85 protein-coding genes, 1 tRNA gene and 1 pseudogene (1 of these 87 cut by a window edge) are annotated in these 115,343 nt (G+C 74.5%); 80 read left to right on the top strand and 7 right to left on the bottom strand.

The window, feature by feature from the left end; genetic code table 11:
- From thrS to ACYQ02_RS03205, 10 genes are all read left to right on the top strand, one after another.
- Positions 1 to 53: the final stretch of a threonine--tRNA ligase gene (gene thrS / locus ACYQ02_RS03250; RefSeq protein WP_460038997.1), read on the top strand. 1,879 nt of this gene lie to the left of the window's left edge; 53 of the gene's 1,932 nt are visible here — the last part of the coding sequence; its start codon lies beyond the left edge, outside the window; the stop codon is at positions 51 to 53.
- Positions 54 to 237: 184 nt separating this feature from the next.
- Positions 238 to 1,896, top strand: a complete 1,659-nt coding sequence (locus tag ACYQ02_RS03245) for an ABC transporter substrate-binding protein (RefSeq protein ID WP_460038996.1) — start codon at positions 238 to 240, stop codon at positions 1,894 to 1,896.
- Positions 1,897 to 2,173: 277 nt separating this feature from the next.
- On the top strand, positions 2,174 to 3,184 hold the full coding sequence (locus ACYQ02_RS03240; protein ID WP_460038995.1) for an ABC transporter permease: 1,011 nt from the start codon (positions 2,174 to 2,176) through the stop codon (positions 3,182 to 3,184).
- Positions 3,185 to 3,224: 40 nt separating this feature from the next.
- On the top strand, positions 3,225 to 4,127 hold the full coding sequence (nikC, locus tag ACYQ02_RS03235) for a nickel transporter permease (protein WP_460038994.1): 903 nt from the start codon (positions 3,225 to 3,227) through the stop codon (positions 4,125 to 4,127).
- A gap of 461 nt (positions 4,128 to 4,588) precedes the next feature.
- Complete coding sequence (gene infC, locus ACYQ02_RS03230) at positions 4,589 to 5,170, top strand: translation initiation factor IF-3 (protein ID WP_460038993.1); 582 nt, start codon at positions 4,589 to 4,591, stop codon at positions 5,168 to 5,170.
- Positions 5,171 to 5,293: 123 nt separating this feature from the next.
- Positions 5,294 to 5,491, top strand: coding sequence for a 50S ribosomal protein L35 (gene rpmI / locus ACYQ02_RS03225; RefSeq protein WP_460038992.1), 198 nt, complete (start codon positions 5,294 to 5,296; stop codon positions 5,489 to 5,491).
- A 60-nt stretch (positions 5,492 to 5,551) separates the two neighbouring features.
- Entirely contained in the window at positions 5,552 to 5,911 is a 360-nt protein-coding gene (rplT, locus tag ACYQ02_RS03220) for a 50S ribosomal protein L20 (protein ID WP_460038991.1), read from the top strand.
- A 124-nt stretch (positions 5,912 to 6,035) separates the two neighbouring features.
- The gene (locus tag ACYQ02_RS03215) at positions 6,036 to 7,505 is read left to right on the top strand and encodes a TrkH family potassium uptake protein (RefSeq protein ID WP_460038990.1); all 1,470 of its coding nucleotides are present in this window, start codon (positions 6,036 to 6,038) and stop codon (positions 7,503 to 7,505) included.
- 27 nt (positions 7,506 to 7,532) lie between these two features.
- A complete protein-coding gene (locus tag ACYQ02_RS03210) occupies positions 7,533 to 8,192 on the top strand; it encodes a potassium channel family protein (protein ID WP_460038989.1) in 660 nt (219 codons plus the stop codon).
- Positions 8,193 to 8,282: 90 nt separating this feature from the next.
- Complete coding sequence (locus tag ACYQ02_RS03205) at positions 8,283 to 9,185, top strand: TrmH family RNA methyltransferase (protein WP_460038988.1); 903 nt, start codon at positions 8,283 to 8,285, stop codon at positions 9,183 to 9,185.
- 179 nt (positions 9,186 to 9,364) lie between these two features.
- Here the strand turns inward: ACYQ02_RS03205 and ACYQ02_RS03200 are convergent, their stop codons facing one another.
- Positions 9,365 to 9,649, bottom strand: coding sequence for a TFIIB-type zinc ribbon-containing protein (locus ACYQ02_RS03200; protein WP_460038987.1), 285 nt, complete (start codon positions 9,647 to 9,649; stop codon positions 9,365 to 9,367).
- Between the two features lie 1,371 nt (positions 9,650 to 11,020).
- On the opposite strand from ACYQ02_RS03200, the gene pheS reads away from it, so the two are divergent.
- The 5 genes from pheS to ACYQ02_RS03175 all read left to right on the top strand — a co-directional run bounded on the left by pheS (position 11,021) and on the right by ACYQ02_RS03175 (position 20,696).
- Complete coding sequence (gene pheS, locus ACYQ02_RS03195; RefSeq protein ID WP_460038986.1) at positions 11,021 to 12,085, top strand: phenylalanine--tRNA ligase subunit alpha; 1,065 nt, start codon at positions 11,021 to 11,023, stop codon at positions 12,083 to 12,085.
- Between the two features lie 158 nt (positions 12,086 to 12,243).
- Positions 12,244 to 14,853 (top strand): phenylalanine--tRNA ligase subunit beta, encoded by a 2,610-nt coding sequence (gene pheT / locus ACYQ02_RS03190; RefSeq protein ID WP_460038985.1) that lies wholly within the window; start codon positions 12,244 to 12,246, stop codon positions 14,851 to 14,853.
- A gap of 106 nt (positions 14,854 to 14,959) precedes the next feature.
- A complete protein-coding gene (locus ACYQ02_RS03185) occupies positions 14,960 to 15,676 on the top strand; it encodes a cell division protein ZapA (RefSeq protein ID WP_460038984.1) in 717 nt (238 codons plus the stop codon).
- 131 nt (positions 15,677 to 15,807) lie between these two features.
- Positions 15,808 to 17,616: a DNA polymerase/3'-5' exonuclease PolX gene (gene polX, locus ACYQ02_RS03180; protein ID WP_460038983.1), complete on the top strand. Its 1,809-nt coding sequence runs from the start codon at positions 15,808 to 15,810 to the stop codon at positions 17,614 to 17,616.
- Positions 17,617 to 18,020: 404 nt separating this feature from the next.
- A complete protein-coding gene (locus ACYQ02_RS03175; RefSeq protein WP_460038982.1) occupies positions 18,021 to 20,696 on the top strand; it encodes an endonuclease MutS2 in 2,676 nt (891 codons plus the stop codon).
- 99 nt (positions 20,697 to 20,795) lie between these two features.
- Here the strand turns inward: ACYQ02_RS03175 and ACYQ02_RS03170 are convergent, their stop codons facing one another.
- Positions 20,796 to 24,062 carry a transglycosylase domain-containing protein gene (locus tag ACYQ02_RS03170; protein ID WP_460038981.1) on the bottom strand — a complete coding sequence of 1,089 codons (3,267 nt, stop codon included), beginning with the start codon at positions 24,060 to 24,062 and terminating at the stop codon, positions 20,796 to 20,798.
- Positions 24,063 to 24,444: 382 nt separating this feature from the next.
- On the opposite strand from ACYQ02_RS03170, the gene tyrS reads away from it, so the two are divergent.
- The 53 genes and pseudogenes from tyrS (at position 24,445) to pyrR (ending at position 83,453) form a co-directional block, all read left to right on the top strand.
- Positions 24,445 to 25,689: a tyrosine--tRNA ligase gene (gene tyrS, locus ACYQ02_RS03165; protein ID WP_460038980.1), complete on the top strand. Its 1,245-nt coding sequence runs from the start codon at positions 24,445 to 24,447 to the stop codon at positions 25,687 to 25,689.
- Positions 25,690 to 25,891: 202 nt separating this feature from the next.
- Positions 25,892 to 26,596: a sporulation protein YunB gene (gene yunB, locus ACYQ02_RS03160; protein ID WP_460038979.1), complete on the top strand. Its 705-nt coding sequence runs from the start codon at positions 25,892 to 25,894 to the stop codon at positions 26,594 to 26,596.
- Between the two features lie 146 nt (positions 26,597 to 26,742).
- Positions 26,743 to 27,708 carry a cysteine synthase A gene (gene cysK / locus ACYQ02_RS03155; protein WP_460038978.1) on the top strand — a complete coding sequence of 322 codons (966 nt, stop codon included), beginning with the start codon at positions 26,743 to 26,745 and terminating at the stop codon, positions 27,706 to 27,708.
- Between the two features lie 248 nt (positions 27,709 to 27,956).
- Positions 27,957 to 28,703, top strand: a complete 747-nt coding sequence (locus ACYQ02_RS03150; RefSeq protein WP_460038977.1) for a YebC/PmpR family DNA-binding transcriptional regulator — start codon at positions 27,957 to 27,959, stop codon at positions 28,701 to 28,703.
- 277 nt (positions 28,704 to 28,980) lie between these two features.
- Complete coding sequence (locus ACYQ02_RS03145) at positions 28,981 to 29,568, top strand: hypothetical protein (RefSeq protein ID WP_460038976.1); 588 nt, start codon at positions 28,981 to 28,983, stop codon at positions 29,566 to 29,568.
- A gap of 200 nt (positions 29,569 to 29,768) precedes the next feature.
- Positions 29,769 to 30,230: pseudogene (gene ruvC, locus ACYQ02_RS03140) on the top strand (crossover junction endodeoxyribonuclease RuvC); the annotation flags it as partial.
- Positions 30,231 to 30,406: 176 nt separating this feature from the next.
- On the top strand, positions 30,407 to 31,081 hold the full coding sequence (gene ruvA / locus ACYQ02_RS03135; RefSeq protein WP_460038975.1) for a Holliday junction branch migration protein RuvA: 675 nt from the start codon (positions 30,407 to 30,409) through the stop codon (positions 31,079 to 31,081).
- Positions 31,078 to 32,142 (top strand): Holliday junction branch migration DNA helicase RuvB, encoded by a 1,065-nt coding sequence (gene ruvB, locus ACYQ02_RS03130; protein ID WP_460038974.1) that lies wholly within the window; start codon positions 31,078 to 31,080, stop codon positions 32,140 to 32,142. Before ruvA ends, ruvB begins: the two co-directional genes overlap by 4 nt.
- 101 nt (positions 32,143 to 32,243) lie before the next feature.
- The gene (locus tag ACYQ02_RS03125) at positions 32,244 to 32,474 is read left to right on the top strand and encodes a DUF2905 domain-containing protein (RefSeq protein ID WP_460038973.1); all 231 of its coding nucleotides are present in this window, start codon (positions 32,244 to 32,246) and stop codon (positions 32,472 to 32,474) included.
- Between the two features lie 90 nt (positions 32,475 to 32,564).
- On the top strand, positions 32,565 to 33,287 hold the full coding sequence (sigI, locus tag ACYQ02_RS03120; protein WP_460038972.1) for an RNA polymerase sigma factor SigI: 723 nt from the start codon (positions 32,565 to 32,567) through the stop codon (positions 33,285 to 33,287).
- Positions 33,288 to 33,596: 309 nt separating this feature from the next.
- Entirely contained in the window at positions 33,597 to 35,321 is a 1,725-nt protein-coding gene (locus tag ACYQ02_RS03115; RefSeq protein WP_460038971.1) for an anti-sigma factor domain-containing protein, read from the top strand.
- A 691-nt stretch (positions 35,322 to 36,012) separates the two neighbouring features.
- Positions 36,013 to 37,122: a tRNA preQ1(34) S-adenosylmethionine ribosyltransferase-isomerase QueA gene (gene queA / locus ACYQ02_RS03110; protein ID WP_460038970.1), complete on the top strand. Its 1,110-nt coding sequence runs from the start codon at positions 36,013 to 36,015 to the stop codon at positions 37,120 to 37,122.
- 17 nt (positions 37,123 to 37,139) lie between these two features.
- The gene (gene tgt / locus ACYQ02_RS03105; RefSeq protein ID WP_460038969.1) at positions 37,140 to 38,315 is read left to right on the top strand and encodes a tRNA guanosine(34) transglycosylase Tgt; all 1,176 of its coding nucleotides are present in this window, start codon (positions 37,140 to 37,142) and stop codon (positions 38,313 to 38,315) included.
- Positions 38,316 to 38,555: 240 nt separating this feature from the next.
- Positions 38,556 to 38,837 (top strand): preprotein translocase subunit YajC, encoded by a 282-nt coding sequence (yajC, locus tag ACYQ02_RS03100; RefSeq protein ID WP_460038968.1) that lies wholly within the window; start codon positions 38,556 to 38,558, stop codon positions 38,835 to 38,837.
- A 290-nt stretch (positions 38,838 to 39,127) separates the two neighbouring features.
- Positions 39,128 to 40,531 carry a Glu/Leu/Phe/Val family dehydrogenase gene (locus ACYQ02_RS03095; protein ID WP_460038967.1) on the top strand — a complete coding sequence of 468 codons (1,404 nt, stop codon included), beginning with the start codon at positions 39,128 to 39,130 and terminating at the stop codon, positions 40,529 to 40,531.
- A gap of 324 nt (positions 40,532 to 40,855) precedes the next feature.
- A complete protein-coding gene (locus ACYQ02_RS03090) occupies positions 40,856 to 42,400 on the top strand; it encodes an acyl-CoA carboxylase subunit beta (protein WP_460039039.1) in 1,545 nt (514 codons plus the stop codon).
- Between the two features lie 258 nt (positions 42,401 to 42,658).
- Positions 42,659 to 43,147, top strand: a complete 489-nt coding sequence (locus tag ACYQ02_RS03085) for a hypothetical protein (protein ID WP_460038966.1) — start codon at positions 42,659 to 42,661, stop codon at positions 43,145 to 43,147.
- Positions 43,144 to 44,016: an acyl-CoA carboxylase biotin carboxyl carrier protein subunit gene (locus tag ACYQ02_RS03080; RefSeq protein ID WP_460038965.1), complete on the top strand. Its 873-nt coding sequence runs from the start codon at positions 43,144 to 43,146 to the stop codon at positions 44,014 to 44,016. Before ACYQ02_RS03085 ends, ACYQ02_RS03080 begins: the two co-directional genes overlap by 4 nt.
- Positions 44,017 to 44,026: 10 nt before the next feature.
- Positions 44,027 to 44,674 carry a 5-formyltetrahydrofolate cyclo-ligase gene (locus ACYQ02_RS03075; protein WP_460038964.1) on the top strand — a complete coding sequence of 216 codons (648 nt, stop codon included), beginning with the start codon at positions 44,027 to 44,029 and terminating at the stop codon, positions 44,672 to 44,674.
- Positions 44,675 to 45,132: 458 nt separating this feature from the next.
- A tRNA-Ala gene (locus ACYQ02_RS03070) sits at positions 45,133 to 45,208 on the top strand.
- Between the two features lie 351 nt (positions 45,209 to 45,559).
- On the top strand, positions 45,560 to 45,991 hold the full coding sequence (gene mraZ, locus ACYQ02_RS03065; RefSeq protein ID WP_460038963.1) for a division/cell wall cluster transcriptional repressor MraZ: 432 nt from the start codon (positions 45,560 to 45,562) through the stop codon (positions 45,989 to 45,991).
- A 105-nt stretch (positions 45,992 to 46,096) separates the two neighbouring features.
- A complete protein-coding gene (rsmH, locus tag ACYQ02_RS03060; RefSeq protein WP_460038962.1) occupies positions 46,097 to 47,359 on the top strand; it encodes a 16S rRNA (cytosine(1402)-N(4))-methyltransferase RsmH in 1,263 nt (420 codons plus the stop codon).
- Positions 47,360 to 47,519: 160 nt separating this feature from the next.
- Entirely contained in the window at positions 47,520 to 48,032 is a 513-nt protein-coding gene (locus ACYQ02_RS03055; RefSeq protein WP_460038961.1) for a septum formation initiator, read from the top strand.
- 252 nt (positions 48,033 to 48,284) lie between these two features.
- Positions 48,285 to 50,441: a penicillin-binding transpeptidase domain-containing protein gene (locus tag ACYQ02_RS03050; RefSeq protein ID WP_460038960.1), complete on the top strand. Its 2,157-nt coding sequence runs from the start codon at positions 48,285 to 48,287 to the stop codon at positions 50,439 to 50,441.
- 322 nt (positions 50,442 to 50,763) lie between these two features.
- On the top strand, positions 50,764 to 52,287 hold the full coding sequence (locus tag ACYQ02_RS03045) for a UDP-N-acetylmuramoyl-L-alanyl-D-glutamate--2,6-diaminopimelate ligase (protein WP_460038959.1): 1,524 nt from the start codon (positions 50,764 to 50,766) through the stop codon (positions 52,285 to 52,287).
- A 4-nt stretch (positions 52,288 to 52,291) separates the two neighbouring features.
- Positions 52,292 to 53,707, top strand: a complete 1,416-nt coding sequence (locus ACYQ02_RS03040; protein ID WP_460038958.1) for a UDP-N-acetylmuramoyl-tripeptide--D-alanyl-D-alanine ligase — start codon at positions 52,292 to 52,294, stop codon at positions 53,705 to 53,707.
- 45 nt (positions 53,708 to 53,752) lie between these two features.
- Positions 53,753 to 54,748, top strand: a complete 996-nt coding sequence (gene mraY / locus ACYQ02_RS03035; RefSeq protein WP_460038957.1) for a phospho-N-acetylmuramoyl-pentapeptide-transferase — start codon at positions 53,753 to 53,755, stop codon at positions 54,746 to 54,748.
- The gene (ftsW, locus tag ACYQ02_RS03030; RefSeq protein ID WP_460038956.1) at positions 54,745 to 55,902 is read left to right on the top strand and encodes a putative lipid II flippase FtsW; all 1,158 of its coding nucleotides are present in this window, start codon (positions 54,745 to 54,747) and stop codon (positions 55,900 to 55,902) included. Before mraY ends, ftsW begins: the two co-directional genes overlap by 4 nt.
- Before the next feature lie 44 nt (positions 55,903 to 55,946).
- Positions 55,947 to 57,086 carry an undecaprenyldiphospho-muramoylpentapeptide beta-N-acetylglucosaminyltransferase gene (murG, locus tag ACYQ02_RS03025; protein ID WP_460038955.1) on the top strand — a complete coding sequence of 380 codons (1,140 nt, stop codon included), beginning with the start codon at positions 55,947 to 55,949 and terminating at the stop codon, positions 57,084 to 57,086.
- A gap of 386 nt (positions 57,087 to 57,472) precedes the next feature.
- Entirely contained in the window at positions 57,473 to 58,573 is a 1,101-nt protein-coding gene (gene murB, locus ACYQ02_RS03020) for a UDP-N-acetylmuramate dehydrogenase (protein WP_460038954.1), read from the top strand.
- Between the two features lie 138 nt (positions 58,574 to 58,711).
- On the top strand, positions 58,712 to 59,755 hold the full coding sequence (locus tag ACYQ02_RS03015) for a cell division protein FtsQ/DivIB (protein ID WP_460038953.1): 1,044 nt from the start codon (positions 58,712 to 58,714) through the stop codon (positions 59,753 to 59,755).
- A gap of 313 nt (positions 59,756 to 60,068) precedes the next feature.
- Entirely contained in the window at positions 60,069 to 61,130 is a 1,062-nt protein-coding gene (gene ftsZ, locus ACYQ02_RS03010) for a cell division protein FtsZ (protein WP_460038952.1), read from the top strand.
- Between the two features lie 464 nt (positions 61,131 to 61,594).
- Positions 61,595 to 62,947 (top strand): sigma-E processing peptidase SpoIIGA, encoded by a 1,353-nt coding sequence (locus ACYQ02_RS03005; protein WP_460038951.1) that lies wholly within the window; start codon positions 61,595 to 61,597, stop codon positions 62,945 to 62,947.
- Between the two features lie 28 nt (positions 62,948 to 62,975).
- On the top strand, positions 62,976 to 63,710 hold the full coding sequence (gene sigE, locus ACYQ02_RS03000; protein ID WP_460039038.1) for an RNA polymerase sporulation sigma factor SigE: 735 nt from the start codon (positions 62,976 to 62,978) through the stop codon (positions 63,708 to 63,710).
- Positions 63,711 to 63,806: 96 nt separating this feature from the next.
- The gene (locus tag ACYQ02_RS02995) at positions 63,807 to 64,145 is read left to right on the top strand and encodes a hypothetical protein (RefSeq protein WP_460038950.1); all 339 of its coding nucleotides are present in this window, start codon (positions 63,807 to 63,809) and stop codon (positions 64,143 to 64,145) included.
- Positions 64,146 to 64,532: 387 nt separating this feature from the next.
- Positions 64,533 to 65,312, top strand: a complete 780-nt coding sequence (gene sigG / locus ACYQ02_RS02990) for an RNA polymerase sporulation sigma factor SigG (protein ID WP_460039037.1) — start codon at positions 64,533 to 64,535, stop codon at positions 65,310 to 65,312.
- Positions 65,313 to 65,340: 28 nt separating this feature from the next.
- The gene (locus ACYQ02_RS02985; RefSeq protein ID WP_460038949.1) at positions 65,341 to 66,318 is read left to right on the top strand and encodes a stage II sporulation protein R; all 978 of its coding nucleotides are present in this window, start codon (positions 65,341 to 65,343) and stop codon (positions 66,316 to 66,318) included.
- A 250-nt stretch (positions 66,319 to 66,568) separates the two neighbouring features.
- Positions 66,569 to 66,865: a YlmC/YmxH family sporulation protein gene (locus ACYQ02_RS02980; RefSeq protein WP_460038948.1), complete on the top strand. Its 297-nt coding sequence runs from the start codon at positions 66,569 to 66,571 to the stop codon at positions 66,863 to 66,865.
- Between the two features lie 38 nt (positions 66,866 to 66,903).
- Positions 66,904 to 67,755: a peptidoglycan editing factor PgeF gene (gene pgeF, locus ACYQ02_RS02975; protein ID WP_460038947.1), complete on the top strand. Its 852-nt coding sequence runs from the start codon at positions 66,904 to 66,906 to the stop codon at positions 67,753 to 67,755.
- A gap of 172 nt (positions 67,756 to 67,927) precedes the next feature.
- Positions 67,928 to 68,620: a YggS family pyridoxal phosphate-dependent enzyme gene (locus ACYQ02_RS02970; RefSeq protein WP_460038946.1), complete on the top strand. Its 693-nt coding sequence runs from the start codon at positions 67,928 to 67,930 to the stop codon at positions 68,618 to 68,620.
- A gap of 12 nt (positions 68,621 to 68,632) precedes the next feature.
- Complete coding sequence (locus ACYQ02_RS02965) at positions 68,633 to 69,091, top strand: cell division protein SepF (protein WP_460038945.1); 459 nt, start codon at positions 68,633 to 68,635, stop codon at positions 69,089 to 69,091.
- Between the two features lie 56 nt (positions 69,092 to 69,147).
- A complete protein-coding gene (locus ACYQ02_RS02960; protein ID WP_460038944.1) occupies positions 69,148 to 69,438 on the top strand; it encodes a YggT family protein in 291 nt (96 codons plus the stop codon).
- 136 nt (positions 69,439 to 69,574) lie between these two features.
- The gene (locus ACYQ02_RS02955) at positions 69,575 to 70,258 is read left to right on the top strand and encodes a DivIVA domain-containing protein (RefSeq protein ID WP_460038943.1); all 684 of its coding nucleotides are present in this window, start codon (positions 69,575 to 69,577) and stop codon (positions 70,256 to 70,258) included.
- 465 nt (positions 70,259 to 70,723) lie between these two features.
- Positions 70,724 to 73,492, top strand: coding sequence for an isoleucine--tRNA ligase (gene ileS / locus ACYQ02_RS02950; RefSeq protein ID WP_460038942.1), 2,769 nt, complete (start codon positions 70,724 to 70,726; stop codon positions 73,490 to 73,492).
- A gap of 409 nt (positions 73,493 to 73,901) precedes the next feature.
- Positions 73,902 to 74,999 carry an aspartate/glutamate racemase family protein gene (locus tag ACYQ02_RS02945; RefSeq protein ID WP_460038941.1) on the top strand — a complete coding sequence of 366 codons (1,098 nt, stop codon included), beginning with the start codon at positions 73,902 to 73,904 and terminating at the stop codon, positions 74,997 to 74,999.
- Between the two features lie 224 nt (positions 75,000 to 75,223).
- The gene (locus tag ACYQ02_RS02940) at positions 75,224 to 76,888 is read left to right on the top strand and encodes an amidohydrolase (protein ID WP_460038940.1); all 1,665 of its coding nucleotides are present in this window, start codon (positions 75,224 to 75,226) and stop codon (positions 76,886 to 76,888) included.
- A 16-nt stretch (positions 76,889 to 76,904) separates the two neighbouring features.
- Positions 76,905 to 78,011: a hypothetical protein gene (locus ACYQ02_RS02935; protein ID WP_460038939.1), complete on the top strand. Its 1,107-nt coding sequence runs from the start codon at positions 76,905 to 76,907 to the stop codon at positions 78,009 to 78,011.
- A gap of 223 nt (positions 78,012 to 78,234) precedes the next feature.
- Positions 78,235 to 79,347 carry a fructose-1,6-bisphosphate aldolase/phosphatase gene (gene fbp / locus ACYQ02_RS02930; protein ID WP_460038938.1) on the top strand — a complete coding sequence of 371 codons (1,113 nt, stop codon included), beginning with the start codon at positions 78,235 to 78,237 and terminating at the stop codon, positions 79,345 to 79,347.
- Positions 79,348 to 79,682: 335 nt separating this feature from the next.
- Positions 79,683 to 80,465 carry a DUF5665 domain-containing protein gene (locus ACYQ02_RS02925; protein WP_460038937.1) on the top strand — a complete coding sequence of 261 codons (783 nt, stop codon included), beginning with the start codon at positions 79,683 to 79,685 and terminating at the stop codon, positions 80,463 to 80,465.
- A 29-nt stretch (positions 80,466 to 80,494) separates the two neighbouring features.
- The gene (locus tag ACYQ02_RS02920) at positions 80,495 to 81,244 is read left to right on the top strand and encodes a TraR/DksA C4-type zinc finger protein (protein ID WP_460038936.1); all 750 of its coding nucleotides are present in this window, start codon (positions 80,495 to 80,497) and stop codon (positions 81,242 to 81,244) included.
- Between the two features lie 54 nt (positions 81,245 to 81,298).
- On the top strand, positions 81,299 to 81,790 hold the full coding sequence (gene lspA, locus ACYQ02_RS02915; protein ID WP_460038935.1) for a signal peptidase II: 492 nt from the start codon (positions 81,299 to 81,301) through the stop codon (positions 81,788 to 81,790).
- A 6-nt stretch (positions 81,791 to 81,796) separates the two neighbouring features.
- A complete protein-coding gene (locus ACYQ02_RS02910; protein ID WP_460038934.1) occupies positions 81,797 to 82,762 on the top strand; it encodes an RluA family pseudouridine synthase in 966 nt (321 codons plus the stop codon).
- 139 nt (positions 82,763 to 82,901) lie between these two features.
- Complete coding sequence (gene pyrR / locus ACYQ02_RS02905; RefSeq protein ID WP_460038933.1) at positions 82,902 to 83,453, top strand: bifunctional pyr operon transcriptional regulator/uracil phosphoribosyltransferase PyrR; 552 nt, start codon at positions 82,902 to 82,904, stop codon at positions 83,451 to 83,453.
- Positions 83,454 to 83,568: 115 nt separating this feature from the next.
- Here pyrR and ACYQ02_RS02900 read toward each other — a convergent pair whose 3' ends face one another.
- Together ACYQ02_RS02900 and ACYQ02_RS02895 are read right to left on the bottom strand one after the other, a co-directional pair.
- Entirely contained in the window at positions 83,569 to 84,972 is a 1,404-nt protein-coding gene (locus ACYQ02_RS02900) for a glycerate kinase (RefSeq protein ID WP_460038932.1), read from the bottom strand.
- A 41-nt stretch (positions 84,973 to 85,013) separates the two neighbouring features.
- Complete coding sequence (locus tag ACYQ02_RS02895; protein WP_460038931.1) at positions 85,014 to 87,095, bottom strand: Rqc2 family fibronectin-binding protein; 2,082 nt, start codon at positions 87,093 to 87,095, stop codon at positions 85,014 to 85,016.
- Positions 87,096 to 87,448: 353 nt separating this feature from the next.
- On the opposite strand from ACYQ02_RS02895, the gene ACYQ02_RS02890 reads away from it, so the two are divergent.
- From ACYQ02_RS02890 to ACYQ02_RS02875, 4 genes are all read left to right on the top strand, one after another.
- Entirely contained in the window at positions 87,449 to 89,851 is a 2,403-nt protein-coding gene (locus ACYQ02_RS02890) for a 3-hydroxyacyl-CoA dehydrogenase/enoyl-CoA hydratase family protein (RefSeq protein ID WP_460038930.1), read from the top strand.
- 28 nt (positions 89,852 to 89,879) lie between these two features.
- Positions 89,880 to 91,058 carry a thiolase family protein gene (locus tag ACYQ02_RS02885; RefSeq protein WP_460038929.1) on the top strand — a complete coding sequence of 393 codons (1,179 nt, stop codon included), beginning with the start codon at positions 89,880 to 89,882 and terminating at the stop codon, positions 91,056 to 91,058.
- A gap of 55 nt (positions 91,059 to 91,113) precedes the next feature.
- Complete coding sequence (locus ACYQ02_RS02880) at positions 91,114 to 92,928, top strand: acyl-CoA dehydrogenase family protein (protein ID WP_460038928.1); 1,815 nt, start codon at positions 91,114 to 91,116, stop codon at positions 92,926 to 92,928.
- A gap of 167 nt (positions 92,929 to 93,095) precedes the next feature.
- Positions 93,096 to 94,151 (top strand): MBL fold metallo-hydrolase, encoded by a 1,056-nt coding sequence (locus tag ACYQ02_RS02875; RefSeq protein ID WP_460038927.1) that lies wholly within the window; start codon positions 93,096 to 93,098, stop codon positions 94,149 to 94,151.
- A gap of 187 nt (positions 94,152 to 94,338) precedes the next feature.
- Here the strand turns inward: ACYQ02_RS02875 and ACYQ02_RS02870 are convergent, their stop codons facing one another.
- Both ACYQ02_RS02870 and ACYQ02_RS02865 read right to left on the bottom strand, forming a co-directional pair.
- Positions 94,339 to 97,284: a bifunctional acetate--CoA ligase family protein/GNAT family N-acetyltransferase gene (locus ACYQ02_RS02870; protein WP_460038926.1), complete on the bottom strand. Its 2,946-nt coding sequence runs from the start codon at positions 97,282 to 97,284 to the stop codon at positions 94,339 to 94,341.
- Positions 97,285 to 97,609: 325 nt separating this feature from the next.
- Positions 97,610 to 99,196 carry a hypothetical protein gene (locus tag ACYQ02_RS02865; protein WP_460038925.1) on the bottom strand — a complete coding sequence of 529 codons (1,587 nt, stop codon included), beginning with the start codon at positions 99,194 to 99,196 and terminating at the stop codon, positions 97,610 to 97,612.
- A gap of 411 nt (positions 99,197 to 99,607) precedes the next feature.
- Between ACYQ02_RS02865 and ACYQ02_RS02860 the strand changes: the two genes are divergently transcribed.
- The 3 genes from ACYQ02_RS02860 (at position 99,608) to ACYQ02_RS02850 (ending at position 106,096) form a co-directional block, all read left to right on the top strand.
- Positions 99,608 to 102,283, top strand: a complete 2,676-nt coding sequence (locus ACYQ02_RS02860) for a hypothetical protein (RefSeq protein WP_460038924.1) — start codon at positions 99,608 to 99,610, stop codon at positions 102,281 to 102,283.
- Between the two features lie 844 nt (positions 102,284 to 103,127).
- Positions 103,128 to 104,234: an NAD/NADP octopine/nopaline dehydrogenase family protein gene (locus ACYQ02_RS02855; RefSeq protein WP_460038923.1), complete on the top strand. Its 1,107-nt coding sequence runs from the start codon at positions 103,128 to 103,130 to the stop codon at positions 104,232 to 104,234.
- Between the two features lie 179 nt (positions 104,235 to 104,413).
- Positions 104,414 to 106,096, top strand: a complete 1,683-nt coding sequence (locus tag ACYQ02_RS02850; RefSeq protein ID WP_460038922.1) for a cobalamin B12-binding domain-containing protein — start codon at positions 104,414 to 104,416, stop codon at positions 106,094 to 106,096.
- A gap of 724 nt (positions 106,097 to 106,820) precedes the next feature.
- Here ACYQ02_RS02850 and ACYQ02_RS02845 read toward each other — a convergent pair.
- The gene (locus ACYQ02_RS02845; RefSeq protein ID WP_460038921.1) at positions 106,821 to 107,375 is read right to left on the bottom strand and encodes a hypothetical protein; all 555 of its coding nucleotides are present in this window, start codon (positions 107,373 to 107,375) and stop codon (positions 106,821 to 106,823) included.
- Positions 107,376 to 108,121: 746 nt separating this feature from the next.
- Between ACYQ02_RS02845 and ACYQ02_RS02840 the strand changes: the two genes are divergently transcribed.
- The 5 genes from ACYQ02_RS02840 (at position 108,122) to ACYQ02_RS02820 (ending at position 115,264) form a co-directional block, all read left to right on the top strand.
- Positions 108,122 to 110,938 (top strand): cation-translocating P-type ATPase, encoded by a 2,817-nt coding sequence (locus ACYQ02_RS02840; RefSeq protein WP_460039036.1) that lies wholly within the window; start codon positions 108,122 to 108,124, stop codon positions 110,936 to 110,938.
- A 306-nt stretch (positions 110,939 to 111,244) separates the two neighbouring features.
- Positions 111,245 to 112,093 (top strand): diaminopimelate epimerase, encoded by an 849-nt coding sequence (gene dapF / locus ACYQ02_RS02835; RefSeq protein ID WP_460039035.1) that lies wholly within the window; start codon positions 111,245 to 111,247, stop codon positions 112,091 to 112,093.
- Between the two features lie 28 nt (positions 112,094 to 112,121).
- Complete coding sequence (locus ACYQ02_RS02830) at positions 112,122 to 113,291, top strand: LL-diaminopimelate aminotransferase (protein WP_460038920.1); 1,170 nt, start codon at positions 112,122 to 112,124, stop codon at positions 113,289 to 113,291.
- 63 nt (positions 113,292 to 113,354) lie between these two features.
- Complete coding sequence (locus ACYQ02_RS02825; protein WP_460038919.1) at positions 113,355 to 114,374, top strand: ribonuclease FAU-1 family protein; 1,020 nt, start codon at positions 113,355 to 113,357, stop codon at positions 114,372 to 114,374.
- A gap of 14 nt (positions 114,375 to 114,388) precedes the next feature.
- Positions 114,389 to 115,264: a YicC/YloC family endoribonuclease gene (locus tag ACYQ02_RS02820; protein WP_460038918.1), complete on the top strand. Its 876-nt coding sequence runs from the start codon at positions 114,389 to 114,391 to the stop codon at positions 115,262 to 115,264.
- Positions 115,265 to 115,343: the final 79 nt, after the last annotated feature.

Genomic DNA, 115,343 nt, shown 5'->3' with positions numbered 1-115,343 from the left:
TCGCCCGCCAGGTGGAAGAGGCCATCGCCCAGCGCAAGGGCAACCCGGCTTGAGAAGGCTGGGGGACGGTCCGATGGCTGGTGCGGCCACCAGCAAACGGTGGCCGCACCGCTTCTCGGAAGGAACCTTGTCCGGGGCGGCGAATTCCAGTCCATCACGGACCCGGTGCCGGGCCGGCGGCAGAGGCCGCGGCCCGGCAACCTCTGATTCCCCGGGCCGATGGTGAGGGGGGCTGTGATGGTGAGGATGTGGCGGCGGCGCCTATCGGTGCTGGCGCTGGTGGCCGTCCTGGCGATCCTGGCCACGGCGTGCGGTGCGCCGGCCCAGCCCTCAGGCGAGGGCGGCGGCGGAAGCGGTGGAGGGGGCGGCGATCAGGGCGGCCTGCCGGCCGACACCCTGGTGTGGGGGCGCGGCGGCGACTCCGTGTCCCTGGACCCGGCCAACGTGACCGACGGTGAGTCGTTGAAGGTCACCCACCAGATCTATGACACCCTGGTGGAGTTCAAGGAGGGCGGCACCGAGGTCGAGCCCTGGCTGGCCACCGACTGGGAGGTCAGCGACGACGGCAAGGTCTGGACTTTCCACCTGCGCCAGGGCGTCACCTTCCACGACGGCACGCCCTTCAACGCCGAGGCCGTGGTCTTCAACTTCGAGCGGTGGATGAAGTCGGACAACCCCTACCGGCATGAGGGCGAGAACTTCGAGTACTACGCCTACATGTTCGGCGGCTTCGACGAGGACTCGATCATCGAGAAGGTCGAGGCGGTGGACGAGTACACCGTCCGCTTCACCCTGCGGGAGCCGCTGGCGCCCTTCCTGCAGAACCTGGCAATGCCCTGCTTCGCCATTGCCAGCCCCGAGGCCATCAAGAAGTACGGCGCGGACTTCGGCCGTCACCCGGTGGGCACGGGTCCCTACAAGTTCGTCGAGTGGATCCCGGACCAGCAGATCACCCTGGAGGCCTACGACCAGTGGTGGGGCGAGCCGAAGCCCAAGATGAAGCGGATCGTCTACAAGTCGATCAAGGATAACGCCGCGCGGCTGGCCGAGCTCATGGCCGGGACCATCGACGTGATGGAGGACCCCAACCCGGCGGACCTGCCCACCGTCGACACCAGCCAGTTCGAGATCCTCTACCGGGACGCCAACAACGTGGGCTACCTGGCGCTGAACAACGACAAGGAGCCCTTCAACGACGTCCGGGTGCGCCAGGCCATCGCCCACGCCATCAACAAGGAGGAGCTGGTGCAGGCGTTCTGGGGCGAGCTGGGCCAGGTGGCCAAGAACCCGATGCCGCCGGCCATGTGGGGCTACAACGACTCGATCCAGGATTACGAGTACAACCCGGAGAAGGCGAAGCAGCTGCTGGCCGAGGCCGGCTACCCCGACGGCTTTGAGACCGAGCTCTGGGCGATGCCCGTGCCGCGGCCCTACATGCCCCAGCCGGAGCAGATCGCCGAGGCGATCCAGCAGCAGCTGGCGGCGGTGGGCATCAAGGCGGAGATCGTCCGGCACGAGTGGGACGTCTACCTGGAGAAGACGGGCAACGGCGAGCATCCCATGGCGCTGCTGGGCTGGATCGGCGACAACGGCGACCCGGACAACTTCCTGTACGTGCTGCTCGACAAGGACAACGCGCGCACACCGGGCGCCGGCAACATCTCCTTCTACCGGAGCGACGAGGTCCACCAGCTCTTGCTGCGGGCCCAGCGCACGCCGAACCAGGAGGAGCGGGTCCAGCTCTACATGCAGGCCCAGGAGATCATCCACCGCGACGTGCCGATGATCCCGCTGGCCCACGCCCGCTCGCCCATCATCGTGCGCAAGGGTGTCGAAGGCCTGGTCCCGAGCCCGCTGGGCAGCGAGAAGTTGCACAAGGTGTCGGTCACCCGCTGACCCTCTAGCGGGCGGGCGGTGGGCGCTCGGAGCCGGCCCGGCCCCGCGGCCACCAGGGGGCAGCGATCGAATGGGCGACGACCCGGGATACGGCGGCAGGCCGGGGTGGGGACCCCGCCCCGGCCTGCGCCTTGCCCGGGGCCGGCGGGCCGGCGAGAAGGGTGGGGCGAAGGGTGGCGCGGCCCCTCCGGCCATCTGCCACCTTCGGTGCCCCCGCCGGGGACCGGTGGGGTGACCCTCCGCCCGGCGCCGCCGGCGGGAAGAGCGAGGCGAGAGCGTGCTGCGATACGTGATCAAGCGAGTTCTGCTGCTGATCCCCACGCTGTTTGGCATCTCCGTCGCGGTCTTCGGATTCCTCTACCTGATCCCCGGGGATCCGGCCCAGGCGATCCTGGGGGAACGGGCGACGCCGGAGATGCTCGCCCGGCTCCGGGAACAGATGGGGCTCAACGATCCCTTCTGGGTCCAGTACATGCGGTTTGCCGGCCAGCTCCTCCACGGAGAGCTGGGCCGGTCCCTGCGCAGCGGCCTGCCCGTCAGCCGGGACATCGCCGTGCGGTTGCCGGCGACCATCGAGCTGACCTTCGCGGCCATGCTGGTGGCCATACCCCTCGGGGTGCTGGCCGGCGTGATCGCTGCGGTGCGGCGGCGTACGGTCCTCGACTACGGCGTGATGGCCGGCTCGATGGTCGGCGTGTCGATGCCCATCTTCTGGCTGGGGCTCGTGATGATGTACTACCTGGCCGTCGACCTCAAGTGGCTGCCGCCGTCGGGCCGGCTGTCCGTCGAGTTCGAGGCCCAGGTGCCCTTCATCACCGGGATGTACCTGGTGGACACCCTCCTGGTGGGCAACGTCCCGGCCTTCGTCGACGCGGTGCGGCACCTGGTGATGCCCGCCCTGGCCCTGGCCACGATTCCGGCGGCCTTCATCGCCCGCATGACCCGTTCCAGCTTGCTGGAGGTCCTGCGGCAGGACTACGTGCGCACGGCACGGGCCAAGGGGCTGATCGAGCGGATCGTCACCCTGCGCCACGCCCTGCCCAACGCCATGCTGCCGGTGTTGACGGTCACGGGCCTGCAGGTCGGCAGCCTGCTGGGCGGGGCGGTGCTGACCGAGACGATCTTCTCCATCAACGGCGTGGGCCGGTACATCGTCGACTCCATCAGCTACCGGGACTACCCGGCCGTCCAGGGAGCGGTCTTCTTCGTGGCGACCCTGTTCGTGCTGACGAACCTGGTGGTCGATCTGCTCTACGCCCTGGTCGACCCGCGCATCCGCTACGACTGACGGGGCTGCCGGGCCTGGCAGCGGTGACGGAGGGACATCCATGGCAGCCTTGAGGCAGGACCTGCAACCCACAGCGCCGATGCCGGCGGCCCCGGCCCTGCCCGTGGGCCGGGGCTTTTGGAGGCGGTTCTTCGCCCACCGGTCGGCGGTCCTGGGCGGCGGCATCGTGCTCGCCTTCGTGCTGGTGGCCTTGCTGGCCCCCCTTTTGGCACCGTACCACCCGACGGACGACGCCAACCTCATCGAGCGGCTGCAGCCCCCGTCGGCGGAGCACTGGCTGGGCACCGATCACCAGGGCCGGGACATCTTGAGCCGCATCATGTACGGCGCCCGCATCTCCCTGCGGGTCGGGGTCGTGTCCATGTTGATGGCGGCCCTGATGGGAACGGTCTGGGGCGCCCTGGCCGGCTATTACGGCGGCTGGTTCGACATGCTCTCGGGCCGCCTGGTCGACCTGATGCTGGCCTTTCCCAGCATCCTCCTGGCCATCGCCTTCGCCGCCTTCCTGGGGCCGAGCCTGGAGAACACCATGTACGCCGTGGCGCTGGTGGCCGTCCCCCAGTACATGCGCCTCGTGCGCGGGCAGGTGCTCTCCCTGCGGGAGCAGGACTATGTGGCGGCGGCCCGCGCCCTGGGCTTTTCCGACGCGCGGATCATCGTCCGCCACATCCTGCCCAACGCGCTGGCGCCGCTGATCGTCCAGGCCACCCTGGGCGTGGGCACGGCCGTGCTGGACGCGGCGGCCCTGAGCTTCCTGGGGCTCGGTGCCGTCCCGCCCCAACCCGAGTGGGGCCGGATGCTCAACGACGCCCGGACGGTCTTCCGGGTGGCACCGTGGAACATGACCTTCCCCGGCCTGGCCATCATGCTGGTGGTGCTGGGGTTCAACCTGCTGGGTGACGGTCTGCGGGACATCCTGGATCCCCGCTCCCGGGATGACTAGCGGGGTGCCGGACGGGGTTGGAGCCGCGGGCCGGGCCGCTGGGTCAAGATCTGCAACAGCCGGCCAGGGCCTACAACGGGCTGGATTGACGGCCTCTGGCACCGATGCTACAATGCCTCAGGCCAGTCGCATGTTTCTGGGCGGCTGTGACCACGGAGGGCGACAACCGGCAGGCAAGCGGAAGCACGGGCTTCCCACCCCAGCGCGCGCCGAGGGGCGATGAACTGCGACTGGGGTCTCGGGCCGGGCGACGGGGCGGGACGAGCCTCCAGCCGATGCGGCAGGCAAGGGGCGGGGGCGCGGCCGGTCCCGAATCGCCCGGGGGATGGGCGGGCGCCGCTTGCGCCCGTTTTGCTGTTTTTGATGGGCATGTCGTCGTCGGCCGGTCATGGGACGGAGCCCCGCACGGTGGGGTGCCGCCATTCTCGCGGAGGTGACGCGCAATCGTCAGGGACCTGCGCGTGAACGAGCAGATTCGCGTGCGCGAGGTCAGGGTCATCTCGCCCGAGGGCGAGCAGCTGGGCATCTTCCCGACCCACGAAGCCCTGCGCATGGCCTACGAGCGGAACCTGGACCTGGTGGAGGTGGCTCCCCAGGCCCGGCCGCCCGTATGCCGCATCATGGACTACGGCAAGTTCAAGTACGAGCAGGCCAAGCGGGACCGGGAAGCGCGCAAGCGGCAGAAGATCGTCGACATCAAAGAGGTCAAGATGCGGCCGCGCATCGACCAGCATGACTTCGAGGTGAAATTGCGCAACGCCCGGCGCTTTCTCGAGGACGGCGACAAGGTCAAGGCGACCATCATGTTCCGCGGGCGGGAGATCGTCCACGCCGACCTGGGGCGGCAGGTCCTGGAGCGGCTGGCCAAGGCCGTCGAGGACATCGCCACCATTGAGCGCCGCCCCGTGGTGGAAGGCCGGAACATGACCATGGTCCTGGCCCCGCGTCCCCAGGCGACCAGCGCGGCCCGCGCGGAGGCGCGGCCGGCGGCCGGCGAGGGGGCGGCCGGCCCCGCGCCGGCGGGCGACGAATCCCGTGCCTGAGGGCCCGGTGCCCCGGCGCCCGGGATGGACGGACGGGGCGGGGTGCCGGAGAAGGCCGGTTCGTCCCGCGATGTCCCATGACCTGGATGACGCGCCCGATGCCGGGTTAAAGGAGGCAGGCTCATGCCGAAGATGAAGACCCACCGCGGTGCGGCCAAGCGGTTCCGCCGCACGGCGCGGGGCCGTTTCAAGCACCAGCGGAGCAACCGCGGCCACCTGAACGAGAAGAAGACGGCGAAGCGCATGCGGCGCCTGCGCCAGCCGGACGTGCTGGGTCCGGCCGACACCCGCACCGTGCGCAAGCTCTTGCCGTACCAGTGAGCCGCCGGGCCCGGCGGTCGGGTCACGGCCGGCGGGCCCCCGAGTAAGGAGGAAGGTCCCATGCCACGGGTCAAGGGCGGTCCCCGGACGCGCCGCCGTCACAAGAAGATCCTCAAGCTTGCCCGCGGATACTATGGCCGGCGGAGCAAGACCTTCCGCGCTGCCAACGAGCAGGTCTTGCACTCCCTCTGGTACGCCTACCGGGATCGCCGGGCGCGGAAGCGGGACTTCCGCCGCCTGTGGATCCAGCGGATCAACGCGGCCGCCCGCCAGTACGGCCTGTCGTACAGCCGGCTGATGAGCGGCCTGCGCAAGGCGGGCGTGGCGCTCAACCGCAAGGTGCTGGCGGACCTGGCCGTGCGGGACGGTGCCGCCTTCCAGGCCGTGGTGGAGCGCGCCCGCCGGGCCCTGGGTGCATGACGGCCGCACCGGTGAAGGAGGCGGCCCGCCGCGGTGGGCCGCCTCGTTTTTTTCGCTGAAACTCTTCTTCGCTGAACCTCTTTGCCGGGCCAAGGATCGGTGAGGCCGGGAGGAATGGACGTCCATGGCTGAGGTGCACGGGCCGAAGGCGACCGGGGCGCGGGACGGCGGGCCGGAGGCGGGCGACGATCCCCTAGCCCTGCGGTCCGACCCGGAGGCCGGCCCCGGCGGCCGGCGAGCCGCCGCCTACGCCGCGCGGGAACCCAATCCTGCCCGGGTGCTGGCCCTGGGGTTTGCCGGGGTCATCCTGCTGGGCAGCCTGCTTTTGAGCCTTCCCTTTGCGTGGGAGCCCGGCCGCCGGGTGGCCTACCTGGACGCCCTCTTCACCGCCACGTCGGCGGTGTGCGTGACGGGGCTCGTCGTGGTGAACACCGCCGAGACCTTCTCCACAGCCGGGGAGCTCATCATCCTGACCCTGATCCAGGTGGGCGGCCTGGGCATCATGACCATGTCGACCCTCTTCGCCATCCTGGTCGGCAAGCGGATCACCTTCCGGGAGCGGCTGCTGATCCAGGAGTCCCTCGGGCAGCCCTCGCCGGCGGGGATGGTGCGGCTGGTCCTCTACGTCGCCTCGGTCACCGCCGCCTTCGAGCTGGTGGGGGCCACTCTGCTCACCTTGTACTGGTGGCTGGCCTACGACATGCCCTTTGGACTTGCCGCCTACCGCGGCCTGTTCCACGCCGTCTCCGCTTTCAACAACGCGGGCTTCGACGTCTTTGACAGCCGCCGCCCCAGCTTGGAGCGCTTCGTGGGCGACCCGGTGATCACCCTGGTCATCGGCGGGTTGATCGTCGCCGGCGGCCTGGGCTTCACCGTCCTGGCCGATCTGGGCCGGCGCCTCGTCCACCGGCGGCACCGGCTCTCCCTGCACACCCGGCTGGTGCTGGGCACCACCGCCGCCCTGCTGGTCCTGGGCACCGTGCTCGTCGCCGCCGGCGAGTGGTCGAACCCGGCCACCATGGGCGCGCTGCCGGCGGGCCGCAAGCTGTGGGCCGCGTTCTTCCATTCCATCTCGCCGCGCACCGCCGGGTTCAACATGCTGCCCATGGCCGAGCTGACGAGCCTGACGGTGCTGACGACGATCCTGCTGATGTTCGTCGGCGGATCGCCGGCGGGCACGGCCGGCGGCATCAAGACGACGACCCTGGCCCTGCTCCTGGCCACGGTGCGCGCCACCATCCGCGGCGAGGACGAGCTGGTCCTGATGGAGCGGCGCATCCCCACCCTGGTGGTGGCCAAGGCCCTGGCCCTGGCGGTGATCGCCGCCGGGCTGGTCCTGGCCGTGACCGTGGCCATGCTGCTGTGGGATCACCACTCCCTGGAGGCGACGATCTTCGAGGTGGTCTCCGCCTTCGGGACCGTGGGCCTCAGCTTGGGGATCACCCCGGATCTGTCCCCGGTGGGCAAGGTGCTGATCCTGCTAACCATGTACGCCGGCCGCGTCGGCCCGCTGACCCTGGCCGTGGCCCTGACCCAGCGGGGGCGCCGGCCGCGGGCCCTGCGGTATCCGGAGGAACGGGTCCTGGTGGGATGACCGCCATTGGGAGGAGGGGATGGGCCGATGCCCGTCCGGGAGTTCGCCGTCATCGGCCTCGGCCGCTTCGGCCGGGCGGTGGCCACGACCTTGTACGAGATGGGCTTCAGCGTGCTGGGCGTCGATTCCGATGAACAGACGGTCCAGGACATGGTCCAGCATGCGACCCACGTGGTCACCGCCGACGCCACCGATGAGGACGTGCTGCGGTCCCTCGGCCTGCGCAACTTCGACGTGGTCGTCGTGGCCATCGGCGACCTGGAGGCCAGCGTGCTGGTCACCCTGATGCTCAAGGAGATGGGCGTGCGGCGGGTGGTCGCCAAGGCCGTTAGCGAGCATCACGGCCGGGTCCTGCAGCGCATCGGGGCCGACAAGGTCGTCTTCCCCGAGCGCGACATGGGGATCCGCCTCGCCCAGCGCATGGTGTCGGCCCACTTCCTGGACTTCATCGAGGTCTCGCCCGACATCAGCGTGGTCGAGCTGCAGGCCGGCGGCGACATGGTCGGCAAGACCCTGGAGCAGCTGCGGCTGCGCAACCGCTTCCGGGTCACGGTGATCGCCCTGCGGCGCGGCGACGAGGTGATCGTCGCTCCGGGGGCCCAGGCCACCATCGAGGCCCGGGACGTGGTGGTCGTCATCGGCAGCAACGAGAACATCCGCCGCATGCAGGAAGAACTCGGCCTCTGAGCCGGCCGGGGCCGGGCCACCCGCCGGGCTCGGAGGCTGGGGGGCCGGCGGCCCACCGCGGCGCCGGAAAGGAGTCGGGTTCCACAAGCCATGCTGATCACCTCGCCCCAGAACCCGCGGATCAAGCGCCTGCGCCAGCTCCACGAGCGGCGGCACCGGCGGCGCCTGGGGGCCACCCTGGTGGAGGGGCGGCGGTTCGTGGCCGAGGCCCTGGCCGCCGGTCGTCCCGTCCGCCAGGCGGTCTACACCGCCGCCTTCGCCGCCTCGCCGGCGGGCGCCGACCTGCTGGGCCGGCTGGCGGAGGCGGGGACCCCCCTGGCGGAGGTTCCCGACCGCCTTCTGGAGCTGGTGGCCCTGACCGAGACGCCCCAGGGCATCGTCGCGGAAGTGGCCGTGGACGAACCGGCGCCCCTGGACGGCGCCTGGTGGCGGCGGATCGCGGCGTCCCGCCTGCCCCTGGCGATCCTGCCCGACGGGGTGCAGGACCCGGGCAACCTGGGCACCTTGCTGCGGGCGGCGGAGGGGCTGGGGGCGGCGGGGGCGGTGCTGGTGCCGGGTACCGTGGACCCCTTTCACCCGCGGGCGGTGCGGGCGTCGGCCGGGGCGTGCCTGCGGCTGGCCATGGCCCGGGCGGATGCGGCGGCGGAGGCCGCCGCATCCGCCCGGGCGGCGGGCTTGGCCGTCTGGGTGGCCGAGGCGGAGGGCGCCACGCCCTGCTGGGACGTGGACTGGCGGCGCCCCGCCCTGCTGGTCCTGGGCAACGAGGGCGCCGGCGTGAGCGAAACCGTGACCCGGCACGCCACCGGCCTGGTGGCGATCCCCCTGCCCGGGGGCATCGGGTCCCTCAACGTGGCCATGGCCGGGACCATCCTGCTCTACGAGGCGGCCCGGCAGGCGGCCGGGGCGGCGGGGGCGGCGGAGGCCGGGACGGCGGAGGCGGGGACGGCGGAGTCGGCCCCGGGTGCCGGCGGCGCGCAGGGCCAACCCCGCTGAGTGACCCCGGGTGCCGGCGGCGCGCAGGGCCAACCCCGCGGAGCGCCCCCGGCGACCGTCAACCCGCAGGGACAACCCCGCATCCCGCTAAGCGCCCCCGGTGGCCGTCAGCAGGGACAACCCCCCACCCCGCGGAGCGCCCCCGGCCACGGCTTGCGGGTGCGCTTCCCGGGAGCCCTTCAGTCGTCGAAGAAGGGCAGGTCGAAGTCGAACAGGTCGTCCAGGAAGTGCTTGCGCCGCTTGCGCCCGTAGGGGTGGCGGGGATAGGGGGCCTCGTGCCGGGGATCGCCCCAGTGGCGGAAATCCTCCTCTTCCCAGCGCTCGGCGCCGGCCAGCAGCTTCTCTAGCTCTCCCCGGTCCAGCCAGACGCCGCGGCACTCCGGGCACACGTCGATGGTCACCCCGCGGCGTTCCACCTCCCGCATGGGCACGTCGCAAAGGGGGCAGCGCATGGTCTCCTTCACCTCCGGGGCCATCGTACCCGAGGCGGGCCGGGCTGGCCAGACGATGGCGTCCCGCCGCGGGGGTGGAGGGCGGGGTGGAGAGCCCCGATGCGCGGCCGCCGGTGGATTCCCGGCCCGTCGCGGGGACCGCATCCCGCCCGGCGCAAGGCCCCACGACAGGCCAGGATTGGGGGATGGAACTGATGGTGGGGGGCTCGGGAGGGGATGGACATCGGGATGGACATGGGGCCCGGGAGGGAGATGGGCATGGGGATGGAGATGGAGATGGACGATGGAGATGGCGATGGGCTGGGAACCTGGGGGCCCGCTGGTTGTGGGATTTTGCGGCGGCGTGCTATAATGCCCGCAACTGGCAGGCGGCCGCCAGGTAGGGAGAGGTGCGGCAATGGGTCCGCTGACGGCCGACGTCTTCTGGCAGCTGTTCGAGCGCACCGGGTCGGTGGTGGCCTTCCTTTTGTACCGGTTGCTCCTGGGCGCCGACGGCTGACCGAAGCGAAGGCGCCGGCAGCCGGTCCCGGCCCTGCCTCCTAGCCGCCGCGAGCAGAGGGTGACGGGGCCGGTCCGGCGCCGCCGGAGCGGTTCCGGCGGGGGTGGAGCCAGCCCCGCACCCGTTCGAGTTTGCCATCCCCGAAAGCCAGGCAAGGAACGGGACGAGTAGTCCGGCAGGGGCCCGGCAGAGAGGGCGGGCCAGAGGCTGAAAGCCCGCCCGGGCGACGGCCGGATGAAGTTCTCCCGGGAGCCGGCGGCTGAACGGGCGAAGGCCCGCGCCGCAAGGTCCACGGCGCCACCGAGGCATGCACGGGGAGGCACGTCCACCCGGGGCAGTGACCTGCAGGTGCGCCGCCGTAGGACGTCCCCGTGGACGCCCCCCCCTGGACTTGGGGCGTGGCCACCGGGGGCCGGCAGCGGCCGGCCACGAGCGGCCGGGTTGCGGTCGCAGGACGCGGCCCCGCGGGGCCGGCCGGCGGGCCGGTTCGTCCCAGTAGGCCGTTCCGGAAGGGGCCCGTTATCGCCCCAGGGTTGGACGCCGCCCCGCGGCGGCCCCGCCCCCGCCGTGCCCGGAACGTCCGGAACGCCCGGAAGGGCGCGGTCGTGGATCCGAAAGGACGCGGATCCGGAAGGACGCGGTGGTGGAGCGGACCACGGGCGTCGTGGAGGGGACCACGGGCGTGGGGGCCCCGGGAGCTAGGGAGCCCCAAGGGCGCCAACCCGCCGAGGCGCCGGGCCGCGAGGCCGGCGCGAACCAGGGTGGTACCGCGGATCTCGTCCGCCCCCGGAGGGGGCGGCCTTTTCTTTTTTGGCCTGTCTTTTTCACGCGACTTGGCTTCCGGCTTGGCTTCATTCGACTTGGCGAAGTGAGGTGGCAGCAGCGTGTCCCAGGGTGCAGCAGAACGGGGGATCGCCCCGGCCGACCTGGAGGGCATCGCCGCGTTGCAAGGGCAAGCCGAGGCCGCCATCGCCGCGGCGACCAGGCTGGACGAGCTGGAGCGGCTGCGGGTGGAGTGGCTCGGCAAGAAGGGGCGCATCAGCCAGCTCCTGCGGCAGATGGGCAGCCTGCCGCCCGAGCAGCGACCGGCCTTCGGCCAGCGGGCCAATGCCGCCCGGGAGGCGGTGGAAGGGGCCCTGGCCCGGCGCCGCCAGGAGCTGGAGGCCCAGGAGGAGGCCCGTCGCCTGGCCGCCGAGCGCATCGACGTCACCCTGCCCGGCCGGCCCGTGCTGCGGGGACGGCGGCACCCCCTGCGCCGGGTGGAGCTGGAGATCATCGCGATCTTCCGCGGGCTGGGCTTCACCGTGGCCGAGGGCCCGGAGGTGGAGCGGGACTACTACAACTTCGAGGCGCTGAACATCCCGCCCGGCCACCCCGCCCGGGACATGCACGACACCTTCTACCTGACGGAGGACATCCTTCTCCGCACCCACACGTCGCCGGTGCAGGTGCGCTACATGCTGTCCAAGGCGCCGGAGCTGCCGGTGCGGATCATCGCGCCAGGCCGCGTCTACCGCCGGGACGACGACGCCACCCACTCGCCCATGTTCCATCAGGTGGAGGGGCTGCTGGTCGACCGGGGCGTCAGCTTCGCCCATCTCAAGGGCACCCTGGCGGAGTTCGCCCGCCGCATGTTCGGGCCCGAAACCCGCTACCGCTTCCGGCCGAGCTACTTCCCCTTCACCGAGCCCAGCGCCGAGATGGACGTCTCCTGTCCCCTGTGCGGTGGCGCCGGGTGCCGGACCTGCGGGGGCAGCGGGTGGATCGAGATCCTGGGCTCGGGCCTGGTCCACCCGGCCGTGTTGCGGGCCGGCGGCTACGACCCGGAGGTGGTCTCGGGCTTCGCCTTCGGCATGGGGATCGAGCGGATCGCCATGATCAAGTACGACATCGACGACCTGCGCCTGTTCTTCCAGAACGACCTGCGCTTCCTGGCCCAGTTCCGCTGAGGGGACGGCGCGGCGCCGCGATCCGGCGGCCCCGGCCCGGACGCCGCCACCCCGCCGCGGGGCGGCACGCGGGCGGCCGGCGTTGCGGTGGCCAGGGGCGCCGGCGGCGGGACCCGTGTCAGGAAACCCATGCCAGTGACGGTGGGGAGGACCCGACAGTGCGCGTACCGGTCGAGTGGTTGCGCGAGTTCATCGCCATCGAGGAGGATGCCCGCACCCTGGGCGAGCGGCTGACCGCCCTGGGGCTGGAGGTGGAGGCAGCCGGCCGGGTGGCGCCGGAGGCCCGCGGGGTCGTGGCGGCCCGGGTGGAGACGGTGGAACCCCACCCCGAGGCCGAGGGCCTGCGGGTGTGCCGGGTCGATGCCGGGCCGGCGGGCCGGCTGACGGTGGTGACCGGTGCCCCCAACGTGCGGCCGGGGATGGCGGTGGCCATGGCCCTGCCCGGCGCGGTGCTGCCCGGCGGCAGCACCATCGGCGTGCGGGAGATCCGTGGCGTCGTCTCCCAGGGGATGATGTGCTCCAACGCCGAGCTCGGGCTGGGGGATCAGCCGGCCGACAAGGAGGGGCTGGCCGATCTGGACGAACTGGCCGCCGGCGACCCGGCCGGCGTCCCCGCCCCGGGCACCGATCTGGCCGCCTGGCTGGGATGGACCGACGAGGTGCTGGAGCTCAGCCTGACGCCCAACTATGCCGCCCACTGCCAGAGCATCCTGGGCGTGGCCCGGGAGCTGGCGGCCGCCACGGGCCGGCCGTGGCGGTACCCGTGGGAGGCCGGGGCGGGGGCGGCGCCGGGGACGCCGCCGGCTGCGGCCCCCGCGGGGGAGGGCGCAGGCATCGCGGCCGGGGCGGTTCCGGCCGGCCGGTCCGGGGACGGCACCGGTAGCCCCGCCGGAGGGGGCGAAGCGGCCGGCCGGGCCCCCGGGCGGCCGGCGGTCGAAGCGGGCCTGGACGGCGCCTGGCCCGTTCGGGTCCGGATCGAGGACGTCGAGGGTTGCGGGCTGTACGTGGCCCGGATCCTGCTGGACGTCCGCCCCGGGGGGTCGCCCCTCTGGATGCGCCGCCGGCTGGTCGCCGCGGGCATGCGCCCCATCGACCGGATCGTCGACGTGACCAACTACGTCATGCTGGAGCTGGGCCAGCCCCTCCACGCCTTCGACGGCGAGGCGGTGACCGAGCGGACGGTGGTGGTCCGGGCGGCGGCGCCGGGGGAGACCCTGGAGACCCTCGACGGGCGCCGGCGGCCGCTGACCGGCGAGGACCTGGTCATCGCCGACGCCCGGCGGCCCATCGGCCTGGCCGGGGTGATGGGCGGCGCCAACTCGGAGATCACGCCGGCAACCCGGGTGGTGCTGCTGGAATCGGCGTGGTTCGACCCGCGCCGGATCCGGCGGACCGCCCGCCACCACGGGCTTTTGACCGAAGCGGCCCAGCGCTTCGAAAAGGGCGTCGACCCCGAGGGGGTGCGGCGGGCGGCCGACCGGGCCATGGACCTGTTCCGCCGGGTCGGGGCGGGGCGCCCGGTGCCCGGCGCCGCCGTCGCCCAGGGCCAGGTCTTCTCGCCCCGCCGGCTCCCCTGGCGGCCCGAACGGCTGCGGCAGTGGCTGGGCGTGGACCTGGACGATGCCACCCTCGCGGACAGCCTCCGGCGGCTGGGCTTCGCCGTCGATGCCGCCGCGGGGGAGGTGGGGGTGCCCTCCTACCGGACCGATGTGGAGGGCGAGGTCGACCTGGCGGAGGAGGTGGGGCGGGTCTACGGGCTGGACCGGATCCCCGCGGTCTTGCCCGGCGGCGTCCCGGCGGGCGACGAGGTCTCGCCGGCGCTGGCCCTGACCTGGCAGGTGCGGGAGTCCCTGGCCCGCGCCGGGGCCCAGGAAGTGGTGACCTGGGCCTTCACCCGGCCCGCGGTGTGGGACGGGTTGCGCCTGCCCGCCGGCCACCCCTGGCGCCGGGCCATCCCCCTGCTCCATCCCCTGGCGGAGGAACACAGCCTGCTGCGCACGACCCTGCTGCCCGGGCTGCTGGACGTTCTGGCCTACAACGCCCGCCGGCAGCAGCCGGGGGCCCTGGTGTACGAGGCGGGGGCCGTGTTCGTCCCGCACCGGCTGCCGCTGGAGGAGCTGCCGGCCGAGCCCGTGCGGGTGGGGCTGGCCGGCTACGGTGAGCTGGGCGGCCTGCACTGGGCGGCGCCGGCCCGGCCCGTCGACTTCTTCACCTTGAAGGGCGTGCTGGAGGCCCTCCTGGACGAACTGGGCATCCCGGCCGGCCTGTGCCGCTGGGAGCGGGTCGAGGAACCGTGGCTGCACCCGGGCCGGGCGGCCCGCCTGTGGGTGGACGGGCGGCCGGTGGGCTGGCTGGGCGAGCTGCACCCCCAGGTGGCGGCCGCATGGGATCTGGCGGGCCCGGCCGGCCGGCCTGTGGCGGCGGAGCTGGAGCTCGAGGCCCTGCTGCCGGCCGTGCGGCCGGTGCCGGCGTACCGGCCCGTGCCCCGCTTCCCCGCCATCCGGCGGGACATCGCCGTGCTCGCCCCCCAGGACCTGCCCGCGGCCACCATCGCCGGCCGGATCCGGGAGGCGGCGGGGCCGCTGCTGGAGGCGGTCCACCTGTTCGACCGCTACACGGGCGACCCGGTGCCCGCAGGGCAGGTCAGCCTGGCCTTCGCCCTGATCTACCGGTCACCGGACCGGACGCTGACCGATGCCGAGGTGGACGGGGTGCACGGGCAGGTGCGGGCGGCCCTGGCCGCCCTGGGGTTGACGCCCCGCTCCTAGCCGGCCGCCCCGCATGGGGGGAGGCCTGGCGCGGCGCGTGGCCGGTCGCCGTCCGGCAGGAAACGGCGGGTGCGGCCCGAAGCACTATCGCGGGAGGGGCCCGGACATGCGTGAGACGCCACCGGCCGGGGGCCAGGGCGGCGACGGGACGATCCACCGGGTGACGGTGCGGATCTTCGGCGAGGAGTACGTGCTGCGCGGGGAGGCGCGGCCGGCCTATATGGAACGGCTGGCCGATATGGTCGACCGGCGCATGAACGAGATCGCCAAGCGCCACCCGCGGTTGGGCATCACCCGCATCGCCGTGCTGGCCGCCATCAACCTGGCGGACGAACTCAGCAAGCTGGAAGAGCAGTACCAGCGGGTGCTGGGCATGCTGGAGCGGGAGTGGGACCGCCGCAAGCGGGAGCTCAACGGCCGGCCAGCGGGACCGGGCGGGGCGGGCGGTTTCGCTTCCGGCGGCGAGGTCCCCCCCGCGGCCCCGGGCGGGGGCTGGCCAGCGGGGCCGGCCGTCGGAGGTGCCGAGGGCCGCTCGCCCGCCGGTGGCGGACCGGCGTCCCTGGGCCCGCTGCCTGCGGTGGCGGCCACGGCCGAACCGCCTTCCCACCGCCCTGCACCGGGGGGCCCGGCGGGCCAGCCGGGTCTTGAGGCTGCGCGGCCCGCCGGCGGCCGGCCCGTGGCCGGTCCCGGGACGGCCGGGTCGTCGCGGGGGAATGGAGCGGCCGGCCGTGGGCCCGCGGGGGCTGCCGGTTCGTCGTCCCACGGACCGGGGGCCGGCCGGCCCGGGCCGGATGGGGCACCGCCGGCCGGGGATGGCCGGTGAGGGCGGCGGGCCCGGATCGGCCGGCGGAACCCGGGCGGGTTCCACCCGGGGATGAGGTCGTTCCCGGGGAAGGCCCGGGGCAGCCCCGCCCGGAGCGCCCCGAGCCGGCCGTTCCTGCCGAGGGGCGTCCCATGACGAACAAGCGGGTCGCCGCCCTGCTGGAAGAGATCGCCGACCTGATCGAGATCGAGGGCACGGATGCCCGCAAGGCTGGCGCCTACCGCCGGGCCGCCCGCACCGTCTCCGCCCTGCGGGACGACCTCCGCACCTACCTGCAGGGGGACCGCCTTTTGACCCTGCCCGGCATCGGTCCCGCCATCGCCGGCAAGATCCGCGACTTCTACGCCACCGGTTCCACCCGCCTGCTGGACGAGTTACGGGCCAAGGTGCCCGCCGGGGTCCAGCGCCTGCTGGGCGTTCCCGGACTGGGACCCAAGACCGCGGGCCGGCTCTATCACGAGCTGGGCATCGACTCCCCCCAGGCGCTGCGGGAAGCCCTGGAGGATGGCCGGGTGGCCGCCCTGCCCGGCCTGGGGGAGGCACGGGCCCGAAAGCTGCTGGACGCCCTGGATCGGATGGAACGGGAGGGGCGTCGCCTCACCCTGGGCGAGGCGCTGGCGGTGGCGGCGGCCGTCGGGGCCGAATTGGCCCGGCTGCCCGGGGTGGAGGAGGTCGTCCCCGTCGGCCCGGCCCGGCGCGGCGTCGAGCAGGTGGAGGCCGCCGACCTCCTGGTCCTGGCGCGGGAACCGGCCGCCGCCGCGGCGGCCGTGGCGGGTCGACTGCAGGAGGGCGGCGCCCCTGTGGACGCCGGCCAGGGAGAGGCCGGGCCCGTGGTGGAGGCCACCGTGGACGGCTGGCCGGTGCGGGTCACCGTGGCGCCGGCCGAAGCCCGGGGGCCGGCCCTGATCTACACCACCGGGAGCCCGGCCCACTGGACCCAGCTGCGCCAGTGGGCGGCCGGGCAAGGCTGGGAGCTGGAGCCCGGGGGCCTGCGGCCGGGCCGGGACGGGACGGCCGGCGACGCCCCCGCCCCGGACGGGGACGAAGCCGCCCTGTACCGGCGCCTGGGCCTGCCGCCCATCCCCCCGGAACTGCGGGAGGGGGAGGGGGAACTGGAGGCGGCGGCGGCCGGCCGGCTGCCCGAGCTGGTGGCCCTGGCCCACCTCCGGGGCGATCTCCACGTCCACAGCCGCTGGAGCGACGGGGCCGCGTCCATCGCCGAGATGGCGGCGGCGGCCCGGGCCCGGGGGTACCGCTACCTGGCCATCTGCGACCACAGCCGCTCCCTCAAGGTGGCCCACGGCCTGGACCTGGCGGAGCTGGAGGCCCAATGGGCCGAGATCGACGACCTCAACGCGGCCCTGGAGGCCGAAGGCGCCGGCTTCCGGATCCTCAAGGGGGCCGAGGTCGACATCCTGAAGGACGGGCGGCTCGACTACCCCGACGAGATCCTGGCCCGGCTCGATGTGGTGGTGGCGTCGGTCCACACCCACCTGCAGCTGGACCGGCAGGCCATGACGGAGCGGTTGCTGGCGGCGGTGGAACACCCCCACGTGGACATCATCGGCCACCCCACGGGGCGCCGGCTGGGGTTCCGGGACCCCTACGACGTCGACCTGGAGGCGGTCATCGCCGCCGCCGCCCGCCACGGCACGGCCCTGGAGATCAACGCCTCGCCGGAGCGCCTGGACTTGCCGGCCCTGTGGGCCCGCCGCGCGGCGGAAGCCGGGGTGTGGCTGGTCATCGACACCGACGCCCACGGGCCGGACCAGCTGGCGCAGGTGGCCCTGGGCGTCAAGGTGGCGCGGCGAGCCTGGGTCGAACCCGGCCAGGTGCTCAATACCCTCGAGCGGGACGCCCTGCTGGCGTGGCTGGCGGCCCCCAAGGGCCGGCGCCCCGGGCCGGCCGGCACCGGTGGTGGCCGAAGGGCGGCGGGGTGAGGGGACTCGGCCGCGGGCAAGCCGGTCGCCCGCGACACCCGGCGACGCCGGCCGGCGGGAGCCGGCCCACGCCCCCTTGGGACGAACCGGATCCCGGAGGAACCTGCCGCGCCCTCCGGCCGCGCCCTCGGGTCGCGCCCTCCACCGGCCGCCCGGCGGCGGGCTGGGGGTGGGAGGGGCGGCGGCTCGGGGCGCGGGCGGGAGGGCGAAGGGGCCGGCCGATCCCACCCCCAGGCCGGCGGTCCGGCAGCCCGCGCCGTTGCCATGCGGCCGGTCCCGCCGTTGCCATGCGCCCAGTCCCTGGACTATGGTCTGAGAGGAGAGGGGTCGCCGGGAACGCGAGCCGGGCCATGCCCGGCCGGCGCCGGGCATGGCCCGGCGGCACGGGACCCAGGGAGGCCATCATGGACCCACGCAGTCTGGACCGGCTGGAGTATGCCAAGATCCTGGACCAGCTGGCCGCGCAGGCCAGTTTTTCTTTGGGCGCCGAGCGTTGCCGCGCCTTAGAGCCCCTGACGGACCCCGACGCCGTGCGGGAGCGGCAGGCGGAGACCGAGGAGGCCGCCCGGCTGCTGGAGCGGGAGGGCGACATCCCCCTGGTGGGCCTGGCCGACATCCGCCGTTCCCTGCAGCGGGCGGCCAAGGGCGGCATCCTGTCGCCCGAAGAGCTCCTGGCCGTGGCCGGCACCGTCCGGGGCGCCCGGCGGCTCAAGGCCTTCCTCCTCCACCGCGAGGCATCGTACCCGCGCCTGGCCGCCCGGGCGGCCCGCCTGATCCCCCAGCCGGCCCTGGAGGAGGCCATCGCGGCGGCCATCGGCGACGACGCCCGGGTCCGCGACGAGGCCAGCCCGCGGCTGGCGGGCCTGCGGCGCCGGCTGGCCGACCTGGAGGAGGCCATCCGCCGCCGGCTGGAGGAGATGATCCGCTCGCCCCAGTGGGCCGCCGCCTTGCAGGAGCCCCTGGTGACCCAGCGGCGGGGCCGGTTCGTCCTGCCGGTCAAGGCGGAGGCCCGGGCCCAGGTGCCCGGGGTGGTCCACGACCAGTCGGCCAGCGGCGCGACCCTGTTCGTCGAGCCCATGGCGGTGGTCGAACTCGGCAACCGGCTGCGGGAGACGGAGGCCGAGGAACAGGAAGAGGTCGAGCGGATCCTGGGCGAGCTCACCCGGCAGGTGGCGGCCGCCGGGGACGAGCTGGCCGCCACCCTGGAGGAACTGGCCGCCCTGGACGTGGTCGTGGCCCGGGGCCGGCTGGCCCTGGCCATGCGGGCGGAGCGGCCGGCCACCCTGGACCGGCCCCGCATCGACCTCAAGCGGGCCCGGCACCCGCTGCTGGGAGCGGGGGCGGTGCCCATCGACGTGTGGCTTGGGGATGGGGCCGGATTCGACACCCTGGTGATCACGGGTCCCAACACCGGCGGCAAGACCGTGACCTTGAAGACCGTGGGCCTGCTGGCCCTGATGCATCAGGCCGGGCTCCACATCCCGGCGGCGCCGGGGAGCGCCCTGGGCGTCTTTCCCCAGATCTTCTGCGACGTGGGGGACGAGCAGAGCATCGAGCAGAGCCTTAGCACCTTCTCGTCCCACATGAGCGCCATCGTCGGCTTCGCCCGGGCGGCCCAGCCCGGCGCCCTGGTGCTGCTGGACGAGATTGGCGCCGGCACGGACCCCGACGAGGGGGCGGCGCTGGCGGTCGCCCTGATCGAGCACTTCCGGGCCCGCGGGTGCCTGGTGGTGGCCACGACCCACTACAGCGCCCTCAAGGCCTATGCCTACCAGCAGCCGGGCGTCGAGAACGCCAGCGTGGAGTTCGACGAGGAGACCCTGCGGCCGACCTACCGCCTCTGGATCGGCTTGCCCGGCAAGAGCATGGCCCTGGCCATCGCCCGGCGGCTGGGCCTGCCGGAGTCCATCGTCCAGCGGGCGCGGCAGGTCATGGGGGCCGGCGCCCACCGGGTCGAAGAGCTGATCGCCGCCATGGAGGCCGACCGGCGCGAGAGCGCCCAGCTGCGGGCCGAGGCCGAGGCCCGGCGGCGGGAGGCCGAGGCCCTCTACCGGCAGCGGCTGCAGGAACTCGAGGCCCAGCGCCAGGAGCACCGGGCCCGGCTGGAGGCCCTGGAGCGGGAGATGGCCGTCGCCCTCCGGGAGGCGCGGCAGCAGACGGAGGGCCTGGTGGCCCGCCTGCGGGCGTCGGTGGGCCGGCTGGAAGCGGCCCTCGACGAGCTGGCGCGGCTCCGCCAGCTGCTGGCACAAGCCGGCGGCCGGCGGGGGCGGGGTCCGGCGGCCGGCGCCGGGGTCGAGGAGGCCGGCGGCGGGGCCGCCGGCGGGTGGGAGGCCATCGAGGCCCAGGCCGCCGAGGCCCTGGCGGCGGCCCAGGCCGTCCTGGCCGAGACCCGCGAAGGCCTCGGCGCCCTGGAAGAGCGCACCCTGGCCGCCCGGCGGCGGGCCGAGGAGGCGCGCCGGCAGGCACGGGCGGGGGCGGAGGCGGTGCTGGCCGCCGCCTTGCGCCCCGGGGCCCGGGTGGAGGTGCTGAGCCTGCGCCAGGAGGCGGAGGTCCTGGAGGTGCCCGGCGACCCGGGGGAGCCGGTGACCGTGCAGGCAGGCATCCTGCGGATGCGTGTGCCCCGCTCCGACCTGCGCTTGCTGGACGAACCGGCCCCACCGGCCGTCCCCGGCGGGGCTGGCTCCGGGGACCGGGAAGCGGCCCCGGGCGCTCTCCCGGCCGGTTCATCCAAGCCGCGACGGGGCGGGAAAGGCGCCGGCCCCGCCGGGGACGGGGCGCGGACCGGCGCCCTGGAGCGGGCCCGGCTCATGCAGGCCAAGGCCCGCGAGTTCGAGCCGGAGATCCACTTGCGCCAGCTGACGGTGGACGAAGCCCTGGCACGCCTGGACAAGTACCTGGACGATGCGATCCTGGCCGGGGCGCCCCAGGTGCGGATCATCCACGGCAAGGGGACGGGCACCCTGCGCCGGGCCGTCCACGAGTATTTGCGCAAGCACCCGGCGGTGGCCTCGTACCGGCTGGGCGCGCCCAACGAGGGCGGAACCGGCGCCACGGTGGCCGTGCTCAAGGATCCCCTGTGACAGGGGCGACGGGAATAAGGATGGGAAAAGGGGCCGGCGTACCACCGGCCCCTCTCGTCGCGGGGTCACCCCCGCCGGAAGGCGGTTCCTTCCCGAGCCTCAGGCCGCCCGCCCGGCCCGGGCCGTCAGGGCGGACCACCAGCGATCCCAATCGACCCGGAACACCCCGGGCCCGATGGGGAGGATCGCCTGGCCGCCGTCCCCGTCGTCTCCGCCGTCGTCGCCCCCTTGATCCCCGCCGCCCTCCGCCGGGACCACCTGGATCTGGAGGACGAAGTGCTCATTGGGGTGTTCGGGGTGGAGCACCTCCAGCTGGTGGTCGGCCGGCTGGTCGAAGTTAAGGGTGATGGTGCTGGACCCGTTGGGCCCGATCCGCAGGCGCTCGATGCGTCGAGCGTCCAGCAAGACCATCACGTTCTGATGGGGCTGGCCGATGCCGTCGGCGATGGTCACCTGCAGCGGCTGGCCCGCGACCACCTGGACCGGCCCCTGGGGCCCGTCGGCCCGGTTCCCCTGGAGGCAGATGGTCACCGGCTGGTCGCTGGGCGTGCACCCGCCGCTGCCACCCCCGTTGCCGCCGCCGTTGCCCCCGTTGCCCCCGCCGGCCCCCGGCTCGGTGCCCTGGACCGTCACCAGCAGCCGCACCACCAGGCTCGTCTTGCTGCCGTCGGGCGCCGTGGAGGTGGCGGTGATGCGGTACTCCTGCTGGCCCGGCTCGGCCGGCAGGGTCAGCGGCACGTCCACGCTTTGCAGGGCGCCCACCTGGATCTGGCGATCGGGCAAGGGCACGGTGACCTGGTGGTCACGGCCGGCCACGTCCGTGAGGCGGACGGTGACGGTGGCGCCCGGGGCCCCGCTGACCGTCATCTCGCCCGGGACCGCGCCCTGGGGGGTGAGCCAGATCTCGTTGGGACCTCTGTCCCGCTGGAACACCGGCGAGGCCGCACAGGACGCCTTCTCGGGATCGGGCGGCATGAGGGCGTAGTCCTTCGGTTCCGGCGCGCCTTCCGGCAACTGGGCCGGCGGCCGGTTGAAGAAGGCCTTCTCCTGGGGTGTGCAGGCACAGTTGGGCGCGTAGAGGAACTCCGGGTTCTCCGCGCAGACGGGCAGCTTGACCCAGAGGTTCTCGGCCTCCGTCGGCTGCGTGCCGGCGACGAAGACCTCCCGGTACTGGAGCTCCTCCGGGCAGTTGGGCCCCGGCAACAGGCCGGTGTTGGCGCAGACGGTGGCCGTCACGATGCCCCGCGGCGGGTCGAACCAGCGCACGGGCTTGCCTTCGTGGGCCGCCGCCATGATCCGGCCCCAGATGGGGCCGGGGACGGTGCTGCCGAAGACGTCGCCCCGCAGGCGGGGGAACTGGTCCTCCAGGGGATCGTTGGAGGCCAGACCCACCCAGACCGCGGCGGCATACTGCGGGGTGAAGCCGACGAACCAGACGTCCCGCTTTTCGTTGGTGGTTCCGGTCTTGCCGGCGGCAGGCCTCGGGAAGTACTGGTCGTGGATGCGGTAGCCCGTGCCCGACGAGGGCTCGAAGGGGTCCGCCCCCGCCGGGAAGCGGTGGGGTTCCATGACCTCCCGCATCATGTCCGCGATGATGTAGGCGACCCGCTCGTCCACCACCGCCTCCCGGTGGTGCTGGTGCTGGTAGAGGATGCGCCCCTGGGCGTCCCGGATCTCGGTGACGGCGTAGGCGTCGTCGCGGATGCCGCCGCGGGCGAAGGTGGCGTAGGCGTTGGCGACCTCCAGGGGCGTGACGCCCTGGTGGTAGCCGCCCAAGGCCAGCGCCGATGGCTGCCGGTCCTCGGGTGTCAACGGGAAGCCCAGCTTCTGGGCGAATTCGTAGGCCGTGTCGATCCCCGCCAGCTGGACGGCCCGGGCAGCGACCACGTTGATGGACCGCTTCAGGCCGAAGCGGAAGGGCGTCATGCCGAAGTAGATCCCGTCGTAGTTGTTGGGCGACCAGTCCGCCCAGACGAACTTGGCGTCATCCACCACCGTGGCCGCCGTATACCCCTTCAGCAGAGCGGGCGCGTAGGCGGTGAGGGGCTTGGTGGCCGACCCCAGCTGCTGGCGTTCGCCCTGGATCCTTTCGCCGTCGGCAGCGAAGTTGGTCAGGCGGGCGCCGTACCCGCTGTCGTAGAACCGCCCTCCCACCAGGGCCACGATCTGGGCTTCCTCCACGTCGACCACGGCGATGCCGACCTGGGGCCCGCGGTTTTTGTCCTCCGGTGTGGGGGTGGGGAAGCCCATCGCCTTCAGGTGTTCGGCTTGGGCCTCGAAGGCCGCCTTTTGCAGCTCCGGATCGATGGTCGTGTAGATGCGCAGGCCGCCCTCCAGCAGCAGGTTGTTGGCCCGCTCCATGGCCGCCTCATGGTCGAGGCCGTTTTCTTCCTCGAAGCGGGCGGCCAGGTTGCGCAGGGTCTCGTCGATCACGTAATCGACGAAATGGCCGAAGATGTTCCGGTTCTTCTGGCTGTGCCGGGTGTTCACCTTGGGCCGGTTCGCCAGGACGTCTTCCTCCAGGGCTTCCCGGTACTGCTGTTCGGTGATGAAGCCCAGCTCCCGCATCTTGGCCAGGACGAGCCGCTGCCGCTCCTTCCAGCGGCCGTTCTCGGCCCGCTCCTGGTCCGCCTTGGACGGCTCCTCGCCGGGGTCGGGGATGGGCGGCGGCGGGTAGGCCGACGGGTTCTTGGGGATCCCGGCCAGCACCGCCGCCTCGGCCACGGTGAGCTGGTCGACCGGCTTGCCGAAGTACGTGTAGGCCGCCGCCTGGATGCCGTAGGCGCCGTTGCCGAAGTAGATCTGGTTCAGGTACATCTCCAGGATCTCGTCCTTGGTGAAGCGGCGCTCCAGCTCGATGGCCAGGATGGCCTCCTGGATCTTGCGCCGCCAGGTGCGATCCTGGGTCAGGAAGGCGCTGCGCGCCAGCTGCTGGGTGATGGTGCTGGCGCCCTGCAGGTGGCCGCCGCGCAGGTTGTTGATCAGCGCCCGGGCGATGCCGATGGGGTCGACGCCGAAGTGGTCGTAGAACCGCTCGTCTTCGATGGCGATGAAGGCGTTGCGCACGTGCTCGGGGATCTGCTCCAGCGGGACGACGATCCGGTTCTCCGGCCCCTGGATCTCCGTCAGGAGCTCGCCGTGGCGGTCGTAGATGAAGGAAGTCTGGGCCACCTGGGGCCGCAAGGCGGTGATCGGGCCCATGGCCCGCACGGCGCCCATCATGAAGCCCGCGGCCAGCACCGTCCCGCTGATGCCGAACAGGAACACGAGGAATAGGAAGAGCCGCATCCAGCGGATGCGACGCCACCAGGGCTTGCGCCGCCGCGGGCCGCCGTGACCCGCCGGCGCCTGGGGATAACCGGCCACGCAAGTCCCTCCCCCTGTGGAAGCTCCTCCTCCGGGGAACCTTGCCCGCCCGTCCCGCGCCCACGGCCGGCGGCGGGTGGGGGCCGGTTCGTCCTGCCGATTATACCACGGGGATGTTTCGATGCCGGGGCGCGCCGTCCCCGCCGGCGCGCCTTGTCAGTCCATACCGGTTATATTACCTTCGTGCCAGCGCGGCCCGGGATGGGGACGGGCCGCCGGGGCCGGGGGTGGACGGACCGGTCCGCGTGGTTTTAACGGGTCCCTTTTGGGATGGACGGCTTTTGACGGTGCGTTTTGAACGGGTGCCTGACGGGTGCCTTTTGTAAAGACAAGCATGACAATGTCAGGGAACTCCAGGGACGGGTGGAGGAAGGGAAGCGGCGTGGCGGCGACGACCCGGGCAAGCGGTGCCTCCCTTTCCGCGCAGGAGCAGCTCGAGATCCTGCGGCGCGGGGCGGCGGAGATCGTCTCCGAAGCAGAGCTCTTGCAGAAGCTGCAGCGTTCGCTGGAAACCGGCCGGCCCCTGCGGGTCAAGCTGGGCCTCGATCCGACGGCGCCCGACCTGCACATCGGCCACACCGTGGTCTTGCGCAAGCTGCGGCAGTTCCAGGACCTGGGGCACCAGGTGGTCCTGATCATCGGCGACTTCACGGGCCGCATCGGTGACCCCACGGGCAAGTCGGTGACCCGGCCCCAGCTGAGCGATGAGGAGGTGCGGGCGAACGCGCGCACCTACGCGGAACAGCTGGGCCGGATCCTCGACCTGGAGCGGACCGAGCTCACCTTCAACGCCCGCTGGCTCGGGGCGATGACCTTCGCCGACGTGATCCGCCTGGCGGCGCGCTACACCGTGGCCCGGATGCTGGAGCGGGACGACTTCGCCCAGCGTTACCGGGAGGGCCGGCCCATCGCCATCCACGAGTTCCTCTACCCCCTGGCGCAAGCCTACGACTCCGTGGCCGTGCGGGCCGACGTGGAGCTCGGGGGCACCGACCAGAAGTTCAACCTGCTGGTGGGCCGGGAGATCCAGCGGGAGTACGGCCAGGAGCCCCAGGTCGCCCTGCTCATGCCCCTGCTGGAGGGTACCGACGGCAAGGACAAGATGTCCAAGTCCCTGGGCAACTACATCGGCATCGCCGAGCCGCCCGGCGAGATGTTCGGCAAGACCATGTCGATCCCGGACGAGCTGATCGTCAAGTACATGGTGCTGGCGACGGACCTGGACATGGCGGAGATCCGCCGCCTGGAGCAGGGGATGGCGGAGGGCCGGGTCAACCCGCGGGATGCCAAGCTGCGGCTGGCCCACGCCCTGGTCCGCATGTACCACGGCCAGGCCGCGGCCGACGCCGCCCAGGAGGAGTTCCTGCGGGTCTTCAGCCGCCACGAGCTGCCGGCGGACATGCCGGAGGTGGTCCTGCCCGCGCCCCGGCTCGACGCCGTCCAGCTCCTGCGGGTGGCGGGCATGGCCCCGTCCAACAGCGAGGCCCGGCGGCTGATCGAGCAGGGGGCCGTGCGGCTGGACGGCCAGCGGGTCACCTCGCCCCAGGAGGAGCTGGCCCCCGCGGACGGGGCGGTCCTCCAGGTGGGCAAGCGGCGCTTCGCCCGCCTGCGCCTGCCGGGCCGTTAAGCGGTGCCCGGGCCGGCCCTGGACCGGCGGCCCGGGGGCTTGCCGAATCGGGACCGGGACCGCCCGCGGGTCGCCGCCCCGGGTGACCCTTGCGGCCCCTTCCGGCGCATCCCCGTCCCCGCCGGCCGTTCAGGCCCCCCGGCCCGGCGCATACACATAGGCCCGGGACCCGGTCCTGCCGGTCCCGGGACGGTGACCCCTTGTGGCCTACGTGCGCCGGAGGAACCGGCGGTGGTGGGGCGGGCCGCCCCGGTTGCGCCTCAGCCGCCGCGGCATCCTGCTGCTGCTCCTCGGGACCCTGCTTGCCCTCCTGTGGCTGGTCGAACGGGCCCTGACGCCTGCCCTGATGACCATCGCCCGCCGGGAGGCGGAGATCCGCGCGGTGCAGGCCATCGGCGCCGCCGTGGAGGCGGAGATCGCCGGCCGCTACCAGCCCGAGGACGTGGTCCGCGTCCGCTACGACGCGGGCCGGCCCGTGTTCGTCCAGGTGAACACGCCGCTGATCGTGGACGTCCAGGCCCGGGTGCTGCGGGCGGTCCAGGAGCGGCTCAACGACCTGCGGGGCATGCCGGTGCGCATCCCCCTGGGGGCCGCCCTGGGCAACGAGCTGCTGGCCGGCTGGGGGCCGGAGGTGCCCGTCCGCATCCTGCCCCTGGGCCGGGTCGATGTGGACGTGGAGAGCCGGTTCGACGGGGCGGGGATCAACCAGGTCCGGCACCGGGTGGTGCTGGTGATCCGCACCACGGTGCGGGTCGCCATCCCCCTCTACGGCGACACGGTGCCCGTAGAGGTGCCGGTGCCCCTGGTGGAGACGGTCATCCCGGGCGACGTTCCGCCGTGGGTGGCTCCCTGGCCGGGGGCCGCGCCGGGAACCGGCGGCGGGGGTGCGGGCGGGGCGGGGCGGTGAGGGCAGGGCCTGGACCCCGCACCGTTTCCGGGACGGCGAATCCTGGTATGCTGGAAACCGGGCGGGCCGTTCCCGCCCGGTCCGGATGCCTCCGGGGCAACCCGGAGACCTGGGATTGCCGATCCTGGAGACGGGAGGTCGCGGCATTGGCCGACGTCAGGGCGCAGGCCGGTCGCGTGGCGACCGACGTCCTGCAGCTGGTGGGCGGGACCCCGGTGGTGCGCCTCAACAAGGTGGTGCCCCGGGACGCCGCCGAGGTTTGGGTCAAGCTGGAGTCGTACAACCCCGCCGGTTCCGTCAAGGACCGCATCGCCCTCAGCATGATCGAAGCCGCCGAACGGGACGGCCGCCTGAAGCCGGGGTACACCATCGTCGAGCCGACCAGCGGCAACACGGGCATCGGCCTGGCCATGGTGGCCGCCGTCAAGGGCTACCGGCTGCTGCTGGTGATGCCCGAGACCATGTCCCTGGAACGGCGGGCCCTGCTGCGCGCCTACGGCGCCGAGCTGGTCCTGACCCCCGGGCCGGAAGGCATGGCCGGCGCCATCCGCAAGGCGGAGGAGCTGGTGGCCGAGCATCCTACCTACTTCATGCCGATGCAGTTCGACAACCCCGCCAACCCCGAGATCCACCGCCGGACCACGGCCCGGGAGATCCTCGAGCAGATGGACGGCCGGCTGGATGCCTTCGTGGCCGGCGTCGGCACGGGCGGGACGCTGACGGGGGTGGGGGAGGTCCTCAAGAAACAGTGCCCGGGCTGCCTGGTGGTGGCGGTGGAACCGGCCGCCTCGGCGGTGCTCTCGGGCGGCGAGCCGGGGCCCCACCGGATCCAGGGCATCGGCGCCGGGTTCGTCCCCCGGGTCTTGAACCGCAGGGTGATCGACCGCATCGTGCCCGTGCGCGACGAGGATGCGGTGGTCATGATGCGCCGCCTGGCGCGGGAAGAGGGGCTGCTGGTCGGCATCTCGTCGGGGGCCGCGGCCTGGGCGGCCCGGCAGGTGGCGCGGGAGCTGGGGCCCGGCCGCCGGGTCCTGGCGGTGCTGCCCGACACCGGCGAGCGGTACCTGTCGATGATGGAAGACCTGGCCGCCTTCGTCCGCGAGGAGGAGTGAGAGCGGCCGGCACGCATCGCCCGACCCCGATGCGCCATCCCGCCGGACCGCCCTGGGCCGGCGCGCAGGCCCGCCGTCTGGCCTCTCGCGCCAGGTGGCGCGCCGGCCGGGCAGCCGGCTGGCCGGCCGCCCGGCGGGCTGTGTTACAGCCGTGCTACAATAGGGCGCGGCACCTCCTCGTGCGGGTGCCGGTGCGGCCGATCACGGGGATTCATCCTGTACATGATGCCACGGGAGGATGGAGCACCATGGCCGGGCACTCCAAGTGGGCGAACCGCAAGCATCGCAAGGCTCGGCAGGACGCGAAGAAGGGCAAGATCTTCTCCAAGCTGGCGCGGGAGATCATGGCCGCTGTGCGCCAGGGCGGCGGCGACCCCGACGCGAACCCGCGCCTGCGCCTGGCCCTGGAGCGGGCGCGCCAGTTCAGCATGCCGGCGGAGAACATCGAGCGCGCCATCAAGCGGGGCCTGGGCGAGTCCGACGCGGACAACTACGAGGAGCTGATCTACGAGGGCTACGGCCCCGGCGGCGTCGCCCTGATGCTGGAGATCCTGACCGACAACCGCAACCGCAGTGCCGGCGAGATCCGCCACATCTTCGCCAAGCACGGGGGCAACCTGGGCGAGAGCGGTTGCGTGGCGTGGATGTTCGACCGCAAGGGCGTCATCACCGTGCCCGCCCAGGGCGCGCCTGCCGAAGACGACCTGCTGCTCCTGGCCGTGGAGGCGGGGGCGGAGGACCTCAAGGCGGAGGACGGCGCCTTCGTCGTCTACACCGACCCCGATGACCTGCACCGGGTCCGGGAGGCCCTGGAGGCGGCCGGGGTGCCGGTGGAGGACGCCGAGCTGCGCATGGTGCCCAAGACCGAGGTGAAGGTGGAGGGCAAGGAGGCCGAGCAGCTCCTGCGCCTGCTCGACGCCCTGGAGGACCACGACGACGTCCAGGAGATCTACGGCAACTTCGAGCTTCCCGACGAGCTGCTGGTCGAATCCTGACCCCGGGACCGCCGTGGCCTGCCGCGGGGGCAGGCCGGTGACGGGGTACCGCGGCAGGGTCCCGCGGCCGGGCTGGTAGCGGGGTGCCGGGGTTCCACGGCCGGGCCGGTAGCGGGGTGTCGGGGTCCCGCGGCCGGGCCGCCCCGGGATCCACCGCGATCCACCGGGATGCATAGGAGCGCCGCCGCCCGGGCATGCTGGCCTTCCAGAGATGACGGTGCCCGCTCCGGGGCGGGGCTTCCCTGCCGCGGGCGGGTGCCTCCCGGGAGGCAGGCCCGTGGCGACGGGGCGCAGGCAGGCCATGGCGGCGACGCTGGTGGCGGTGGCCATCCTGGGCGGGGTGGCCGCAGGGGCCTACTGGTGGCGCCAGGACGCTGCCGGCCGGGACGAACCGGCCCCCGCCGCCCGCAAGCCCGCGCCGCCGGTGCGTGCCACCCTGCTGACGCCGGAGACGCGGCTGGTGGAGCGGACGCGGTATCCGGCCTGCGACGGCGTCGTCCTGGAGACCGAGCGGCCGCCGACGCCGGTGGAGACGGGCTGGCGGGTGGCCGACCTTTTGCGCAGCAGAGATACGTGGCGGCTCGTCGAGGCCCGGGCCGGCCGGATCGTCCTCGAGCGCAGCCTGCCGGGCCCCTGCCCGCCCGAGGCTTGGCTGCGCTACCGCACCGTGGGCCTGGAAGACGGCCGGGTCGCGGTGTTCTATGGCCGGCCTGGCGAGAAGGGCCGGGACCTGGGCCCGCCGCGGCTCATCACCACGGTGCCGGAGGAGCGCCTCCTGCCCGGGGACCGGCGGCGCCTGCAGCAGGGGCTGGTGGTGGAGGGCGATGCCGAGGCCTGGCACGTCCTCGAGAGCCTGACGCCCTGAGAGAGGCCATGAGCGTTGACCCCCCGAGAGAGGCCCTGAGCGAGCCAATCGCATGAGCTCGTCCAGGCCCTGGCTCCGGCCCACGGCCCGTCCGGACGGACCCGGACGGACCCCTGGGACCTCCTTGCCTTCCCTTCCCAATCCACAAGGAAGCGCCCGGTCACCTGTCGAAACTCCCCCGGATGAACGGAGGGATTGCGTTGCAGGTGCTGGGCATCGATCCGGGGACGGCGACCATGGGCTTCGGCGTCGTGGCGGTGGCCGGCACGACCCTGGTGCCCGTGACCTACGGCGTGATCCGCACGCCCGCCGGCCAGCCCCCGGCTCAGCGCCTGGCCGCCATCTACCGGGACCTCGAGGAGCTGCTGGCCCGCTACCGGCCCCAGGCCGTGGCCGTGGAGCGCCTGTTCCTCCAGAAGAACCGGTCCAGCGCCCTGCACGTGGGCCAGGCCCGGGGCGTCGCCCTGCTGGCCGCGGCCCGGGCGGGGTTGCCGGTCCACGAGTACGCGCCCCATGAGGTCAAGCAGGCCGTGGTGGGGTACGGCCGGGCCTCCAAGGCCCAGGTGCAGCGCATGGTTCAGACCCTGCTCGGCCTGGCGCGGCCGCCGGTGCCCGACGACGCCGCCGACGCCCTGGCGGTGGCGGTGTGCTGCCTGCATGCCCAGACCTCGGCCTGGGCGGGGCAGGCCGCCGCCGTAAGGGCAAGCGGGGCGCGGCCCATGGCGGGGCGCGCCGGGGACCGGCCGGCGGGCGCGGCGGGCGCCGGGTCGGAGCCGGGAGCCGCTGCGGAGGCGGTGCCGGCCGGCAGCGGTCGATCGCCCCGCGGGGGGGCCGGGCGGTGATCGCGTTCCTCAGCGGCCGGCTGGCCGGCTGCCACGGCGACGAGGTCTGGGTCGACGTGGGCGGCGTGGGCTTCCGGGTGGCGGTCTCCCGCCAGACCCAGCGCCGCCTGCCGGCGGTGGGGGAACCCGTGCGGCTCCTGACCCGGCTGGTGGTGCGGGAAGACCAGTGGTCGCTCTACGGCTTCGCCACGCCCGATGAGCAAGCCGCCTTCGACGCCCTGGTGACCGTCTCGGGCGTGGGGCCCCGGGTGGCCCTGTCGGTGCTGTCGGTTCTGAGCCCGGACGAATTGCGCCGGGCGGTGGTCTTGCAGGAGCCGGCCCCCCTGGTCCGGGTGCCGGGGGTTGGCCCCAAGCTGGCCCGCCGGCTGCTGACGGAGCTGCGGGACCGGCTGGGGGCGCCGGAGGATCTGGCAGCGGGCCCGGCGGCGGCCGGCGCCCCGGGGGCCGGCACGGCGGGTTCGTCCGACGGGAGGTCCGCGGGTGCCGCCCCGGCGCCGCGGGATGACGCCCGGGCGGCCCTGGAATCCCTGGGCTACAGCCCGCTGGAGGCGGAGCAGGCCCTGGCGATGGCGGCGGCGGAGGTGGAACCCGATGCCCCGGCCGCGGCCTGGGTGCGGGCCGCCCTGCGGGCGCTGGCCGGAAGCCGGACGGTGGGAGGTGCGGCCCGATGATCGAGGAGGAGCGCGTCGTCTCGAGCCGGCTGCAGCCCGGCGACGCCCCGCTGGAGGCGGGCCTGCGCCCCCAGTCCCTGGACGACTTCCCGGGCCAGGAGGGCGTGAAGGAGAAGCTGTCCATCTACATCCAGGCGGCGCGGGAGCGGGGGGACGCCCTGGATCACGTGCTGCTCTACGGTCCCCCGGGCCTGGGCAAGACGTCCCTGGCCCAGGTCATCGCCCGGGAGCTGGGCGTGGGCTTTCGCATGACCTCCGGCCCGGCCATCGAACGGGCGGGCGACCTGGCCGCCCTCTTGACGAACCTGAACGACCGGGACGTGCTGTTCATCGACGAGATCCACCGCCTGCCGCGGCCGGTGGAGGAGGTCCTCTACCCGGCCATGGAGGACTTCGCCCTGGACCTGATCATCGGCAAGGGGCCGGCGGCGCGGTCCCTGCGCATCGACCTGCCCCGCTTCACCCTGGTGGGCGCGACGACCCGGGCCGGACGCCTGACGGGACCCTTGCGGGACCGGTTCGGCGTCCTCTTGCGCCTCGAATACTACCGGCCGGAGGAACTGGCCCGGATCGTCATGCGCTCGGCGGGCATCCTGGGGGTGGCCATCGACCCCGAGGGCGCCCAGGAGGTGGCCCGGCGGGCCCGCGGCACGCCGCGGGTGGCCAACCGCCTCTTGCGCCGGCTGCGGGACTACGCGCAGGTACGGGCCGAGGGGGTCATCACCGCCGAGGTGGCCCGGGCCGGACTGGATCTCATGGAGGTCGACCCCCTGGGCCTGGACCGGGCCGATCGCCGGCTGTTGACCGTGATGGCCCTGCACTACGGCGGCGGGCCGGTGGGCCTGGAGACCCTGGCCGCCGCCATCGGGGAAGAGCCGGAGACCATCGAGGACGTCTACGAACCCTACCTGATGCAGATGGGCTTCCTGCAGCGCACGCCCCGGGGCCGGGTGCTGGCCCGCCGCGCCTACGAGCACCTGGGGCTCCCGATCCCGGCCTGGCTGGAGGAGGGGGCCGAGGGGGCGGGGCTGCAGCAGCGCCTCCCGGGCCTGGGGATGTAAACATTTCGTCATGAAACTGTAAACTTTGTAGGAGATGGCCGGTTCATCGGGAATAGGGAATCCCATAGGCGGAACCGGACAGGGGATGACCGAAGGGTCGGGTGAGTACCGTGGGGTTGACGGACATCGGGCGCTGGCTCGTCGTCATGGGCCTGGGCCTGGCGGCCCTGGGCCTGTTCCTCTGGCTGGCCGGCCGCATCGGCTTCGGCGGCTTGCCGGGGGACATCGTCGTCCGGCGCGGGAACTTCACCTTCTTCTTCCCCCTCGCCAGTTCCCTGTTGTTGAGCCTGCTCTTGACCCTGGTGCTCAACCTGCTGTTCCGCGGGCGCTAGGGCGCCCGGCCATGGGAGAGGACGGGTGCCGGCCGGCGGCGTCGCCCGCCCGGGTGGCCGGCGGCAGCTCGATGCCGACGGGGTGGAGCCATGAATGCCAGCCCCCTGGGGACGGACCAGCTGATCGTCCAGGCGAAGGCGGGGGATGACGACGCCCGCAACGAGCTGATCCGGGCGTACACCCCCTTCGTGCTCAAGGTGGCCTCCCGGGTCTGCGGCCGGTACCTGCACGCCGGCCAGGACGAGGAGATCAGCATCGGCTTGCTGGCCTTCAACGAGGCCATCGACCGGTTCGACGCCACCCGGGGCAACAACTTCATCGCCTTCGCCGAGACGGTGATCAAGCGCCGGTTGATCGACCACTTCCGCAAGCAGTCGGCGGCGCGGGCCGTCGTCCCCTTCAGCGACCTGGAGACCGAAGACGATGAGGGGCATCCCGTCAACCAGGTGGACATCCAGGCGGCCCTGGACCAGCACGCCCTGGCCGTCGAGGCCTGGGAGCGGCGCCAGGAGATCCTCCGGTTCCAGCAGGAGCTGGCTCTCTTCGGCATCCGCTTCAGCGACCTGGTGGAGAACTGTCCCAAGCACAAGGACGCCCGGGACCGGGCGATCCAGGTGGCGCGCCGGCTGGCGTCGGTGCCGGCGTACCGGGAAGCCCTGCTGAAGAACCGGACCCTGCCCTTACGGGAGCTGGCGGCGGACCCGGAGGTGCAGGCGTCGCGCAAGACCTTGGAGCGCCAGCGCAAGTACATCGTGGCCGTTGCCCTGATCCTCATCGGGGATTATGTATTTCTCCAGGAGTACGTGGCCTGAAGCGGGCCACCGGCGCCGGCTCGCCGGCGCCAGCTGGCCGGCACCGGCTGACCGCCGGCTGAAGGCCGGCCGGACAAGAGGCAGCGCGGGTCACCGAGCCGTCGACTTGGAAGGCGCCCGCGCCGGAGGGGACGGGACGCGGCCAACGCATGGCTGGGAGCCGGCGGGACCGGCCAGGGGGAGCGGGGACGGACGACTTTTTTGTGTCCAAATCCGACAATCACCCCAGAACCGAACCCGTCCTTTGCGTAAGGAGTAACGGAGGCCGGATTCCTTGGGACGAACCGGCCGGGGGAGGCGTGCAGGGCCGTGGGGACGAAGGCGGTCGTGCTGGAGATCGACGGGGATAGCGCCGTCGTCCTGCGGGAGGGGGGCCAGTTCCTCCGGGTGCCCCTGCGCGGTCGTCGCTGGACCGTGGGGCAGGAGGTCCACCTGGAGGTCGTCCGGCGCCCCGCCTGGCGCCCGCTGGTGGCCTGGGCCGCTGCCGCGGCCTTGCTGGTGGCCGTGTTCAGCGGCTTTTTGGTGACGCCGGTGGCGGCCGGTCCGGCCGGCTACGTCACCGTGGACCTGGATCCGGCCAGCGTGGGCCTGGTGACGGACCCATGGGCCCTGGTGCTGGGGGTCGAGCCCCTGACGGAGGCGGCCGCGGCCCTGATCGAGCCGGCAGCCTGGGTCGGGTTGCCGGTGGACCGGGTCATCGTCCTGCTGGTCGAACGGGCCGCCCAGATGGCGACGCCCCTGCCGGGGGTCGTCGTCATCGCGGCGGCGCCCCTCGAGGAGGGGCAAGGCTTGCCGCCGGCCGTGCGCCAGGCCGTCGCTCGCGCCCAGCGGGGCGCGGCCGTGGTCCTCGAGCGGCGGCCGGAGATGGTGGCCGCCGCCGTCATCGCGGTCGACGAGCCCCAGGTGGGACCGCAGCTGGGCCAGTTCGCCCGGCGCGCGGGGCTCTCCGTCTTCAAGGCGGCGGCCTTGCTGGGCGCCCAGGTCGAGGCGGTCACCCAGCAGCCCGCCGCCGGGGGTCCCTCGCCGTCCCTGGTGGCCGAGGCCCTGGCCCGCCTGGTCCGCCTGGGCCCGGAGGACCTGGGCCGCATGGGGTTCGGCCCGGGGCGGCCAGGGGGCGCAGGCGGCTCGGCGCGCCCTGCGGGCGGGGGTAGCGGGCGGCCGGTGACCCCGCCGGCCGGTTCCGGCGGGACGCCGGGGACACCGGGTTCCGGCGGGAACCTGCGGCCCGGCGGGGGTGACCAGGCGGACGCCCTTCTTGGGGCCGCCATCCTGGACGGCCTGAAAAAGGTCCGGACGCTGCGCCAGGTGCTCCCCCACGGCATCATGCAATTCGTCTTGCCGGTACGCCTGGCCGAGCCCGCCGTCCCGGAGGGTGGGGCGAGTCGAACGGCCGGGGGCCGGAAGGCCGGCCACGACCGGAAGGACGGCCAGCCGGCAGGAGGCGCCAAGGCCGGTGCCGGCCGGGCCGACCGCCCGGGGCGGGGGTCGGGGGCGGGCGCCGGACCGGCGAAGCAAGGTGGAGGCCCGGGCGAGAAGGGCGGCAAGGAGCGGGGCGGGTCCGGCGGGCTCCTGCCGGGCCTGCCGGCCCCCACGTCCCCGGTCCTGCCCGGTCTTCCCCTCACCGGGGAGACGGGCGGTGATGGCGGCGGGTCGGGTGGGGGTGTGTTACCGGGCACGGGCGGTACCAGCGACGGGCAGGGAGGAGCGGGTTCTTCCCTGCCCATCCCCGTTCCCGGTGTAGGGACCCTGACCGGGTCGGGCGGTTCCAGCGGCGGCGGGTCGGCGCCGGCGGGCGGGTCGTCGGGGACCGGCTCCCTGGGCGGCACTAGCGGCGGGAGCACGTCGGGGTCGCCGGCCGGCACCGGCGGGTCGACCGGCAGCGGCACCACGGACGGTGGGGCCGACGCGGGGTCCGGGTCCACCGTGGACGACCTGGTCGACGACCTGGAGGACCTGCTGACCTGTCAAGAGGGCGGGGGACCGTTGGGATCTTGGGTCGGGGACGTAGCGGATTCCCTGCTCGGCTGCCCCTGAGCCCTTCGGCTTCCGGCCCCCGGGGCCCCCGGCCCCGCGCTGGGGTCTCGGGACGCCCGTCGGCCCCCGGGCGGGCGCCGGCCGGCCCGTGCCCGGTCGCGGCCGGTGGTGGGCCCGGGCGGGCCGGTGTCGTCCGATCGGACGGGCTTCCTCGGTGTCCGCGGCGCGGTGGGGGCGGGGCGGCTTGACGAGCCGCCCTCGGCCTGAGGAACTGCCCCGACGCAGGTGCGGGCTGGGGCGCGGAGCGAGGTCCCACGGTTGAGGTCGAGCCGATCCAGTTTCCCGGGACACCGTCGTCCCGGGTTTTCTTTGTGCCATAATGCGCAAGGAGACGGGCCGGTCCCGTCCCGGCGGTGGTAGGGGGAGGCGAGGTGACCGGAGCCGGTGGCCGTGAAGGGGACGGCCGCCGGCCCGGGAGGCTGCAAAGCCCAGGGCGATCCCCCGCCGCTCTCCCCGGGGTGTCCGCGTCGCACCTCCCCGGGGGCTGCAAGCCCGGGGCGCCCGCGTCGCATCTCCCGGGGCTGCAAGGCCAGGGCGATCCGGCGCCGCAGCCCCGGGATGTCCGCGCCGCACCCCCCGGGGTGTCCACACCCGACCCCCCGGGCGCCGGTGTCCGTGGCCCGCCGGGGAGCCTGCCCGCGGGCGGGGCGCGGCCGGCCCGCACCCGTTGGTGGAGAGGAAGGCTTGGTCCATGCGCGTCGAGGAATTCGACTACGAGCTGCCGCCCGAGCTGATCGCCCAGGAGCCCCTGCCCGAGCGGGACGCCTCGCGGCTGATGGTGGTCGACCGGGACACGGGTCGTTGGCTGCATGCCCGCTTCCGGGACCTGCCCCGGTTCCTCCGGCCCGGCGACTGCCTGGTGCTCAACGACACCCGGGTGCGCCCGGCCCGGCTGTACGGGCGCCGGCCCACGGGCGGCCAGGTGGAGTTCTTGCTGCTGCAGCCCACGGAGGACGGGCGCTGGCTGGCCCTGGCACGGCCGGGACGCCGGGTCCGGCCGGGGACGGTGGTGGTCTGCGGCGAGGACCGGCCCCTGCGGGTCTACGTGGAGGAGGCCCGGGAGAGCGGGGAGCGGGTGATCCGGCTGGAGCCGCCGGCCGGCGAGACCGTCGACCAGACCCTGCACCGTCTGGGCCGGGTTCCCCTGCCGCCCTACATCCGGGCCGAACTGGACGACCCCGAGCGGTACCAGACGGTGTACGCCCGGGAGGAGGGCTCGGTGGCGGCCCCCACCGCCGGCCTGCACTTCACGCCCCAGCTGCTGGAGCAACTCCAGGCCCAGGGGGTGCGCATCGCCTACCTCACCCTGCACGTGGGGGTGGGCACCTTCCGGCCCGTCACCGTCGAGCGGGTGGAGGACCACACCATGCACGCCGAGTTCTTCCGGGTGGAACCGGCGGCGGCCGCGGCGATCAACGAGGCCCGGGCGGCCGGCGGCCGCATCGTGGCCGTGGGCACCACCGTGACCCGGACCCTGGAGACGGTGGCCCGCCCCGACGGGACCGTGGAGCCGGGCAGCGGCTGGACCGACCTCTTCATCTACCCGGGCTACCGGTTCAAGGCCATCGACGGCCTGATCACCAACTTCCACCTGCCGCGCTCGACCCTGATCATGCTGGTGGCCGCCCTGCTGGGCAAGGAGCGGACCCTGGCGGCCTACCGGGAGGCGGTGGCCCGGCGTTACCGGTTCTTCAGCTTTGGCGACGCCATGTTGATCCTGGGCGGGGCGGTTCCAGGGGAGGGGCCGGTTCCCCCGGCGGAGGAACCGGCCCAGGGGCCCGAAGGCGCGGAGGGGCGTTGACGGGAGGCGAGGGATCCTTGGGGCGCTGGGACGGCTGGTTCACCGTCGAGCACCAGGAGGCGCACAGCGGCGCCCGCACGGGCCGGCTGGTCACACCCCACGGCGTCGTGGAAACACCGGTCTTCATGCCGGTGGGCACCCAGGCGGCGGTGAAGACCCTGAGTCCCGATGAGCTGCGGGCGGTGGGCGCCCAGATCATCCTGAGCAACACCTACCACCTGTACCTGCGGCCCGGCGCCGGCGTGGTGGCGGCGGCCGGCGGCCTCCACCGCTTCATGGCCTGGGACCGGCCGATCCTGACCGACAGCGGCGGCTTCCAGGTCTTCAGCCTGGCCTCCCTGCGCCAGGTGACGGCCGACGGCGTCCGCTTCCGCTCCCACCTGGACGGCTCGGAGCACTTCTTCACCCCCGAGCTGTCCCTGGCGGTGCAGCGGGACCTGGGGGCGGACATCATCATGTGCTTCGACGAGTGCCTGGCCTACCCCGCCCGCCGGGAGGAGGTGGAGGCCAGCGTGGAGCGGACGACCCGCTGGGCCCGCCGCTGCCACCGCGCCTGGCAGGAGGAGGGGCGGCCGGAGGAACAGGCCCTGTTCGGCATCGTCCAGGGCGGGGCCTTCCCCGACCTGCGGCGGCGCTCGGCGGAGGCCCTGGTGGAGCTGGACTTCCCCGGCTACGCCGTGGGGGGCCTCAGCGTGGGGGAGCCGCCGGGGGTCACGGTGGCGGTGCTGGAGGCCACCGTGCCCCACCTGCCCGCCGGCCGGCCACGGTACCTGATGGGCGTGGGGACGCCCGACCTGATCCTGGAGGCGGTGTGGCGCGGCATCGACATGATGGACTGCGTCCTGCCGACCCGGATGGCCCGCCACGGCACGGTCTACACCTCCCAGGGCAAGCTGACCGTGCGCAACGCGGCCTTCGCCCGGGACTTCGGCCCGCTGGATCCGGCCTGCGACTGCTACGCCTGCCGCCACTTCTCGCGGGCTTACATCCGCCACCTGCTCAAGGTCAACGAGACCCTGGGCATGCGGCTGACGACGATCCACAACCTGCGCTACCTGCACCGCTTCATGGAGCGGTTGCGCCAGGCCGTGCGGGAGGACCGCCTGCCCGAGTTCCGGGCGGACTTCTACCGCGGCGAGGGCGCGGCTTTGGGGTTCCGCGCGCCCGATCCCGAACCGCTGCCGACGGCCTGAGGGCCGGCGCCCCGTGGATCCCCGGACCGGGGGCGGACGAACCGGCCGGCGGCGGCTGGCCTGGACCTCCGGCGGCCGGGGCGGCACCGGGGGCGCCGGGACCGCGCCGCGGGCGGTCGGGACCGCATCTGGGGGGCTGCGCAGGGCCTTAGGCCCCGATGGCGGGCGGGGCAGGACCTGCCCGCGGGCCAGCGAAGCCGTGTAGGGTACACTCTCCTTGGTGGAAGGCGAGGTGGCGCCGTGCCGGAACAGGGGAATGCCCTGCTGTCGAACCTGTTGATCTTCGCCGTCTTCTTCGGCTTGATGTGGTTCATGCTCATCCGGCCCCAGCAACAGCAGCAGAAGAGGCGCCGGGAGATGCTGGCCCGGCTCAAGGCCGGGGACAAGGTCGTCACCATCGGCGGCATCTTCGGCACCCTGACCAAGGTGGAGGAGGACACCGTGCGGCTGCGCATCGCCGACAAGGTGGAGATCCGCCTGAGCCGCGACGCGGTGGCCCGGGTGCTGGGGCAGGACGACTAGGCGAGGACGACCAGGCGAGAGGGGAACCGGGCGGAGCGCCTTCCGGGCGGTCGTGCGCCGCCGGGCGGCCGGCCGGCCCGGGATGGGCTGGAGGCATCCGGGGAAACCGGAGGGGCCTGCCGCAGCCGTCATCGGCGGAAGGGGGCCTCGACATGGGAACGAAGGATGGGCGAGGGCCGGCGGGACAGGGCGATCGCCCCCGCCGGCCAGATTCGGCCTTGCCGCCCACCGGCACGGGATCGCCGTTGCCGGCGGGGCCGGCTCAAGGCCCGGGAGCGGTGGATCCGGCCATGGAGGTGGCGGCGCCCCTGGCGCCGCCCGTGCCCGCACCCCCCGTGCCGGCGCCGGCCGGCTCGCCGCCGGAGGGCGGGCGTGCCGGGGACGGGGCTATCCTCGAAGGCGAAAAGGTGGAGACTGCCGCCGACCTGCCCAACCCCTACGAGGTGGCGAAGCAGGAGATCGCCCGCGCCTGCGAGGCCCTGGGCCTCGACCCGGCGGTCTACCGGATCCTGGCCCGCCCGCTGCGGTTCATCGAGGTGGCGATCCCCGTCCGCATGGACGACGGGCGCACGGAGGTCTTCGTGGGCTACCGGTCCCAGCACAACGACGCCCTGGGGCCGACCAAGGGCGGGATCCGGTTCCACCCCCAGGTCACCCCGGACGAGGTCAAGGCCTTGTCCATGTGGATGACCCTGAAGTGCGCCCTCCTGGAGATCCCCTTCGGGGGCGGCAAGGGCGGCGTGGTCTGCGACCCCAAGCGCATGTCGGCCCGGGAATTGGAGGGGTTGAGCCGGGGCTACATCCAGGCCATGGCCCAGGTCATGGGGGAGGAAAAGGACATCCCCGCCCCCGACGTCTACACCACCGCCCAGGTGATGGCCTGGATCGCCGACGAGTTCAGCCAGATCCGGCAGCAGAACGCCTTCGGCATCGTCACCGGCAAGCCGCTGGTGATCGGCGGGTCGCTGGGCCGCCACGAGGCCACGGCCCGGGGGGCGGTGACCGTGGTGCGGGAGGCGGCGCGGGCCATCGGCCTCGACATCCGCCACGCCACGGTGGCCATCCAGGGCTACGGCAACGCCGGCAGCATCGCCCACCGGCTGCTCTACGAGATGGGCGTGCGGGTCATCGCGGTCAGCGACTCGGGCGGGGCGATCCTGAACGAGGGCGGGCTCGACCCGCGGGAGGTCCAGGCCCACAAGGACGCCACGGGCAGCGTGGCGGGCTTCCCCGGCGCCCAGGCCATCACCAACGCCGACTTGCTCACCCTGCCGTGTGATATCCTTTTGCCGGCTGCCCTGGAAAACCAGATCACCGCAGCCAATGCCGGCCGGGTCCAGGCCCGGGTGGTGGGCGAGGTGGCCAACGGCCCCACCACGCCGGAGGCCCACCGGATCCTGGTTGAACGGGGCGTGGTGGTGCTGCCCGACATCCTGACCAACGCGGGCGGCGTCACCGTCAGTTACTTCGAGTGGGTCCAGAACCAGTGCCACTGGTACTGGTCGGAGGAGGAGGTCAACCGGCGCCTGGAGGAGCGGATGGTGGGCGCCTTCCGCCGGGTCTGGGAGGCGGCGCAGCGGCTGGACACCCGCGACCTGCGGCTGGCGGCCTATACGGTGGCGGTGGGCCGGGTCACCGAGGCCATGCGGGTCCGGGGCTGGATCCACCGCACCGACAGCAGCTTCCGCTCCTGAGCGGGGCCGCCGGCGACCGGGGCCCGCGGGCCCGGCCCCTGGACCCCACGGATCGAGAAACCGGAGGACCGCGGCGACATGACCGACATCGGCAAGGACCAGCAGGACGAACAGGCCGCCCGTGCCGGCGGCCCGCGCCCCGAGGGCGAGAGCCGGCGGCGGCGGGCCCGCCGCGCCGGGGCGGAGGGGCCGGCGGGGGCTGCCGAGGCGGCGGCTGCCCGCGATCCGGAAGGCGCCGGCGGGGCCGGCGGGACGGGTGGCGGCACGCCCGGCACGCTGGAGCCGGTGCGTCCCGAACCTGGGGCCGCCGGCGGCCCGGGCACCATGGCCGAGAAGGTGGCGGCCCTGCAGGCGCGGCGCCGCCAGCTGGAGCAGGGCGGTGGGCCCCAGCGCATCGCCCAGCAGCACGCCAAGGGCAAGCTCACCGCCCGGGAGCGCCTGGCCCTGCTGCTGGACCCCGGCAGCTTTCAGGAGCTGGACCTGTTCGTCCAGCACCGGGCCCGGGAGTTCGGCATGGAGGGCAAGGAGGCGCCGGGCGACGGGGTCGTCACGGGGTTCGGGCGCATCGACGGCCGGCTGGTGTACGTCTTCGCCCAGGACTTCACCGTGATCGGCGGCACCCTGGGAGAGATGCACGCCGCCAAGATCGTCAAGGTGATGGACCTGGCCCTCAAGGCCGGGGCGCCCCTCATCGGCATCAACGACTCAGGCGGCGCCCGCATCCAGGAGGGCGTGGCGTCCCTGGACGGTTTCGCCCGCATCTTCGCCCGCAACACCTGGGCGTCGGGGGTCATCCCCCAGATCTCCGTCATCATGGGCCCCTGCGCCGGGGGCGCCGTCTACTCGCCGGCCATCACCGACTTCGTCTTCATGGTCGAGGGCACCAGCCAGATGTTCATCACCGGCCCCGACGTGATCAAGACGGTGACGGGCGAGGAGATCAGCTTCGAGGAGCTGGGCGGCGCCGCCACCCACACGACCCGCAGCGGCGTGGCCCATTTCTACGCCCCCAACGAGCGGGAGTGCCTGGGGATGATCCGGCGGCTCCTCGGCTACCTGCCCGCCAACAACCTGGAGGACCCGCCCTACCTGGACACGGGGGACCCCGCTGAGCGGCCGGCGCCGGAGCTGGAGGAGGCGGTGCCCACCGACCCCAACAAGCCGTACGACGTGCGGCGGGTGATCGAGGCCCTGGTCGACCGGGGCACCTTCTTCGAGGTGCACCAGCGGTTTGCCCAGAGCGCCGTGGTGGGCTTCGCCCGCCTGGCCGGCCGGGTGGTGGGGGTGGTGGCCAACCAGCCGCGGGTGCTGGCCGGTTGCCTGGACATCGACTCCTCCGACAAGATCGCCCGGTTCGTCCGCTTCTGCGACGCCTTCAACATCCCCCTGATCACCCTGGTCGACACGCCGGGCTACCTGCCGGGCCGGGCCCAAGAGCACGGCGGGATCATCCGTCACGGGGCCAAGGTCCTCTACGCCTACGCGGAGGCGACGGTGCCCAAGGTGTCGGTGGTCCTGCGCAAGGCTTACGGCGGCGCCTACATCGCCATGTGCTGCCGGGGCCTGGGGGCCGACTACGCCTTCGCCTGGCCAACGGCGGAGATCGCGGTGATGGGGCCGGAGGGGGCGTGCAACATCGTCTTCCGGAAGGAGATCGCCGAGGCGGAGGATCCGGCCGCCATGCGGGCGGCCAAGGTGCGCGAGTACCGCGAGGTCTTCGCCAGCCCCTACGCGGCGGCGTCCCGCGGCTACGTGGACGACGTGATCGAGCCCGCGGCCACCCGGGCGCGGCTGGCCGCGGCCCTGGAGAGCCTGGCGGGCAAGCGGGAACAGCGCCCGGCCCGCAAGCACGGCAACATCCCCCTGTGAGGTGGACCCGGCGGCCCGTCGCCCCCGGGTCCCGGCGGCGACGGGCCCCGGCGGGAGCTGGAGCGGGCGGCACCGGGGCCCTGGGCCGCGGGCGCCCGCGCCCGGGGCCGCAGCGCCGCCGGCCGGGTGCCTGCCCGCGGGTGCCGCCCGGCCGGTGGCCTCTGGGCCGCGGTTGGCCCCCGGGCATCGGGGGCCAACGGGGGCGGGTGGAGCGGGGATACCGGGCTGAACCGGGTGGCCCGCGAAGGAGGGTGTGGGGTGATCCCACCGGCGGTGGTGGCGGCCATCGTGGCGGCCGTCGAGGCAGAAGCGGGACAAGGGGTCCGGGTGCGGTGGATCCGGCCCCTGGGGCCGGCCGGAACGGCTCTGGCGCCGGGGGCTGCCGGCCCCGGCTGGCTGCCGGGGGCGGCGGGGAGGGCCTTCCTGCTGGGCGCGGCGGGCGCCGCCGGCGGGAGCCGGTTCTTGCTGGAGGCGGAGGCGGCCCTGGCGGCGGGAGCCCCGGCGTGGCCACGCCCCTGGGCATTGGCCGGGCGGCAGGAATTGATGGCGGGGGCTGCCGCCTTGCTGGCTCGTTCCCGGCCCCCGGCCGGCCCGCCGGCGGCGGGACCGGCCGGGCAAGCCGGCCGGGTCCCGGAGGTGGGACTGGCCGGGCAAGCCGGCCGGGGCCCGGAGGCGGGACGGCGGCAGGGCGGCGGGCGCCTGGACGGCCAGCCGGCGGGCCGCGACGACGGGAGGACGCGAGGATGAAGCGGTATCGGGTGACGGTCAACGGATGGGTCTTCGACGTGTGGGTCGAACCGGTGGACGGGCCGGCGGCCGCGCCGCCGGCCCCCGGCACGGCGGGGACTGGCGTCTGGGCGGCGGCCTTCCCGGGCGCGGCCGGGCCGCTGGCCGCTGGGGGGCCGATGGGCCTGCCGGCGGCGGGCTGGCCCTACGGGGTGCCGGCCTGGCCGTGGGGGCCCGGCGCCGCCGGGGGGTGGGGCCTGTACCCGGAGGCGGCGGGTCCTGGGGCCGGCCCGGTGCCGGCCGGGGCGGCCGGCGCTGCTCCCGGACCTGCCGGGGGCCTGGGGGCCGGCGCTGCGCAGGGGCCCGGTGCGGGCCTGGGGGCCGCAGCCTCTCACGGGGCCGGGGCGGGGGTCACCCCGGCCCCGGGCCCGGCGGGCGCCTGGCCGGCCGGTGGAGCGGGCGGCGCAGCAGGGCCGGAGGGGGCGGCGGCCCGGCCCGCGGGTGCGGCGCCCGGCGGCGCCGCACCCGCGGGCGAGGCCCCCGCGGCCGCAGCCGGGGCCGGCGCCCCGGCTGCGGCCGCGCAGGCGAGGGGCGGCACCGCCCCGGGGGGCGGTGCCGCCCCGGCGGAGGCCGGCGCCGGAGCCGAGCGCAACGGCGCCGCGGGCAAGGGCACGCCCGTGACGGCGCCCTTGCCGGGCCTGCTTTTGGACGTGCGGGTTCGTCCCGGGGATCGGGTCGAGGCCGGGCAAGTGGTGGCCATCCTGGAGGCCATGAAGATGGAGAACGAGCTGGCCGCGCCCTGCGCCGGCCGGGTGACGGCCGTGCCCCACACCAAGGGCCAGACCCTGAACCAGGGCGACGCCGTGGCCTGGATCGACCCCGAGGGGTAGGCGCGGCGCCATGGCGGCGGCCGGCGGGGATGAGAAGGCGGCCTTGCGCCGCCGTCTGCGCGAGGCGTGGCGGGCCTGGCCCGCGGGGGACCGCCGGCGGGCGTCCGACCTCATCTGTGCCCGGCTGCAAGGGGTGGTGACCGGCGGGTTGCCCCCGCGATCCCCGGCCGGGGCCGCGGGCGGCGACGCCCCTCGACGTCCCGCCGTCACGGCTCTCATGCTGTACGCGCCCCTGGCGACGGAGGTCGACGTGACCCCCCTGCTCCCCTGGGCCCGGCGCCAGGGGCTGGTGGTCCTCCTGCCGCGGGTCGACCCCGTTCGCCAGGCCATGGAGGCGCGGGTGGTGGAGAGCTGGGACGACACCGTCCCCGGGCCCTGGGGCCTGCGCCAGCCCCATGAGGGCTGCCCCGCGTATCCCGTCGACGCCGGCACGCTGGTGGTGGTGCCGGGACTCGCCTTCGATCGCCAGGGCTGGCGCCTGGGCCGCGGCGGCGGGTACTACGATCGCTTCCTCGAGCGCCATCCGGCGGCCTGGCGCGCCGGCGTGGCGCCTGCGGCCATGGTGCTGGCGGCCGTCCCCCGCGATGCCCTGGACCGGCGCATGGACCTGGTGGTCACCGATGCGGAGGTCCTGGGGCCCTGGTGGGGGCTGCGGTAGCGCCGCTTGGCCCCGCGGCGCGCTGCTTGCGCCGGACCCCGCGCCGGGGACGACCTGGAGCGGTGGCCCGGGCGCCGGGCATTGATCTTGGGGTCCTGGTCCGCTGCGCGATCCCGCAGCCCTGGGCCGCCGCGCAACGATCCCGTCCCCCTGGTCGCCCCCGTCGCCCCGGCCGCCCCGCCGAGGCGGCCGGCCCGCTTACCGCGGGCCGCCGCGCGCCGCAAGGGCCAACGCCGCCCGGCGGCTGCCGCATGCCCGGCGCCGCGGCCGGGCGACCCGCGGTGATGCGGTCCGATCGGCCCGATCAGCGCCCGCCGAAAGTTGCGGTAGGTGCTGGTGAGGGAACAGCGAAGGAGAGGCCTCAGCCGGTTGTCCCAAACGGGCCAGCCGATCAGCGCCCGCGGTAGCGCCTGCGGTTGACGCCTCCGGTGACCGCCTGTAGAATGAGGGTTGTCGGCGGGGCGGTAGCTCAGTTGGGAGAGCGCTGCGTTCGCATCGCAGAGGTCGTGGGTTCGAGTCCCATCCGCTCCACCAGCATGCCGGGCGGGGCGCGCTGCAAAAGAGGCAGCGCGCCCCGCCTTTTTTCGACAAGGCGACCGCGCGGCGAAAGGCGCCGGGTCCACCAACCCGGCGCCTTTCGCCATCTTCCGGCCCCTTTGGCGAAGCCCGGCGGTTGCCGCCGCCGCCATCCGTCGGCAGCCGTCAAAAAATTGGGACCTTGCCGGGCAGGAGTTGTCCCCGGTGCCCCGAATAAACGGGACCAAGTGGTTCAGAGTGGGGTAAAGTGGGGGACAGTGGGGAGCCGGCCCGGCCGGCCCAGGGCGTCCCCGCGGCCCGCCGGCAGCGGTCCGCCCGGTGGCTCTACCCGAAGCGAGGCGCGCAGGCATGCTGATCGGCGAGTACCGCCATGCCGTCGATGACAAGGGGCGCCTGTTCGTCCCCGCCCGGCTGCGGGACGAGCTGGGTGAGCCCCTGGTCATCACCCGCGGTCTCGACCAGTGCCTGTTCGTCTTCCCGCCAGCGGAGTGGAGCAGCCTGGAGGCCAAGCTGCGGGCGCTGCCCCTGGCCCAGTCCAGCGCCCGGGCCTTCGTCCGGATGCTGCTGTCGGGGGCCAGCGAGTGCGTGCCGGACAAGCAGGGCCGGATCCTCCTGCCCCAGACCCTGCGGGAGTACGCCGGCATCGACCGCGAGGCCGTCCTCATCGGCGTGGGCAACCGGGTGGAGATCTGGGCCGCCGAGCGGTGGACACGCTACGTGGAAGAAGCGTCGGAGGCCTACTCCCAGATCGCCGAGCAGATCGTCGACCTGGGGATCTGAGCCAGGGGCCGGCGGGCGCCGGTGGCCATCAGCCGCCGCCGGCCGCCGGGCCGGTGGCGATCGGACGCCCCGGCTGCGACCAGAAGAGGCAAGGGAGCCGAGGAGATGGGGAAGGGAACCGGCTGCGACCTGGATGGCCATCGGGACGCGGGGTCCCCACCGGCCGGGGATCCCGGCCGCGGCATGGCGCCCGGGCCCCGCGCGGCGGTGGCCCCCGAGCGGGCGGCTGCCGCGGCTTCCAAGCCCGTCGCACGCCCCAGCCGCACCGCGGCACCGGTGGACGGCGCCGAGGCCCGCCCGGTCGCCGGCGCGGCCGAGCCTGGGGCAGGGCAGGATCGCCACCCGGAGCCCGGGGCCGGCGGGGAGCCTGAATGGGCGTCCACGCCGCCAGCGCCGGAGCCTTGGCCCCACATCCCCGTGCTCCTGGAGGCGGTCCTGGCCTACCTGGCGCCCCAGCGGGGCGGGCGGTTCGTCGACGGGACCGTGGGGGCGGGCGGTCACGCTGCCGCCATCCTGGAGGCGGCCGGCCCGGCCGGCCAGCTGCTGGGGATCGACCGGGACCCCCGGGCCCTGGAACTGGCGCGGGCCCGGCTGGCCCCCTACGGCGAGCGGGTTCGTCTGGTGCGGGGCGACTTCCGGGACCTGGACCGGCACCTGGCCGCGGCGGGGTGGGAGGCGGTGGACGGGATCCTCCTCGACCTGGGGGTCTCGTCCATGCAGCTGGACGACCCGGCCCGGGGCTTCAGCTACCAGGTGGAGGCGCCGCTGGACATGCGCATGGACCCGAGCCAGCGGGTGACGGCGGCGGACCTGGTCAACACGGCCAGCCGTGACCAGCTGGCCCGGTGGATCGCCGACTACGGCGAAGAGCGCTGGGCCGGCCGCATCGCCGACTTCATCGTCGCCGCGCGGCGCCGCCGGCCGATCACCACCACCACCCAGCTGGTGGAGGTGATCAAGGACGCCATCCCCGCCCGGGCCCGGCGGCGGGGCGGCCATCCCGCCCGCCGGACCTTCCAGGCCCTGCGGATCGCCGTCAATCGCGAGCTCGACGGCCTGCAAGGGTTCCTGGAGGAAGCGGCCCGGCGGCTGCGGCCGGGCGGGCGGCTGGTGGTCATTAGCTTCCATTCCCTGGAGGACCGGGCGGTCAAGGCCGCTTTTCGCAGCCTGGCCTCCCGGCGGGGGGACGCGGGGGCCGGAGGTCCGGACGACGAGGGGCAGCCGGGCTACCGGGTCCTCACCCGGCGGCCGGTGGTCCCCGGGGAGGAGGAAACCCGGCGGAACCCCCGGGCCCGCAGCGCCAAGCTCCGCGCCCTGGAGCGGGCGGGCCCGGAGCCGGTGGGCAGCGAGCCCGAGCGGCTGCCGTAGCCCGGCCGGGCCGGACCCGCACGGGGCAAGGCCAGCGTGCTCAGGGTGGCGGCGCGACACCGTCGCGACATAGAGCAGAGCGGGGGCGAATAGCACTATGGTACGAGCCGGAAATGCCGCGGTGGCACCGCGTTGGCGAGGGGAGACGACGGCACCCTGGGTGGAACCGGGCTGGGGCCCGGCGGAGGCCCAGCGGCCGGTCCGGCGGTACAAGATCCGGCGGCGGCTGCGCTTGCGGCCGGAGGCGCGCCTGGTGGCCACCGTGGGTGTCCTCTTCCTGCTGGCTGTGGTGGTCATCAGCCGGTACGCCCTGCTCTATGAGCTGAACCGGGCCATCCTCCAGCGCCAGCAGGAGGTGGCGCAGCTCCAGCGGGCCACGGAGCACATGGCCATCGAGGTGGCGAGCCTGGATTCCCTGGACCGGCTGGAACAGGCCGCACGGCAACGGGGTTACGAAGAACCCCAGGCGGTGCGAGCCGTCCGCGTGCCCGCCGCCGGCCGGGCGGCCGCTGCAAACGGCACGCCCGCCACGGCCCCGGGCGCCGTGGCGCCGGCTCAAGCGGGGCAGGAACCCATGCGGGAGGCGGTGGTGAACCTGCCGCCCGCCGCGCCGGAGCGCCCCGGAACCGGCGGTTGGGTCGCCGCCCTCTGGCACCGCTGGTTCGGCAGCTGACGGGGCGGGGCCTCTCCTTCGACGTTCGACGGCGGTCGCGGTCGCCTCCCGGGACCGGTGACCTCCCGGGCGCCCAACAGGCACCAGAGCGCCGGATCGCTTCGGGTTCGACCCGCATCGGGAGCCGATTCGGTTCGAGCGAAAGCGAAAAAGCGAATTGGTTTTGCCCGTGGAAGCCGTCATTTGGGCTGATTTGCGGTCATTTGCGGTCGACCCGGCAAAGCGGGTTCGGGAAGCAGGAGGCGGTGGTGGATGGGCCGGACGGCGCCAGGCTTTCCGGCCGTTCGTATGCCCGGCATCGGCATGCGGCGGCGGATCCTTCTGGTCTTTCTCGTGTTCACCCTGGCGCTGGCGGTGCTGGCCGGCCGGCTGGTCACCATCCAGGTGGTGCGGGGCGAGGCCCTGCGGCAGAAGGCCCTGGACATGCGGCTCTGGCAGGTTCCTGTCCAGGCGCGGCGGGGCGACATCGTCGACCGCAACGGCCGGCCCCTGGCCACCAGCACCGACGTGGACACCGTCTACGTGGCGCCGGCCGAGCTGCAGGAGGCGGCCCGCAAGGGCCAGGTGGACATCGAGCAGGCGGCCCGGGATCTGGCCCGGGTCCTGCACATGGACCCCGAGGACGTCTACGAGCGCCTGACGGTGCCCCACGCCTTCTGGTACATCAAGCGCCGGGTCAGTGACGCCGAATCCCGCGCCGTCCGCCAGCTGGACATCCCCGGCGTGCACATCACCCAGGAGGCCCGCCGGTTCTACCCCAAGGGCGAACTGGCCGCCCACGTGCTGGGCTTCGCCGGCGTCGACAACCAGGGCCTGGAGGGAATCGAGGCCTATTACGACGACAAGCTGGCCGGCAAGGACGGCTACATCGCCACCGAGTACGACGCCCTGGGCCGCCCCATCCGCCTGCCCACGGTGCAGGCCCGGTACGTGCGGCCGACCCCGGGGCTGACGCTGCGCCTGACCATCGACGAGACGATCCAGTACATCGCCGAGCGGGAGCTGGAACGGGCGGTGATCCAGCACGGGGCCAAGGGCGGGATCATCGTGGTGATGGACCCGCGCACCGGGGGCATCCTGGCCCTGGCCTCCCGGCCTACCTACGACCCCAACCGCTTCGCCGACTTCCCGCGCCAGAACTGGCGGATCAAGCCGGTGGCCGACGCCTTCCCGCCGGGGTCGATCTTCAAGATCATCACCGGCTCGGCGGCGGTGGACGCGGGCAAGGTGACCCCCGACACCATCGTCGACGACCCCGGCTTCCTCACGGTGGGCGGCGAGACCATCTCCAACTGGAACCAGGCGGGCCTGGGGTCCGTGCCCTTCCGGGAGGGGTTCGCCCACTCCTCCAACGTGGTGTTCGGCAAGATGGCCCTGGCCCTGGGCAAGCCCCTGTTCTACCAGTACCTGGACCGGTTCCACATCGGCCAGCTGACGGGGATCGACCTGCCCGGTGAGGCGACGGGCATCGTGCCGCCCATGGACCAGGCGACGCCCCTGGACCTGGCGATCATGGGCTTCGGCCAGACCCTGACGACCACGCCGATCCAGATGGCCGCCGCCGTGGCGGCCGTGGCCAACGACGGCGTGTGGCAGACCCCGCACCTGGCCCAGGCCTGGCTCGACCCCGAGGGCCGGGTGGTGGAGGAGGTCCAGCCCGCCGAGCGGCGCCAGGTGATCAAGCCCGAGACGGCCCGGACCATCCGCGAGCTCATGCGCGGGGTGGTCGAACAGGGCACCGGCAGCCGGGCCAGGATCCCCGGCTACGACGTGGGCGGCAAGACGGGCACGGCCAACAAGGTGGAAGGGGGCCGGGTCGTCCAGAAGTACATCGGCTCCTTCGCGGGCCTGGTGCCCGTGGCCGAGCCCCGCCTGGCCATCGTCGTCTCCATCGACGAGCCGTCGGGGATCTACTACGGCGGTTACGTGGCGGCCCCGGTCTTCCAGGCGGTGGCGCGGGACGTGTTGCGGTACCTGGGCGTACCCCCCACCCGGGAGGAGCGGGTCGACCCGCGCCGCCTGCGCCAGGTGCCCAGTTTGATGAACCTGACCCGCCAGGAGGCCCGGGAGCGGGCCCAGGCGGCCGGCTTCGAGGTCACCTTCGAGGGGAACGGGCCGCGGGTGGTGGGCCAGTTCCCGGCGGCGGGGGCGCAATTGGAACAGGGTAGCACGATCATCCTCTATACCGAGGCGGCCTACCGCCAGGATGAGGAAGGCCGGGTGACGGTGCCCGACCTGGGCGGCCTGAGCTATGCCGACGCGGCGGAGCGGCTGGCCGCAGCGGGCCTTCAGATGGAGGCCCGCGGCGACCGGGACGGCGTGGTGGCCGGGCAGCGGCCGGCGGCCGGATCCCGGGTGCCCATCGGCTCCAAGGTGACGGTGATCCTGCGGAAGCCGGCGGCGCCGTAGGGGCCGGCGGCCCGGCCGGCGGTAGGCCGCCCGGGGGCGCCGGGACCGGGCGTGGGACAGCGCCGCCCCGAGCACTGGCCCAGGGGTGGGACAGCGCCGCCGCGACGGGTACCGGCTCCGGGCCTGGGACAGCGCCGCCGCGACGGGCGCCGGAACCGCCGGGGCGCGGGGGTGTCAGGGGCTGGGCGAGTTGCTATACTTCGGTGCGGCACCGGCGGCCCCGGCCGCCCCAGCGATGGTCGCGGCGCCGGTGCCGCCGGTTCGTCCGGGGGCAATGCCGCAGGGTTCCGGGGGCAAAACCGCAGGGTAAGGAGACGGGCCCATGGTGAAGCTCAAGGACTTGATCGCCGTCTTGCCCGACAAGACCGTGACGGGCCCCGCCGACCGGGTCGTGGCGGGGATCACCTACGACTCCCGGCGGGTGGAACCCGGCTTCCTGTTCGTCGCCATCCGCGGGCTGCGCTACGACGGCCACTCCTTCATCGACGAGGCGGTGGCCCGCGGCGCCGCGGCGGTGGTGGGGGAGCGGGCGCTGGCCCTGGAGGGCGTGCCCTACGTCCAGGTGCCCTCCAGCCGGCTGGCCCTCGGGCTCCTGGCCGCGGCCTTCTACGGCCACCCCAGCAGCCGCCTGGTGCTGGTCGGCGTGACGGGCACCAACGGCAAGACGACCACCACCCACCTGATCCGCTGGGTGCTGGAGGCGGGCGGCCACCCGACAGGGCTGATCGGCACGGTCCACAACATCATCGGCGGCCGTTCCCTGCCGGTGGAACGGACGACCCCGGAGGCGGCGGACCTGCAGCGGCTGCTGGCCGCCATGCGGGACGAGGGGATGACCCACGTGGTGATGGAGGTCTCGTCCCATGCCCTGTCGCTGCAGCGGGTGGCCGGCTGCGCCTTCGACATCGGGGTCTTCACCAACCTCACCCAGGACCACCTGGACTTCCACGCCTCCATGGAAGACTACGCCGCGGCCAAGGCCCGGCTCTTCGCCCGGCTCGGGCGCAACGAGGTCCCCGGTACGACCAAGCCGGGGCCCAAGGCGGCGGTGATCAACGCCGACGACCCCTGGGGCCGGTTCATGGCGGACCGCAGCAGCGCGCCGGTGATCACCTACGGCCTGCGCGAGCGGGCGGACATCACCGCCCGGGAGGTGGAGGTGGGCCCCGGGGGGATCCGGTTCGTCCTGGTCAGCGGGCAGGGGGAGGTGCCGGTGCGCCTGCGGCTGACGGGCCGGTTCAACGTCTACAACGCCCTGGCGGCGGCGGGGGCCGGCCTGGCCCTGGGACTCGATCCCGGCACGGTGGCGCGGGGCCTGGAGAGCCTGCCGGCGGTGCCCGGGCGGCTGGAGCGCATCGACCGCGGCCAGCCCTTCGCCGTCATCGTCGACTATGCCCACACGCCCGACGGGCTGGAGAACGTCCTCAAGGGCGTGCGGGAGCTGGCGGGGCAGGGGCGGGTGATCTGCGTCTTCGGCTGCGGCGGCGACCGGGATCGGGGCAAGCGGCCCCAGATGGGGGCCATCAGCGCCCGCCTGGCGGACTACACGGTGCTGACCTCCGACAACCCGCGCAGCGAAGACCCGGAGGCGATCCTGGACGACATCGAGGCCGGCGTCCGGCAGGTGCCGGGGGCCGCCTACGAGCGGGTGACCGAGCGGGCTGCCGCCATTCGCCGGGCCCTGGAGCTGGCCCGGCCGGGTGACGTGGTGCTGATCGCGGGCAAGGGGCACGAGGACTACCAGATCTTCGCCGACCGCACGATCCACTTCGACGACCGGGAGGTGGCGGCCGAGGCCCTGGCCGCCATGGGCTACGGTGGTGGAACCGGCGAGCCGAGGGGGTGAGGGCATGCGACTGGCCATGGCCGATGTGGCGGCGGCCACCGGGGGCCAGCTGGTCGCCGGTGACGGCGGGGTGACGGTGGAAGGGGGGGCCGTCGACAGCCGCCGGGTGGCGGCGGGGAACCTGTTCTTCGCCCTGCCCGGCCAGCGGGTGGACGGCCACCGGTTCGTGGCCGCTGCCCTGGGCGCGGGCGCCCGGGGCGCCGTCATCGCCCGGCCCCTGGCCGAGGTCCTGCCCGAAGGCGCGCCGCCCGGTACGGCCGTGGTGGAGGTGGCCGACACCCGCCAGGCCCTGGCCGACCTGGCCCGGTGGGTCCGGCGCCGGCGGCCCGACCTGCGGGTGGTGGGGATCACGGGCAGCGTGGGCAAGACCACCACCAAGGAGATGGCGGCGGCCGTGCTGGAACAGCGGTTCGCCGTGCTCAAGACGGCCGGCAACTACAACACCGACATCGGCCTGCCCCTGACCCTGCTGGACCTGGAGGAGCGGCACCAGGTGGCCGTGCTGGAGATGGCCATGCGGGGTCTGGGCGAGATCGCCCGGCTGGCCTCCATCGCCGAGCCCGACGTCGGCGTGGTGACGGTGGTGGCCGAGTCCCACCTGGAGTTCCTGGGCAGCCTGGAGCGGGTGGCCCAGGCCAAGGGCGAGCTGGTCGAGGCCCTGCCCCCGGAGGGCATCGCCATCCTCAACGCCGACGATCCCCGGGTCCGGGCCATGGCCGCCAGGACCCGGGCCCGGGTGTTGACCTTCGGCACCGGCTCCGACGCCGAGGTGCGGGCGGTGGCGGTGGAGAGCCGGGGCGCGGGAACCCGGTTCCGGCTTGAGCTGCCGGGGGGCGACGGGGCGCCGGTGGAACTGGCGCTGCCGGGGCCGGCGGCGGTGACCTGTGCCCTGGCGGCGGCGGCGGTGGGGGCGGCGCTGGGCCTGGACGCGGCCACCATCGCGGCGGGCCTGGGCCGGGCGCGGCCGGCGGCCATGCGCAACGAGATCCGCCAGGCCGGTTCCTGGACCCTCTACATCGATTGTTATAACGCGTCACCCACCTCGACGGCGGCGGCGCTCAAGGCCTTGCGCCAGGTGGCCGGGTCGCGCCGGGCCGTGGCGATCCTGGGGGACATGTTCGAACTGGGGGACTGGGCGGTGGAGGGGCACCGCCAGACTGGCCAGGCGGCCGCGGGCACCGCCGACGTGCTCCTGGCCGTGGGGCAATGGTCGCCGGCCATGGTGGAGGGCTGGCGCCAGGCCGGGGGTGCGGCCGCCGCGGCGGCGGCCTATCCCGACAAGGCGGCGCTGCTGGCCGAGCTGGACCGGTGGCTGGAGCCCGGGGACGCCATCCTCATCAAGGGTTCCCGGGGCATGGCAATGGAAGAGGTGGTCGACGCCCTGCTGGCACGGGCGGCGTCCGCCGGTTCCACCGGGTGACGGCCGGGCCGCGGGAAGGTTGCGACGGAAAGGAACGGGCCCTCGATGGCGATGGATCTCTGGCCGGTGCCGGTGCTGGCCCGGCTTGGCCTCGCGGCGGTGCTGGCGGCGGGGATGGCCCTGGTCCTGGGGCCGGTGGTGATCCCCTGGCTGGAGCGGTTGCGGTTCGGCCAGACGGTGCGGGAACAGGGGCCGGCGCGGCACCGGGTGAAGCAGGGCACCCCCACCATGGGGGGCCTGATCTTCCTGGTGCCCGCCCTGCTGGTGACGGGCTGGCTCGCGCCGCCCACCCGGGCCGCGGTCCTGATCCTGGGCGTGACCCTGGCCTTCGGCGCCCTGGGGCTGGTGGACGACTACGTCAAGGTGGCCATGCGCCGCTCCCTGGGCCTGCGGGCCCGGGCCAAGCTGGTCTGGCAGGTGGCGGCGGCGGCGCTCTTCGCCTATCTGGCCCAGGCCTGGTTGGGGCGGGGCACGGCGGTGTGGGTGCCCTTTGGCACGGGCTGGTGGGACCTGGGGATCTGGTACTACCCCTTGGCGGTTCTGGCCGTGGTGGCCAGTGCCAACGCGGTCAACGAGACCGACGGCCTGGATGGCCTGGCGGCGGGGTCGACGCTGATCGCCCTGTCGGTCTTCTTTTACGCCGCCGCCCGCGGGGGACGGTATGAGCTGGCGGTCTTCATCGTATCCTTGGGCGCGGCCCTGGCCGGGTTCCTGTGGTTCAACCTCCATCCGGCCCGGGTGTTCATGGGCGACACGGGGTCGCTGGCCCTGGGCGCCGCCCTGGGAGGCCTGGCCGTCTTGACGGGGACGGAGCTGGTGCTGCCGGTGGCGGGGATGCTGTTCGTCCTGGAGACCCTGTCGGTGATCGTCCAGGTGGCCAGCTTCCGCCTGACGGGCCGGCGCGTGCTGCGGATGAGCCCCCTGCACCACCACTTCGAGCTCAGCGGCTGGACCGAGTCCCAGGTGGTGTACCGCTTCTGGGCGGCCGGCCTGGGGTTTGCCCTGGCGGGCTTCCTTGCCCTGGGAGGGTATCCGGGATGAGCACGGTCACCGGCACCGGCCCCCGGCCGGGGGCCCGCTGGGGGGCGCCGGCGACGTCCGCCACCAGCCGGGCCCGGGAGATGGACCGGACGATCTTCGCCGTCACGGTGATCCTCCTGGCCCTGGGCATCGCCATGGTGTTCAGCGCCAGCTTCGCCAAGGCCATCGACGACGCCGGCGACCCGTTCTATTTCCTGAAGCGCCAGCTGCTGTGGGCCCTCATCGGGGTCCCGGTGATGTGGGTCTTCTCCCACATCGAGTACCCCATGTGGCGGCAGTTCGCCCGGCCGGCCCTCTACAGCACCTTGCTCTTCCTGGTCGCGGTGCTGCTGGTGGGCGCCGCCCGTGGCGGCGCGGAGCGCTGGATCGACTTCGGGTTCTTCAGCTTCCAGCCCTCGGAATGGGCCAAATTCGGTTTGTGTATCTTCTTCGCAGACTACTTCGCCCGGATCGGGCCGAAGGTCCAGGACTTCTGGCGGGGTCTGGGGCCGTGGCTGCTGGTGGTGGGACTGGTGGCGGGCCTGATCATGCTCCAGCCCGACCTGGGCACCACCCTGGCCATCGGCGGCATGGCCGTCCTGATGGCCTTCCTGGCCGGGGCGCGCCTGGGGCACCTGCTGGGGCTGGCGGCGGCGGCGATCCCCCTGTTGATCGTGGCGGTGACCCAGTCGGAGTACCGGTGGAAGCGGATCACCGCCTTCATCGACCCGTGGGCCGATCCCCAGGGGACCGGCTATCACCTGATCCAGGGCCTGCTGGCCCTGGGCTCGGGCGGCTGGTTCGGCCTGGGCTTCGGCCTGAGCCGGCAGAAGATCTGGTACCTGCCCGAGCAGCATACCGACTTCATCTTCGCCGTGGTGGGGGAGGAACTGGGCCTGCTGGGCACCCTGACGGTGCTGGCCCTTTACGCGGTGCTGATCTGGCGCGGCTACCGCACGGCGGCCACGGCGCCCGACGTCTTCGGGGCCTTGCTGGCGGCCGGCATCACCTCGATCATCGCCATCCAGGTGGTGGTGAACATCGGGGTGGTGACCGCCACCTTGCCCATCACCGGGATCACCCTGCCGCTTCTCAGCTACGGCGGCTCCTCGCTGGTGGTCACCCTGGCGGCCATCGGCATCCTGATCAACATTTCCCGGCATTGCCCGCAGTAGACCGGTCACCGGTCGGGACACCCGGGGGAGTGGGGGAGGCAGGCTTGCGCGTCCTTTTGACAGGGGGAGGAACGGGCGGCCACATCTACCCGGCGCTGGCCATCGCCGTCGAGCTCAAGCGGCGGGTGCCGGGCTGCGAGATGCTCTATGTCGGCACCCGGGAGGGGCTGGAGAGCCGGATCGTTCCCCGGGCGGGCCTGCCCTTCGCCACCATCAGCGCCCGCGGCCTCATGCGCAAGAGCCCGCGGGAGCTGGTGGCGGGGATTCTGGCCCTGAGCCGCGGGCTGATCCAGGCCGACCGCATCGTCGCCCGCTTCCGCCCTGACGTGGTGGTGGGGACAGGGGGCTACGTGGCGGCGCCGGTGGCCCTGGCCGCCGTGCGCCGGCGGGTGCCGGTGGTGATCCAGGAGCAGAACGCGGTGCCCGGCGCGACGAACCGGCTGCTGGCCCGGTGGGCCCAGGCGGTATGCGTGCCCTTCGCGGAGGCGGCCCGGTTCTTCCCCGAGGGTGCCCGGGTGGTGGTGACCGGCAACCCCGTCCGCCCCGAGATCGTGGCGGCCCGGCGCGAAGAGGCCCGGGCTCGCCTGGGGCTGGACGGCACCGAGCCCGTGGTCCTGGTGACGGGGGGCAGCCGCGGCGCCGAACGGGTCAACCGCGCAGCCCTGGAGCTGGCCGTCGCCGTGGCGGGCTGGGCGCGGGGCGTGCTGTTGTGGGCGTCGGGGGAGCGGTACCATGGGGAGATGGCCGCCGGCCTCGCCCGGCGCCTGGCCGAGGTGGGCTGCGACCCCGGGCCCCGGGTGCGGCTCTTCCCCTACATCGACGACATGCCGACGGCCTACGCGGCCGCCGACCTGTACATCGGCCGGGCCGGTGCCACGACCCTGGCCGAGATCACGGCCCGCGGCCTGCCGGCCGTCCTGGTGCCGTCTCCCCACGTGGCCCACCACGAGCAGGACGCCAACGCCCGGGTGCTGGAGCGGGCCGGGGCGGCGGTGGTGATCCCCGATGAGGAGCTCACCGGGACCCGGCTGGTGGAGGTGGTGGCGGGCCTCCTGGCGGCGCCAGAACGGCTGGCCGCCATGGCCCGGGCCAGCCGGGAGCTGGGCCGGCCGGGGGCCACGGCCGCCATCGTCGACCGGGTGCTGGCGGCGGCGGGGGTGCCGGTGGTCGTCGAGGGGCACTAGGGGTCCGGCCAGAGCCGCTGTCGTGCCGATCGGAAAGCTCCGGCCCCGTCGTCCAGGGGCGGTAGGGGGTCCGGCCGCCGGCGACGTCCCGGCGACGCTGCGCCAAGGCCCTGGCGGCGTCCCGGTAAGGCGAGGTCCCGGCGATGCCCCGGCGCCGCTCTGGCCATGTCCCGGGGACGACCCGGCCAGGTCCTCGCCAACCCGCGGCGGCGTGCGGGCGGGGCGACATCCCGGCGAGGCTTCGCCGATGTCCCGGCGCCGTCCCGGCCGGGCGAGGCCGGGGGACGGGGTCCGGGTCCCACGGGGCCGCGACTCGCGCCGGGTGGAGGGGAAGGCGCCGGCAGGTCGGCACGCCACCGGCGACTAAAACGTACACAAAGGACGAAATGGCTGAAGGGTCGGAAGACGACGGGGCGGAAGGCGACGACGCGTTAGCCGGGACGGGACGGGCTGGGCCGGCGGGCCGGGCGCAGCGCCGGCCGGTGGACCGCCCCGCCCGCGGGACCGGGTCGATGGCGGGGTCGATGCAGGTGGACCGGGACATGATGGCGCGGGAGCTACGGGATCTCGTCCGAGGTTCGGTGCGGGTCGCCGAGCCCCTGGCCCGTTACACCACCTTCCGCATTGGCGGCCCCGCCGAACTGTTCGTCGAACCGGCGGAAGAGGACGACCTCGCCCGCGTCCTGACCTGGGCGGAGGCACGGGGCCTGCCCGTCACCCTACTGGGCGGCGGCAGCAACGTGCTGGTGCCCGACGAGGGCTTGCCCGGGGTGGTGGTCCGGGTCGGCCTGGACGGCATCCAGTGGGAGCCGCCCGGCGCCGACGGCCGCCGGGGCGTGGTGGTGGGCGCCGGCACCGTCCTGGCCCGGCTGGTCCACGAGGCGGCCCGGCGCGGGTGCCGGGGACTAGAGCCCTGCGCCGGCATCCCCGGCACCGTGGGCGGGGCCCTGGTGATGAACGCGGGAACCCGTTACGGCAGCATCGGCCAGGTGGTCGACTGGGTCCGGGTGGTGGAACCCGGCGGCCGGCTGGTCCGCTGGTCCCGGGAGGCGTGCGGCTTCGCCTACCGGACCAGCCGCATGCAGCAGGAGGGGGTGCCCGTGGTGGCGGCGCGCCTGGTGCTCGAGCCCGGCGATCCCCAGACGATTCTGGCCGAGATCCGGCGCCATACCGCCTACCGGCAGCGGACCCAGCCCCTGCGCTACCCCAACTGCGGCAGCGTGTTCAAGAACCCGCCTGGCGACGCCTCGGGGCGGCTGATCGAGGCCTGCGGCCTGAAAGGCCTGCGCCAGGGCCAGGCCCAGATCAGCGAGCAGCACGCCAACTTCATCATCAACCTGGGGGGCGCCCGGGCGGAAGACGTCCTGGCGCTGATGAGCACCGCCTGGCGCTGCGTGCGGGACCGGTTCGGCATCGCCCTGGAACCCGAGGTGCGGCTGCTGGGTTCCCTGGCCCGCCGGTGGCCGCCGGACGCCCCGGCGACCTAGGCGTCCGGCAATCTGGGCGTGAACGGGTCCGGGCGGGTCGCGGGGCGCCGCACGCGCCCTCTGGCAGCGACGATGCCGGTGCGTCCCCCCGGTGGGGGCGGGTTGGTTTGATGCGGTGGTGAACGGGGGCGGCTGGGCGTGCTCGAGCGAGGGACAAGCCTCTGGGCGATGGAGGTGCGCCGGCGCCACCTGCGGGTGCGCCGGGTGGCCCTGGCCGCCGTGGTGGCGGCGGTCCTGGTGGGCTTTTACCTGTTCATGCGCTCCCCTTACTTCGCCCTCGACCACCTGCGCATCCGGGGTTACCAGCGGCTCGATCCCGCGACCGTCCGCGACTGGGCCGGCATCCCCGCCGGCACCTCCATCTGGCAGGTGGACCCGGGTGCCGTGGCCCGGCGGCTGGAGGCCCACCCCCGGGTGGCGGGTGCCGTGGTGCGCCGGGAATGGCCGCGGGGGCTCTTGATCGAGCTGCAGGAACGCCCCACCGCCGCCCTGCTGGTCGAACCGGCCGCCGGCCGGTGGGCCGAGCTGGATGCCCAGGGGCGGATCCTGGCCGTGGCGCAGGGCGCACCGGCCGCCGGCCTGGAGGGCGTGCCCGAGATCCGCTGGGCGGCTTCGGTCCGCGACCGGAAGGTCCTGGACGAACTGGCCACCGCCGGCCTGGGGGACGCCGCCGGGCCGGCCGCGGGGGCCGGCGCCGGCGGCCGGAGGGCAGCGACCGGAGCCGGTGGGCGGGCTGGGGAGGCGGCGCCCGGCGTCCCGGCCGGGGGGACCGGGTCCGGCGATCCGGCCCAGGCGGCCGCGACGGGTGATCCGGCCGTGGGGGCCCAGGAGGCCGCGCCGGGCGCCCTCCGCTTCGCCTGGGAACCGGGCCGGTTCGTCCCCGAACCCCTGGCCCGGGCGGCCGGGGTGGCGGCCGTCATCGCCGGCGCCGGGCTGCCCGATCCACCCCGGCGCCTGGTGGTCGGCGACGGGCCGTCGCTGGTGATCGGCCTGGCCAGCGGGGTCCCCGTGCACTGGGGATTGCTGGACGGCAGCGTGGAGGGCAAGGTGCGGGCCCTGGCCGCCGCCCTGGTGGCGGCCGGGGAGGGGACGGGCCGGCCCGCCTACATCGACGTGACCGACCCGGACCGGCCCGTTCTCGGACCCCCGGGGGCCGAGACGGGAGCGCCGGGGGCGCGCTGAGCCGGCCCGACCGGCGGCGGGCCGGCGCCGGGAAAGGGGCGCCGGGCCGGCAGGGAACAGGCCCGGCGCGTGGAACTCAAGCTAGAAGTTTGTCCAGCAAGCAAAAGCGGATGACGAACCAGTCAAGGCAGCAGACGAACCAGCCAAGGCCAAAAAAGACGAACCAGCGAACGCCGTCGCGAGCAACGGCCAACAACCTCGCGAGCGACGCCGAAGAATGGAACCAGGAGCCCTTGTCCCGGGATCGCAAACCCCCAGGGGACCGGGCGATCCGGGAGGGTGCCGTGGCCCCGGCACCGGGGAGGTTTGGATCGTGCTGGAGTTTGACATGGAAAACCAGCCCTTTGCGGTGATCAAGGTGGTGGGGGTCGGCGGCGGCGGGAACAACGCCGTCAACCGCATGATCGAGGCGGGCCTGCGGGGCGTGGAGTTCCTGGCGGTCAACACCGACGCCCAGGCCCTGTCGGCGTCCCTGGCCTCGGAGAAGATCCAGATCGGCCGGCAGGTGACCCGGGGCTTGGGCGCGGGCGCCGACCCCGAGATCGGTCAGAAGGCGGCGGAGGAGAGCCGGGAGGAGATCAAGGAACGCCTCAAGGGCGCGGACATGGTGTTCATCACCGCCGGCATGGGCGGTGGCACCGGCACCGGCGCCTCTCCCGTCATCGCCGAGATTGCCACGGAGGTGGGCGCCCTGACGGTGGGGGTCGTCACCCGGCCCTTCTCCTTCGAGGGGCGCAAGCGGGCGGCCCAGGCGGAGATGGGCATCAACAACCTCAAGGCCAAGGTGGACACGCTGATCACCATCCCCAACGACCGGCTGCTGCAGGTGGTCGACAAGAAGACGTCGATCCTGCAGGCCTTCCGCGTGGCGGACGACGTCCTGCGCCAGGGCGTCCAGGGCATCTCCGACCTGATCGCCGTGCCGGGCCTGATCAACCTGGACTTCGCCGACGTCCGCACCATCATGATGAACACCGGCTCGGCCCTGATGGGCATCGGGGTCGGCCGGGGGGAGACCCGGGCGGTCGACGCCGCGCGGGCGGCCATCTCCAGCCCCCTGCTGGAGGCGTCCATCGAAGGGGCCAAGGGCGTGCTGCTCAGCATCACCGGCGGCACCGACCTGGGGCTGTACGAGGTCAACGAGGCGGCCGAGATCATCGCCCAGGCCGCCGATCCCGACGCCAACATCATCTTCGGCGCGGTGATCGACGAGACCCTGGAGGACGAGATCCGGGTCACGGTGATCGCCACCGGCTTCGACCCCAAGCCGGCGCCGGCCAGCACCGAGCTGGACGACCTGCCGATCAAGCCCTTCACCGGCGACGACCTGGACATCCCCCACTTCCTGCGCCGGCGCCCGCGGCCGGCCCGCTGACGGGCCGGCCGCCATCGCCGGCCGGCCATCCCGCCGGCCATCCCGCCGGGCGAACCGGCCCCGTGGCCCGCGGCCGGCCTTGCCCTTGCGGTCCGGTACCGCCCGGACCGCCTGCTGGGCGCGGGCCGCGTTCCACCGGGCCGGGGTGGCGGGAGCCTCGACATCGCCCCGTCCAGGACTCGACATGTTTCCCATCGCCCGGGTCGTATAATCAGACCGCCGGCGGCCAGGCCGCCGGCGGTCGTCGCCTTGGGGGTCCCCGAACCCGCGCGGCCTTCCGCAGCCTGCCGCGGCCCCCCGTGGGGCCCTGACGGTCGCCGCCGCGGGCGTCCCCGGTGGCCGGCCGGATCCCGCCGGGTCCCGGCCGGGCCGGGGGCGGGGGCCGGTTCTACCGGCCCGGTTCTAACGGCCCCGGGACCCGCATAGACATGCGATCGTGGCGATGCGCAGCGGGGGCGAGGCCCGTGCCGTACGTCTACCTGGACCTGTTCGTCCTGGTCAATGGCGTGGTGGACTACGCCCTCCTGGCCGCCACGGCCCTGGCGACCCAGGCCCGCACCAGCCGGTGGCGGCTGCTGCTGGCCACGGCCTGGGGGACGGCCTTCGCCTGTGCCGTCGTGCTGCTGCCCCCCGGCCCGTGGCGCAGCCTGCCCGCGGTGGTGCTGGCCTCGGTCGTCATGCTCCTGCTGGCCTTCTGGCCCGTGTCGCCCCGGCGGCTCCTGGCGCTGGTCGCCTGGTTCTACGGCCTGGCCTGCTTCGTGGCTGGGGGCGCCCTGGCCGTCCTCTCCCTGCTGGCCGGGCAGGAGATGCCCGTGCCGACCCCCGCCCTGGCGCTGGTCCCCGCCGTGGGGGCGGTGCTGGCGGCCGGCCGCTTCTTCTGGCAGGCGTGGCGCCGGCGGTCGCTGCCCGGGCCGCTGTACGTCACGCTGCGGGTGGTGTGCGAGGGGCGGTGGATCGACCTGCCCGCGCTGGTGGACACGGGGAACCAGCTGCGGGACCCGCTGACGGGCCTGGCGGTGGTGGTGGCGGAGGAACAGGCGCTGGCGCCCCTGCTGCCCCCGGCCTTGCGCCAGGCGGTGGCCGCGGGCGACGACATCGCCCAGTGGGCGCGGGCGGCGACCCTCTGCGGCTGGGCCGAGCGCCTGCGCATCGTGCCCTTCGCCTCCATCGGGCGGGAGCGGGGCTTTCTGGCGGGCTTTCGCCCGGACGCCCTGTGGCTGCAGCTGCCGGAGGGGGCGGTTCGCGGCCGGGGGGAGGGCATCCCCGCCCCGGCCCCGGCGCCGTCCGCGCCACCGGTGGCGGCTGCGCCGCCGGAGGCCCCGGCGGGCGAGGCCCGGCGGGCTGCGGCGGCCACCGCCGACCCGGCGCCTGCCCATGTCATAGGGGCCGAGCGGCCCTTCCCGGAAGCCACCGCCAGCCAGCTGCCCGCGGCCGCGGCGGCGGACCTCGCCCCGGCCGGGGTGCGGGGCGGGTCGCCGGCGGCGCCCGATCCAGCCAGCGGGGACCGGTGGGCCGCCGGCGGGGCGGTAGCGCCTCGACACGATGGGCCGGGTTCCTCCGGCCCGTTGCCGGCGGAGGGTGAGGCCGGTCCGACCGGCGACGCCGGCCGGGCCACCGGACCGGCCGGACCGGCGGGGGCCGGTTCGTCCCCCGGCACCGGCCGCTGGCGTGCCCTGGGCCCGGCGGTGGTGGCCGTCTTCCCCGGCCGCTTCACCGGGGATCAGCACTACGTCGCCCTTCTGCCCACCGCGTTGCTGGAGGCTCCGTCCGGCGCCCGTGGTGCCGCTGCTCCGGGTGCGGCGGCGCGGGTGTCCTAGACCTGATGGGAGGGAGGACCGGCAGGTGATGCGGCATCACTGGCTCCGGTTGAAGTGGTCCGTGCGCCTGGCCATCCTGCGCTGGCTGTTGCGCACCGGTGCGCCGTGGTTGCCCGTCCACTACATCGGCGGCAGCCAGGCCCTGCCGCCGCCGCTGACGGCCGACGAAGAGGAGCTCCTCCTCGACCGGCTGGACGAGGACGACCCGGCGGTGCGCCACACCCTGATCGAGCGCAACCTGCGCCTGGTGGTGTACATCGCCCGCAAGTTCGACAACACGGGCATCCCCATCGAAGACCTGGTGTCCATCGGCACCATCGGCCTGATCAAGGCGGTGAACACCTTCGACCCGTCCAAGCGCATCAAGCTGGCGACCTACGCGTCCAAGTGCATCGAGAACGAGATCCTGATGCACCTGCGGCGGACCAGCCGCACCCGCTACGAGGTGTCGCTCGATGAACCCCTCAACGTGGACTGGGAGGGCAACGAGCTCTTGCTCTCCGACGTGATCCCGGCCACCGACGGCGACGTGATCTACCGCGACCTGGAGGCCAAGGTGGACCGGCACCTGCTCCACCGCGCCCTGGCTCGCCTGAGCCCGCGGGAGCGTCTCATCATGGAGCTGCGCTTCGGGCTGGTGGACGGCATCGAGCGCACCCAGAAGCAGGTGGCGGACCGGCTGGGCATCTCCCAGTCGTACATCTCCCGCCTGGAGAAGCGGATCATCAACCGGCTGCGCCGGGAGATCCGCAAGATGGAATAGCCTGGGGCCAGATTTGAAAATTCTTTTCATTTTCGTGACGCCCGTCACAGGCCCCGGATGGCGGCCGGTGCATCCTGGAATCGGGAGGTGGTCCCGATGGCAGGGACACCGGTGGTCACGGTGGCGATGACGGAGCGGGAGATGGCCTTGCTGCGGAACGTGGCGGACTTCGCGGGCTTCGGCTGCGACATCCACGCGGTGGAGGTCGAACCCGGCGTCGAGCTGCAGGAGCTGGAGGAACTGGTCGATGCCCTGGACGCCGCCATGGAGGCGGGCGAGCCGCCGGCCCTGACCCGGCGGCAGCTGGAGGTGGCCTTCGGGCTGCTGGACTATCAACAGTGGCAGTGCCCGCTGGCCACCTGGTGCGAGGTCGACGACGCGACCCAGGAGGAACTGGACGTCCTGCGGGAGAAGCTGGAGGCCGCCCTGGCTTGAGGCCGGCGGCGGGCGGAGGCGCCGGGCCCGCGGCGGCGGGTCCGGCGCCTTTGTTGTTCTCCAAACCACACCTTCCAATCCAATAGTGAACGGCGCCCTCCCAAGGGGCGCCGGCAGGTCCTCACCAGCGCATTCGCTCGCGCGTCAACCATCCCCGTCTTTTACCCCCGGTCTTTAACCCCCGTTTCTCCTCGAGTCCATCCCCACGCATCTCCACGCATGCCCGTTCCCCCCGCGGGGAACGTTATGGTGAATGTTCGCCGGTCACCCGCTGCATAACCCCTTCCAGCCACGCGCATACTCCCCGTTGCAGGACGAGCCCGGGCTGCGCGCATAGGACCTGCCGCCGGAGGGAGCGGCCGGCAGGCGGGAGGGAGCCACGTGCCCATGAGCCGCATGATCAACAAGGTGGAGATCTGCGGGGTCAACACGGCCGAACTTCCCGTGCTCACCAACGAGCAGATGCGGGTGCTCTTCCGCCGCATGCGCGAGGGCGACGAGGATGCGCGGCAGCAGCTGGTCCAGGGCAATCTGCGGCTGGTTTTGAGCGTCATCCAGCGGTTCAACCACCGCGGCGAACCCGTCGACGACCTGTTCCAGGTGGGTTGCATCGGCCTGATGAAGGCCATCGACAACTTCGACTTGGATCAAAACGTGCGCTTCTCCACCTATGCCGTGCCGATGATCATCGGCGAGATCCGCCGGTACCTGCGGGACAACACGCCCATCCGGGTCAGCCGCTCGCTGCGCGACGTGGCCTATAAGGCGCTGCAGGTCCGGGATCAACTGACCCACCGGCACGGGCGGGAGCCCACCCTGGAGGAGATCGCCCAGGAGCTGGGGTTGCCGCGGGAAGAGGTCGTCCACGCCCTGGACGCGATCCAGGATCCCGTCTCCCTGTTCGAGCCGATCTACCAGGACGGCGGCGACCCGATCTACGTGGTCGACCAGGTCAGCGACGACAAGCAGCGGGACGAGCAGTGGCTGGAGACCATCGCCGTGCGCGAGGCGATGGCGCGCCTGGACGAGCGCGAGCAGCTGATCATCACCAAGCGCTTCTACCAGGGCAAGACCCAGATGGAGGTGGCCAACGAGATCGGGATCTCCCAGGCGCAGGTCTCGCGCCTGGAAAAGGCCGCCCTCCAGCGGATGCGCAAGTACATGTGAAAGGGCGAGGGGCATGGGGTTGCGAGGCATGGTGCGGCGATGGGCCGGGCGGTGGGGGTCCGGCCCGGCGGGTGACGGGTCCTTTTCGGTCCTGGACGAACGCGGCGGCCCGCGCGGCGGGAAGGACGGTGCCGGCGGGGCGGACGAACCCGGCGCCACCGCCTGGGGTGGTCGCGCGCCGGTCCCGGCGGTTCCGGGAGGGGTCACCGCGGCAGGCCGCTGGCGGGGGGTCCTGGCCTGGCTCCTCCTGGCCGTGGCGGTGGCGGCCGGCCTCGGCCCGCGGGTCATGGGGGCCGCCCCGGTGCCGGCGGCGACGGGCACGGCCCCGCAGCCGGCGGGACCGGCGGCGCCCCCGGCCATCGTCCGGCTCCACATCATCGCCCACAGCGACGGGCCGGCGGACCAGGCGCTGAAGCTCCAAGTGCGGGACGCCCTGGTCCCCCTGCTGGCCGAGACGGTGGCCGGCGCCCGCTCTCCCGACGAGGCCCTGGCCCGGGTGAACCGGGAGGCTCCCCGCCTGGAGGAACGGGCCGAGGCCGTGGTGCGGGAGGCCGGCTTCTCCTACGGGGTGCGGATCGAGACGGGCCGGTTCCCCTACGAGGAGCGGCGGCTGGGCGAGACCGTCTACCCCGCGGGGATCTATCCGGCGGTGCGGGTGATCCTGGGCCGGGGGGCCGGCCACAACTTCTGGTGCGTCCTCTTCCCGGGCCTCTGCTGGATGGGCGATCCCGGCCCCGCCGCGGAAGACGGCGGGCACGCCGGCGAGGGCTCCCCCGCGGCGTCCTGGGCGGCCGTGGATCCGGGCGAACGCGGGGGTGGGGTCGTCGCGGGGGTGACCTCCGGCGACGGCGCCACCGCCCCGGCATCCCCCGGCGGGCAGGGCAGCACCGCCTGGCAGCAGGGCGGGGCCGCGCCCCGCTGGTTCCTCCTGGACTGGTGGCACGCCAGCCTGGGCCGGTGGTGGGCGTCCCTGGGGTGGGCCCAGCGGGCCGCCGCCGCCCACTAGGACCGTCCTCGGCGGGCAGGGTCCGCCCTCGCAGGACCCCCCGCGCAGGCCCTCCCCCGCCCTCTCCCGCCTCATCGCGACGGCCGCCGCCTGCCGCGGCCGGACGCCCTCCTACCAAGGGTCCTGAAGGTGCCCGCGGGAACCCCGCGCCATGACCGAGGACCCCGCCAGGAACCCCCGGCGCCGGGACACGGGCCGCCGTCCCGGCATACCCTGGTGGCGGACGGCATGAGCTGCGGAGGTGACGCCGGTGCTGAAGACCTCCGACCTGCGCACCCGCGACGTGATCAACATCGTCGACGGGCGCCGCCTGGGCTGGGTCGGCGACGTGGAGATCGACCTGCAGACCGGGCGGATCCAGGCCATCGTGGTGCCCGGCCCGGCCCGGTGGTTCGGCCTCTTCGGGCGCGACCGGGACTACGTGATCCCGTGGGAACAGATCGTCCGCTTCGGCCAGGACGTGATCCTGGTCAACGTGCCGGGCTTCGTCGACATGGAAGGGGCGGCGGGGGCGGGCCGCGAAGGGATGGAGACGAAGGCCGGCTGATCCCAGGCCGGCGGATCCCGGGCCGGGGAGGGTCTGGCGTGGCGTCCGAACCAGCGCGGGCCGGTGCGGTGCTCCGGCAGGTGACGGCGCCCGGCGGGGTGGTGTGGCTGGTCCCACCGGAGGCGCCGCCGTGGCTCTTCCTCGCCTTCACCACCCGCCGCGGCGGCGTCAGCCAGGGGCCCTGGGCCGAGCTGAACCTGGGCCGTTCCACCGGGGACGAACCGGCCCGGGTCGAGGCGAACCGGCAGCGGGTCCTGGCGGCGGCCGGCTCCGGCTGGAGCTGGGCCGCCATGCCGCGGACGGTGCACGGCGCCGCGGTGGCGGACGTCCGGGCCGGCCGGCCCTGGGCGCCGGAGGAGGTGCCCGAGGCCGACGGGCTGGTAACCACCGATCCCGGCGTCCTGCTCTGGGCGACCTTCGCCGACTGCGTGCCCGTTTTCCTCTGGGGCGAGGGGCCGGACGGGACCCGGCACGGGGTCGCCCTGGCCCATGCCGGCTGGCGCGGCACCCTGGCAGGCGTGGCCCCGGCTGCGGCCCGCCGCCTGGCGGGGGCCCTGGACGCCGGGACGGACCGGCTGCATGCCCTGATCGGCCCCTCCATCGGTCCCTGCTGCTTCGAAGTGGACGAGCCGGTGCTGGAACGGCTCCACCGGCGCCTGCCCTGGGCCGGCGACGTCCTGAGCCCGTCGCCCCGCGGTCCCCGGCACCGGCACTGGGATCTGTGGGAGACCAATCGCCGGCTGCTGATCGAAGCCGGCCTGAAGCCCCATCACATCGCCGTGGCGGGCCTTTGCACCGCTTGCGATACGGCGACCTTCTTCTCCCACCGCGCCAGCGGCGGCCGGACCGGCCGGATGGCCGGCCTCATCGGCATCCGGCCGGGCGCCTGACCCGCCCGGCCAGGCCGCCTGCGGGCGCGCCGTTCCGCGCCGGTTCGTCGAAACCTGCAGGAGAGACGGCTTTCCGTATGGAATCGCCCTGCTACACTGGTAGGGCCGGCGGTCATCGCCTTGTCCAGACCACCGTCCGGGCCGCCGGCGCCTCCGGGGAGCGACGACGTCCATGACCGTTGCCGAGCGCGTCGCCGCGGTCCGGGAGCGGATCGCCGCGGCGGCGGAGCGGGTGGGGCGGGACCCCGCCGAGATCACCCTGGTGGCCGTGAGCAAGTCGGTGCCGGTGGCGGCCATGCGGGAGGCGTACGCTGCCGGCGTGCGCCACTTCGGGGAGAACCGGGCCCAGGAGGCCCGGGACAAGTTCCCCGCCTTCGGCGACGACGTTCACTGGCACTTCGTGGGCCGGCTGCAGACCAACAAGGTCAAGTACATCGCCCGCCACTGCCATCTGCTCCACTCCCTGGACCGGCTGGCCCTGGCCCAGGAGGTGGACCGGCGGGCGGGCCGCTGCGGCCGGGTCCTCCCCTGCCTGGTGGAGGTCAACGTGGCCGGCGAGGCGACCAAGGCGGGCCTGCCCCCGGAGAAGGTGGTCCCCTTCCTGCACCAGGTGGCGGGGCTCGGGGGCCTCCAGGTGGTGGGGCTCATGACCGTGGCGCCCCGTGTCGATCACCCGGATGAGGCGCGGCCCGTCTTCCGGCGGCTGCGCCAGCTGGCCGAGGAGGCCGCCCGGCAGTGCCGGGGCCTGCCGGGCATCGCGCTGCGCCACCTGTCCATGGGGATGACCGACGACTTCGAGGTGGCGGTGGAAGAGGGTGCGACCATCGTGCGCATCGGCCGGGCCATCTTCGGCGAGCGAGGATGAGGAGGAATGCCCATGGGGTGGATGGACCGGCTGCTGTCCCTGATCGGCTTCGAGGTGGAGGAAGAAGTGGTCGAAGGGCCGGCCGGGGAGGATCCCCAGGCGGGATCGCCCGCACCGCGCCGGCGGGAGGGCCGTTCCCCGCGGGAGCGGGGGGAGGGCGGCCCGGGGCCGCGGCCGGGCCAGCTGGTTCCCCTGGCGCCCGGCACCCGCTCCCAGCGGGTCGTCATCGCCCGTCCCCGCTCCTTCGACGAGGTCCAGGAGATCGCCGAGCACCTGAAGAACCGGCGCCCCCTGATCCTCAACCTCGAGGACACCGACAAGGAGACGGCCCAGCGCATCCTCAACTTCCTGAGCGGGACGATCTACGCCCTGAACGGGGAGATGCACCGCATCGCCAACGGGGTCGTGTTCTTCGCCCCGCAGAACGTGGAGACCCTGGTCGACCGGCCGGACTTCCTCTCCCGGGATTGACGGCCGGGACCGCCGCGGTGCGGGGGGCGAGGGGGAAGCGGGTAGGAGGGTGAGCGTTGACCGACCTCTTGGTCAGGTTCCTGGTGCAGTTGATCCACGGGCTGGCGACGGCCTTCTTCTGGCTCCTGCTGATCCGGGTCATCATGTCGTGGTTCATCCAGGGTAACTACAACCGGACCTTTCACGATATCTACCGTGTACTGGTCCAACTGACGGAGCCGGTCCTGGCGCCCATCCGGCGGGTGATGCCCGCCACCGGGCCCCTGGACCTCTCGCCCCTGGTCGCCCTACTCCTGGTGCAGCTGGTGGAACGGCTGCTGGTGCGCTTGCTGTTGCTGCTGGCGTGACGAAGACGCCGGCGTGGGGACGGTGTCGGACGGCGGAGGGACCGTGTCGTGACGGTGGCTCCGGCGGCGGGCCGGGCGCGGTGGTGGGGAGCCGCGGCGGCGCCGCGGTGGGGCCGATCCCCGGGAGGTGGCATGGATGGCGCTGACGCCCCTGGACATCCACAACAAGCAGTTTTCCCGCTCCTTCCGCGGCTACAACGAGACCCAGGTGGACGAGTTCCTCGAGCAGGTGGGCCGCGAGTACGACCAGGTCCTGCGGGACAACGCCGCCCTGCGGGAGCAGGTGGAGGCGCTGACCGCCAAGCTCGAGCAATACCGGCGGCTAGAGGATACCCTGAACTCCACCCTGGTGGTCGCCCAGGAGACGGCGGAGGAGGTCAAGGCCAGCGCCCAGAAGCAGGCCGAGCTCTTGATCAACCAGGCGCGGCTGGAGGCCGAGCAGATCGTCCAGGCAGCCCGGGCCAAGGCAGAGGAGATGGAGCGGCGCTACCAGGAGCTCCTGGGTAGCATGAGGGCCGCCCGGGCCCGGATGCGGGCGATGCTGATGGCCCACCTCCAGCTGCTGGATGAGGAGGAACCGGCGGACGAGGGCGACGGCGAGGCCGGGAGCTCGCCCGCCCTGGGGGCGGGCGAGGGGAGTGCCCTCCAGCGGGATCCGGCGGACGAACCGGCCGCCCGGGCCGGCGAGCCCAAGGCCTCCGCCCGTCCCGGTGCCGGCGAGGCCGGTGGCGCCCTCGGGCCGCTGGCGGCCCCCTCCCCGGCCTCCTGGAGCGGGGTCCGGGAGGTGGCGGCAGGCCGCGACGGGCCGGCCAGCCGGTAGGCCGGCGGCCGCGGGGCGGCGGACGGGGGCGGCGCGGTTGCGCCTTGACGGCCCGCCCCCGGGCCTCTACAATGTGCCATAATCCGACAGGGCGGGAGCCGCGGGCCGCGAGGCCGCCCCGCCCGGCGAGCGAAGCTGGCGATGACGGGGCCAGTAGGGCCGGCGGGCCAGCCGGCTGCAGAGAGCCCGGGCCACCGGCTGCAAGCCCGGGCGCCGGGCGCCGCCCGAAGATCCCCCCGGAGCCGCCCACCGAACCCGCCCGGAGCCTTGGGTGTTACGGCCGCAGGCACCCCCCGGGGCTGGCAGTAGGCTGGGCCGCCTGGCCCCCGTTACGGGCCCAGAGTGCCCGGGCGCCTCAAGGGATCGCTGGACGGCGGCGTCCGCCCGGGAACAAAGGTGGTACCGCGAGGGAGAACCCCTTCGCCCTTTGGCGAAGGGGCTTTTTCTTTTCGGAGGAGGGGGAGCGTGGACTACCGCGAGACGCTGAACCTGCCCAGGACCGACTTCCCCATGCGGGCGAACCTGCCCCAGCGGGAGCCCGAGATCCAGCGCCGCTGGGACGAGATGGACCTCTACCGCCGCCTGCGGGAGGCCCGCCGCGGCCGGCCGCGGTTCATCCTGCATGACGGCCCGCCCTACGCCAACGGCGACATCCACGTGGGTACGGCCCTCAACAAGATCCTCAAGGACGTGGTGGTGCGCCACGCGTCCATGGCGGGCTACGACGCGCCCTACGTGCCGGGCTGGGACACCCACGGCCTGCCCATCGAACGGCGCGCCCTGGAGGTGCTGGGCGTCGACCGGCGGGCCATCTCGCCCGTCGAGCTGCGCAACCGCTGCCGTGACTACGCCCTCGACCAGATGAACCGGCAGCGCCAGCAGTTCCGCCGCCTGGGGGTGCTGGGCGACTGGGAGCGGCCTTACCTCACCCTGGAGCCGGAATACGAGGCGAAGCAGATCGAGGTCTTCGGCGAGATGGCCCGGCGGGGCTACATCTACCGCAATCTCTACTCCGTCTACTGGTGCCCGGTGGACGAGACCGCCCTGGCCGAGGCGGAGATCGAGTACCGGGAGAAGACCTCGCCCTCCATCTACGTCGCCTTCGAGGTGGTGGACGGCCGGGGCCGGCTGCCGTCCGGCGCCCGGCTGGTGATCTGGACCACCACCCCCTGGACGATCCCGGCCAACCTGGCCATCGCCGTCCACCCCGAGGCCCGCTACGTGGCGGTGGAGACGGACCGCGGGCCGCTGGTGGTGGCCGAGCCCCTGGTGGAGCGGGTGCTGGAGGCCACCCGGCTGGACGAACGCGGCCGTTTGGGCGCCTGGACGGGGGCGGAGCTCGAAGGCGTCACCTACCGCCACCCGCTGTTCCAGCGCACCTCGCCGGTGGTCCTGGCGGACCACGTCAGCATGGAGGAGGGCACGGGGCTGGTCCACACGGCGCCGGGTCACGGCCAGGAGGACTTCGAGGTCGGCCGCCGCTACGGCCTGCCCGTCCTCAGCCCCGTGGACGGCAGCGGCCGCTTCACCGAAGAGGCGGGGCCCTTCGCCGGCCGGTTCTACGCCGACGCCAATCCCGAGATCGTCCGCGCCCTAGACGAGGCGGGGGCCTTGCTGGCCCAGGGGACCATCCGGCACCAGTATGCCCACTGCTGGCGCTGCCGCCAGCCGGTGATCTTCCGCGCCACCACCCAGTGGTTCGCCTCGGTGGAGGGCTTCCGCCGGCAGGCCCTGGAAGCCATCGACCGGGTGCGCTGGATCCCGGCCTGGGGCCGCGAGCGGATCCACAACATGGTGGCCGACCGCGGCGACTGGTGCATCTCGCGCCAGCGGGCCTGGGGCGTACCGATCCCCGTCTTCTACTGCGAGGACTGCCAGGAGCCGGTGATCACCGAGGAGAGCATCGGCGCCGTGGCCGCGCTCTTCCGGCGGGAGGGCTCCAACGCCTGGTTCGAGCGGGAGGCGGCGGAGATCCTTCCCGAGGGGTTCGCCTGTCCCCATTGCGGCAGCCGCAAGGGCTTCCGCAAGGAGACCGACATCATGGACGTGTGGTTCGACTCCGGGTCGAGCCACGCCGCGGTCCTGGAGACCCGGGAGGAACTGGCCTGGCCCGCCGACCTCTACCTGGAGGGGTCGGACCAGCACCGGGGCTGGTTCCAGTCGTCGCTGCTGACGGCGGTGGCGACCCGGGGCCAGGCGCCCTACCGGGCCGTCTTGACCCACGGCTTCGTCGTCGACGGCGAGGGCCGCAAGATGTCCAAGTCCCTGGGCAACGTGGTCGACCCCAACGACGTGATCCGCCGGTACGGGGCTGACGTGCTGCGCCTGTGGGCGGTCTCGTCGGATTACCGGGGCGACGTGCGGATCTCCGAGGACATCCTCAAGCAGATGGCCGAGATCTATCGGAAGATCCGCAACACCCTGCGCTTCCTCCTGGCCAACCTGGGCGACTTCGACCCGGCCCGGGACGCCGTGGCCCATGCCGAGCTGCCCGAGCTGGACCGCTGGGCGCTGGCGCGCCTCGCCCAGGTGACGGAGCGGGTCCGCCGGGCCTACGACGAGTACCAGTACCACCTGGTCTACCACGCGGTCCACAACTTCTGCGTCACCGACCTGAGCGCGTTCTACCTGGACGTGCTCAAGGACCGGCTCTACGCCTCCCTGCCGGCGGATCCCCAGCGCCGGGCCGCCCAGACGGTCCTCTACCAGCTGGCGCGGACCCTGACCCTGCTGCTGGCGCCCGTGCTCTGCCACACGGCGGAGGAGGTGTGGGGCCACCTGCCGCGGCTGGAGGGCGACCCGGAGAGCGTCCACCTGGCGCTCCTGCCCGAGCCCCAGGAGGCCTGGCGGGACGAGGAACTGCTGCGCCGGTACGAAGTCCTGTTGGAGGTGCGGGAGGAGGTCTACCGTGCCCTCGAGCAGGCGCGCCAGGACAAGGTAATCGAGGTGCCGGCGGAGGCCCGGGTGACCATCGCGGGGCCGGCGGCCGACGCCGCCCGGGTCCTGGAGTCCTTGTCGGAACGGTTGCCCGAGCTGTTCCTGGTGGCGGAGGTGCGGGTGGAACCGGCCGCGGGCGCCGGCCCGGCCGTCCGGGTCGAGCGGAGCCCCCTGGCCCGCTGCGCCCGCTGCTGGCGGCACGTGGCCGGCGTGGGTGACGATCCGGCCCACCCCGACCTCTGCCCCCGTTGCGCCACGGTGATCCGGCACCTGGAGGCGTCGCCGGCGGCCGACTGAAGAGCAGGGCGGGTCCTTTCCGGGCGGCCAGGGGCGGCGGGCCGGGAGGGAGCCGTCCCGTCCCGGCCGTCCCGTGCCGGCCGCCCCGCCCCGCCGGCCGGCCCCGACGCGGGCCCGCAATCGGTCCCGGGCGCCCTGGCAGCGGCGGTCCCCGATCAGGACGCCGCTGCCGGTCCCGGGTGCCCTGGACTGGGCACCTGTCCCGCCGCCGGTGCATACTCCTGCGGTACGGCGAGGGGCCGTAGCGGGGACGGGCCCGGGCGGGCACCGGTCGACCCCGGACGGGCGGGAGGAGGGTAGGCCCGCCCGTCGAACCCCCAGGTCATCATGCCGGCGGTACCTACCCCGGAGGCGGCGTGCTCCTCAAGGCGGCCGCCCCCGCCGCCGGCCGCCGGAGGCCCGATGGACGATGACCCTTCATTCCAACGGCATTCCGCAGCAGCGGTCGCAGCAGCCAGCGGCCGGGCCCGGTCCCGGCCACCCGGCCCCGCCCGGTGGGCCCGTTCGTCCGGCGATGGAGTCCGGCCGGGCGGGGGCCGGCGTCCCCACCGGCGAGATGGCGATGCCCCCGTCGCCACCCGACGACGACTACGCCGCCCGGGCGGCGGCCGCCGGGCGAGCGGGCGATCCGGGGCCGGCCATCGGCATCCTCGGCGGGATGGGCCCCGAGGCCACCGTCGACCTGTTCGCCAAGATCGTCCGTGCCACGCCGGCGCGGGTCGATCAGGACCACGTCCGGATCGTCATCGACAACAACCCCAAGATCCCGGACCGCACGGCTTACCTGCGGGGCGAAGGGCCCGATCCGGTGCCGGCCATGGTGGCGGCGATCCGGGGGCTCGCCGCCCTGGGGGCGAGCTTGATCCTGATTCCCTGCAACACGGCCCACGTCTACTTCGACCGGCTGCAGGCGGAGAGCCCGGTTCCCATCCTCCACATCATGCGGGAGGTGGCGCGGGCCCTGGCGGCCGGCCGGATCCCGGCGCCCGCCGGTGCCACGGGGCCGGGGGTGCCGGCGGCGATCCCGGCCCCGGGAAACGGCGTCCGGTCCCCGTGGGCGGGGACCCCGGTTGCGGGCGGCGCGGCGGCGATGGCCAACGGGCTGCCGGGCGCCGGTCCCGAGCTGCCGCTGCCGGCGGGGGGGCCCGTGGGGCTTCTGGCCACGGAGCTGACGGTGCAGAGCGGGCTCTACCACCGGGCGCTGGCCGAGGTGGGCCTGGAGGTGCTGGTCCCCGAACCCGAATACCAGGCCCTGGTCACCCGGGCGATCTTCGGCGCCGACGGGATCAAAGCCGGGGTCTACGAGCCGGCCCGCCAGCGGCTCTTGGCGGCGGGGCGCCATCTGGTGGAGCGGGGGGCCCGGGTCCTCATCGCGGGATGCACCGAGCTGCCCCTGGTCCTGCGGCCCGGCGACTTCGCCGTCCCCTGGGTGGACCCGGCGGAGATCCTGGCCCGGGCCGCCCTGGCCCGGGTCCTGGCGGCGCCGGCGCCGGCGACCCGGGGCTGACCGGGCCGCCAGTGGGGGCGCCGTCACCCTCCCGGGGCGGCAGGGGCCGGTGCCCAGAGGGCGCCCGCCTGCCTGGCGGCCGGTTGCCTGGCGGCCGCCATCCCGGCCCGGCATGCCGCCCCCGCATGCCCCCGCATAGCCCCGCATCCCGCGGCGGGATCCCGCCCGGGACGGCCGCAGTCAGGGGATCCGGCAGTCAGGGGATCCGATGGGAGGATGGCCACGTGACGCGTCACGACTCCATGGATTCCGCCGCGGGCTCGGGAACCGGCCGGGTGCTGGTCGGCCGCATCCTCCCGGCGCCGGGCACCGGAGCACCGCCCGCCCAGGCCGTGTTCTTCCACCAGGGCCGGGTGGCGGCCCTGGGGTCGGAGGCGGCGGTGCGGGAGGTGGCGGGGCCGCGGGCGGAGGTGGAGATCCTGCCCCGGGAGGCGGTGGTCCTGCCCGGGTTCGTCGACGGCCACTGCCACCTGCTGTGGTGCGGGGCGGTGGCGAGCCAGCTGGACCTCCGGGACGTGTCGTCCCCCGACGAACTGGCGGCCCGGGTGGCCCGCCGGGCCGCCCAGCTGCCGCCGGGCACCTGGATCGAGGGCTACGGCTGGGACCAGAGCCGGTTCGACCCGCCGCGCTGGCCCGACCGCAGGCTTTTGGACCGGGCCGCCCCGGACCATCCCGTCCTGCTGCGGCGGGTGTGCCGGCACGTGGCGGTGGCCAACGGCGCGGCCCTGGCCGCCGCCGGCGTCCACCGGGATACGCCGGACCCGGCGGGGGGCCGGTTCGTCCGGGACGAGGCGACCGGCGAGCTGACGGGTTTGCTTGAGGAAACCGCCATCGAGCGGGTGGCGGCCGCCCGCCCCGAGCCCGGCTTCGCCGAGCGGCTGGCCGGTCTTCTGGAGGCCATCGCCCAAGCCCATGCCGTGGGCATTACCGCCGTCCACAGCCACGACGTCCACCAGCCCGGGGAGCTGGAGGCCGTCCGGGCCCTCTACGCCGCCGCCCGGGAACGGGGCCGGCCCCTGCGGGTCGCCCTGGACGTGGGGGCGGCCGCGCTGGCTGACGCCCGGGCGTGGGGCCCGTCGGGGCACGGCGACCCGTGGCTGCGGATGGGGTCGATCAAGTTCTTCGCCGACGGGTCCCTGGGGGGCCGGACGGCCGCCCTGCGGGAGCCCTACGCCGACGGCGACGGCCAGGAGCGGGGCCTGCTGCGCCACGAGCCGGAGGAACTGGCCGCCCTGGTGGCCGAGGCGGCCGCCGCCGGGTACCAGGTGGCCGTCCACTGCATCGGCGACCGGGCCGTGGACGTCGCCCTGGCGGCGGTGGAGGCTGCCCGGGGCCGGGGCGGGCCCGGGCGGCACCGGCTGATCCACGTGCAGGTGATGGCCCCCGAACACCCGGCGCGCCTGGCGGCCGCCGGCGTGGTGGCCGAGATCCAGCCGCGGTTCCTGGTCTCGGACCTGGCCTTCGTGGAGGATCGCCTCGGCCCGGCGCGCAGCCGCTGGGCCTACGCCTGGCGCAGCCTGCTGGCGGCCGGCGTCCCGCTCTCGGCGGGATCCGACGCGCCCATCGAACCCCTGGCACCGCTCGAGGGGGTGCAGGCGGCCGTCACCCGGGACGATCTGGCCGGCCACCCGGCCGGGGGCTGGCACCCCGAGGAGCGGCTGACCGTGGGCCAGATCCTTCGCGCCTACACCGCCGGCGCCGCCTACGGCGCCCTGGCGGAAGGGCTCTGGGGCAGCCTCTGGCCCGGCGCCCTGGCCGACGCGGTGGTGCTGGGGGCCGACCCGGAGGAGGTCCCTCCCCACGACCTCCGGCACATCCCCATCCTCGCCACCTATGTCGCCGGCGAGGCCGTCTACCGCCGGCCCGGGGCGGTCCCCTCGGCATACTAGGCCGGGGGGGCGTGCCTTGGCGTCCATCGCTGCGGACGGATCCCGCCAACCGATCCTGCCCCGCTGGTTCTGGGACGAACTGGCCGCCGCTGCGGGCTGGCGGCGCCGGCCGTGGCCGAGCCCCGTCCCCGACGGCCTGCCGCCGGCCGTCGGGGATGGGGGGTACCTGGTCCGGCCGTGGCCGGGGCCCGGCGGCCGCGACGACCCCCGGGGGGCGTGGCTCTTGCTCCCCGGCGGGGCGCCGGCGGCAGGGCCGGGCGGTGTCCCGGGCCGGCGCGGGGCGGCGCCGGATGCCGCCGGCGGAGGGTGGGCCGGACTCGACCCCGCGGGCGGCTGGCCCGCCTGGGAGGCCTTGTGGCGCCGGGCCGCCCGGGAAGAAGGGGCGCGGCTTGTCACCTGCCTGGCCTGGCAACCCCTGGGCGACCTGGCCACCCACAACGGCCTGCTGGCGGCCGGGTTCGTGCCGGTGGACGAACCCCTGATCCTCTGGTGGATCGACGGCCCGGGGCGCGGCGGCTGGCGGGCGGAGCCGGCGGCCCGGCCGGTCGAGCCGGGCCGCGGGGCCCTGGCGGGATGGCGGCTGCCCTTGCTCGAGCCGGCCGGATGCCCGCCGGTGACGGCCTCGGAAGCCTTCTGGGAGGCCGTCGAGCGGCAGGTGGTCCGGGCCGGGCGCGGGCGGGTGTGGCTGCGGGGTGCGGCCGGGGTCCTGGCGCTCCGGGACGGCCCGGCGGGCTGGGTGCTCCCCCTGCTGGCGCCGGAGCCGGCCACGCGCCCCTCCCCGGCGCCGGGCGGGGGCGGGCGTGCCGAGGCCTGGGCCGCCGTCGTCGCCGCGGCCGTCGCCGACCTGATCCGGGCCGGCTGCCGCCGGATTGCGGGTATCACGGGACCGGGGGCGGCCGGGCCGGGTGGGGGAGGTGCGGGTGGGGACGGCCCGGCAGGCGGCCCGGTTCGTCCCCCGGGCGGCCCCGGTGCAGCGCCGGCGAGCGCGGTGCCGGGGAGCGTGATGCCGGGGCTGCCGGAAACGGCGGCCACCGTCCCCTGCCTCGGCCCCTACGACGCCTGGCCCGCCGGCCAGGGACTCCGAACCCGGGCCCTTCGCCGCCGGCGCCCCCGGCGGCTGTAGCTCCCTGGGACCTGCCGTCTTTGTAGGAATCTACCACCCCCCTGTTGAATTGGCTGCACCGGAAGAGGCCGTTCAACACCGGCCGCGACGGGGAGGAACCGGCCGCGACGGCGCGGACCGTCCGGCCGCGCGCCGGCCGGTCCACCGGTCCGGCGACGCAGGAGCGGGGCGGGCGCCCGCCGGTTCCACCGTCCCGGGGTCGCGGCCATTGGGGGTTTGCGCCATGGACGTCACGGTGAGCGTGATCAAGGCGGACGTGGGCAGCGTGGGCGGCCACACCCGGCCCAGCGACGAGCTGCTGGAGGCCGTGCGGCAACGGGTGGAGGCCGAACGCGGCGGGCTCTTGCTGGACGCCCGGGTCTTCTACTGCGGGGACGACATCTCCATCCTGATGACCCACCAGCGGCCGCCAGGCGACGAGGCGATCCACCGGCTGGCGTGGGAGGCCTTCCGGGAGGGCACGGCGGTGGCCCAGCGCCAGGGGCTCTACGGCGCGGGCCAGGACCTGCTCAAGGACGCCTTCTCCGGCAACGTGCGGGGCATGGGGCCCCAGGTGGCCGAGCTGGCCCTGCGCGAGCGCCCCAACGAGGCGCTGATGATCCTGGCCGCCGACAAGACGGAGCCGGGCGCCTTCAACCTGCCGCTGTACCTGGCCTTCGCCGACCCCATGTACTCGCCGGGCCTGCTGCTCTCCGAGGAGCTCCACGCCGGCTTCCGGTTCGTCATCATGGACGTCGAGCACACCGAGGGCGACCGGCTGATCACCCTGGACGCGCCGGAGCGGCTCTACGACATCGCCGCCCTGCTAAGGGACACCCACCGCTACGTCATCGCCGCCATCTGGTCGCGCAAGTACCCGGACGAACAGGCGGCGGCCGTCAGCACCACCCGCCTGCGCCAGATCGCCGGGCGGTACGTGGGCAAGGACGATCCCGTGGCCATCATCCGGGTGCAGAAGATCTTCCCCGCCACCGAGGAATTCGGGCCGCCCTTCGCCCTGGGCGCCTTCGTCGCCGGCGACACCCGGGGCAGCCACAACCTGCCCCTGTTGCCGGTGCCCGTCAACACGCCGGCCAGCACCTTCTTCTGCCATCCCATGGTGACGGCCCTGGGCTTCTCCCTGCGCGACGGGCGGCTGACGGGCCCGGTCGACCTCTTCGCCGATCCGGTGTGGGAGCCGATCCGGCACCGCATCGTGGCCAAGGCCGTCGGCATGCGCCAGCAGGGCTTCTTCCAGCCGGCCATGCTGCCGATCTCGGAGCTGGAGTACGGCGGGATCACGGCGCGCCTCAAGCGGCTGGATGCCGAGTTCCGCGTGGAGGCGGCCGACGCCTGAGGGGTGGCTCCGTCGCCCGCCGGAGGATTCCGGCGCGTCGATTCCGGGGCCATCACCCCGGACCCGCAAGACCAGCCCCATGACGGGCCGGGCCCGCGCACAACGAAGGCCGATCCCTGGCGGCGCCCCGTCCCCGGCACCCCGTGCCGAAGGACGGGGCGCCGGCGTTGGGGGCCGGCAACCCGGACAGGCTAGGAGGGGACGGGACGAGAGGCTGGGCGGAACGACGGGGTCGGCTGCCGCCGGCCGGCGGGCCCGGGGGCGCGGGCGGCGGGCCGGCAGCGGCCGCCGGCGGAGCCCTGCGGGCCATCGGCCCGCGGCGGGAGGAAGGGACCATGGCCAAGGGGCGGACCATGGCCGGGGGACGGCGCAGCGGGACCACCGCAGACCCAGGGACCCCCACCGCCGGGGTCGCGCAGGAGCGGGCCGGCCGGCGGTCCCCGCCGGCCGCCGGCCCGGTGCCAGTCAGCCGGCGCACGGCCGCCGGCGTCGCCACCCAGCGGCTCGCCGTGGGCCGGGAAGGGCCCGGTCGCGGAGGGCGTCCTGGGCCCGCCGGGAGCCTTGGCCGCCCGGGTGGAGGGGCAGAGCCGCTCGACCCGCCGGGGCCGGCGGCTCTCACCGGGCGACGGGTGCGGCGGGTCCTCCCCAGCCTGGCCGGCTGGGGCCGCCGGGTGCTGCAGGCCGCGGGGCCGGCCGGTTCGTCCGGGGAAGGGGCCAGCGGCCATCGCCGGGCCTTGCCGGCCATGGGCCGGCCTCCCCGGCAGGGCCGGGCGACCCGGGCCGAACCGCCGCCGCGCACCCTGCTGGCGGGCATCCTCCACCGGCTGGACGAGCTCAGCTGGCGGTGGGAGCGGATCAGCATCGGCGAGTATCTGGCCCTGTTCCACGATCCGGGCCGGCTCTTCTGGATGAACTTCCTGGCCGGCGTGGCCCGGGGGCTCGGCGCGGCGGTGGGGTTCACCCTGCTGGGGGCCCTGGTGCTGCTGGCCCTGCAGCGGGCGGTGGAGCTGAACCTGCCGTACATCGGCAGCCTGGTGGCGGACCTTTTGCGCATCGTCCGAACCGAGCTGGATGGCGGGACGACCCCGGGCCCCGGCGGGGCGCCGCCGGGGCCGTGAAGAGCCCGCGCTGACAGGGGGAATGGCCCATGCGACCGGACGTCCGCGAGCACTTCCGCCGCCGTCTCCTGGAGGAACGGCGGCGCATCGCCGAGGATCTGCGGTACAACAGCGACATCGGGCGGGTCTCCCAGCGGGAGTCGATCAGCGAACTTTCGACCTATGACAACCACCCTGGGGACGTCGGCACCGAGACCTTCGAGATGGGCAAGGACATCGGCCGCCGCCGCGACATCCAGCGGGCCCTGCACGACATCGATGCCGCCCTGGCCCGGCTCGAGGATGGCACCTACGGTTATTGCCAGCGGTGCGGCCGCCCGATCCCGCGGGAGCGCCTGGAGGTGCTGCCGGCCACGCCCTTCTGTGTGGAGTGCGCCACGGCCATGGCTGAAGAGGAGAAGAAGGTCCGCGGCACCGCCCGGCCCATCGAGGAGGAGATCCTCTCGCCGCCCTTCGCCCGCTCGTGGCGGGACGACACCGACGAGATCGACTTCGACGGGGAGGACGCCTGGCAGTCGGTGGCCCAGTACGGCAGCTCCGACACGCCCCAGGACGTCTGGGAACCGGCCACCTACCCCGACGTCTACGAGGACGCAGGGGATGACAGCGGGCTCGTCGAGCACACGGATCGCCTCGTGGACCGGCGCTTCGAGTCGGCGGAGGACGTGGCCGTGGCCCAGGAGGCGGTCAAGGAGCACCGGCGCCGGAACACCGGCGGCGACGGGTCCTTCGACGCCCCGGCCGGCGACGGCAGGGATGACGAACCCTTTGGGGAATGAGAACCCCCAGAGCGTCCCTCGTCACCCCTGGCGACGGCAACAGGAGGCAACGGCTTGTTACCCATCTGGACCGCCCTCTTGGTGCTGGCCGCCGATCAGGCGGCCAAAGCCTGGGTTCTGGCCCGCGTCGCCCCCTGGGGCACCGTGCCGGTCCTCCCCGGCGTGGTGCGCTGGACCTACGTCCAGAACCGGGGGGCCGCTTTCGGTCTTCTCCAGAACCAGACGCTGTTCTTCATCGTGGTGGCGGCGGTGGTGATCGCCGCCATCCTCTACTGGCTGCCCCGGCTGCCCGGACGGGCGGGGTTGGCCCGTTTCGCCCTGGGCCTGCAGCTGGGCGGCGCCGTCGGCAACCTGATCGACCGGCTGCGCTGGGGTTACGTGGTCGACTTCGTCGACCTGGAGTTCTGGCCGCTGCACCGCTGGCCGGTGTTCAACCTCGCCGACGCGGCCATCGTCGTCGGCACCGGCCTGCTCGTCCTCTGGCTGCTGGGCGACGAGAAGGCCGGTCCGGACCCGGTGCGGCGGCCGGGGGGAGGGGGGAACTGAACGCCCATGGCCGATGACCCACCTGCCACCGGGCAGGCGGTGCGCCGGGCGGTGTTCACCGTCCCCGCCGCAGCGGCGGGGGAGCGGCTGGACGTCTTCCTGGCCGAGCAGGACGGGCTCGAGCTGACCCGTTCCGCCATCCAGCGGCTGATCCGCAGCCACCGGGTCTGGGTGAACGGGCGGACGACCCGGCCCAGCCGCCGCCTGGAACCCGGCGAAGAGGTGGTCGTCGAACTGCCGGAACCGGAACCCTCCGGGGTTGTGCCGGAAGCCCTGCCGCTGGACGTGGTCTACGAGGACGCCGACGTGGTCGTCCTCAACAAGCCGCGGGGCTGGGTCGTCCATCCGGCACCTGGCCATCCCCAGGGGACCCTGGCCAACGCCTTGCTGGCCCGGTATCCCGAGATGGAGGGGGTGGGCGGGCCGGGACGGCCGGGCATCGTCCACCGGCTGGACCGGGACACCACCGGCCTTCTGGTCGTCGCCCGCAGCCCCCTGGCGTATCGGGAGCTGGTGCGGCAGCTCAAGCAGCGGCGGGTGCGCCGGGAGTACCTGGCCCTGGTGCGGGGCTGGCCCGAGGTGCGGGAGGGCACGGTGGAGGCGCCCATCGGCCGCCACCCCACCGACCGCACCCGCATGGCGGTGGTCACCAGCGGGGGCCGGCCGGCCCGCACCCATTTCGCCGTGGTCGAACAGGCCGGCCGCTACACCCTGTTGCGGTGCTGGCTGGATACCGGCCGGACCCATCAGATCCGGGTCCACCTGGCCTTCATCGGCCTGCCCGTGGCCGGCGATCCCGTCTACGGCGGCCGGCGGGCTGAGGGGGAGCTGGGGCTCAAGGGACAGGCGCTGCACGCCACCCGCCTGGCCTTCGCCCACCCGCGGGACGGGCGGCCCATGGACTTCCAGGTGCCGCCCCCCGCCGACTTCCTGGAGGCCCTCGAGCGGGCGCGGGCCGGCGCCGCTGGCTGAGGCGCCGGCGCCGCAAGGGTGAGGGCGCGGCCACGGCCGGGGGAGGGGCGGGGGTGCCCCGGGACGAGGCCCCCAAGGCGACCCCCGTGGAAGATCGCGGGACCGCCCGCCGGCGCGGGCGGCAAGGGGAGGGAAGCCCATGGCAGGAGGATTGAAGGAGAAGGCGCGGATCATGGACAAGGAGGCCTTGCGCCGCGCCCTGGTCCGCATCGCCCACGAGATCGTCGAGCGCAACCGCGACCTGGATCAGGTGGTGTTCATCGGCATCCGCCGGCGGGGCGTGCCCATCGCCCAGCGGCTGGCCCGGGCCATCGCCGAGTTCGAGGGCAAGGAGCTGCCGGTGGGGATCCTGGACATCACCCTCTACCGCGACGACCTCTCGCGCCTCAGCGAGCGGCCCACCGTCAACAACACCGACGTGCCCTTCTCCATCGAAGGCAAGCACATCATCCTCTGCGACGACGTCCTCTACACCGGGCGCACCATTCGCGCCGCCCTGGACGCCCTGGTGGACCTGGGCCGGCCGGAGACCGTCCAGCTGGCCGTCCTGATCGACCGGGGCCACCGGGAGATCCCCATCCGGGCCGACTACGTGGGGAAGAACGTGCCCACCTCCCGGCGGGAGGTCATCGAGTGCCGCCTGGAGGAAGTGGACGGCGTGGACGAGGTCTGGATCATGGAACAGCCCTGAGGGGACGCCCGCTGCCTGACGGCGTGGCGCCGGCCTGACGGCACGCCGGCGGGCGGGGGTGGAACGGGTTCGCTAGCGCCGGGCCGCCCGGCGCCCCGGGCGTCACCGGGGGGACCTAAAGGGCGGGGGGCCCGGCCCCTCCCTGCCCGCCCAGGTCCCGGCCCAGGCGGATCAGGGCCAGGGCGGCCGCCGCGGCCGCCTCCAGGTTGCGCGCCGCGCCGGCCAGGGCCTGGCGGACGCTCATGGGCCCCGGGGTGGCCGCCAGCAGGGCGGCCACCCCGCGTGCCTTGAGGGCCGGTTCCACCGCGGGATCGACAGCGCCGGAAAGGACAATTACCGGCCGGCCGCGGGCCTGGCAGCGAGCCGCCACCCGGGCGACCAGCTTGCCGGCCAGGGTCTGGGCATCGGTCCGGCCCTCGCCGGTCAGGACCAGATCGGCCTCCTCCAGGTGCCGGTCGAAGCCGGCGGCGTCCATCACCAGTTCCGCGCCGGGCCGCAACCGGGCGCCGAGGAAGGCGACGAGCCCGAAGCCGAGCCCGCCGGCCGCCCCGGCGCCGGGTTCGTCCCGCAGGTCCCGGCCCAGGGTCCGGGCAGCCACCTCGGCCAGGCGGCTAAGGCCTGCCTCCAGGATCTCCACCTGTTCCGGGGTCGCCCCCTTCTGGGGCCCGTAGACCCGGGCGGCGCCCCGGGGCCCGGTGAGGGGGTTGTCGACGTCGCAGGCGACCTCCAGGGTGACCTGGGCGAGACGGGGATCGAGGCCGGACAGGTCGATGCGATCGAGGCGGTTCAGGCTGCCGCCCCCGGGTGGCAGGGGCTGGCCGGCGGCGTCCAGGAAGCGAGCCCCCAGGGCGGCCAGCATGCCGGTGCCGCCGTCGGTGGTGGCGCTGCCGCCGATGGCGACCAGCAGCCGGCGGCAGCCGTGGTCCAGCGCGTCGCGGATCAGCTCCCCGGTGCCGTAGGTGGTGGCCTCCAGCGGGCGGCGGCGGCCCGGCGGGACCAGCAAGAGCCCCGAAGCGGCGGCCATCTCCACCACCGCCGTCTGCCCGTCGCCGAGCAGGCCCCAACGGGCCTGGACGGGCTGGCCCAGGGGACCGGCCACCTGCCGCTGGACCCAGCGGCCGCCCGTGGCCCGGACCAGGGCCGCCGCCGTGCCCTCGCCGCCGTCGGCCAGGGGGAGCAGGGTCGTCCTCGCCCCGGGCCAGCTGCGGGCTACCCCCCGGGCCATGGCGGCCGCGGCCTCTTCCGCCGTCAGGCTGCCCTTGAAGGAGTCGGGGGCCACCAGCACCCGGAGCACCGGCCCCGGCGGCGCCGGGGGCGGCGGCGCCGGGGCCGGCGACGCCCCCAGCACCAGCCCTCCGGCCTCCGGCATCCGGCCCGATGGGCCGGCCGAAGGCGCCTCCCGGGCCGCCGCCCGGCGGCCCGCGGGACCGCGGCGGGCCGCCTCCTGCCCAGCGGCCTGGTGGGTAGGCCCCTGGGACCTGGCCGTGCGGGGGTGGTTCAGGTCCTTGTGCTGGTCCACAGCGACCCCTCCCGTACCGGTTCCCGCCGTCCTTGACCGGTTCACGCCTTGGCGCCGGTTGACGAACCGCCGCCGGCGCCGCCCACGTCCATGCGGGGCGGCAGCCCGTCCGGGTCGGGGGGAACGAAAAGGGTCCGGGCGTGCTCGTAGCGGACGAACCCGGGCCGCGCGCCCTTGGGCTTGCGCACGTGGCGGGCCTCGGTGTAGTCGACGGCCACCCGCCCCGAGCCGCGGGCCTTGCTGTGATAGGCGGCGACCCGCGCCGCCGCCTCCAGGGCTTCGGCCGAGGGGGCCGCCTCCCGGTGGGCGAGGCGCAGCAGGACGTGGGAGCCCGGGACCTGGCGGGCATGGAGCCAGATGTCCCACGGGTTCGCCACCCGGGTGACCAGGGCATCGTTCTGCCGGTTGTTGCGACCGGCCAGGATCAGCTCGCCTCCCGGACCGCGGTAACGGAGGAACCCGGACTCCCCGGTGCCCGGCGGGCGGGAGCCCCCGCCGGCTGCCAGCGACCCGTCCACGGGGGCAGCCCCCGCGCCGCGGGCCGGCTTGCCCGCCCGGGATCCACCGCCCTGGGGGCCCCGGGCCCCAGCCCCGCCGTCCCGCCGGCCCCGGGGACCGAAGCGGACCGTGGCCGCCCCATCGGGGGCGGGCCCGCCGGCGGCCAGGTGGGCGAAGGCCGGCGCGTACCCCTGCTCGGCCAGTTCCCCGGCGATGGCCTCCAGGTCCCCCGGGCTGGCTGCCTCGGCCAGGGCCTGTTCCACCGACTCCAGATAGGCCACTTCCTCCCGGGCAGCCTCCACCAGCTCCGCCGCCTGCTCCCGGCCCCGCTTGGCCTTCTGATAGAGGCGGAAGTATCGCTGGGCGTTCTCCTGCGGGCTGAGGGCCGGGTCCAGCGGGATGGCGATGGGCGTCGCCTGGGCGTCGTAGTAGTTGGGCAACTCCACCTGGCGGGCGCCCCGGGGGACCTGGCCGGCGAAGGCGGTCAGCAATTCGCCGTAGAGGCGGTAGGGTTCGGCGTCCTCCATGCGCCGCAGGTCCTCCTCCCGGGCTTCCAGGCGGCGCCGGGCCCGGTCCAGGGCGTCGCGCAGGACCCGCTCCAGCTGCTGGCGCAACTGGCGCTCCGCCAAGGCATCGAGCCGCTCGCGGTAGAACCGGTCGCAGAGGGGCCACACCCGGCCCCCTTCATCCCGCTCCAGCTGGCCGCCGGGAGGCGGGGCCACCGGGAAGGCGACCAGGGCCACGGCCGTTCCCTCGGCGTCGCGCACCAGAACCGGGTCGAACCGGCCCTGCCGGGCGGCGTCGATCCAGCCCAGCACCGCCTGGCCCAGCGCGGTTTCGGCACCGGGCGAGCCGGCGGCCGGTGCCGCGGGCGAACCCGCCCCGGCGGGCCCGCCCGCGGGAGCCGGGTGACCCCCGGGCAGGGGGTGACCCGTTTCGGGGTCGAGAGCGGCCCGGCGCAAGGCCTCCTGGGCCAGCTCGCGGCCGAGGACGGGCACCTGGGCCAGCAGCCGGCGCCAGGCCGGGCGGGGGCCTTGGGAGCGGCCCCGGGCCGCTGCCGGGCCCTCCGGGTCCCCGGGGGCCTGCAGGGCGTCGAGCCATTGGCGCCCGGCGGCAGCCGGATCGCCCGCGGGCAGGGGACGGGGCGGCGGGGGTGGTTCGTACGGGCTTCCGGGTAACAGGCTCCGGGCTCCGCCGGAGGCCCGCCGCAGGGCGTCCACGATTCGCCCTTCGCCGTCCAGCAACACCGCGTTGGCGTGCCGGTCCAAGAGTTCAACCACCAGGTGCCGCCGGCGGGCCGGTTCGTCCGGACCGGGGGCGGCGAAGTCCAGGCGCAGCCAGCGGTCGAAGGCCGGCCCCTGGTGGATGCCCACCAGCCGCAGGGACTCCAGGTGCTTGCGCAACAGCATGCAAAAGGCGGGCGGCGCGGGCGGGTTGGCTGGCGGCCGCGCCGTCAGGTGGAACCGGGGCAGGTTCGGGTCGGCGCCGATCACCAGGTGCAGTTCCCGGCCGGCGTACAGCCGCAGCAGGAGGACGTGGGGGTCGGGCTGGTAGACCCGCTCCACCCGGGCGGGCAGAAGCCCGCGCAGCTCGTTCACGACGGCGGCGAGGACGAGGCCGTTCAAGAAGGACCCTCCCGTTGGACGGAGCCCCGGACCCAGGGGTCCGGCGCCCCGTCCTCACTATAACCCGGCAGGGGCCGTTGCGGTGGGGCCGCCAGCGACCCGCCCCGGTCGCCCGCGGTGAACCCGTCCGCCGGGATGCGTGCCGGACCGGGCGAAAACACCACCCGCCCTGCGAAGGGATTTGAGCAAAGCCGTCGAAGTCACCCATGACCCGACCGACCGGTCGGTCGGCCCCGGCCCCGTGCCGGGCCGGCGCCAGGGCTTCGCGCGGCGCCGCGGGCGGGGCCACGAGGAGGGCGGCCGGCCGGTTCGACCCACCGGCGGGCGGCCGGAGCACGATGGGAGGGGACGCGATGCCGGTAGTCTTCCGCCGGGTCGCGGTGCTGGGCGCCGGCACCATGGGCGCCCAGATCGCCGCACACCTGGCCAACCAGGGCATTCCCGTCGACCTGTTCGACCTGTCCAGGGAACTGGTGGACAAGGCCAAGCAGCGGCTGGCCGAGTTGAAGCCGTCGCCGATCTACACCCGCGAGGTGCTCGACCTGATCCGCCCGGGGTCCTTCCAGGACGAGGGCGACCTCCAGCGCCTGGGGGAGGCGGAGTGGGTCGTCGAGGCCGTCCTGGAGCAGCTGCCCATCAAGCAGCAGCTCTGGCAGCGGGTGGCTCCCTATCTGCGGCCGGGCGGCATCTACAGCACCAACACGTCGGGGCTCTCCATCCGCGCCATCGCCAGCGCGCTGCCCGAGGAGGCGCGGCGCCGGTTTCTGGGGACCCACTTCTTCAACCCGCCGCGCTACCTGCACCTGCTGGAGCTGATCCCGACCCCCGAGACCGACCCGGCGGTGGTGGAGGCGATGCGCGACTTCGCCACGCGGATTCTGGGCAAGGGGGTCGTGCTGGCCAAGGACACGCCCAACTTCATCGCCAACCGCATCGGCTGCTACGGGCTGATGGTGACGGTGCGGGCGATGCAGGAGTTCGGCCTCGGTCCCGACGAGGTGGACGAGATCACCGGCGAGAACATGGGCCGGCCCAAGAGCGCCACCTTCCGCACCCTGGACGTGGTCGGCATCGACGTGATGAAGGACGTGGCCGACAACACCCGGGCGGCGGTCCAGGATCCGGAGGAACAGGCCGCCTTCACCCTGCCCGAGTTCATGCGCCAGCTGGTGGAGCGCGGCTGGACCGGGGAGAAGGCCGGCCAGGGCTTCTACAAGCGGGTCAAGCAGCCCGACGGCAGCCGGGAGATCCTGGTCCTCGACCCGGCGACCATGGAGTACCGCCCGCGGCGCCGGCTGCAGGCCCCGTCGCTGCAGGCCGTGCGCGCCATCGAGGACCCGCTGCAGCGGATCAAGACCCTGCTGGCCGCCGACGACGTGGCGGGGCGCTTCGCCTGGGAGATCACCCGGCGCAGCCTGGCCTATGCGGCCAACAAGCTGGGGGAGATCGCCGACGACGTGGCCAGCATCGACCGGGCCATCAAGTGGGGCTTCGGGTGGAACGCGGGGCCCTTCGAGCTGTGGGACGCCCTGGGTGCCGCCGCGGTCCTGGCCCGGATGGAACAGGACGGTGAACGCCTGCCCGATTGGCTCGTCGAGGCGATCAAGAACGGCCCGGGCCGGTTCTACGTGGAGGAAGACGGCCGCACCCTGGCCCTGGCGGCCGGCGGCGAGTACGTGCCGGTGGACGAGGACCCGCGGGCCATCGACGTGCCCGCCCTGCTCAAGCGGAATCGGGTGGTGGACCGCAACACCGGCGCGACCCTGGTCGACCTGGGCGACGAGGTCCTGCTGCTGGACTTCCACGGGCCCAAGCAGGCCATCGGCCCCGACTTCATCCAGATGGTGGAGAAGGCGGTGGCCGAGGTGGAGGCCAACTGGCGCGGCCTGGTGATCTCGAGCCACGTCAAGCCCAACTTCTCCGTGGGCGCCAACCTGATGCTGATGCTGCTGGCCGCCCAGATGGGCGAGTGGGACGAGATCGACGCCATGGTGCGCCGGTTCCAGTACGCCAACATGAAGCTCAAGTACGCCGCCCGGCCGGTGGTGGTCGCGCCCTACGGCATCACCGTGGGCGGCGGCTGCGAGGTGGCGCTCCACGCCGACCAGGTGGTGGCCAGCGCCGAGACCTACATCGGCCTGGTCGAGGTGGGCGCGGGAGTGATCCCCGGCGGCGGCGGCACCAAGGAGATGCTGCTGCGGGCCATCGAGAACGTGCCGGAGGTGTTCTCGGGCAAGTACGCCCAGACCCCGGGGCCGGCGACCACCGACGTCATGGGCCGGGTCAACCTTCAGGTGCTGGTCAACCGGGTCTTCGAGCTGATCGCCACGGCGCGCGTCGCCCTCTCGGCCGCGGAGGCGCGCCAGCTCGGGTTCTTCCGCAACACCGACCGCATCGTGACGAACCCGGACCATCTGATCTACGAGGCCAAGCGGGCGGTGCTGGCCCTGGACGAGGCGGGCTACCGGCCGCCGGTGCGGCGCCGCATCCCCGTGGTGGGCGACAGCGGCCGCGCCCTGCTGGAGCTGGCCGCCACCAGCATGCACTGGAGCGGCTACGCCAGCGAGCACGACCTCAAGATCGCCCGCAAGCTGGCCCACGTCCTGGCGGGCGGCGACGTGCCGCCGGGCACCGAGGTCGACGAGGACTACCTGCTGAACCTGGAGCGGGAGGCCTTCCTCAGCCTGGTGGGCGAGCCCAAGACCCAGGCGCGGATGCAGCACCTGCTCAAGACGGGCAAGCCCCTGCGCAACTGACACGACCCTCGGGAGTGAGGTGAGAGGCATGCGGGAAGCGGTGATCGTAGCCGGGGCCCGGACGGCCATCGGCCGCGCCCAGAAGGGTGCCCTCAAGGACATGCGGGCCGACGACCTGGCCGCCCTGGTGATCAAGGCCGTGCTGGAGCGGGCGCCGGGCATCGAGCCGGGCGAGATCGACGACGTGATCCTGGGCTGCGCCTTGCCCGAGGGCGAGCAGGGGCTGAACATCGCGCGGATCGCGGCGATCCGGGCGGGGCTGCCCACCAACGTGCCGGGCTTCACGGTGAACCGGTTCTGCTCGTCGGGGCTGCAGGCGGTGGCCATCGCCGCCGAGCGGGTGATGGTCGGGGGCGCCGACATCGTCATCGCCGGCGGCGTGGAGACCATGAGCCGGGTGCCGATGATGGGGCACAACCCGTCCCTGAATCCCACCCTGGTGGCCGAGTACCCCCAGGTGTACATGGGCATGGGGCACACGGCCGAGGAGGTGGCCCGCCGCTTCGGCGTCAGCCGGGAGGACCAGGATCGCTGGGCCCTGGAGAGCCACCGCAAGGCGGCGGCGGCCATCGACGCGGGCCGGTTCCAGGAGGAGATCGTGCCCGTCACGGTGCGCCGGGTTCGCATCGAGGGCGGCAAGAAGGTGGAGGAGACCTTCACCTTCGACACCGACGAGTGCGTGCGCCGGGACACCACCCTGGAGCGCCTGGGCCAGCTCAAGCCGGTCTTCCGCCGGGACGGCACGGTGACGGCGGGCAACTCGTCGCCCACCAACGACGGCGCGGCGGCGGTGATCGTCATGTCGGCCGAGGAGGCCCAGCGCCGCGGGCTGCCCGTCAAGGCCGTCTTCCGCAGCTTCGCCGTGGGCGGGGTCGACCCGGATATCATGGGCGTCGGTCCCGTGGTGGCGGTGCCCAAGGCCCTGAAGATGGCCGGGGTGCGGCTGCAGGACGTGGATCTCATCGAGCTCAACGAGGCCTTTGCCGCCCAGGTGATCCAGGTGGTGCGCCAGCTGGAGCTGGATCCCGCCCGGGTGAACGTCAACGGCGGCGCCATCGCCCTGGGCCATCCCCTGGGCTGCACGGGGGCGCGGCAGGTGGTCACCCTGATGCACGAGGCGCCCCGGCGCAAGGCCCGCTACGGCGTGGTGACCATGTGCATCGGCGGCGGCATGGGTGCGGCGGGCGTCTTCGAATTCGCCAGCTGACCCGGGGACCCCGGAGACCTTGGAACCGGCAAGAGCCTTGGGAGGGATGAGGAGCATGGCGGATGCGCAGCCCATGCCGGCGGGCGGCGAGGCCCGCGGGCGCAAGCCGCTGGGCGCGGGCTTCCTCGTGGAAGCCACGGCGCCGGGAGACATCTTCACGGCGGAGGACCTGAACGAGGAGCAGAAGATGATCGGCCAGGTGGCCCGGGACTTCGCATGGCAGGAAGTCCGGCCCCTGATCGACGAGCTGGAGCACGGGCACCACGAGCACTCGGTCGCCCTGCTGCGGCGGGCCGGCGAGCTGGGGCTGCTGGCCGTGGAGATCCCGGCCGCCTATGAGGGCCTGGGCCTCGACAAGGCGACGGCCACCCTGGTGGTGGAGAAGCTGGCGCCGGCGGGCTCCTTCGGCGTCACCTTCGGCGCCCACACGGGCATCGGCACGCTGCCCATCGTCTACTTCGGCAACCCGGAGCAGAAGCGCCGCTACCTGCCCAAGCTGGCCACCGGTGAGTGGATCGCCGCCTACGCCTTGACCGAGCCCGATGCGGGTTCCGACGCCCTGGGCGGGAAGACCCGCGCCACCCTCTCGCCCGACGGCAAGCATTACATCCTCAACGGGCAGAAGCAGTGGATCACCAACTCCGGCTTTGCCGACGTCTTCGTCGTCTACGCCAAGGTGGACGGCGACAAGATGACCGCCTTCATCGTGGAGCGCAACTTCCCCGGCGTGTCGGTCTCCGAGGAAGTGCGCAAGATGGGCATCAAGGGGTCCTCCACCCGCACCCTCTACCTCAACGACGTGCCGGTGCCGGTGGAGAACGTCCTCCACGAGGTGGGCAAGGGCCATCACATCGCCTTCAACATCCTCAACATCGGCCGCTGGAAGCTGGCGGCGGGCAACCTGGGCGCGTGCAAGGAGCTCATCGCCGTGGCGACCCAGTACGCCCAGGGGCGCAAGCAGTTCGGCCAGCCCATCGCCAACTTCACCTTGATCCAGCAGAAGCTGGCCGCCATGGCCGCCCGCACCTACGCCCTGGAGGCCATGGTCTACCGCACGGCCGGGGCCTTCGACGCCAGCCTCAGCGAGATCGACGGCGACGCGGCCGACGCGGGCCGGCAGGCCATCGCGGCCATCTCGGAGTACGCCGTGGAGGCCTCCATCAACAAGGTCTTCGGCTCGGAGACCCTGGACTTCGTGGTCGATGAGGCCGTCCAGATCCACGGCGGCTACGGCTACATGCAGGAGTACGAGGTGGAACGGGCCTACCGCGACGCGCGCATCAACCGGATCTTTGAGGGGACCAACGAGATCAACCGCCTGCTGATCCCCCGCGAGCTGATGCGGCGGACGATGAAGGGCCAGTTGCCGCTGATGCAGGCGCTCACCCGGGTCCAGAAGGAGCTGACGGAGATGTCGCCCCTGGGCCCGGCGGGCGAGGCGGCGTCCGGTCCCCTGGCGGAGGAACAGGCCCTGATCGCCAACACCCGGCGCCTGGGCCTGATGGTGGCCGGGCTGGCCGTCCAGAAGTACATGCAGCAGCTGGAGCACGAGCAGGAGCTGTTGGCGGCCATCGCCGACCTGTGCATCGAGCTCTACGCGATGGAGAGCGCCGTGCTGCGGGCGCTCAAGGCCGGCGGCACCGGGATCCACGCCGACCTGGCCCGGCTCTTCGTGGCCGGCAGCCTGGACCGGGTGGAGATCATCGCCCGCAACGCCCTGGCGGCCATCGAGAGCGGCGACACCCTGCAGATCCAGCTGGGCGTGGTGCGGCGGTTGCTGCGGCGGGAGCCGGTGAACCAGGTCGCCCTGGGGCGCCAGGTGGCCCGGGCCGTGCTGGAGGCCGGGGGCTACCCGCTGGCGACCCGCTGAGGCGCGGCGCCGCAGGCGGTCCACCCGGAGGCGACGGGCGGGAGCCCGAGGGCGCGGGCGGGAGCCCGGGGGCTCCCGCCCGCGCCCATTCCGGGGGCCGCTGGCGTTCCCACCCGGGAGGATCCCCTCCCACCCGCGACGATGCCATCGACGAGGAGGCACGGACCATGGCAACCCCGGGCAAGGGCGCCGAGGCGCCGGCCGCCACCCCCGCGGCCCGGTGCCGCTGGATCGACGACCGCATCCTGGCCATCACCATCCCGACCCCCTTCGCGGTGGGCGACGTCAACGCGTACGTCGTCCTGGGCCGCGTCCCCACCCTCATCGACGTGGGGCCCGGCGGGCGCAGCGGCCGGGAGGCCCTGGAAGCCGGCCTGGCCGCCGCCGGTCTGGGATGGGACGACCTGGCCCAGGTGGTGATCACCCACACCCATGCCGACCACTTCGGCCTGCTGCGCCGCTGGCCGGGGCGGCAACAGCCACCGGTCCTGGCCCACCGCTGGGGGGCCCGCCACTTCCGCGGCGGAGAGGATCCGGAACGGGCCGGCTTCTTCCAGGCCTTCGGACGGGCCGCCGGGGTCCCCGCCGGCCTGGCGGGCAGCATGCTGCAGGGCCTTCACCTCCTGATGGCGGCAGAGCCTGACGTGCCCGTGGCCCGCTGGCTGGAGGACGGCGACGAGGTGGAGATGGGCGATGACCGGTGGCTCGTCCTGCACACCCCCGGCCATGCCCAGTCCCAGGTCTGCCTCTACCGGGAGCGGGACGGTCTGCTGATCAGCAGCGACCACCTGCTGCCCGCCATCTCGTCCAACGCCCTGCTGGAGCCGCCGCCCCTGGACGAACGCGGCCGGCCGGTTCGTCCCGAGCCGCCCCGCAGCCTGGTGGACTACCGCCGCTCCCTGCGCCGGGTGCGGCCCCTGCCCGTGCGGCTTTGCCTGCCCGGCCACGGGGAGCCCTTCGCCGGGCACCGGGAGCTGATCGACCGCCGCCTGGCGGGCATGGCCGACCGGGCCCGGCAGATCCTGGAGGCCCTCCAGGCCCGCGGCGGGCGGGCCACCCTCTACGGCCTGGCCGTCGACCTCTTTGGGCGCGGCGACCCGGGCCATCTGCTCCTGGCCCTGTCGGAGGTCCACGGCCACGTGGAGTGGATGGAGGCGGAGGGTTGGGTCCGGCGGGAGCCGGAACCCGGGGGCAGCGGCGTCCTGATGGTGACGGCGGAATGACGGCCCCGGACTGGGTCTAGGGGCACGCGGGACAAGGCGGCGGCAAGGGCGGGCGGCGCCGGCCCCGTGGCCGGCCGGCCCGGCGGGGGCCACGGCCGGCGGCTTCAGCCGTCCGTGGCCCCCTTGCCCGCGGTCGCCGGGCCCGTCGCCGGGCCCCTGGGGGCTTCCCGGGCGCGCTCTGCCGGCGTTAGGGCTGCGCCCCCTGGCCCGCCGCGTCGGCCTGCCCTCGGGCCGGGCCTGCCGCCGCCCCGGGTTCCGGTTCCACCCGGATCCGGGCGTCGATCACCAGACAGCCCCGGCCGGGCTCCCACGCCTTGAGCGGGTTGATGTCCAGCTCGGCGATCTCCGGCACCTCTTCCACCAGGCGGGAGATCCGCAGGAGCACGTCCTGGATGGCCGCCTGGTCCGCCGGGGGATGACCCCGGTAGCCTTCCAGCAGGCGGTGGCCGCGGATGCCGCGGACCATCTCCGCCGCGTCCACGTCGGTCAGGGGCGTGATGCGGAAGACCACGTCCTTCAGGATCTCCACGTGCACGCCGCCCAGGCCGAAGGCCACCAGCGGGCCGAAGAGGGGGTCTTCGGTGACCCCGACCACCAGCTCGGTCCCGCCCCGCAACATGGGCTGCACCACGAAGCCATCCAGCTCGTCCTCCCGCCCCGCCGCGGCCAGGCGCGACCGGATGCCGCGGCAGGCGGCCCGCACCGCCTGTTCGTCCGCCAGGTCCAGCTGGACGCCGTCCCACTCGGTCTTGTGCACCAGGGTCCGGGAGGCCATCTTGACCACCACGGGGTAGCCCAGCTCCCGGGCCGCCGCCACCGCCCCCTCCTCATCCCGGACGAACCGGCTGGGCGCCAGGGGCAAGCCGAAGGCGGCCAAGACCCCGTCGACCTCTTCGGCCGTGAGCCAGCCCCCGCCCCGGGCGGCCACCTGCCGGCAGATGGCCCGGGCCCGTTCGATGTCCAGGTCCGGGTGATCGGGGATCCGGCCCAGGGGCCGCTGCCGCCAGCGGGCGTACTCGTAGGCCTTGGCCAGGGCCCGGGCGGCCGACTCGGGGAAGCGGTAGGACGGGATCCGCTCGTCGCCGACGGCCAGGGGCTGGCGCAGGCCGCGGGTGCTCATGAAGCAGGCCAGCACGGGCTTCTGGTGCCCGGCCCGCCGCGCCTCGGCCACCGCTTCCCGCACCGCCGCCGCCACCCCGTCCACGTCGGCCAGCCCCACGGGGATGAAGATGACCAGGGCGGCGTCGTAGACCGGGTCGGCCAGCACCGCCTGCAGCGTCGCCCGGTAGTGCTCGGCGGTGGCCGAGGCGATCATGTCGATGGGGTTGCCCAGGCTGGCCGCCGCCGGGAGGAGCCGGCGCAGCGCCTCCCGGGTGGCGGGCGAGGGCTCGGGCACCTCCAGCCCCGCCGAGGCCAGGGCGTCGGTGGCCAGGATGCCGGGGCCGCCGGCGTTGGTCACCACGGCGACCCGGGGACCGGCCGGCAGCGGCTGGTTGGCCAGCAGGGCGGCGATGTCGAACATGTCCTCCAGGGTGTCGGCGCGGATCACCCCGGCCTGGCGGAACAGGGCTTCCACGGCGGTGTCGCTGGCCGCCAGGGCGGCGGTGTGGGATCCCGCTGCCTTTGTCCCGGCGGCGGTGCGCCCTGCCTTGACGGCCAGGATCGGCTTCTTGCGCCCGACCCGGCGGGCCAGGCGGGCAAAGCGCCGCGGGTTGCCGAAGGACTCCAGGTAGAGCAGGATCAGGTCGGTGTCCTCGTCGTCTTCCCAGTACTGGATCAGGTCGTTGCCCGACACGTCGGCTTTGTTGCCGACGCTGACGAAGGTGGAGAGCCCCAGGCCCAGGTCCCGGGCGTACTCCAGGATGGCCAGCCCCAGCGCCCCACTCTGGGATGACATGGCCACCCGCCCGTAGGGCGGGAAGACCGGCGAGAAGCTGGCGTTCATCCGCACGTCCGGCGCGGTGTTGATCAGGCCCAGGCAGTTGGGCCCGACCATGCGCATGCCGTAGCCGCGGACCTTGGCCACCAGCCGCTCCTGGAGCGCCCGCCCCTCCGGCCCCGTCTCGGCGAAGCCGGCGGTGATCACCACCAGGCCCCGCACCCCCTTGGCGCCGCACTGGTCCACCACGTCCAGCACCGCGTCCCGCGGTACGGCGATCACCGCCAGGTCCACCGGTCCGGGGATGTCCAGCACCGACGGGTAGGCGGGGATCGAGCCGACGACGCCGGCCTTGGGGTTCACCGGGTAGACCGGCCCCTGGTACCGGTTCATCACCAGGGCTTCGAGGATCCGGTAGCCGATGCTGCCCGGGTCCCGGGAGGCGCCGACCACCGCGATCCCCCGCGGCCGGAAGAGGGGCCGGAGGGAGGCCACGGTGGCGATGCGGTCCCGCATCTCGCTGCGCTCGACGCTCTCGGGGTTGGGCTGGACGTCCAGGCTGACCACGATGTAGCCGTCCCGGTGGTGCTGGGCGGCCTCGAACCCGCTGGCCCGCAGGACCTCCAGCATGCGGCGGTTGTCCGGCTGGGTCCAGGCGACGAACCGGCGGATCCCGTGGCGGGCGGCGATCAGGGCCAGCCGTTCGAGGAGCAGCGTCCCCAGGCCGCGGCCCTGATAGGCGTCCTCGACCAGGAAGGCGACCTCGGCGCTGTCGGGTTCCCGGTCCTCCCGGACATAGGTGCCGCTGGCCACGATGCGGGGGTGGTCGGGGTCGCCCACCAGGACCAGCAGGGTGTAGCGCTCGTCCGGCGGGCCGACCTGGAGCAGGCTTTCCACCGCGGCCTCCCGGGATTCCCCGGCGAAGAAGCGGCGCATCAGGGAGTGGTCGGACACCCGGTCCAGGAAGGCGGCCACCAGCGGCCGGTCGTCGTCCCGGGCCGGGCGCAGGGTGGCGGCGGTGCCGTCCCGCAGCAGGACGCGCCCGCTCTCCAGCCCCTCCTGGGGGATGGGAGCCGGGTAGAGGGTGGGTAGCGCCGCCAGATCGACCGCAGGCCGCGGCGGGGCGGTTTCGGCGCGGGCCGGCGAAGGCCCGCCCTTGCCGTCGCCCGGCTGGGCGGGGGCCGGCCCGGCCGGGGTGGCGGCCGCCGGGGTGGAACCGGCAGCGGCGCCGTCGTGGGGTGGCCGGCTGGTCATCGGGTCGACCTCCTTGTCGTCCGGGTCCGGGCCGGCGCCGTCGCCTCGGCGGCTCCCTGGGGGAGGTCCGCGGGCGCAGGCCCGTCCCGGGACAGCGTGGCACGGGCTTCCTTAGGCTGTGACGGGCCGGCTTCCTGCCGCCGAAGCCCTACCTTTGCTGAAGATTCCCGAAAGGGGCGCTGAGGGTGCAGGGGGTTGGGTCGAGGACGCAGGGGGAGGGGTCCGAACCGGTGCCGCGAGGGGGCCGGCACGGCCCGGACCGGCGGGGCGGGGTCCGGCGAGACCGGCCCGCGGCGGGCCCGGGCCACCCGGCACCCGTTCGGGATCACCGGCCGTGGGGATAAGGCTCTAGGAGGCCTTCGGCGATGCCGCAGCCGAGCCAGGACGGGGGTGGATCGCCGGCGGCCCCGGGGCCCCGGGACGGCACGCTGGCGGGCGCCGCCCCGGGCGCCGCCCCGGGTGCCGGCGCGTTTCCCGGTTTGCCCGGCTCCGCGAAGGCTGCCGCCGGGGCCCGCCCCACGGGGGACGGCTGTTGAGGGGCGGCCCTGGTGCCGGCGGGATCCGGCCCAGCGCCGGGGGCCGGTTCGTCCGCCGTCTCCGGCCCTGGCGGGCGGGGTGGAGGCAAGAGGTCCGCCACGTCGGCCGCCGCCACCGTCCAGAAGCCCTCTTCCCGGCGCATGGGCCAGGTCACCGCGATGGCCGCCGCCGGGTGCTCGCCGGCGTAGTACACCGTCCCTTCGAGCCGCACCCGGGCCCGGGGGCCCTGGACCGTCAGGGTCGTCGCCCGTTCCACCTCGACGAACTGGATCATCTGGGCCAGGCGGTGGGCCAGGGCGTTCCATCCCGGGTCGCCTGGGTCCGTCACCATGTGGGCGGCCGTCGCCACGTCGCCATTGGCCAGGGCGATCCAGAGCCAGGCGGCCGCCGCGTGGGGCGGCGCCGCCCGCAGGTGCTCGACCAGCCGCCCGCTGCTCTTGAGCACCATCAGGTGGTGGCCGGGGTCGACCCGGTCGCCCACGTGGGTGGTGGCGGCCAGGGTGTGGACGCAGAAGTGCCCGTCGAACCCGTTGCCGGCCACCACCTCATCACCGTGGGGCATGCCGTTGATCGATGCGGCGATCCGCCGGCCGCCGATCTCCAGGACCACCGCCCGCCGGCGCCAGCTCCAGGCCCCGCCGTAGAGGGCCCGCAGGACGGCCGTGTCCTGGCGGGTCAGGGGTTCGGCGTCGGCGTGCTGGTAGCCGCCGTAGCGGGTCACCCGCAGGGTGCGGCCCGTCTCCAGGTCGCGCAGGGTTGCCACCGCATCCCACGGCCAGAGCCGGTCGACCTCCGGCCAGGGCAGGGGCTCGCCAAAGAAGCTGCCGGCGAGGCGGCGGGTCACGGGGGCGAGCGCTTGCCAGAGGAGCCCCGTGCGGTCCAGGTAGCCGCGGCGGGGGTCGTAGAAGCGCCCGTCGGGGGACACCAGCACCCGGTGGCGGGCGCCGGCGGCATCGGTGAAGCGGAGCTCCCAGTAGGCGAAGTGGGGGCCCGGCGGGGGCACCGGCCGGCCTGCGCCGCCGGCCGCTGGGCGGGTGCGGGCCAGGGCCCGGGCCACCGCCTGCCGCTCCGCCGGCGTCAGGGCGATACGACCCGGGTACTCGGGCCAGGCAAAGGCCAGCTCGGCCTGGACCATCCTGCCCGGCGGGACGAACGGGCCCCCGAGGAGGCCGCCGGCGCCCAGGTACCGGACCAGCATGGCGGTGACCAGCACGGCTGCGCCGACCAGCGCCCACCGGCGCAGCCGCCTCTGGGTGAGGCCGCCCCCCGGGGGGCCGGGCGGTCCGGGGTGGGGGTGGGAAGGGCCCGCTCCGGACCGGCCGGTGGGCGAGCGCGGTCCGGGCTGGGGCCGGTCAAGCCGGTCTGGCGGGCTCACGACGTCGATCCCTCCACCGCGCGGGTCCGCCGGGTCGGCACCGGCTGGTGGCCGGCGGCCGGCAACCGGGGTGGGTCGGGTGGGTCGCTGCGGCTGGCGGCCGCGGGCCCGCAGAGGAACCCGTGTTGCGGCGGGCCGGCCCTCGACCGGGCCAACCGCAGCCGGGGTCCGGATCTGGCGGGGGCGTCACGTTTCGGCGGAGGCGGCTACCGGGGGGACCTCCCCGACCCGTCCCATGGGTATGCGCCGCCTCCCGGGCTATGCAGCCCCGGCGGGGCCTGGGGCGCCCCGCCGCAAAGAGGCCCGGGCCGTGGCAGCGCCGCCAGGGGCGGGCAGCGATGGCTATGGCTCCGGGCGGGCGGGAAGAATAGCGGCCGGAACGAGGCGACGGAGGCGACGGGAGGGCGGTCCGTGGCACGGAGGCTGCGCTGGCGCAAGGTGCCGTCCGACGCGGGCGGCCGCTGGCCGACAGGGGGACAAGGGGACGGCGCCGGGCCGTTCCGCCCGGGTGCCGGTTCCGCCCCAGGCCCCCAGGGCAGCAGGACCCCGGGCGCAGGGGATGCGGCCCCGGCCGGCGCCGGGGGCCGGATCGTCCCGCCGCGGGGCGGGACCGGCGGGCCGGTGGACCAGGCCGCGGCCGGAGGGGCGGCCGTCTCCGGGCCGTCCCTCCTCACGCCGGCGGCGCTGGCGCGACCGGCGGTGCCCTTCGACCCCCGTCCCGGCGCGGACGAACCGGCCGCCCGGCCGCGGGCCCGCTTCCGCGCCAGCCCGCGGGTGGCCGCCGCCGGGTCCCTGGCGCCGGCCGTGCAGCCGCAGCCCGAAGCCCCGACACGGCCGGCGGGGCCGGAAGGTGCCCGGCGGGCCCAGGGACGGCGTGGTCCCCGCTCCCGGGACGGGAAGGCCGGCCCGCGGGCCCCGAAGGCGGGCGGAGGATCCGAGGGCCGCGGCACCAGCACCGGGACCGGCAGCCCGACGGGCGGCGGCCAGCGCCACCGGGACGCCGGGCCCCTGGTGGAGGCGCGGCGCTGGCTGCAAGACCAGTTCGAGGCGATCACTGGCCACGAGACCGGCGGTGGGCGGGCCGAGGGGCGCCCGGCCTCCGGGGGCCGGTCCCGGGACCAGGGAGCGGCCGGAGCGGGCGGCGACCCCCGGGGGGACCGCGGCCGCCAGCACCCCCATGAAGGGGCTGCAGAGGGTGGGGCTCGCGGTGCAGCGGGCGGCCCGGGACCGGCGGGTCCGCGGGACCGCTCCGGTGGGGACGGAGACGGGTTCCACCGGGACGAGCAGGCGGCCGCGGAGGGCCCCATGCCCCCGCCGGTGGCCGGGGCCGGCGGGCTGCCTGGGCCGGTTCCTCGCGCCGGCGAAACGGCACCGGCCAACCGGGAGCGACGCGGGCCGGAGCACCAGCGGCGGGAGGGCGGCTCCCGCGAAGGGGCGGTGGAGGAGACGGTGATGGCGGGCATGGGCGGGATGCACCCTTGGCAGGTGGCGGGCTGGGGCGCCTTCCCCTGGGCGGTTCCCGGGGTGTTTGGCGCCGGCGGGCTCCCCTCGGGTCCCAGCGGGACGGCCGCCTTCGGGCCGGGTGATCAGGCCGGAGGAGTCGTGCCGGGGCGCTGGGACGCAGCCGGCCGGGAGCCGAAGGGCGGCTGGGCGTCGGGGACCGGGGGGGCGATGGCGGGAGCACCCATGGCCGCGACCCCGGCTCCTACCCCGGTGCTGGGGGGCTGGAGTGGGCCTGGGGCCGCGGTCCCCGGGTGGGCGGCGGCTAGTCGAGCCGGGGGGCCCGTCGTCCCCCCGGGCCCCCCGGGCGGGCCCGCGATCCCCGGAGGGCCCTTCGTTCCGCCGGGCACCGTCACGCCCGGCGGCTCCTGGGGCATGGTGCCCTGGGGGGCTGTCTCCTGGGCGACGGGCGCCGGGGCTGGACCCGGTGCCGGCGCCTGGGGTGGCTGGCCGGGCGGGGCCGGTGGCGGATACCCGGACGGCCGCAAGGCGGGTGACCAGGCGGGGACCGGACCGCGCATCCGCCGGCTCGGTCGAGGCGGAGCCGCGCGGGCCGAAGCCGGCGCCGGCACCCCGTGGCGGCCCGGCGCCGAGACCGGCGGTGGGGCACGTCCCGCCGGGGGCTCGCAGGGGGCGGGTCGGGCCGGAAGGGCCGATCCGACTCCCCAGGGGGGCCTCGGCGGGCTCGAGGCCCTGGCCGGCCTGGCCGGCCAGGGGGCCGAGGGTCAGGGCGGCCGGGACGGCGGTGGCGCCGGGGCCCGGCGAGAGAGCGGACCGGGGGGCCCGGGGCACGGGGGCGGGGACGGCAACGGATTCGGGGGGGCCCCCGATCCGGGCTGGGCGTGGTTCCAGGGGCCGGCCGGTGGGCCCGTCTTCCCCGGGGCGCCCTTCGCCGGATGGCCGCCCGCCTGGATGGCGGCGGCCATGCCGGCGCTGGCAGGGTGGGGGATGGGACCCGGCGGTGCCGGTGCGAGGGCGGCCGCCATGCCGGTTCCGGCGGCGGGGGTGGGGGCCTTCCCAGCCATGGGCATGGTGCCCCCGGTGATGCCGCCCGCGATGGCGCAGGTGGCCGGTTTTGGGCCGGTGGCGCCCGGCGTTCCGGACCAGGCGGGTGGAACCGGCGCCTTCGGGGCCGCGGGGGACGGCCAGAACGGCGCCGACGGCGGGGGCCCCGGCGCCGGTCAGGAGGGGGGCCCGGGCGCGGCCGGGCGGTTGCCCGGCGGGCGGAACCCGGCCCTGAGCTTGATCAGCGCCCACCTGCAGTTGCGGCAGGACATGGAGAACAACCTGCGGAAGCTGCGGCAGGTCATCAGCGAGAGCCAGGCCATCGCTCAGCAGATGGAACAGCTCCTGGCGGCGACCTCCCAGTGGAACGGGGCCGATAGCGGGCGCGCCCAGGGCCAGCAGGGACAGGGGCGCCAGGGTGGCGAGAGTGGGCTGGGCGGCGGTGCCGGAGACGGAGGCCCGGGCGGCCAGGGCAGCGGCGGCGATGGGGGCCGGAACGCCGATCCGAACAGCCGGGGGGCCTCGCAGCCGGTCGCCGGGGCCGCGGACGGGGGTCATCGGCGGCCGGCTCCCAGCCGCTGAGACGCCCGGTCCCCCGTCGTCCTCGCCGCCACCCTCCGCGTCGCCTTTCGCCTTGACAGCCCTTCCTCAACTTGCATACAATACCATTGCGTTTCCCACGCTTCCCCGCTCCCGCCGTCGGGCTTGCGGATCGTCACACCAGCGCCAGCCAACCGCCAGCCAGGGACGGGGTCGAACGCCGGGCGTCAACCGGTCAAGCGTCGGTTTCCGATTTCTCCCGTGATGCGAGGGCAGGAGCCGGAGGCTCTGCCAGGGGGCCTGGATGGGGCGTTCTTGTGGGGCGGGGACCCGGGTGACCGCCCCAGGCGCCCGCAGCCGTCCCGACCACGGCGCCCTCCGTGCCTGCCGGCCCTGCTTCACCGACCCCCCAGCGACCTGGTGCCACCAGGATCGTCGCGCGGTCCGGGTGGTGGCTCCCGCCGCCCGCGACAGGACGGCGGCGCGACCCGTCGTCCGGGTGGCCAGCGCCGGCCCGCCGGCCGCCGCCGGGCCGGTTCGTGCCCCTGCCGCGCCGGTTCGTCCCCATCCCCGGTGGGAACCCGGCGCCCGCGGGGCCCGTGAAGGCCCATCGCCCGGCGCCGGGGAGGCCGGCGACAGCGGGGTCTTGCCGTCCCGGCGGGCGAAGCCAGCCCGCCGGGATCTGGAAGCAGATCCCCGCGGGGCCGGTCCGGATCCGGCGTCCTCCGGTGCCAGTCGCTCCAACCCGCGTTGGCTCTGCCGGGCCCTACCGGCCCTCGATGGCCCTGCCGGGCCCTACCGGTCGTGCGTGGTGCGACCTGCCGGTCTTCAGCGGTGTCAGAGGAACCGGGGCGGATCGCCCCGTTCCGGGAAGGAGGGACCTTGCGTGCGCGTGCGACGCGTCGCCGTCATCGGTGCAGGCCACGGAGGCCAGGCGATGGCCGCCTATCTCGGCTTGCTGGGCTTTCGGGTCGCCCTCTACAACCGCTCGGCGGCCCCCCTGGAACCCATCGCCGCGGCCGGCGGCATCTTCCTCGAAGGAGAGGTAGGAGGCTTTGGGCCGGTGGAACGCGTCGCCTGCACCATCGGTCCCGAGCTGCGCCGGTACCGCCTGGTGATGGTGGTCGTCCCGGCCACCGCCCACCGCCAGGTGGCCCGCTGGTGCGCCCCGTACCTGGACGACGGCCAGGTGGTGGTCCTCCACCCCGGCCGGACCGGCGGCGCCCTGGCCTTCCACACCGCCCTGCGGGAGGCAGGCAACCGGGCCGACGTGCTGGTGGGAGAAGCCCAGACCCTGCTCTTCGCCAGCCGGGTGACGGGGCCGGCCCGAGTCCGGATCTACGGCTTCAAGCGCCAGGTCCGGGCGGCGGCCCTGCCGGCCGCCCGCAACGCCGAGCTGCTGGCCGTGCTGCGGGACGTGTTGCCGCTCTTCGCCCCGGCCGAGAGCGTCCTGGAGACGAGCCTGGACAACATCGGGGCGGTTTTCCACCCGGCCCCGCTGCTGCTCAACGCCGGCCGGGTGGAATCGGGCGAGCCCTTCGAGTACTATCGGCAGGGCATCTCGCCCGCCGTCGCCCGGGTCGTCGAGGCCCTGGACGCCGAGCGCCTGGCCGTGGCCCGCGCCCTCGGCCTGCAGCTGCGCAGCGCCCGCCAGTGGCTGGCCGACGTGTACGGGGCCTGGGGGACCGGCCTCTACGAAGCCGTCCAGGCCAATCCGGCCTACCAGGGCATCGGGGCCCCGTCGACCCTGGAGCACCGCTACCTCGATGAGGACGTGCCGGCCAGCCTGGTGCCCATGGCCGCCCTAGGGCGCCGCCTGGGCGTGGCCACCCCGGTGATGGACAGCGTGATCCACCTGGCCGGGGCCCTGCGGGGCACCGACTACTGGCGCTGCGGCCGCACCCTGGCCGACATGGGCCTGGACGGGATGAGCGCCGAGCAGATCCGGCGCTGGGTCACCCTGGGCGAGCTGGACGAGGCCATGGTCGTCTGACGCCGGTCCGGCCGGGGACCGGCCCCAGGGTCCGGGCGGTGGATTGCCGGGTCCGCCCGGGGACGGCGCCCGACCGCGACGGCCGCCGGGCCAGCACCGGACCGCAGCGGCCGGACGGGAGGGCCGGGCGGAAGGGGCCGGCCGGCGGCCGCCGGCGATGGCCGCGGGAGGTGACACCTTTGGACCGCAAGCCCAAGATCCTCGGCGCCGCGGTGGGCGATTGCGTCCACGTGGCCGGGGTGGTGAACTTCCTCCACCTGGCGGAGGCCCAGGGCTACGAGACCTTCTGCCTGGGACCGGCGGTCCCGGTGGACGAGCTATTGGGCGCCGCCCTGGAAGACGACCCCGACATCATCGCCGTCGGCTACCGGCTGACGCCGGAGACGGGCGCCCGGGTGCTGGCGGAGCTGAAGGAGAAGGCCGAGCGGATGGGCCTGGCCCACAAGCGCTTCATCTTCGGCGGCGTCGGCGCCGTCTGCGACCACGCCCGGCGCCTGGGCCTCTTCGAGGCGGTCTTCGACGCGGACACCACCGTCGACGAGATCATCGCCTACCTGCGCGGGGGCCCGTCCCGCCAGGACGCCGTCGACTACCCCCAGACCCTGGTGGAGCGGATCGAGTTCAAGCACCCCTATCCCATCCTGCGCCACCACTTCGGGCTGCCGTCGGTGGAGGCCACCATCCGCGGGGTGGAGCAGATCGCCGAGGCCCGGTGCCTGGACGTGATCTCCCTGGGCACCGACCAGAACGCCCAGGAGCACTTCTTCCGCCCCGAGGAGATGGATCCGGACGAACACGGCGCCGGCGGCGTGCCCGTCCGCAGCCCCGACGACCTGCGGGCCATCTACCAGGCTTCCCGGCGGGGCAACTACCCCCTGATGCGGTGCTACAGCGGAACGCGGGACACGCTGAAGTGGGCGGAGATGCTGAGGGACACCATCAACAACGCCTGGTGCGCGGTGCCCCTCTTCTGGTACAGCCAGCTGGACGGGCGCAGCCAGCGGCCGCTCAACGAGTCCATCGCCGAGGCCCAGGAGCTGATGCGCTGGCACGCCCGCCACGGCATCCCGGTGGAGATGAACGAGTCCCATCACTGGAGCCTGCGGGACGCCCCGGACACGGTGGCCGTGGCCGCCGCCTTCCTGGCCGCGTACAACGCCCGCCGCTGCGGGGTGCGGACCTACGTCCAGCAGCTGATGTTCAACAACCCGCCGGGCACCTCGTTCCAGATGGACCTGGCGAAGATGCTGGCCAAGCTGGAGCTGGTGGGCGAGCTGGAGGGCGACGACTTCCGGGTGCTTCGGGAGACCCGGACGGGTCTCTCCAGCTATCCGGCGGACCTGGACCGGGCCAAGGGCCAGATCGCCTCGTCGGTTCTGATCCAGATGGCCCTCAAGCCCCACATCGTCCACGTGGTCGCCTACACCGAGGCGAGCCACGCCGCGACGGCGGAGGACGTCATCGCCTCCTGCCGCATTGCCGAGCAGGCCATCCGCAACGCCGTCTACGGGCTGCCGGACATGCTGCGGGACCCGGCGATCCAGGAGCGGAAGAACCAGCTGGTGCGGGAGGCCCGCCAGCTGCTGGAGGCGATCCGCAGCCTGGCCCCGGCGGGGGTCGACGATCCCTGGAGCGATCCGGGGACCTTGAAGCTGGCCGTCGAGATCGGCCTGCTGGATGCTCCCCACCTGATGGGGAACAAGGCTGCCTGCGGGCGGGTACGCACCCGGATCGTCGAGGGGGCCTGCGTCGCCGTCGACCCGGCGACGGGCCGGCCGCTGTCGGAAGAGGAGCGCATCGCCCAGGTCTTCCGGGACTACGAGCGGGCGGCGGCCGGGGCGGCGCCGGCCACCCCGGCGTAATGCCGGAGATCGCCGGCGACCGGGGTGATCGGGGGCGGGCTGGCCCCGGTCGACCTGGGGACGACCGGTCCTGGTCCCGGAGCGTGCCCAGACCGTGCGGGGGAAAGGCAGCCCGGAAAGGCGGAGGGCGGGGGCCCAGAGGCTCCCGCCCTTTTCCGCCCTTTTCCCATCCTGTTCCCAGCCTTTTCCGCCCTGTTCCCGCCCTGTTCAATCTCGCGTCCGTTCTGTGGCCCTGGGGACCGGTTCCTCCGTAGGGGCAGAGGGGCTGAGAGGCGGCCTGCCGGGGCGCCAGCTTTGCGGTGGGTCGAACCGGCTGCGGCCCGGGGCCCGGGGGCGACCCCGCCCGCCGCCAGCCTCCCAGCGGGTGGAACCGGCCGGGGCCTCGGGCCCGGGGGCGACCCCGCTGGCCGCAAGCCCCCCGGCGGGTCGAACCGGGTGCGGCCCCGGGCTCGGGGCGCTCCAGGCGGCCACAAGCCCCCGGCGGGTGGAACCGGCCGCGGACCGGGCCCGAGAGGCAGCTCCGCCGGCCGCAAGCCCCCCAGCGGGTGGAACCGGCTGCGACCCGGGCCGGGCTAAGCGCCGCCTTTACGCCCCGGGCCGGGCTAGGCGCCGGCTTCATGTCCCGGGCCGGGCCGGGCCCGGTGCCGTGGGGCCGGGCAGGCTCTGCTGCCGTGGGGCCGGGCCCGACCGCGGTGCCGCGCCCTGTCCGGGCGCCCAGGATGGCTTACTCGACCACCACGGTGACGGATGCCGCGGCGGGGCCACCGCCCTGATGGTAGAAGTGGATCTCCAGCAGGTACTGGCCCGGTTCCTCCGGCGCGGGGATGGGGCCCAGCTGGGCCGACTGGCCCGCCGCAACGCGCACCAGGGCGCCCGTCTCCACCATCCCGTGCTCCCACGGCCGCCGCTGGCCCCCGTCCACGCGCCACGCCTTGAGCCCGCCCAGGCCTCCGGTGAGCTGGATCTCGGCCGCCGTGTCGTTGCGGACCGTGAGGGTGATGGGATCGCCGGGGCGGTACCGGTCCTTGTCCGCGGTCAGGATCACCCCGTCCACCTCCGACGAGCCTTGTTGAGCCGGTGACGCCTGCGCTCCTCCGCCGGCGTCGCCGGCGCCGCCGGCCCGGTCGCCAGCGCCGGCTGCCGGCGTACCGAGCCCGCTGCAGCCGGCCACGAGGGCCAGGGTCGCCAGCAACGCCAGGACCATGGCGATGGGGACGACCCTGGCGCGGCGGCTCGGGCGGCCTGCCCCGCGTCGGTGGCTATGCCTTCCGCCCTCCATGCTGCACCCCTCCCTGGGGGATCGTGGTGCCCTTTAGACGCCGGGCAGACCGGGCGGGTTCCCGCCCGTCCTACTTCCCCGGCCCCCGGCTCCTCCGGCCTCCGGCCCCCGGCTCCCGTCCTGATCTGCGGCTTGGGCCCGTCCCCCCGGGCCTGCGCCCCGGCCCCCCACAGGCCGCACCAGCCCGGATGGCCCGTTCCGGGGCAGCCTTGTCCCTCATAGGCCCCGTCCCGGGCGCATAGGCATGGTGCGCGGCCCCGGATGCCGCGGTCGAGGCCGCCCGAGGCGGCGGGCCCGCGACGCTGGCCCCTTTTTGCCCGTCGCGGCCCCCGGGCGCGGGCCGCAGCGCCGGGGCTGGCGGGAGGAGGTAGGCCGTGGTTCGTCCAGGTCGCGATCCCTCACTTCGCCATGGTGACGCATCATCCCGCTTCCCGTCCGGCGCCGGTTCCGTTCAGGGCCGGCCGGCCGCGGCCCAAGGCCGCCGCCCGGGGCGGGCCGGCCCCGGGATCCGGTGGCGCCCGGCCGGAACCGGATCCCCGGGAGCAAGTTCCCGCCCGGCGGCCGGGAACCCTGCCGGTGGCGGAGCCCGCCGGTCCGGCCCAGACCGCGGTGCCGGCGCCAGCCCGGAGGGGCCGCGGGGACCCGGCGGCGAGCCCACCGGCAGCAGGCTCCAAGGCGGGCCCGCCGGCGGTGGGCCTGACCTTGGTCGCGGCGGCCGCGGGCGGTCGCCCGGGGCGGGTTCGTCCATCCCCTGGCACGCCCTGACGCCCGGGCAGTGCCTGGAACGCCTGGCCACCGACGGCGAGGCGGGCTTGACCGCCGCGGAGGCCACCCGCCGGCTGCGTCGCCACGGGCCCAACCGCCTCCGCCAGGGGCGGCGGGATCCCCTCTGGCGCAAGCTGGCCGTGCAGTTCCAGGACGTGCTGGTGCTGGTCCTGGTCGGCGCCGCCGCCCTGTCGGCCGCCCTGGGCGAGCAGGCCGACGCCATCACCATCCTGGTCATCGTCGTCATCAACGCCTTGCTGGGCTTCCTGCACGAGCACAAGGCCGAGCAGGCCCTGGAGGCGCTGAAGGCCCTGGCGGCGCCCCAGGCCCGGGTCGTCCGGGACGGCCACCGGCAGGTGGTGCCCGCCGAGGAGCTGGTGCCGGGCGATCTCATCCTGCTCGAGGCTGGCGACCGGATCCCCGCCGACGCCCGGCTCCTCGAGGCCCACAGCCTGGGGGTGGAGGAGGCCGCCCTGACGGGCGAGTCCCGGCCGGTGGGGAAGTCGGCGGCCGCCACCTGTCCCGCCGACGCCCCCCTGGCCGAGCGGCCGACCATGGTCTATCAAGGGACGACGGTGGTCCGCGGCCGGGCCCGGGCGGTGGTGGTGGCGACGGGCATGGAGACCGAGATGGGGCGGATCGCCGGGCTGCTGGAGTCGGCCGAGACCGAGCCCACGCCCCTCCAGCAGCGGCTGGCCCACCTGGGCCGGGTCCTGGTCAGCGCCGCCCTGGCGGTCTGTGCCGTGGTGGTCGTCCTCGGGGTCGTCCAGGGCGAGCGCCTGACGGCCATGTTCCTGGCGGGGGTCAGCCTGGCCGTGGCGGCCGTCCCCGAAGGCCTGCCGGCGGTGGTCACCATCGTGCTGGCCCTGGGCGTCCAGCGCATGGTCCAGGCCAACGCCATCATCCGGCGGCTGCCCGCGGTGGAGACCCTGGGCTGCGCCACGGTGATCTGTTCCGACAAGACGGGGACCCTGACGGAGAACCGCATGACGGCCCGGCGGGCGGTCACCGCCACGGGGGTCTTCACCCGGAGCGGGGAGGGGGAACCGTGGCGGCCGGACGCCTCCCCGGCCGCCCCCGGAGCCCCGGTGGAGCCCGGCCGGGGTTCGCCGGCGGCACGTCGAGACGGGGACGGGGACCCGGCCGGGCCGGCCGCCGGGGCCAGCGCCGGGCCGAAGGCCGGGCCGGGCACCGGCCCCGATGCCGGCCCCGGCGCCGAGCTGCGCCTGCTCCTGGAGGCGGTCGCCCTCTGCAACAACGCGGTGCCCGTCTCCGCCTCCGACGACCCGACGGGGGATCCCACGGAGGTCGGCCTGGTCAAGGCGGCCTGGGCCGGCGGGATCGACGCCCGGCGCCTGCAGCGGGCCCGGCCCCGGCTGGCCGAGCACCCCTTCTCCTCCGAGCGGCGCCGCATGGCCGTGGTCTGCCGGGACGAACGCGGCCGGGCGGCCAGCTACGTCAAGGGTGCCCCGGAGGTGGTGCTGGAGCGGTGCCGGTTCCTCTGGCGGGAGGGGCGGGCCGTCCCCCTGGCCCCTGGCGACCGCCAGCGGATGGCGGACGCGGCGGCGGACATGGCGGCCCAGGCCCTGCGGGTCCTGGCGGTGGCCACGCGCCCCCTGGACCCCGGCGATGATCCCGAAGACCCGGCGGCGGCCGAGGACGGGCTCACCCTGGTCGGGCTGATCGGCTTGATGGACCCGCCCCGGCCCGAGGTGCCGGCGGCCATCGCCCGCTGCCGTGGTGCGGGGATCCGGCCGGTGATGGTGACGGGCGATCACGCCCGCACGGCCGCGGCCATCGGCCGGGAGCTGGGCCTGCTGCGGGAGGGCGACCCGGTCTTAGAGGGCCGGGACCTGGAGGCCCTGGACGACGACCAGCTCGCCCGCCGGGTGGGGGAGGTGGCCGTCTTCGCCCGGGTGGCGCCGGAGCACAAGCTCCGCATCGTCCGGGCCCTCAAGCGCCAGGGCGAGGTGGTGGGGATGACCGGGGACGGGGTCAACGACGCCCCCGCCCTCAAGGAGGCCCACATCGGCATCGCCATGGGCCGCACCGGCACCGACGTCACCCGGGAGGCGGCGGACATGATCCTGACCGACGACAACTTCGCCTCCATCGTCGCCGCGGTGGAGCAGGGCCGGGCCATCTACGACAACATCCGCAAGTTCATCCGCTACCTCCTGGCATGCAACACCGGGGAGATCCTGGTGATGTTCCTGGCCCTCCTGGCGGGCCTGCCCCTTCCCCTGCGGCCCATCCACATCCTGCTGGTCAACCTGGTGACCGACGGGCTGCCGGCGGTGGCCCTGGGGCTGGAGCCGGCCGAACCCGACGTGATGAACCGGCCGCCCCGGCACCCCAAGGAGAGCCTGTTCGCCGGCGGCCTGGGACGGCGCATCGTGGTGCGGGGGATCGTCATCGGCCTCACCACCTTGCTGCTGTTCGTCCTGGGGTCGGCGGGCGGCGATCTGGAGCGGGGCCGGACCATGGCCCTGGCGGGGCTGGTGCTCAGCCAGATGCTCCACGTCTTCGACTGCCGCTCCGAACGGCGGTCGGCCTTCGACGTGCCCCTGGCGGCCAACCCCTCCCTGGTGGCCGCCGTCGCCTCCTCGGTGGCCGTCCTGCTGGCCGTGATCTACTGGGCGCCGCTGGCCCGCTACTTCTACACGGTGCCCCTGCGCCCCGGGGACTGGGTGATGGTGCTGGGCGGGGTCCTGCTGCCCTGGGTGGCCCTCTTGGTGCGGCGGGCGCTGGCCGGCGGGCAGCCCCGGCCGGCGGTGGCCGGTTCGTCCGGGAACTGAGGGCCCGGATGCCGCCGGGGCCGGCCGGAGGGACGGGGACGACGCAGAACCAGAGTATGCTAACATGAGATGGGCGCGACCGCGCCGCGGCCCCGGCCCCTGGTTGCCGGGGCCGCGGGCCATCGGACGCCGCCGGGGGTCCGGAAGGGCCTCGGGTCCACCCGGCCGCGGGCCTCCCGTCTTGGCCGCCACGGCAGGGCGGGACCGCGGGTGGCGGCTTCCGCGGCCCACGAAGCGGCCGCCTTTTTCTTTCGGTCGGAGGAGGTGGCCCTCTTGACGGCGGGCCGGGCCATCCGCTTGACGAAGATGCACGGCCTGGGCAACAACTACCTGTTCCTCGACGGGCTGGTCGACCCGGTTCCACCGGAAGAGGAGCTTCCGGCCCTGGCCCGGGCGGTCAGCGACCGCAACTTCGGCATCGGCAGCGACGGGCTGATCCTGGTCCTACCGCCCCGGGAGCCCGGCGCCCAGTTCCGCATGCGGATCTTCAACGCCGACGGCTCCGAGGGGGAGATGTGCGGCAACGGCATCCGCTGCCTGGCCCGGCTGGTCTTCGACCGGGGCTACACCCGGGCGACGGAGTTCGTCGTCGAGACCGGGGCGGGGCCGATCCGGCCGCGGCTCCACCTGGACGGCGGGCAGGTGACGGGGGTCACGGTGGACATGGGCGCGCCCCGGCTGGAACGGGGGGCGATTCCCATGACGGGCCCCGCCGGCGAGCGGGCCGTCGAGGTGCCCCTGGAGGTGGAGGCGCCGGGAGGCCGGCGGACCTACACGGTGACGGCCCTGTCCATGGGCAACCCCCACTGCGTGGTCTTCGTGGAGGACGCCGCCGCCGTGGACCTGGAGCGGCTGGGGCCCGCCTTCGAGCAACATCCCGCCTTCCCCCAGCGGGTCAACACCCACTTCGTCCAGGTCCTGGGGCCCGAGCGGGTGCGGGTCCGGGTGTGGGAGCGGGGTTCTGGCCCGACCCTGGCCTGTGGAACCGGCGCCTGCGCGGTGGCGGTGGCCGGCGCGGTGACGGGGCGGACGGGCCGCCACGTCACCGTGGAACTGCCCGGCGGCCCGCTGGACATCCGCTGGGCGGAGGACGGGCACGTGTACATGACGGGGCCTGCGGCGTACATCGCCGACGTCGTCTTCGATCCCCACTGAGAGCGAGCAGCGACAGGAGGTCGAACCCATGGTCCAACCGGCACGGCGGCTGGAGCGCATCCCGCCCTACCTCTTCGCCGAGCTCGACCGGATGCAGGCGGAGGCGGCGGCCCGCGGCGTCGACGTGATCAGCCTGGGCATCGGCGACCCGGACCAGCCCACGCCGCCCCACATCGTCGAGGCCCTGCAACGGGCGGCGGCCGATCCCGCCAACCACCCTTACCCCAGCTATGCCGGCTCCCGGCGGTTCCGCCAGGCGGTGGCCCGCTGGTTCGAGGGCCGCTTCGGCGTCCGCCTCGACCCCGAGGGCGAGGTGCTGGCGCTCATCGGGTCGAAGGAAGGCCTGGCCCATGTGATCTGGGCCTACGTGGACCCGGGCGACGTGGTGCTGGTGCCCGATCCGGGGTATCCGGTCTACAAGGCCCACACCTTGCTGGCGGGCGGCGAGCCCTACGTCCTGCCCCTGCGGGAGGACCGGGGCTGGCTCCCCGACCTGGACCAGGTGCCTGCCGACGTGGCGCGCCGCGCCAAGCTGCTGTTCCTCAACTACCCCAACAACCCGACCGGGGCCGTGGCCACGCCGGAGTTCTACCGCCAGGTGGTGGAGTTCGCCCGCACCCATGACGTGCTGGTCATCCAGGATGCCGCCTACACGGAGGTGGGCGAGCCCGGGTACCGGGCGCCCAGCATCCTCCAGACCGAGGGGGCGCGGGACGTCGCCCTGGAGTTCCACAGCCTCTCCAAGCCCTTCAACATGACGGGGTGGCGCATCGGCTTCGCCGTCGGCCGGGCCGATCTGCTGCGGCCCCTGGCGACCCTGAAGACCAACACCGACTCGGGCCAGTTCAACGCGATCCAGGAGGCGGCCATCGTCGCCCTCGAACAGACGCCGCCCGCCTGGTTCGAGCGCCTGGCCCGGCTCTACGAGGGCCGCAAGCAGAAGGTGCTGGCCACCCTGGCCCAGGTGGGGATCGCCGCCTCGCGGCCCCGGGCCACCTTCTACATCTGGGCCCGGGTGCCGGAGCGCTTCGGCAGCGACGGCGACTTCGCCGCCTTCCTTTTGCGGGAGGCCGGGGTCGTCGTCTCCCCCGGGTCCGCCTACGGCGACCACGGGGCGGGCTACTTCCGCATCTCCCTGACGGTGCCCGATCACCGGCTGGACGAGGCGATGGAGCGGCTGCGCCGGGTGCTGGCCTGAGGCGCGGCTTCATGGGGCGCCCGGGCTGGGACCGGGCGGCGGAGGAGGCGGTGGGGTACGGCCATGGGGGGAGCCGCCGGAGAGGCTCCGGAACCCGGGTCGCGGCAGCCGGCGCCGGGGCGTGCCCCCGGGCCGCCGGGACAGCCCGGGGGGCCGGCCCGGTCCGTACGGCCCGTGCGGGTGGAGGCCTGGCTGGCCTCGGGCCGGTTGAAGGCGACCTGGGAGGGGACCCTGCTGGAGGGGCCCGGCTGGTGGGCCGTGGCCGCCGTGTGGTCCCGCGGGCCGGTGGCGGCCGGGCCCCTGACCTTCGCCCCGGGAGACCGGCTGCTGGAGGTCTACTTCGCCGGGCGCTGGTACAACGTCTTCCGGGTCGCCGGGCCCGGGGCCGGTGGATCCGGCGGGGGTCTGGCGGCCCCGCCCCGCCCGCCGGGACGCCCGGCCGGCGCGGGCGGTGCGGTCCCGTACCGGCTGAAGGGCTACTACCTCAACCTGTCGACGCCGGCCCGGCTGGTGCGGGAGGGCGGCGAGGGCGGTGGGCCGGCCCGCCTGGTCTACGTGGACGGCGTGCTGGATGCGGTGGTGCTCCCCGGCGGGCGCTGGCAGTGGCTCGACCGGGATGAGTTCCGCCGGCTGGTCGCCCCGGGCCGCCGCCCCGCAGAGGCCGGCGGGGCAGATCCCGCCCCGGGAGGGCGCCCGGGGCCTGAGCCGGCGCCCCCGGCCGGCGGCGCCGCGGGGACGGCCGGTCCGGGAGGGAGCCCGAGGGGACCGGGGCAGGGGGATCGGCGGGTTCCACCCCTGCCCAAAGCCGCCGCCTGGCGGGAGGCGGCCCAGCAGCTGGCCAGGGAGCTGGCGGCCGGGGCCGGCCCCTTCCTGGCGGGGCTCGTCCCCTGGGATGTTCTGGAACGGGCCCTCCCCTGGGAGCCGGATGCCCTTGAGGCGGCCATGGCTCCGGCATCCGGCCCACCGGAACCCCAGGGCACCCCGGGGCGGCACCGCCCCCGGGCCGGTCCGGGCGGCCGGATGATGGGCGGCGACGGTGGCGGGGACGAACCGGACGGGCCGCCGCGGGCGAGCACACCGTAGCGGGGAGGATGGGCGTGGTCCGCAGCATGACGGGCTTCGGGCGCGCAGGTGCCCAATCGGCCGAACACCGGCTGGCCGTGGAGATCCGGACGGTGAACCACCGCTTCCTCGACGTGGCCGTCCGGCTGCCCCGGGAGTACGGGGCCTTAGAGGACCGGATCCGGCGTGCGGTGGCGCGGTACATCGAGCGCGGGCGCGTGGATGTCACCGTGCGCATAGATCGCCTGACATCGCCTGTGAGAAGCGTTCACGTTGACACAAACCTGGCCCACGCGTATTATGAGGCGTTGAAAGAATTGCGCCGGGTCCTGCGCCTGCCGGGCAGCATCGACGTGGACATGCTGCTCGACCTCCCCGACGTGCTGCGGGTCGAACAGGCCGAGGACGACCTGGACGCCCTCTGGGCGCTGCTGGCGCCCGCCCTGGAGGAGGCGTTGCGCCAGGTGGTCGCCATGCGGGAGGCCGAAGGGGCAGCGCTGGCCCAGGACCTGGGGCAGCGGGCCGCGCAGGTGGAGACCCGGGTCGACGCCATCGCCGCCCGGGCGCCGGAGGTGGTCGAGGCCTACCACCGGAGGCTCGAGAGCCGGCTGGCCGAATGGGGCCACGGCGGCCTCGACCCCCAGCGGGTGGCGGCCGAGGTCGCCCTGATGGCCGAGCGCAGCGACATCAGCGAGGAGTGCGTCCGCCTGCGCAGCCATTGCCGGCAATTTCGCGACCTGCTGTCCCAGGGCGGGCCGGTGGGGCGGCGGCTGGACTTCCTCCTGCAGGAGATGCACCGGGAGATCAACACCATCGGGGCCAAGGCCGGCGACCTGGCCATCGCCGGGTGGGTGGTGGAGGTCAAGGCCGAGCTGGAGAAGATGCGGGAGCAGGTGCAGAACGTCGAATAGGCCCGCAGGCCCGGGAGACGGTGCGGTGCGGGCCGTTGCGGTGCCGGCGGGCGTCCGGCGTCGTCCCGGTCCGGGCCGG

The organism is Thermaerobacter litoralis (genome assembly GCF_054654595.1).
Note: the sequence above shows the minus strand (reverse complement) of the source record. Positions and strands in the feature narration are given on the sequence as shown.

Coding starts and splice junctions, on each gene's coding strand:
- ACYQ02_RS03245 (WP_460038996.1), top strand. CDS start 238: ATGGTGAGGATGTGGCGGCGGCGCCTATCGGTGCTGGCGCTGGTGGCC.
- nikC (WP_460038994.1), top strand. CDS start 3,225: ATGGCAGCCTTGAGGCAGGACCTGCAACCCACAGCGCCGATGCCGGCG.
- rpmI (WP_460038992.1), top strand. CDS start 5,294: ATGCCGAAGATGAAGACCCACCGCGGTGCGGCCAAGCGGTTCCGCCGC.
- rplT (WP_460038991.1), top strand. CDS start 5,552: ATGCCACGGGTCAAGGGCGGTCCCCGGACGCGCCGCCGTCACAAGAAG.
- ACYQ02_RS03215 (WP_460038990.1), top strand. CDS start 6,036: ATGGCTGAGGTGCACGGGCCGAAGGCGACCGGGGCGCGGGACGGCGGG.
- ACYQ02_RS03210 (WP_460038989.1), top strand. CDS start 7,533: ATGCCCGTCCGGGAGTTCGCCGTCATCGGCCTCGGCCGCTTCGGCCGG.
- ACYQ02_RS03205 (WP_460038988.1), top strand. CDS start 8,283: ATGCTGATCACCTCGCCCCAGAACCCGCGGATCAAGCGCCTGCGCCAG.
- ACYQ02_RS03185 (WP_460038984.1), top strand. CDS start 14,960: ATGCGTGAGACGCCACCGGCCGGGGGCCAGGGCGGCGACGGGACGATC.
- polX (WP_460038983.1), top strand. CDS start 15,808: ATGACGAACAAGCGGGTCGCCGCCCTGCTGGAAGAGATCGCCGACCTG.
- ACYQ02_RS03175 (WP_460038982.1), top strand. CDS start 18,021: ATGGACCCACGCAGTCTGGACCGGCTGGAGTATGCCAAGATCCTGGAC.
- ACYQ02_RS03150 (WP_460038977.1), top strand. CDS start 27,957: ATGGCCGGGCACTCCAAGTGGGCGAACCGCAAGCATCGCAAGGCTCGG.
- ruvB (WP_460038974.1), top strand. CDS start 31,078: ATGATCGAGGAGGAGCGCGTCGTCTCGAGCCGGCTGCAGCCCGGCGAC.
- sigI (WP_460038972.1), top strand. CDS start 32,565: ATGAATGCCAGCCCCCTGGGGACGGACCAGCTGATCGTCCAGGCGAAG.
- queA (WP_460038970.1), top strand. CDS start 36,013: ATGCGCGTCGAGGAATTCGACTACGAGCTGCCGCCCGAGCTGATCGCC.
- ACYQ02_RS03095 (WP_460038967.1), top strand. CDS start 39,128: ATGGAGGTGGCGGCGCCCCTGGCGCCGCCCGTGCCCGCACCCCCCGTG.
- ACYQ02_RS03090 (WP_460039039.1), top strand. CDS start 40,856: ATGGCCGAGAAGGTGGCGGCCCTGCAGGCGCGGCGCCGCCAGCTGGAG.
- ACYQ02_RS03080 (WP_460038965.1), top strand. CDS start 43,144: ATGAAGCGGTATCGGGTGACGGTCAACGGATGGGTCTTCGACGTGTGG.
- ACYQ02_RS03075 (WP_460038964.1), top strand. CDS start 44,027: ATGGCGGCGGCCGGCGGGGATGAGAAGGCGGCCTTGCGCCGCCGTCTG.
- mraZ (WP_460038963.1), top strand. CDS start 45,560: ATGCTGATCGGCGAGTACCGCCATGCCGTCGATGACAAGGGGCGCCTG.
- rsmH (WP_460038962.1), top strand. CDS start 46,097: ATGGGGAAGGGAACCGGCTGCGACCTGGATGGCCATCGGGACGCGGGG.
- ACYQ02_RS03050 (WP_460038960.1), top strand. CDS start 48,285: ATGGGCCGGACGGCGCCAGGCTTTCCGGCCGTTCGTATGCCCGGCATC.
- ACYQ02_RS03045 (WP_460038959.1), top strand. CDS start 50,764: ATGGTGAAGCTCAAGGACTTGATCGCCGTCTTGCCCGACAAGACCGTG.
- ACYQ02_RS03040 (WP_460038958.1), top strand. CDS start 52,292: ATGCGACTGGCCATGGCCGATGTGGCGGCGGCCACCGGGGGCCAGCTG.
- mraY (WP_460038957.1), top strand. CDS start 53,753: ATGGCGATGGATCTCTGGCCGGTGCCGGTGCTGGCCCGGCTTGGCCTC.
- ftsW (WP_460038956.1), top strand. CDS start 54,745: ATGAGCACGGTCACCGGCACCGGCCCCCGGCCGGGGGCCCGCTGGGGG.
- murB (WP_460038954.1), top strand. CDS start 57,473: ATGGCTGAAGGGTCGGAAGACGACGGGGCGGAAGGCGACGACGCGTTA.
- sigE (WP_460039038.1), top strand. CDS start 62,976: ATGCGGCATCACTGGCTCCGGTTGAAGTGGTCCGTGCGCCTGGCCATC.
- ACYQ02_RS02995 (WP_460038950.1), top strand. CDS start 63,807: ATGGCAGGGACACCGGTGGTCACGGTGGCGATGACGGAGCGGGAGATG.
- sigG (WP_460039037.1), top strand. CDS start 64,533: ATGAGCCGCATGATCAACAAGGTGGAGATCTGCGGGGTCAACACGGCC.
- ACYQ02_RS02985 (WP_460038949.1), top strand. CDS start 65,341: ATGGTGCGGCGATGGGCCGGGCGGTGGGGGTCCGGCCCGGCGGGTGAC.
- ACYQ02_RS02970 (WP_460038946.1), top strand. CDS start 67,928: ATGACCGTTGCCGAGCGCGTCGCCGCGGTCCGGGAGCGGATCGCCGCG.
- ACYQ02_RS02965 (WP_460038945.1), top strand. CDS start 68,633: ATGGGGTGGATGGACCGGCTGCTGTCCCTGATCGGCTTCGAGGTGGAG.
- ACYQ02_RS02955 (WP_460038943.1), top strand. CDS start 69,575: ATGGCGCTGACGCCCCTGGACATCCACAACAAGCAGTTTTCCCGCTCC.
- ACYQ02_RS02945 (WP_460038941.1), top strand. CDS start 73,902: ATGACCCTTCATTCCAACGGCATTCCGCAGCAGCGGTCGCAGCAGCCA.
- fbp (WP_460038938.1), top strand. CDS start 78,235: ATGGACGTCACGGTGAGCGTGATCAAGGCGGACGTGGGCAGCGTGGGC.
- ACYQ02_RS02925 (WP_460038937.1), top strand. CDS start 79,683: ATGGCCAAGGGGCGGACCATGGCCGGGGGACGGCGCAGCGGGACCACC.
- ACYQ02_RS02920 (WP_460038936.1), top strand. CDS start 80,495: ATGCGACCGGACGTCCGCGAGCACTTCCGCCGCCGTCTCCTGGAGGAA.
- ACYQ02_RS02910 (WP_460038934.1), top strand. CDS start 81,797: ATGGCCGATGACCCACCTGCCACCGGGCAGGCGGTGCGCCGGGCGGTG.
- pyrR (WP_460038933.1), top strand. CDS start 82,902: ATGGCAGGAGGATTGAAGGAGAAGGCGCGGATCATGGACAAGGAGGCC.
- ACYQ02_RS02890 (WP_460038930.1), top strand. CDS start 87,449: ATGCCGGTAGTCTTCCGCCGGGTCGCGGTGCTGGGCGCCGGCACCATG.
- ACYQ02_RS02885 (WP_460038929.1), top strand. CDS start 89,880: ATGCGGGAAGCGGTGATCGTAGCCGGGGCCCGGACGGCCATCGGCCGC.
- ACYQ02_RS02880 (WP_460038928.1), top strand. CDS start 91,114: ATGGCGGATGCGCAGCCCATGCCGGCGGGCGGCGAGGCCCGCGGGCGC.
- ACYQ02_RS02875 (WP_460038927.1), top strand. CDS start 93,096: ATGGCAACCCCGGGCAAGGGCGCCGAGGCGCCGGCCGCCACCCCCGCG.
- ACYQ02_RS02870 (WP_460038926.1), bottom strand. CDS start 97,284: ATGACCAGCCGGCCACCCCACGACGGCGCCGCTGCCGGTTCCACCCCG.
- ACYQ02_RS02845 (WP_460038921.1), bottom strand. CDS start 107,375: ATGGAGGGCGGAAGGCATAGCCACCGACGCGGGGCAGGCCGCCCGAGC.
- dapF (WP_460039035.1), top strand. CDS start 111,245: ATGCACGGCCTGGGCAACAACTACCTGTTCCTCGACGGGCTGGTCGAC.
- ACYQ02_RS02830 (WP_460038920.1), top strand. CDS start 112,122: ATGGTCCAACCGGCACGGCGGCTGGAGCGCATCCCGCCCTACCTCTTC.
- ACYQ02_RS02825 (WP_460038919.1), top strand. CDS start 113,355: ATGGGGGGAGCCGCCGGAGAGGCTCCGGAACCCGGGTCGCGGCAGCCG.